Origin of the sequence: Albimonas pacifica, from assembly GCF_900113695.1 — a bacterium.
GTDB lineage: Bacteria > Pseudomonadota > Alphaproteobacteria > Rhodobacterales > Rhodobacteraceae > Albimonas > Albimonas pacifica.
In genome coordinates this window covers 1-109606 of the sequence record NZ_FOQH01000008.1, presented here as the reverse complement: position 1 = coordinate 109606, position 109606 = coordinate 1, and the positions used below count along the sequence as shown (strand labels likewise).

The following is a 109606-nucleotide window of genomic DNA, read 5'->3' as shown; positions in this document are numbered from 1 at the left end:
GCAGCGCGTCGATCGAGGCCTCCACCGCCGGGCTGTCGATGCCCGGATAGTTGCGCGTCCCGGGCTGGGCCGCGCCGGCGCGGCCCCAGTAGAAGCGCTGCTCCGCGCCCGGGCTCAGGCTCATCGCCCAGGTGTTGACGATCATGTCGAAGTCGTAGTCCGAGCGCCGCGCCTCGTACTGCGCCCCGTCCACCAGGCGCACCGAGGCCTGGACGCCCAGCGGCTGGAGCTGGCGGGCGAAGACCTCGGCCACCGTCTCCCAGGCGGGGCCGCCCAGCAGGATCTCGAAGCGGAAGGGCGCGCCGGCGGCGTCGACCAGCACGCCGTTCTCCACCGACCAGCCCGCCTCGGACAGCAGCTTCGCCGCCGCGCGCAGGTTGCGCCGGTTGCGCCCGTCGCCCTCGGTCGCGGGCCAGGCGAAGCCCTCGTCCAGCGCGCCCGCGGGCAGCGCCTCGGCGAAGGGCGCCAGGATCTCCCGCTCGCGGCCCTCGGCGGGCCCCTCGAAGCCCAGGACCGAGCCGCCGAAGGGGCTGCGCACCCGCTCGTAGGCGCCGCGGTTGAGGGTCTGGTTGACCCATTCGAAGTCGAAGGCCAGCGCCAGCGCCTCGCGCACCCGGATGTCCTGGAAGATCTCCCGGCGGGTGTTGAACACGAAGCCGATCATCCCCGAGGGTCGGCCCGAGGGGATCGTCTCCTGCACGATCTCGCCGCGCTGGGCGGCGGGGAACGCATAGCCGTCCTCCCAGCGGGCGGGATCGCCCTCGCGCACCAGGTCGATCTCGCCGGCGCGGAACGCCTCGAAGAGGGCGGCGCCGTCCTTGAACCACTCGTGGCGGACGGTCTCGAAGTTGAAGCGGCCGCGGTTCGCCGGCAGATCCGCCCCCCACCAGTCGGGGTCCTTGCGGAACACCACGCGGCGACCGGGCTCGACCTCCTCGACCGTGTAGGGGCCCGAGGCGACGGGGGGGGCCAGCGAGCTCTCGGCGAAGTCGCGGCCCTCGTAATGGGCCTTCTGCAGGATCGGGCGCAGGGCGAGGATCAGCGGCAGCTCGGCGTCCGGCTCCACGAAGTCGAAGCGGACCGAGCGCTCGCCCGTCCGCTCCCAGCCCGCGACCCGGTCCCAGGTGGCGCGGAAGGCGGGAAGGCCCTTCTCGGCCAGGGTCTCCATCGACCAGATCACGTCCTCGACCATCACCGGGCTCCCGTCGGAGAAGCGCGCGCGGGGGTCGAGCGCGAACTCCACCCAGGCGCGGTCCTCGGGCACGGTCACCGACTGGGCCAGCGAGGGATAGAGCGCGAAGGGCTCGTCGATCGAGCGCATCATCAGCGATTCGATCATCAGCCCGCGCACCGCCCAGACCGAGCGGCCCTTCAGGATGTAGGGGTTGAGCGAGTCGAATCCCCCGATCTCGCCCAGCACGATCCGCCCGCCCTTGGGCGCATCGGGATTCGCATAGGGCAGATGATCGAAGTCCGCGGGGAGGTCCGGCGCGCCGAGCATCGCAAGACCCTGCGTGGGCTCGGCCGCCCACACGCTGCATGTAGCGCCGAGCGCCAGATGCAGTCCCACGAGCGCCCGGACCGCGAGGGCGCGCAGCCCCCCCCGTCCTTCACGCGAAAGCGACGGGAATCGCGTCAAACGCCCGAGGTCGCGAAACTTTCGCTTGCCGAGCGGGCGGGCTGTTCCGTATCCTCTCCCCACTGCTCGATAGGTTTCTTGCCTGTATGAAACCTGCCTCAACACTGGACGCCCTCCTCGGAGGGCGTTCTTTTTTTGCGCCCTCCAGCCTGCTGGTTCCGACCGCCCGATCCGAGGCCCGCTGGCCTGCGTCGGATCGGCGCGTGTCGCTCGATTTCGCGGCTGCGAAGACCTAGGGTCTGGGAGCCGGCGCCACGTGGCGGAGCCGGCGGGAGGATCCCGCCGCCCGACCTGTCCGCGGCGCTGCGCACCCTAATTCTCGCAGGAGCGAAACGCGACATGTCTCTCACCGGAAAAACCGCCGTGGTGACGGGGTCCAACTCCGGCATCGGCCTCGGCATCGCCGAATGCCTCGCCGCCCGCGGCGCCCGGGTCGTGATCAATTCCTTCTCCGATTCCGACGAGGACCATGCGCTCGCCGAGAAGATCGCGAAGGAACACGGCGCGGACGTGGCCTACATCCAGGCGGACATGAGCAAGGGCGACCAGTGCCGCGCCCTGCTGACGAAGGCCGAGGCGAAGTTCGGCTCCGTCGACATCCTGGTCAACAACGCCGGGATCCAGCACGTCTCGCCGATCGAGGATTTCCCGGCCGCGAAATGGGACGCGATCATCGCGATCAACCTCTCCTCGGCCTTCCACACCACCGCCGCGGCGCTGCCGATCATGCGCAAGGGCGGCTGGGGGCGGGTGGTCAACATCGCCTCCGCCCACGGCCTGACCGCATCGCCCTACAAGGGCGCCTACGTGGCGGCCAAGCACGGCGTCGTCGGCTTCACCAAGGTCACGGCGCTGGAGACGGCGCGCGAGCCGATCACCTGCAACGCCATCTGCCCCGGCTACGTGCTGACGCCCCTGGTCGAGGCGCAGATCCCCGACACGATGAAGCAGTACGGCATGGGCCGCGAGGAGGTGATCGAGAAGGTGATCCTCGACCGCCAGCCCTCCAAGGAATTCGCCACCGTCGAGCAGCTCGGCGGCACGGTGGCCTTCCTGTGCTCGGACGACGCGGCCCAGATCACCGGCACCACGATCAGCGTCGACGGCGGCTGGACGGCGCTCTGATCCCCGCGGGGCGGCGGCGCGCGCCGCCGTCGCCCTGCCCGCCCCTCGCGCGACAGCGTGCCTCAACGTGAACGCGAGGCGGCCCCGCCCCCCTCTGCTATGTGTCGACGATCACCAAGGGGGTCGGCGAAGCGTTCATGTCCACAAGCATCGGCTACCGTCCCGACATCGACGGCCTGCGCTCGGTCGCGGTCGTGCCGGTCGTCCTGTTCCACGCGGGCCTCCCCGGCGTCGGGGGCGGCTACGTCGGGGTGGACGTGTTCTTCGTCATCTCGGGCTTTCTGATCACCTCGATCCTGCGGCGCGAGATCGAGGCGCGGCGCTTCTCGATCCTGGGCTTCTACGAGCGGCGGGCGCGGCGGATCCTGCCGGCGCTGTTCGCGATGCTGGCCGTCACCCTGCTGGCGAGCGCGGCGATCCAGTCGCCCAAGTTCTTCGCCGAGACCGGCAAGGCCGCGGTGGCGACGGCGCTGTTCGCCTCGAACCTGCTGTTCTGGAAGACCAACGACTATTTCGCCCCGGCGCTGGAGATGCAGCCGCTGCTGCACACCTGGTCGCTGGCGGTGGAGGAGCAGTTCTACATCGTGTTCCCGCCGCTTCTGTGGGCGCTGGCGCTGCTGGGCGGGCGGTGGGTTCGCATCGGGCTCGCGGCGGCGCTGGCGGGGTCCTTCGCGCTGGCGGCGCTGGGGGTGGCGCAGGGGGCGAACTGGGCCTTCTTCCTGCTGCCCCCCCGCGCGTGGGAGCTGGGCCTCGGCGCGGCGCTCGCCTACGGCATGGCCCCGGCCGCGGCCCCGCGGGCGCTGCGCGAGGCGGTCGGGGCGCTGGGGCTCGCGGCGATCCTCGCGCCGGTCTTCCTCTATTCCTCCGCGACGCCGTTCCCCGGGCTCGCCGCGGCGCCCCCGGCGCTGGGGGCGGCGGCGCTGATCTGGGCGGGCCGCGCGGGCGGGTCGGGCGTCAACCGCCTGCTCGCGACGCGCCTGCCGGTGGCGATCGGGCTGCTCTCCTACTCGCTCTATCTCTGGCACTGGCCGGTGCTGACGCTGGTGCGCACGGTGCTGGTGACGACCGAGCTGCCGATGGGCGCGATGGCGGGCGCGCTGCTCGCGATCCTGGCGCTGTCCTGGGCCTCGTGGCGCTTCGTCGAGCGGCCGTTCCGCAGCCGCGGGCCCGACGGCGTGCCGCGGGGGCGGATCTTCGCGGGCTCGCTCGCCGGCATCGCGGTCTTCGCGGGGCTGGGCTGGGCGGCCTACGCGACCGCGGGCGCGCCGGGGCGCTTCCCGCCCGAGGTGCAGCGGATCTACGCGCTCGCCGAGAACGCCAACGGCAAGTACGACCGCTGCGGCGCGGCCGAGGCGGACGCGCTCTACTGCCCGCTCGACCCCGACGCGCCGCCGGCTGGCCCGGCGGAGCTGCTGATCTGGGGCGATTCCCACGCGCGGATGCTGCTCGCGCCGCTCGACGACGCGACCCGGGCGCTGGGGATCCCCGCGGCGCGGCGCATCGTGGTCGGCTGCCCGCCGATGGTCGGCTTCGACCGCCCCGCCATGGGCGGCCGGCTGGGCTGCAGCCGCAACGCCGAGCGCGTGCTCGCCGATCTCGAGGGCCGCCCGGACATGGCGACGGTGATCCTCATGGCGCACTGGCTGGGCCATTTCGGCGCCGGCGCGCCCGGGCACGCGGACGGCGGAACCGGCGACCTGCGCGAGACCGGCGCCCTCGACCTGCACGGCGACCGCTTCGAGCGGCTCTCGCAGGCGCTGGAGATCACCGTCGACCGGCTGCTCGCCTCCGGGCGCCGGGTGATCCTGCTGGGCCCGACCCCGGTGATGGACTTCGAGCCGCCCGAGATGGTCGCCCAGCACACCCGCTGGAACAGGATCCCGCCGCCGGGGCCGAGCCTCGCCGCCATAGCCGCCGACCAGCGCGCCGCGCTGGGAACGCTGGAGCGGCTCGCCGAGAAGCCGGGCGTCACGCTCGTCCCCCTGACGCCGACGATCTGCGGCGAGCGCTGCCCCTACATGTCCGACGGCCTTCCGATCTACCGCGACGCGGACCATCTGTCGCTGGAGGGCGCGCGCCGGCACTTCTCCGCCTACCTCACCGACGCCTTGACCAGCCTCGGGCGCTGACCCGCCGATCCGCGGAAAGGACCCCCCAGCCATGGCTCGCCGACCCACCAAGACCATCAACCTCGCCCTCCAGGGCGGCGGCGCCCACGGCGCCTTCACCTGGGGCGTGCTCGACCGGCTGCTGGAAGAGGAGGCGCTGGAGTTCGACGGGATCACCGCCACCTCCGCCGGCGCGATGAACGCGGCCGCCCTGAAGACCGGCCTGCTCAACGGGGGGCGGGAGGCGGCGAAGACCTCGCTCGACCGCTTCTGGGGCTCGATCGCGCGCTATTCCTCGGGCCTGCCCAACCCGCTGCTGGAGTGGGTGCGCGCCTTCCACCCGACCACCGAGAACCTCGCCGACGCCATCGAGGCGGGGGCCGGCTGGGGGCTGGGCGACAGCCTGACCCGGATGTTCTCGCCCTACGACCTCAATCCGTTCAACATCAACCCGTTGCGGGGCCTGCTGACCGAGCAGCTGCACTTCGACACGATCTGCACCGCCGAGCCGCCGCACCTGTTCATCTGCGCCACCAACGTGCGCACCGGCAAGGCGCGGGTGTTCCAGGGCGACGAGATCGGGACCGACGCGATCCTCGCCTCGACCTGCCTGCCCTCGGTGTTCCAGGCGGTCGAGATCGACGACCCCGCCACCGGCCGGCGCGAGGCGTTCTGGGACGGCGGCTTCACCGGCAACCCCTCGCTGTGGCCCCTGTTCTACGGAACCCGGGCCTGCGACCTGGTGATCGTGCACATCAACCCCATCGTGCGCGAGGAGCTGCCGCGCACCGCGCGCGACATCCTCAACCGCACCAACGAGATCAGCTTCAACGCCGCCCTGCTGGGCGAGCTGCGCGCGATCACCTTCGTGCGCCGCCTGCTGTCCGAGGGCGTGATCCCGCAGGGCGCGATGAAGGACGTGCTGGTCCACTCGATCGCCGACGACGAGACCATGGGCAAGCTGGGCGTCGCCACCAAGATGCACGCCGACTGGACGCTGATGCAGAACCTCAAGCAGGTGGGGCGGGACGCCGCCGAGCGGTTCCTCGCCGATCACTGGTCCGACCTGGGCGAACGCGCCAGCGTCGACCTGCGCGCGCTCTATTCGGCCTGACCGCGATGGCGCGCCGGATCCTGGTCCTCGAGCACATGGACCACGCCACGCCGGATGCGGGCCTCGCCCATCTGCGCCACCGGGGGGCGCAGGCGCAGGTCGTCCAGGCCTGGCGGGGCGAGGCCCTGCCCGCCCTCGACGGGGTCGACGGGATGCTGGTGATGGGCGGGCCGCAGATGGTCACCGACATCGCCGAACAGCCCTGGATGCAGGCCGAGATCGCGCTGATGCGCCGGGCGCTCGAGCGGGGGCTGCCGATGATGTGCATCTGCCTCGGCGCGCAGATGCTGGCCCACGCGCTGGGCGCGACGGTCGCCCCCGACCCCGAGGGGCGCATCGCCTGGCGCTTCCACCCCCTGCGCGCCCTGCCCGCGGCCGGGAACCCGATCCCCGACGGGCTGACGGTGCTGTCGGGCAACTTCCAGGGCTTCTCGACGCCCCGGGGGGCCGAGCGGCTGGCGACCACCGACGGTCCCTGGGCGAACCAGGCCTTCCGCATCGGCCCCGCGCTCGCCACCCAGTTCCACCCGGAGGTGACGCGGCCGATCCTCGACCTGTGGCAGGCCGAGCTCGCGCCCCATGTCCACAAGCCCGGCGCGAGCACCGTGGCGCAGCAGGACGCCGATTTCGCCCGCTTCGATCCCGCGCTCAAGGCCTGGTACCGGGCCGAGCTGGACCGGCGCTTCGGGCTGATCTGAGGGCCGAAGGGCTTACGGCCGCGTCAGCTTGCCATGAAAGCTTGAATTGACCTTCGGGCCGGGACTTCCCACATTGCGGCCATGATCACGCTCGACATCATCTCCGACCCGATCTGCCCCTGGTGCTACATCGGCAAGGCGAAGCTGGACCGCGCCCTCGAAGGCATGCCGGACCATCCGTTCGACATCCGCTGGCGCCCGTTCCGCCTGAACCCCGACATGCCGCCCGAGGGCATGGACCGGCGCAGCTATCTCGAAGCCAAGTTCGGCGGCCGGGAGAAGGCGAAACGGATCTACGACCAGATCGCCGAGGCGGCCGCGGGCGCAGGGCTCGAGATCGACTTCTCGCGCATCGACCGCACCCCCTCGACCATCGACGCCCACCGGCTGATCCGCTGGGCCCGCACCGAGGGCGCGCAGGGCCGCGTCGTGGACGCGCTGTTCCGCGCCTATTTCGAGGACGGGCTCGACATCTCCGACCGCTCGGTGCTGCTCGACATCGCCGACGCCTGCGAGCTCGACCGCGGCGTGGTGGCGGCGCTGCTCGAATCCGACGCCGACCGCAAGGAAGTGGTCGAGGAGGACGAGGCCGCGCGCGAGATCGGGGTGGGCGGCGTCCCGACCTTCCTGGTCGGCGGAAAATACGTCATCCAGGGCGCGCAGGAGCCCGACCTGTGGATGCGCGTGATCGAGGAGCTCCGCGGCCTGCAGGCCGCGCAGGCGGACGCCGAGCGCGACGCCGGGGAGAGGCAGGAAGCCCAGCCCCCCGTCTGACGGCGGGCGCGGCGGCGGGCCGCGCCGCCTCGCGCCAGCGCGCGGGCGGAGCGGCGCAGACAGGAGGACAGGGTCATGGACGGGCTTGGCAACATCCTGGACGCGATCGGTCAGGACCCCCTGACCCGCTGGCTTCTGCTGGCGATGGCGCTGCGCACCGGCTGGTCGCTGGTCTGCTGGCGGCGCTGCCCTTCGGCGAGGATGCGCCTGACCAGCGAGGCGCTGGAGGCGATCGAGGGCCGACGCCAGGCGCTGTGGCGCCACTCGGCCCGTTTCCTGGTGGTGATGCTGGCGGGGATCTTCCTGGCGGTGGCGGGGCTCTACAAGCTCTCGCAGGCCGGGGACGGCTCGCCGGTGGCGCTGATCATGCTGGTGGGGGGCATGTACCTGTTCATGACCGAACCCGTGCGCCAGTCGATCGCCGACAGCGAGGACCGCGTCCACGCCACCGGCCTGCGCGGCGACCCCCAGGCCCACCAGGCGGCGCTGGCGATGCTCCACGGCAACCACACCTACCTCGTCGCCATCGAGGTGCTGACCACCCTCGCCCTGGGCCTCGCGGTGCTCGCCCTGAGCGGGTCGATGGGGATCGCCTACTGATCCCTGCGCGGGCCTTGCGCGGGGGCTGCGCCCGGGACTGCAGGGGGCGAACGGTCTACAGGCGCCCTGCGGGCGGGCTTGGCTGCGTCGCGACCCTGGGGGGCGGTTCGAGGAATTGCGGAGGCGGGGAGCCTCCGGCGGGCTCCTGACTCACCCAAGAACAAAGCGCCCGCGCCTGTCCTCCGCAGCCGTCTCTCGCTGATGGATGCCTGAGCGACTCGCCCGCCCCGGTCAAGGACAAGCCGCGCTTTGCGCGGTCGCTGCGCGATCCTTGACCGGGGCGGACGAGTCGCTCTTTACGGCATCCGCGAGAGACGGCTCCGGAGAACAGGCGCTCCCGAGGGTGCATGGGGGGCGCGTCGCAGGCGCTCCACGGGGGGCGGGCGGCGTCGGGGGCCAGGTTGGAGAGGCGCGTGGGCGCCCGGGGCGCGAGGGGCGCGCCGGCCGGTGGAGGGGCGGAACCGGGCCAGACGGCTGACGCGCCGCCGCGAGGTCAGGCGGCCTTCCGGGCGGCCTGGGCGAGCTTCGCAAGGTCCCGGGCGATGGAGAAGGCGCCCTTCAGGCGGTCGGCCTCGGTCGCCCAGTCCCGGCGCACCACCACCTTGTTGTCGCGGATCTTGGCGAGGCCGCGCTGCTCCTGCAGCCAGCTCGCGAGGCCCGCGGGGTTCGCATACTTGTCGTCCCGGAACTGCAGCGTCGCGCCCTTCGGCCCGCCGTCCAGCTTGGCGATGCCGGCGCGCTTGCACAGCGCCTTCACCCGCACCACCCGCAGCAGCATCTCCACCTCGCGGGGCGGCTTGCCGAAACGGTCGTGGAGCTCGGCCGCGAACCCCTCCAGCTCGGTCTTGCTCTCCAGGCCCGACAGGCGGCGGTAGAGGCCGAGGCGGACGTCGAGGTCGGGGACGTAGGCCTCCGGGATCATCACCGGCACGCCGAGGCCGAGCTGCGGGGACCAGTCGCCCGAATCGATCGGGCCCTCGGCCTCGCCCGACTTCATCCGCGCGATCGCCTCCTCCAGCATCGACTGGTAGAGCTCGAAGCCGACCTCGCGGATGTGGCCCGACTGCTCCTCGCCCACCAGGTTGCCCGCCCCGCGCAGGTCGAGGTCGTGGCTCGCCAGCGTGAAGCCCGCGCCGAGGCTGTCGAGGGAGGCCAGCACCCGCAGGCGCTTGTCGGCCCCGTCGGTCAGGCGCTTGCGCGGCTCGGTGGTGAAATAGGCGTAGGCGCGCAGCTTGGAGCGCCCGACCCGGCCCCGGATCTGGTAGAGCTGCGCCAGGCCGAACATGTCCGCCCGATGCACGATCAGCGTGTTGGCCCGCGGGATGTCGAGCCCCGACTCCACGATGGTCGTCGCCAGCAGCACGTCGTACTGGCCGTCGTAGAAGGCGTTCATCCGGTCGTCGAGGTCGCCCGCGGCCATCTGGCCGGTGGCGGTGACGAAGCTGACCTCGGGGACCTGCTCGCGCAGGAACGCCTCGATCTCGGGGATGTCGGAGATGCGGGGGACCACGAAGAAGCTCTGCCCGCCGCGGAAATGCTCGCGCAGCAGGGCCTCGCGCACCGTCACCGGATCGAACTCGGCGATGTAGGAGCGCACGGCGAGACGGTCGACCGGGGGCGTGGCGATGACCGAGAGCTCGCGGACGCCGGACATGGCGAGCGACAGCGTCCGGGGGATCGGCGTCGCGGTCATGGTCAGCACGTGGACGTCGGAGCGCAGCTCCTTCAGCCGTTCCTTGTGCTTGACGCCGAAGTGCTGCTCCTCGTCGATGATCAGCAGCCCGAGGTCCTTGAACCGCACCCCCTGCGCCAGCAGCGCATGGGTGCCCACCACCACGTCCACCGTGCCGTCGGCGAGGCGCTTGCGGGTGTCCTGAGCCTCCTTCGCCGGGGTGAAGCGGGACAGCTGGCGCACGTTCACCGGGAAGCCGCGGAAGCGCTCGGCGAAGGTCTTGGCGTGCTGGCGGGCGAGCAGCGTGGTCGGCGCCACCACCGCCACCTGCATCCCGGACATGGCGGCGACGAAGGCGGCGCGCAGGGCGACCTCGGTCTTGCCGAAGCCGACGTCGCCGCAGATCAGCCGGTCCATCGGCGTGCCGGCGGCGAGGTCGCCCAGCACGTCCTCGATGGTCGCGAGCTGGTCGTCCGTCTCCTGGTAGGGGAAGCGGGCGCAGAACTCGTCCCAGGGGCCGTGGGGAGGTTCGAACTCGGGGGCCTTGCGAAGCGCGCGCTCGGCGGCGATGCGGATCAGGCGATCCGCCATCTCGCGGATCCGCTCCTTCATCTTCGCCTTGCGGGCCTGCCAGGCGCCGCCGCCGAGCTTGTCGAGCAGGCCCGCCTCGTGGCCGTAGCGGCTCAGCAGCTCGATGTTCTCGACCGGCAGGTAGAGCTTGTCGCCGCCGGCGTATTCGAGGGCGGCGCAGTCGTGGGGGGCGCCCAGCGCGGTGACGGTCTCGAGGCCCAGGAACCGGCCGATGCCATGCTCGACATGCACCACCAGGTCGCCGGCCGAGAGGGTCGAGGCCTCGGTCAGGAAATTCTCGGCGCGCTTGCGGCGCCGAGGGGCGCGGATCAGGCGGTCGCCCAGGACGTCCTGCTCGGCCACCACCGCCAGGTCGGCGGTCTCGAAGCCGGCCTCCAGCGGCCAGACCGCGAGGTTCACCACGTCCTTCTTCACGTCCGCGAAGCGGGAGACGAGGCGGGAGGCGGGGGCGTCGTGATCCTCCAGCAGGGTCTTCACGCGGTCGCGCGCGCCCTCGGAGTAGGTGGCGAAGATCACCGTCTTCGCCTTCACCAGCGCCTTGAGGTGGGCGGCGAGCGCGTCGAAGACGTTCACCCCCTCCTGCGCCCGCTCGGCGGCGAAGCTGCGGCCGAGGCGGCCGCCCATGTCCACGCAGCCCGGCCCCGGGGGCTGGGGCATGGGGGAGAAGCGGCGCAGGTGGCGGCCCGACAGGGCCTCCAGCCACTGCGCCTCGGAAAGATACAGCAGCTCCGGCGGGCACGGCTTGTAGACGGCGGCGCCCATGGCGGGCTTCGCGCCTTGCGCGTTCTTCCGCGCCTCGTAGTGGTCGCGGACCATCTCCCAGCGGGCCTCGCGCGCCTCCTCGACCTGGTGGTCGAGGGCGACGGGGGCGTCGGGGAGGTAGTCGAAGAGGGTCGCCAGCTCCTCGTGGAAGAAGGGCAGCCAGTGCTCCATGCCCTGCTGCTTGCGCCCCGCCGAGACCGCCTCGTAGAGCGGGTCGTCGAGGCCGGCGGCGCCGAAGGTCTCGCGATACATCTGGCGGAAGCGGGCGATGGCGTCCTCGTCGAGGATCACCTCGGAGACGGGGGCCAGCTCGACGCGCCGGATCTTCTCGATGGTGCGCTGCGTCTCGGGGTCGAAGCGCCGCGCGTTGTCGAGGACGTCGCCGAAGAGGTCGAGGCGCACCGGCGCCTCGGCGCCCGGGGGGAACACGTCCACCACGCCGCCGCGGATGGCGTGGTCGCCGGGCTCGGTCACCGTGGGCGCGCGGTTGAAGCCCATGCGGGCGAGGTATTCGCGCAGGGCGTCGAGGTCGAGCGGCTTGCCCACCTCCGCCACGAAGGAGGCCGCGCGCACCACCGACTTCGCCGGCACGCGCTGGGCGGCGGCGTTGAGCGTGGTCAGCACCACCGCCCGGCCCGGCAGGCCGTCGGCCAGGGCCGCCAGCGTCGCCATGCGCGCGGCCGAGATGTCGGCGTTGGGGCTGATGCGGTCGTAGGGCAGGCAGTCCCAGGCCGGGAAACGCCAGACCGGCAGGTCGGGGGCGAAGAAGGTCAGCGCCTCGGCCAGCGCCGCCATGCGCGCGTCGTCGCGCGCGACATGGATCACCGGCCCGTCGGCCTTGGCCACGAGATCGGCGATCAGCTTCGCGTCGTAGCCCTCGGGGGCGCCGCCGGTCAGGATCGTGCCTTGGGAAAGTTGGGCCTTGTCCGCCATCAGCGCCGAGATAGCGCCGCCCTCCCCGCCGCGCAAGCGTTCGCGCAACGTTCGGGTCGCCGGGTCGCGGGCGAAGACGCCGCCGCGCCCCGGCCCGCGTTCCATTTCCCGCAACAATCCGTCCCGGAATGCGGGTCTGGTCACCGCCGGACAGGAGGGCCACGTTAGCCCGGACGCCGCCTCACCCCCCCCGACCTCCCGGGCGGCCCAAGATCGCAAGGACGAGACGATGACCAAGGTTCTGGTGCTCTATCACTCCATGTACGGCCATATCGAGACGATGGCCGGCGCCGTCGCCGAGGGCGCCCGCCAGGCCGGCGCCCAGGTGGACGTGAAGCGCGTCCCCGAGACCATGCCCGAGGAGGCCTTCAAGGCCGCCGGCGGCAAGTGGGACCAGGCGGCGCCGATCGCCAGGCCCGAGGAGCTCGCCGACTACGACGCCGTCATCATCGGCACCGGCACCCGCTTCGGCAACATGGCCGGCCAGATGCGCACCTTCCTCGACCAGACCGGCGGTCTGTGGGCGAAGGGCGCGCTGATCGGCAAGGTCGGGTCGGTGTTCGTCTCGACCGCCACCGGCACCGGCAACGAGTCGACGGTGCTGAGCACCCACATCACCCTGCTGCATCACGGCATGGTCGTGGTGGGCGTGCCCTTCTCGACCGCCGAACTGGGCATGGTCGACGAGGTCCGCGGCGGCTCGGCCTACGGCGCCGGCACGCTTGCGGCCGGCGACGGTTCCCGCCAGCCGACCGAGCGCGAGCTCTCCGTGGCCCGCCAGCAGGGCGCCCATGTCGCCACCGTGGCCGCGAAGCTCGCCGAGGGCGAGAAGGCCCTGGCCGAGGCCGCCTGAGCCTCCGGCCGCATCGAGACGATCCGACGAGGGGCGGTCCGCCGGGCCGCCCCTTTTGCATGCGGGGACCGCGGGGACGCCGGGCGCGGCGCCGCCGTCTCTGGACCCCGGCGCCCGGCCGGGGGCAGGATCGCCGCCCCTCCGACGATCCGGGACGCCCCCCATGAGCTCCGCCCCCGCCTTCGACCGCAGCCTGGCCGAGCGCTACGACGCGCGCAACCGGCCCCTCGCCCCGATCTCCCAGGCGCTGCATTTCCTCTCCGGCCTGGCGCTGGTCGGGGCCCCGCGGGAGGCCCGCGCGCTGTGCGTGGGCGTCGGCACGGGGGCCGAGATCCTGGCCCTGGCCCAGGCGCGGCCCGAGTGGCGCTTCGTGGGCGTCGATCCCTCGGCCGAGATGCTGGCGGTCTGCGCGGACCGGCTGCGCGAGGCGGGCCTCGCCGAGCGCTGCACCCTGGTCGAGGGCCATGTCGCCGACGCCCCCAAGGGTCCGTTCGACGTGGCGCTGGCGATGCTGGTCGCGCATTTCGTCCCCGACGCCGAGCGGGAGGGCTTCTACCGCGAGATCCACGCCCGCCTGGTCCCCGGCGGGCGCTACGTGGGGGCCGAGATCTGCGCCGACCTCTACGCGCCGGAGTTCCCCGGGATGCTGGCCGACTGGGAGCAGGTGCAGCGCCTGATGGGCGCGGGCCCCGAATCGCTCGCGGACCTGCCCCGGACCCTGCGCGACAGGCTCGGCGTGCTGACGCCCGAGCGGACGGCGGCCTGCCTGCAGGCGGCGGGCTTCTCCCGCCCGGTCCCGTTCTTCCAGGCCGTCCTGATCCGGGGCTTTCACGCCGACGCCTGAGCGGCGTCAGGCGCTTGCGCTTCCCCCGGCGGCGCTTACTCTGGGTCAGACCGTCCCCGCGCCGCGGGGCGCCCCGCGCCTCCTTGGCCCTCCCCGACCGGGGCGCGCGCCAGACAGGATGTCCACGATGAGCGACGCCGCCCGATCCGCGCCTCCCGAGGCAGGCCCCCCCCGCGCAGGCCCGCCCTGGATCGATCCGGGCATCCAGAGCCGGATCGCCTGGCGCGACGGCGACGTGGTGATCTCGGTCCCGCCCAAGAGCGGCACCACCTGGACGATGAACATCGTCCACCAGCTCCTCGCCGGGGCCCCTTCGGAGTTCCGCGACATCTACGAGGAAGTGCCCTGGATCGAGTTCCTCGCCCACCCCGGCGAGACGCCCCAGGACGTGGCCGACCGGGTCGCGGCGATGCCTGCGACGGCGAGGCGCGCCTTCAAGACCCACTCCGCCCCGCCCGACGCGCCGTTCCTGGCGCCGGGGTCGGGGCGGGACGTCAAGTATGTGGTGGTGTTCCGCAATCCCGAGGAGGCGATCGTCTCCTTCCGCCCGTTCCTCGAACAGCACTCCGACGCCTGGTTCGCCCTGTGGGGCATGCCGCGCGAGGCGCTGTGCCGGCCGGACTTCCCCCGCTTCTACGCCGAGGTGGTCGACGCCCATGGCATGCAGGGCGCCTTCTTCGGCTTCCTCGCCGCCTGGTGGCCGCTGCGCCATGAGCCCAACGTGCTGTTCCTGCACTTCTCGGACATGAAGCGGGACCTCGAAGGCTCGGTCCGCCGCATCGCCGGGTTCCTGGAGGTCGAGCCGGATGCGCAGACCTGGCCCCGGGTGCTCGAGCACGCCTCCTTCGCCTGGATGAAGCGGCACGAGGACAAGTTCGAGGCGCGCAGCGCCGGCGAGGTGCGGATTCTCGAAGCCGGCGCGATGATCCGCAAGGGCGAGACCGGACAGGCCGCGGCCGAGGGCATGACCCCCGAGATCTCGCGCCACCTGCGCGAGGTCGGGGGGCGGATCTGCCCCGACCCGCAGGCGGTCGCCTGGCTCTACGAAGGGGGCCCGCTGCCCTGAGGCCTCCGGCCCGTCCCGGTCCCCGTCGCCGCCCCGATCCCCGCCCCCGTCGCCGGGGGCGGGCCGGGGCGCGGACGGCTCAGGCGGCGGCTTCCAGCATCGCCTTGCCCTTGGCCATCGCGGCGCCCAGCGCGGGGCGCGACATGGCGCGGTCCTTGTAGGCGGCCAGTGTCTCGGTCAGCGGCCACTGGAACATCCGCTCCCCCCAGCTCAGCGTGTGGGCGGCGAGGATGTCGGCGATGGTGAAGGTCTCGCCCATCAGCCACGGCCCCTCGCCCAGCAGCCGCTCGAGCCGCTTCTGCGCCAGCTCGAACTCGAAGGCGCAGGTGGGCTTCACGGGCGAGCGCTTGTCCTCGGGGTGGATGAAGTCGTTCTTGGCCGCCGTCCAGCAGGCGCCCTCCAGCTCGTCCACGATGAACTGGGTGATCGCGTCCTGGCGCCCGCGCTCGAGCGAGCCGGCGGGGAAGGTCAGCGCCCCGTGGCGGTCGGAAAGGAAGGTCACGATCGCCACCGAATCGGGGATCGGCGTGCCGTCGACCAGCAGCACCGGGGCCTTGCCGGTGGCGTTGACCGCCAGCATCCGCTCGGTCTGCGGGGCCACCGCCTCCAGCGTCCAGTCCTGGCCCAGCTCTTCCAGCGCCCACATCGCCCGCAGGCTGCGGTTCCGCGGATTTCCGACGATGGTGTACATGCGCGTCTCCTCCCTCTCGCCCCGCCGCGGGGGCCGTTTTCCTCCGCACGGGACGGCGCCGCCGCGCCCGCGTCAAGCGGGGCGAGGGCCCGGCGCCGGCGAACGTGATCCCGCAGGGCCCGGGCGGGCGCGGCCGCCGGCCCTGCGCCCTTGCCCGCCCCCCGCCCCCGGCGCCATAAGGCGGGCGCAACGCAAGGGAGCCGCCGCCGCGTGACCGACACCCCGACCCCCCGCCTGCCGCACCGCCACCTGCTGGGGATCGAGCAGCTGTCCCCCGCCGACGTGACCGCGATCCTCGACCGGGCCGAGGACTACGTCGCGCTGAACCGGGCGCGGGACAAGAAGAAGTCCACCCTGCGCGGCCTCACCCAGATCAACCTGTTCTTCGAGAACTCGACCCGCACCCAGGCGAGCTTCGAGATCGCGGGCAAGCGGCTGGGCGCGGACGTGATGAACATGTCGGTGCGCACCTCCTCGATGTCGAAGGGCGAGACGCTGCTCGACACCGCCGCCACGCTCAACGCCATGCACCCCGACCTGATCGTGGTGCGCCACCAGCACTCGGGCGCCGTGGCGCTGCTGGCGCAGAAGGTGGACGCGTCGGTCATCAACGCCGGCGACGGGCGCCATGAGCACCCGACCCAGGCGCTGCTCGACGCGCTCACCATCCGCCGCCGCAAGGGCCGCCTGCACCGGCTGACCGTGGCGATCTGCGGAGACGTGGCGCACAGCCGCGTGGCGCGCTCGAACATGATCCTGCTGGGGATGATGGAGAACCGGGTGCGCGTGGTCTCCCCGCCGACGCTCCTGCCCCCCGAGATCGACCGCTACGGCGTCGAGGTCTTCCACGACATGGAGAAGGGGCTCGAGGGCGCGGACGTGGTGATGATGCTCCGCCTCCAGCAGGAGCGGATGGAGGGCGCCTTCGTCCCCTCGCAGCGCGAGTACTTCCACCGCTTCGGCCTCGACCACCGCAAGCTCGCCTGCGCCAAGCCCGACGCCATCGTCATGCACCCCGGCCCGATGAACCGCGGCGTCGAGATCGACGCGCTGGTCGCCGACGACCCCGAGCGCTCGGTGATCGGCGAGCAGGTGGAGATGGGCGTCGCGGTGCGCATGGCCGTCCTCGAACTGCTGGCCGAGGCGCAGGGGACCGCCGCGTGACCTCGCCCCCCGACGACCAGCCCCATCCCGAGCAGGAGGCCTGGGCCCCGTGGCTCGAGCCCGGCGAGCGCCTGCTGTGGGTGAACGAGCCGGACAAGCGCTGGATGACCCGCGGGGACTGGATGATCCTGGCGCTCGCCTCGCCGGTGCTGCTGATGATGGCGGTGCTGCTGGCCATTCCCGGCCTGCGCAGCGGGGACGACGCGGTCTGGATCGTCGCAGGCGTCGTGGCGGCGGGCGGTCTCGCGGGCTGGAAGCTGTGGGAGCGGAGCGTGCGCCGCGGCACGCGCTATGCGCTGACCGACCGCCGCGCCCTCGCGGCGACGCGCTGGCCCGACCAGCGGATCCGCTCGATCCCGCTGACCGAGGGCTCCGCCCCCGCCCTCGACGCCGGCTTCGGCATGGTGACCTTCGGCGACCCGCCGCCCCGGGGCCGAGGCTCGGAACTTCGCCGCTGGACCTGGCGCAAGCCCTGGCTGATCTTCGACGACCTGGCCCTGCCCGAGGCCCGGTCGGTCCACGCCCTCGCCACCGCCGCCCGCAAGGGTCTGGAGGCGAGCTCCGCGACGCGAAACGGAAGCGTTCCGACATGACCACGACCCTGCTGCGCGACGCCCTGCTGATCGACCCCGAGGCCGGGACCGAGACCCGCGGCGACCTGCTGATCGAGGACGGCCGCATCGCCGCCGTCGGCGACGCGGGCGCGGCGAAACCCTCGACGGTGGTCGACTGCGCCGGCCGCGCCCTCGCCCCCGGCATCGTCGACCTGTCCGTCTACGTCGGCGAGCCCGGCGCCCGCCACCGCGAGAGCTACCGCACCGCCGGCCTCGCCGCCGCCGCCGGCGGCGTCACCACGCTGGTGGTGCGCCCCGACACCGACCCCGTCGCCGACGACCCCGCGGTGCTGGAGTTCGCCCTTCGCCGCGCCGCCGCCGTCTGCCCGGTGAACGTGAAGCTGATGGGGGCCCTGACCCAGGGCTGCGCCGGCAAGCGCATGTCCGAGATGGGGTTCCTCTCCGACGCCGGCGCCGTCGCCTTCACCGACGGCGACCACCCGGTCGCCGACCCCACCGTCTTCCGCCGCGCCCTGACCTACGCGAAATCCCTCGACGCGCTGGTGATCCACCACCCGCAGGAGCCCGTGCTCTCCGCCCAGGGCTGCGCGACCGAGAGCTTCTTCGCCGCCAAGTCCGGCCTGCCCGGCGTCCCCGCCATGGCCGAGCGCATGCAGCTCGAGCGCGACCTCGCGCTGGTCGAGCTGACCGGCGCCCGCTATCACGCCGACCAGCTCTCGACCCGCATGGCGCTCGAGGCGCTGGCGCGGGGCAAGCGGGCGGGGCTGAAGATCTCGGCCGGCGCCTCGGTCCACCACCTGACCCTCAACGAGCTCGACATCGAGCCCTACCGCACCTTCTTCAAACTGCGCCCGCCGCTGCGCGCCGAGGAGGACCGCCAGGCCCTCGTCCAGGCCGTCGCCGACGGGCTGGTGGACGTGATCACCTCGGCCCACCTGCCCCAGGACGAGGAGCTCAAGCGCCTCCCCTACGAGCAGGCCGCCCATGGCGCCGTGGGTCTGGAGACGCTGCTGCCCGCCGCGCTGCAGCTGGTGCATGCGGGGGCGCTGGACCTGCCGACGCTGTTCACGCGGCTCGCGCTGACCCCCGCCCGGCTGCTGGGGCTGGAGGCCGGGCGCCTCGCCCCCGGGGCGCCCGCGGACCTGGTGCTGTTCGATCCGGGCGCGCCCTGGGTGCTGGACCGGGCGCAGCTGCACTCGCGCTCCAAGAACACCCCCTACGACCTGCGCCGGATGCAGGGCCGGGTCCTGCGCAGCTTCGTCGCCGGCCGGCAGATCTTCGCGCGGGAGGCGCAGGCCGCATGAGCCGGATGATCCCCGAATGGCTGCGCGCCCTGCTGGGCGAGACCGCGGCCCCCGGCCTCGACGCGGCGCTGCCGTATCTGCTGGGCGCGCTGCTGCTGGGCTACCTGCTCGGCTCGATCCCGATGGGGGTGCTGCTCAGCCGCGCCTTCGGGCTGGGGGACCTGACCAAGGTCGGCTCGGGCAACATCGGCGCCACCAACGTGCTGCGCACCGGCAACAAGGCGGCCGCGGCGCTGACCCTGCTGCTGGACGCGGGCAAGGGCGCGGCGGCGGTGCTGATCGCCGGCATGTGGGGCCCCGACGCCGCGGTGCTGGGCGCCTGCGGGGCGATGATCGGCCACTGTTTCCCCGTCTGGCTGCGGTTCCGCGGCGGCAAGGGGGTGGCCACGATCCTCGGCTGCACCCTGGCGCTGAGCTGGCCCGCGGGGCTGGTGTGCCTCGCCGTGTGGCTCGGGGCGGCGGCGCTGACCCGCTATTCCTCGGTCGGCGGGCTGGCGGCGGCGGCGGCCTCGCCGCTGGCGCTCTGGGCCTTCGGGCGGCTGGAGGCGGTGGGGCTCTTCGTCCTGCTGGCCGCCCTGGTCTTCGCCAAGCATCACGAGAACCTCGGCCGGCTCGCGCGCGGCACGGAGTCGAAGATCGGCGCGAAGCCGCGCGGTTAACCCCGGCTTAACCCTGCCCGCGTCACCTGTCGGGATCGCCCGATAGGAGGCCCCATGCAGGCGCGCCTGGACCTGAAGCGTCCCGAACCGGTCGCCGTCCCGAAACCCTCGCAGGCCGAGGCGCTGGACGCCCTGCGCCTCGCGCGCAGCCGCAACGTCGGGCCCTCGACCTGGGTGCGCCTGGTGCGCCGGTTCGGCTCCCCTGCCCGGGCGCTGGAGGCGTTGCCGGATCTCGCCGGCCGCGGCGGGGCCGCGGGCGTGACCGTCGCCTCCATCGGCCAGGCGGAGCGGGAGGTCGAGGCCGGCGCCGCCGCCGGCGCGACCCTGCTGGTCTGGGGCCGGGCGGGCTACCCGGCGGCGCTGGCGCGCATCCCCGATCCGCCGCCGGTGCTGTGGGTGCGCGGCGACCCGGCCGCGCTCTCGCGCCCCTCCATCGCCATCGTGGGGGCCCGCAACGCCTCCGCCGTCGGGCTGCGCATGGCCCGCGCGCTGGCGGCCGACCTGGGGCGGCAGTGCCTGTGGACCGTCTCCGGCCTCGCGCGCGGCGTCGACGGGGCGGCGCATGACGCCGCCCTCTCGGTCGCCGACGAGGGCGGGGGCACGGTCGCCGCCGTCGCCGGCTGCGTGCGCGACGTCTACCCTTCCGACCACGCCGCGCTCGCCGAGCGCATCGCCCAGGCCGGCGCCGTGGTCTCCGAGGCGCCCATCGGCCTCGCCCCCCAGGGCCGTCACTTCCCCCGCCGCAACCGGGTGATCGCGGGGCTCTCGCGCGCCGTGATCCTGATCGAGGCCGCGGCCCGCTCCGGCTCCCTGATCACCGCCGATTTCGCGCTCGAGCAGGGGCGCGAGGTGCTGGCCGTCCCCGGCTCCCCCCTCGACCCGCGGTCCGAGGGGGGCAACGCCCTGATCCGCCAGGGCGCCACCCTCGTGCGCCACGTCGACGACGTGATCGAGGCGCTGGAGGCGGCGGCCTCGACGGTCCTCGACGATCCGGACGCCGCCACCGGCCTCCCCGCCCCGCAGGCCGAAGCCCCGGGCCTCGCCGAGCCCGACGCCCCCTTCGCCCGCTCCCCGCTCTCCGCCGCTCCCGACGACGCCGCCCTGCGCGCCCGGATCCGCGACCTGCTCGGCCTCGCGCCGGTGGAGGAGGACGAGCTCGCCCGCCTCTCCGGCGCCCCCCTCTCGGCGCTCGCCGACGTGCTGCTGGAGCTGGAGCTCGCCGGCCGGCTCGACCGCCGCCCGGGCGGCCTGGTGGCCCTGCTGCCGGAATAGCGCCCGGCCGGACGCGAAAGGCCCCCGCATCGCGGGGGCCCTTGAGGGCCGCGCGAAGGCGCGGCCCGAGGCGAAGGTCGGCCCGCGTCAGCGGGCGCCGCAGGACGGGCGGATCAGACCAGCTCGGCGGCGCGGGCGGCGGCGACGCGCAGGCGCTCGGCCTCGGCCCTGGCCTCGGCGAGCCGCTCGCGGTTCTCCTCGACCACCTCGTCGGGAGCCTTGGACAGGAACCCGGGGTTGGAGAGCTTCTTCTCGATCCCCGCGGCCTCCTTCTCGACCTTGCTCAGCGCCTTCTCCAGCCGCGCCTTCTCGGCCTTGCCGTCGACGATGCCGGCCAGCGGCAGCGCCAGCGCGCCCCCCGTCACGGGAATGGTCGCCGCGCCCTTCGGGGCCTCGGTCGCGCGCGAGAACCCCTCGACGCGGGCCAGCCGCTCGATCAGCGGCAGGTCCTCGGCGATGGCGGCCTCCAGCTCGGCGTCCCCGTCCACCAGCAGCAGCGCGAGCTTCGCCGAGGGCGGCACGTTCATCTCCGCGCGCACCGAGCGGATCGCCTCGATCAGCGACACCAGCCGGCCGACGCGCGCATCCGCGGCAGGGTCGGCCAGACCCGCGTCCAGCGCCGGCCAGTCCGCATGGATCAGCATCTTCGAGCGGGAGGCGATGGCGCCCCACAGCGCCTCGGTCACGTAGGGCATGAACGGGTGCAGGAGCTTCAGGCACTGGTCGATGGCCCAGGCGAGCGTCGCCCGGGTCTCGTCCTTGGCCGGCCCGTCCTCGCCCATCAGCAGGGGTTTTGCAAATTCGACGTACCAGTCGCAGACCACGCCCCAGACGTGGCCGTAAAGGGCGTTGGCGGCGTCGTTGAAGCGGTAGTCGGTCAGGGCCTGGTCGACGGTGGCGGCGATGCGCACGGTCTCGCCCACGATCCAGCGGTTGACCGGCGCCTGCACCTGGGCGGGGTCGAAGCCCACGACCGGCTTGCAGCCGTTCATCTCGGCGAAACGGGCGGCGTTCCACAGCTTGGTCGCGAAGTTGCGGTAGCCGGCGACGCGGGAGACCGCCAGCTTGATGTCCCGCCCCATCGCCGCCATCGAGGCCAGCGTGAAGCGCATCGCGTCCGCCCCGTACTCGTCGATCAGGTCGAGCGGGTCGATGACGTTGCCCAGGCTCTTCGACATCTTCTTGCCCTTCTCGTCGCGCACCAGCGCGTGGACATAGACGTCATGGAAAGGCGCCTGGGGACGGCCCTCGCCGTCCTTCATGAAGTGCAGGCCCATCATCATCATCCGGGCGACCCAGAAGAAGATGATGTCGAAGCCGGTGATCAGCACCGAGGTCGGGTAATACCGCGCCAGCTCCGGCGTCTGCTCGGGCCACCCGAAGGTGCCCTGCGGCCAGAGGCCCGAGGAGAACCAGGTGTCCAGCACGTCGGGATCGCGGGTCAGCTCGACCTCGCCCTCGTAATGGGCGCGGGCGGCGGCGAGCGCCTCGGCCTCCGACATCTCGCAGAAGATTTTTCCATCGGGCCCGTACCAGACCGGGATCTGGTGGCCCCACCACAGCTGGCGCGAGATGCACCAGGGCTCGATGTTCTCCATCCAGTGGTCGTAGGTCTTCACCCAGTTCGCCGGGTGGAAGGTGGTGCGGCCGTCATGGGCGGCGGCCAGCGCCTCCTTGGCGAGCGTCTTGGCGTCGACGAACCACTGGTCGGTCAGCCAGGGCTCCACCGGGACCTTGGAGCGGTCGCCATGCGGGACGACGTGCTGCTCGTCGTCGATGCCGTCGAGCCAGCCCTGCCCCTCGGCCAGGTCCACGATCGCCTTGCGGGCGACGAAGCGGTCGAGCCCCTCCAGCGCGAGGACCTCCGGCGAGGGCGAGGCGCCCTCGAGGAACTCGGCGTTGCCCTCGATGGTGATGGCGGCGCGCGAGGTCATGACGTTGATGCGCGGCAGGCCGGCGCGCTTGCCGACCTCGAAATCGTTGAAGTCGTGGGCGGGGGTGATCTTCACCGCGCCGGTGCCCTTGGAGGGGTCGGCGTGCTCGTCGGCGACGATCGGGATGCGGCGGCCGACCAGCGGCAGGATCACCGATTTTCCAATCAGGCCGGCATAGCGCACGTCGTCGGCAGCGACCGCGACGCCGGTGTCGCCGAGCATGGTCTCGGGGCGGGTGGTGGCGACGACGATGTAGTCGCGCTCCTCCCACGCCTCTGGGTCGTCGTCGTCGGGGGTCCAGGGGCGCAGGGTCGGCTCGCCGTCGATCTCCTCGCGGACCATCGGGTGGTCGTAGGTCTCGCCGTCGGCCAGCTTGTAGCGGAAGCGCCAGAGATGGCCCTTTTCCTCGACCTGCTCGACCTCGAGATCCGAGATCGCCGTCTCGAAATGCGGATCCCAGTTCACCAGGCGCTTGTCGCGGTAGATCAGGCCCGCGCGGTGCAGCTCGACGAAGACTTTTAGAACCGCATCGTGGAAGTTGCCGTCCTCGCCTTCCGGGGCGCCGGGCGCGCCGGACATTGTAAAAGCGTTGCGCGACCAGTCGCAGGAGGCGCCCAGACGGCGGAGCTGGTTGAGGATGGTCGAGCCGCTCTCGGCCTTCCACTCCCAGATCTTCGCCGTGAAGGCCTCGCGGCCCATCTCTCGGCGGCCGGCGTTGCCCTCGGCGGCCAGCTTGCGCTCGACCACCATCTGCGTGGCGATGCCGGCGTGGTCCTGGCCGGGCTGCCACAGGGTGTCGTAGCCCTGCATGCGCTTCCAGCGGATCAGGATGTCCTGCAGCGTGTTGTTCAGCGCGTGGCCGATGTGCAGCGACCCCGTCACGTTGGGCGGCGGGATCACGATCGAGAAGCTCTCGGCCCCCGGCTTCGCGTTCGCGCCCGCGGCGAAGGCGCCGGCCTCCTCCCAGCGGGCGTAGATCTCGGGTTCGGCCGAGGCGGCGTCGAAGGTCTTATCCATGGGCATGGCGCGGGCGTCCGGGTCGGGAATTCGCGAGGCGTGAGATGTCCCGGCGCTTCTATCCTGCGCGGCCCATGGGGGAAAGACCGCAAGGGCGCATCAGCCGTGCGGGGCCGCAAGCGCCGCCATCGGGAGCACCGGCAGGCGCGAATCCCGCACCATCAGTTGTTCGGAGAACCGGCTCTGCCCCTCGCGCCCGGCCCAGGCCTGGCCGAAGACGCCCTCGCCGTCGACCCAGTCGCAGTGCCGCCAGGCGCCGAACCAGGGGGCCGCGCAGGCGGCCGCCCCCTCCAGCCCCGGGCCCGGCATCAGGAAGCGGGCGCCCGAGGCGCGGTCCTCGCCGTCGAGCGGCACGTTGGCGCCGGGGAACACGAAGTCGCCCGGCGCGGGGGCGGAGGCGAGCTCGGCGTCGGTCGGCAGGCGCCAGCCCTCGGGTGCGGTCCGCTCAAGGTCCAGCCCCGCCAGCGGCGCCGGCACCGGCGCGGCCCAGGCCCAGTCGAGCCCGTCGCGCGAGATGTAGGCGGCGGCAGGCACCGGGCCGGCCAGCGCCTCGCCCTCCGGCATCGGCTGGGCGGGGCCCGAGGCGGCGGAGACGGCGAGCGGGGCCGCCAGCAGCAGGGCGAACAGGGCGGACGTCCGGGACGGGATCATGGGGGCCTCCGGTTTGGTGCACGGGGAGCCATGCAAACCGCGGGCCAGTCTTTCGCAATTGCAGCAAAATCGACGCGAACGACGCTGCATCGCAGCATCCATGTCGCGCCGGCGCCGCCCGCGGCGCAGGGAACGCGCTCGCGATCGGCGGGGCGGCCCGGTCGGACGGGGCGCTTTTGCACGATGGCGCCCCTTGCTTTATAAAGGGTGAAGCGTCGCGGCCGGGGGCTTTTCGGAGCCCCTGCCCGACGCCGGGACGCATCGGGTGGAAAGCCGTCGCGAAGTCGCCGGTTCGCCCTTGCGCTTTAAAGATTTCGGCGTATGTTCGCCGCTCGTTTTTCAAGCGGAGTCGGCCCCGTCCGTTCCTCCGGTCCGGGAAGCGGGGATGAGCCCCGCGGACCGGGGCGGCGCGGATGGGTCCGGCCTTCACGCGCGACGGGCGGACGGACACCCGCCCCAGAAGCTACGGAGGTCAGACCCATGGCGGTCCCCCAGAATCGCGTCACCAGCTCCAAACGCAACATGCGTCGCTCGCATGACGCCCTGTCGCCGTCCGCGCACGCCGAGTGCCCGAACTGCGGCGAGCTGCGTCGCCCGCACCACGTCTGCGGCGCCTGCGGCCACTACGCCGGCCGCGAGGTCGTCTCGATGGTCGAGGAGATCGACCTGGACGAGGCGTCCTGAGCGACGCGAGCGGCGCGCGCCCGTGACGGGCGCGCGGCCCCGGCCCGCGGCGCGCCCCTTCGCCTGACGAAGCGGCGCCCGGCCGAACAGGGTGGACGCGTCCGCCCCGCGGGTCCAGCATCGGCTTCCGCCCGGCCCCGTCCCCTGGACAGCCCCAGCGGACCCGCCGCGCGGCGCCCCGCCCCCCAGGGGGCGGAGGGCCGCACACAGACCCGCCGCTCCGGACGCCCCGACACCGGATGACAGACCAGACGCGCCCCCCCGAGCCTTCGCCCGACGCGCCCCCGCGCGCGGCGGCGCCCATAGAACTGTCCGTGCACCGCGCGGCCACGGCCCCCGGCGGGTCCCCGATCCCGGCGCCCCGCCCCGGGGCCGGCGTGATCTCGGTCGACGCCATGGGCGGCGACCGCGGACCGGGCCCCGTGCTCGCCGGCATGGCGATCTCCGCCAGGAAAAACCCCGACATCCGCTTCATCGTCCACGGCGACGAGGAGCAGCTGCGCCGCCTGATGCGCCGCCGCCCCGGCCTCGCCGAGCGGACCGAGATCCGCCACGCCCCCGAGGTGGTGGCGATGTCGGACAAGCCCTCCAAGATCATGCGCCGCTCGCGCGGGACCTCGATGATGAGCGCCCTTCAGGCGGTGGCGGGCGGCGACGCCTCGGTCGCGGTCTCCTGCGGGAACACCGGCGCGCTGATGGCGCTGGCGATGCTGGCCCTGCGCCGCGCGCCGGGCGTCGACCGGCCGGCGATCGGGGTGTTCTGGCCGTCGCGCGGGCCCGCCGGCTACAACATCGTGCTCGACGTGGGCGCCGACATCCGGGCCGAGCCCAAGAACCTCGCGCAATACGCGGTGATGGGGGCGGAATACGCCCGCCTCGGCCTGAAGATCGACCGCCCGCGCGTCGGCCTGCTCAACGTCGGCTCCGAAGAATCGAAGGGCGGCGAGGATCTGCACTCGGCCGCCGAGATGATCTCGGCCGCCGCGATCCGGCCCGGCGCGGGCTTCTCCTACATCGGCTTCGTCGAGGGGGGCGACATCCTCTCGGATCGCGTGGACGTGATCGTCACCGACGGCTTCACCGGCAACATCGCCCTGAAGACCGCCGAGGGCACCGCGAAACTGATCTCCGACAGCCTGAAGGAGGCGTTCCGCCACACCTGGCTGTCGCGCCTCGGCGCGCTGGCGGCCTGGACCTCCTTGCGCCGGCTGTCGAAACGCATAGATCCTCGTCAGGTCAACGGCGGGGTGTTCCTGGGCCTGAACGGATCGGTGGTCAAAAGCCACGGATCCGCGGATGCGACCGCCGTCGCCTCGGCGATCAAGCTGGCTGCGACCATGGGGCTCTCGGGGTTCCAAGGTAAGGTGGCCGAACAGGTTGCAAACGCCTTCCCGGCCCGGAACACTGCCGGCGCGGATTCGGACAGGAGCGGAAAGACCACAGGATGACCGTAACGCGCGCCGTCCCGCTGGGTTGCGGCCATCATCTCCCCGAGCGGATCGTCGAGAACGCCGAGTTCGCGAAGACCCTCGAGACCTCCGACGAGTGGATCAAGACCCGGTCCGGCATCGAGCGGCGCCATTTCGCGGCCCCGAACGAGAAGACCTCGGACCTCGCCATTCCCGCCGCGCAGCGCGCGCTGGCGGCGGCGGGGATCGAGGCCTCGGATCTCGATGCGATCGTGCTGGCCACCGCCACGCCGGACGAGACCTTCCCCGCCACGGCCACGCGCGTGCAGCACGCGCTGGGCATGACCAACGGCTTCGCCTTCGACGTGCAGGCGGTCTGCGCCGGGTTCATCTATGCCGTGGGCATGGCCAACTCGCTGATCCAGTCGGGCCAGGCGAAGACGGTGATGGTGATCGGGGCCGAGACCTTCTCGCGCATCCTCGACTGGACCGACCGCTCGACCTGCGTGCTGTTCGGCGACGGGGCGGGGGCGCTGATCCTCTCGGCCGAGCCGGGCGCCGGCACGCTCGCCGACCGGGGCGTGATGTCGGTGAAGCTGCATTCCGACGGCGCCCATCATGACCTGCTTTACGTGGACGGCGGGCCGTCCTCGACCGGGCGGGCGGGCTGCGTGCGGATGCAGGGCCAGCGGGTGTTCCAGCACGCTGTGAACAAGCTCGCGCAAGTGGCTCACGAGGCTATGGATTCCGTCGGCGCCACCGCCGACGACATCGACTGGATGGTGCCCCACCAGGCGAACAGCCGGATCATCGAATCGACCGCGCGCAAGACCGGGCTCTCGATGCAGAAGGTGGTGATGACCGTGCACAACCACGGCAACACCTCCGCCGCCTCGATCCCGCTCGCGCTGTCGGAGACGGTGCAGGCCGGGCGCATCCGGCAGGGCGACCTGCTGCTGATGGAGGCGATCGGCGGCGGCCTCGCCTGGGGCGCCGCGCTGATGCGCTGGTGACGCCCGCGGGCCTTGCGGCCCGTTCCTGCAAGGGTTTTCGACGCCCGCCTCCGCGATCCGGAGGCGGGCGTTTCCGTTCCGGTCCGGGCTTTCCGCAGGGGCGCCGACCGCCTGCGCCGCGGGGCTCAGAGGCGTTCTGCGCGCCCGTCTCCAAGTCATTGACATTGACTCTGAAATCCCGCGCGGCCTACCCTCGCCGCAACGCTCGACCGCGGCCGGCCTTCAGCCCTCCCGCGGCGACGGCTTTCAAAGGGGGCGCAGGAGGCGCGGATGGCGAACAAGACCCACACCCGGCTCGACCTGACCGAGGCCGTCTACCGCGAGGTCGGCCTGTCGCGGAACGAGTCCGCCGAGCTGGTCGAGAGCATTCTCGGCCATGTCTCCGACGCGCTCGTGAAGGGCGAGACGGTGAAGATCTCCTCCTTCGGGACCTTCCAGGTGCGCCAGAAGGGCGCCCGCATGGGCCGCAACCCCAAAACCGGCGAGGAGGTTCCGATCGAGCCGCGCCGGGTGCTGGTGTTCCGGCCCTCGCACATCCTGAAGGACAAGATCAACGACGCCCTGAGCGGCTGACGGCCCCCCGGGGTCGGAGGCCCTCTGCCCTCACATGGACAAGTCCCCCAACGCGTTCCGTACCATCTCGGAGGTGTCCGAGACGCTCGATGTGCCCGCGCACGTCCTGCGCTTCTGGGAGTCCAAGTTCCCCGCCGTGCGCCCGATCAAGCGCGGCGGGGGCCGGCGCTATTACCGGCCCGAGGACGTGACCCTGCTGGTGGGCATCCGCGAGCTGCTCTACGAGGACGGCCTGACCATCAAGGGCGTCCAGAAGATCTTCCGCGAGCGCGGGCAGAAGCATGTCGTCCGCCGCGGCGCCGAAGTGCTGGGCGAACCCTTCGAGGACGCCGGCGAGCCCCCCGCCGCCCCCGAACCCGCGCCCGCGCAGGCGGCCCCCGCCGAGCCCGCCCCCGCCGCGCCCGAGGCCGAGCCCGAGGGCCCGGACTCCGAGCGGGTCCGCGCGGTGATCTCCAAGCTCGAGGCCCTGCGCAACCGCCTGCGCGAGACCTGAGCCGCCCGCGACCGGCTGAGACCGCGCCTCAGCGTCGCCGCCCAACGTCCTCCAGACCCATCGCTTTCCGAAGTCGACCCGACCCACCGGCGCCCCGGACCTGATCCGGGGCCTCCGGCGGACCGCCGGCCGCGTGCGCCTCGCCCGCCCGCTCAGGCGCGCCCCTCGCCCTCGCCCTCGCCCTGCGAAAGCCGCAGGCGGGCGGCGTGGGCGGCCTCGATGTGCCGCCGGCCGGCGGCCTCGGCCGCCTCGGCCCGTCCGTCGCGCACCGCCTCCAGGATCGCCCCGTGCTCGCCGATCGCCTCCGCGTGACGCCCCGGCGCGGTGAAGGTGGTGGGCCCGAGCAGCGAGATCGCGTCCGCCAGCGCCTCCAGCGAGGCGTCCAGCCAGGGGTTGCCCGCGGCCCGGCGCAGGGCGTCGTGGAAGGCGCGGTTGAGCTCCGCCGCCTCCCCCGCCGCAGCCCCCGGCAGGGCCGCGAAGCGGGCGTGCAGCCCCTCCAGCAGCGCGAGATCCGCCGGGCCTGCGTGGCGGGCGGCGAGGCCCGCGGCCGCCCCCTCCAGCACCGCGCGCATGGCGTAGACCTGCTCGCGCTCCGCGGCCTCCAGCCGGCGCACCACATGCCCCCGGCCGCCGCCGCGACGCATCAGGTCGCGCGCCTGCATCCGCCCCAGCGCCTCGCGCACCGGAGTGCGGCTGACCGAGAGGGCGGCGGCCACCTCCTCCTCCCGCAGGCGGTCGCCGGGGCGCAGGCGGCCCGCCCGCAGCGCTTCGCGCAGACGCTCGAACACCGCCTCGCCCAGGCTGGCGCCGGGGCCCAGCGGACCCATGGCGGCCAATGCCTCCAGCGCGCTCGTCTCCGCCCTGCCCGGCTGCGTGGTCATGCGCCCCTCCCGTGCCCTGCGAGGGCCTTGGCTTGGCGTCTCGCGGATTTCAGTATACTGAGAATACGCAAACGCCGGAAGCCCGGCGACGACTCGCAGGGAGGCGGAGCATGTGGGACGTGCTGGTGGCCGGCGGCGGCAACGCGGCGCTGTGCGCGGCGATCGCGGCGCGCCGGGCCGGGCGCTCGGTGCTGGTGGTGGAGGCGGCGCCGAAGTTCTACCGCGGCGGCAACACCCGCCACACCCGCAACATGCGCTGCGCCCATGACGCGGCCACCGACACGCTCTCGGGCCCCTACCCCGAGGAGGAGTTCTACGACGACCTGCTGCGGGTCACCCAGGGCAACACCACGCCCGAGCTCGCCCGGATGATGATCGCCGAGTCGAAGCCCATGCTCGACTGGATCCAGGCGCAGGGCGTGCGCTTCCAGCCCTCGCTGGGGGGCACGCTGAGCCTGGGGCGCACCAACTCGTTCTTCCTGGGCGGGGGGCGGTCGATGCTGAACGCCCTCTACCGCACCGCCGAATCCCTGGGCGTCGAGGTGCGCTACGAGGCGGAGGTCACGGGCCTCGACCTCGACGGCCCGCGCTTCCGCGCCGCGACCGTGCGCCAGGACGGCGAGGATCGGCGCATCGAGGCGAAGGCCTTCGTCGCCGCCTGCGGCGGGTTCGAGTCCAACTTCGACTGGCTGAAGGAGGGTTGGGGAGAGCGGGCCGAGAACTTCCTGATCCGCGGCACGCCCTACAACCGGGGCACGGTCACGAGGATGCTGATCGAGCAAGGCGTCATGCAGATCGGCGACCCCACCCAGTGCCATGCGGTCGCCATCGACGCCCGCGCGCCGCGCTATGACGGCGGCATCATAACCCGGCTCGACTGCGTGGTCTTCGGCATCGTGGTGAACGCGCACGCGCAGCGCTTCTACGACGAGGGCGAGGACATCTGGCCCAAGCGCTACGCCATCTGGGGCCGGCTGGTCGCCGACCAGCCGGGGCAGATCGCCTGGATCGTCTTCGACGCGCCGAACCTCGAGAAATTCATGCCCTCGCTGTTCCCCGCCATCTCCGCCCCCACGATCCCGGAGCTGGCGCAGAAGTTGGGGCTGGACCCCGCGACGCTGGAGGCCACCGTCTCCGAGTTCAACGCGGCCGTGGTCGGCGGGAAACCCTTCGACCACACCGACCTCGACGGCAACCGCACGCAGGGGCTGGCGATCGAGAAGACCAACTGGGCGCAGCGGATCGAGACCGCGCCCTTCTACGCCTACCCCGTGCGCCCCGGCATCACCTTCACCTATCTCGGCGTGAAGGTGGACGAACGGGCCCGGATGACGATGGCCGACGGGACCCCCTCGGACAATCTCTTCGCCGCCGGCGAGATCATGGCCGGCAACGTGCTGGGCCAGGGCTACGCCGCCGGCATCGGCATGACCATCGGCGCCGTCTTCGGGCGCATCGCCGGCACGGAGGCCGCGCATGTTTGATCTTCCCTCCCCCGACGCCGGATTGCGCGAGCCCAACCTCGCCGAGGCCGAGCGGCTGATGACGGTCTGCAACTCCTGCCGCTATTGCGAGGGGCTGTGCGCCGTCTTCCCCGCCATGGAGCTGCGCCGGGCCTTCACGGACGGCGACCTGCAGTATCTCGCGAACCTGTGCCATTCCTGCGGGGCCTGCTACCACGACTGCCAGTTCTCGCCGCCGCACGAATTCGACGTGAACGTGCCGGCGGTGCTGGCGAAGGTGCGCAACGACAGCTACGAGGCTCACGCCTGGCCCGCCGCCCTGCGCCCGCTGTTCCGCCGCCACGGGGCGGCGCTCGCGGTCGGGGTGGCGCTGGCCGCCGCGCTGTTCCTCGCGGGCTTCGTCGTCGCAGGCGATCCGGGGGCGCTGTGGAGCGCCCATCGCTCGCCCGATCTCTTCTACGCGCTGATGCCCCATTCGGCGATGACGGCGCTGTTCGGCACGGCCTTCGCCTGGATGCTCTTCGCAGTGTTCATGGGGGCGCGGTCGTTCTGGAAGGCCACCGGCGCCTCGGTCGACGGGCTGGCCCTGGGGCGGGCGGGCCACGATGCGGCGACGCTGCGCTATCTCGACGGCGGCGGCGTGGGCTGCATGAACGAGGGCGAGGAGCCCGACGACACCCGCCGGCTGTGGCACCATTTCACCTTCTACGGCTTCCTGCTGTGCCTGGCCTCGACCTCGGTGGCGACGGTCTATCACTATGTCTTCGACCGGCCGGCGCCCTATCCGCTGTGGGACCTGCCGAAGATCCTCGGGGTGCTGGGCGGGATCGGCCTGGTGATCGGCCCGATCGGCCTGCTGAGGGCCAAGGCGCGCCGGTTCCCCGACCTGCTCGACCCGCGCTTCCGGGGCATGGAGGTCGGCTTCCTCGCCATCCTGCTGCTGACCGGGGCGAGCGGGCTGGCGCTGGTGTCGCTGCGCTCGACCCCGCTGCTGGGCCCGCTGCTGGCGCTGCACCTGGGCGCGGTGCTGGCGCTGTTCCTGTCGATGCCCTACGGCAAGTTCGTGCACGGGCTCTACCGCTACCTCGCGCTCGCCCGCTGGCGGCGCGAGGATCCCTCGCGGGGGTGAGCGAGGCGCCTCGGGGCGCGCCCCCGGGGCCGACGGCGCGTGCTCAGGCCAGCGCCGTCGCCGCCGCCCTGCCCGCAACCCGGCCCAGCGAGATCGCCGAGAGCAGCCCGTTGCCGGAGAGATAGCCCTCCGCCCCCGCGCCCGAGACGCCGCAGGCCGCGCCGCCCGCCGCATAGAGGCCGGGAATGGCCGCGCCGTCCGGGCGCAGCACCCGCGCCTCGCCGTCCACCACCAGGCCGCCCTGGGTGTGGAAGAGCGCGCCGGTCACCCGCACGGCGCGGTAGGGGGCCTCGAGGGGGGCGACGCCCGCCAGCGGCCGGCCGAACGGGTCTGCGATCTCGCCCCGCTTGGCGGCCTCGACCTGGGCGAGGGTGTTCTCCAATGCCCCGGCCGGGACCTTGATGCGGGCGGCCAGAGTCGCGAGGTCGTCCGCCTCGACGATGGCGCCGAGCGACTGGGCGCGGCGGAAATCCTCGAACTGGGCGGCGATGCCGGCGATGCGGGCGTCGAAGATCGTCCAGGCCGTCCCCTCGGGCTGCGTCAGCACCCGGGCGGCCTGTTCGGAGTAGCCCGTGGCCTCGTTCGAGAACCGCTCGCCCGCGAGGTTCGCCTGGAAGCCGCCCTCCATCACCGTCGCCCAGGTGATCAGGATGCCCGCCGGATGCGCCACCGAGCCGTGGCCCTGGTGGCCGCCCAGGTGGCGGGTGGCGGCGCCGAGCGCCTCGCCCCACAGGATCGCCTCGCCCTGGTTGCCGGGATGGCCGAAGTAGAGGGCGTCGCGCAGGCTCGGGATGTGCTCGGCCACCAGCGCCTTGTTCCCGCCGTAGCCGTTGCAGGCGAGGATCAGGGCGCGGCAACCGACCTGCTCCGTGCTCCCGTCGGGGCGGGTGAAGCGGACGCCGCGGATCGCGTCGCCGTCCACGTAGAGGGTCGTGACCTGCGCCTCGGTCAGGATGTCCACGCCCGCGGCCTCGGCGGCGCGGGAGAGGCGGTCGACCAGCTCCTCGCCGGAGCGGGACGGCAGGCCGTGCATCCTGAGGGCCGAGTGGCCGGGATACCGAAAGTTGTCGACCAGCGAAAAATCCAGACCGTGGGCGTCGGCGAGCCATTCCAGCGCCGGGCCGACTTCGCGCGCCATCAGGGCGGCGAGGGCGGGGTCCGGCTCGTCATGGGCCTTCTTGAGGATATCGGCGACGAAGGCGTCCGGCGTGTCGGACACCCCCGCCGCCGATTGCCAGCGCGTTCCCGGCGCGGGGATCAGCCCGGCCGAGAGAGCGGTCGAGCCGCGCGGCACCGCGTCTCGTTCCAGCGCCAGCACCTCGATCCCCTCCGCGCGCAGCGCCAGCGCCGCGGTCAGGCCGGCGGCGCCGGCCCCCACGATCAGGGCCGGGACGTCCGTCTCGAAAGACGCGGGCGCGGGGAGGATGTCGGGCATCACAGGGCCTCGATCTCGACGGTCATCTCGGCGATCGAGGCGACCCGGCCGACGGGGCGCAGGGCCTGCACCGCCTCGTCATGGGTCGCCTGCGAGAAGGCGGCGCAGCCGTCCTCCAGCAGGATCGCGTCGAACTCGCGCACATGGGCGGCCCGGAAGGTGGTCGCGACGCCGCCGTTGGTGACGATGCCGGCGACCAGCAGATGCTCGATCCCGAGCTTGCGGAGCGTCCACTCCATCCGGGTCTGGTAAAAGGCGGAATAGGCGATTTTTTCCACCGTCACATCCGCCGGGCCCAGCTCGTCGACCAGCTGGTTGCCCCAGGAGCCGGGAGCGAAGTCGCCGGCCTTGAGGAACGGGCGGATCTTCTTGAGATGAGGGGCGATCATCGGCTCGCCCCGCACCGGGACCAGGGTGAACTGGGTCGAGACGAACCAGCCGCCCTTCGCCTTCAGCAGATCCACCAGCGGCTTCAGCCGGGCGGGCAGCGCCGCGATCTCCGGCGCGGTCTGGCCGGCGCGGCCGTAGGCGCCCTCGGGATGGAGAAAATCGTTCTGCAGGTCGACGGTCAGCAGGGCGGTCTTGGACAGATCCATCACTTGCGCTCCACGATGACGTTGCCGAAGGCGTCGATGCGGGCGGCGAGGTCGGGGTCGACCACCACCGTCGCATCCGGCTGCTCGAGGATCGCCGGCCCCGGCACCACAGCCTCCACCGGCAGGTCGAGGCGCGCGTAGATCGCCGCCTCGTGCCAGGCGCCCGCGAACCAGACGGGGCGCGAGCCGGTCTTCGCCTCCTCCACCGTCATCTCGCCAGAGGGCGCAAGCGCGGCGAGGTCGAAGCCCGGCCGCACGCCGATGGCCGAGGTGCGCAGGTTGACGATGCGCATCGGAACGCCGGGCAGCAGGCGCGAGAAGCTGGCCTGGTAGGCCTCTTCGAACGCCTTCGCGATCATGTCTTCGGTCAGCCCCTCGGCGGTCTGGCCCAGCGAGGCCGGCAGGCGCACCGCCAGCGTGTGGGTCTGGCCGACGTAGTGCATGTCGAGCTCGAACACCGTGTCGATCCGCTCGACCGAGAGACGGGCGGCCTCGACCACGGCGCGGGCGGAAGCGGCCTCCTCGGCCATGCGGGCGGCCAGCGCCGGGGCGTCGATCCCCTGCAGCCCGAGGTTCACCGTCTGCACCTGGTCATGCCGGATGTCCGCGATCACGCAGCCGAGCGCCGAGGTCACGCCCGGGTAGCGCGGCACCAGCGCCGCCTTCAGCCCCACGTCCTTGATCAGGGCGCCGGCATGAAGCGCGCCGCCGCCGCCGAAGGGGACGGCCGCGAAGCGCGCCGGATCATGCCCTCGCTCGATGGACATCAGCCGGATCGCGCCGGCCATTTTTCCATCGGCCACGCGGACGATGGCTTCCGCGGCCTCCATGACGCCCAGCCCGAGCGGGCCGGCGACATGCTCCTGAATGGCGGCCTTGGCGGCCTCCACGTCGAGGCGCGCCAGCTTGCCGCCGATGGGCCGGTCGGCGTTGATCCGGCCGAGCACCACGTTGGCGTCGGTCAGGGTCGGGCGGTCGCCGCCCTGCCCGTAGCAGACCGGGCCGGGGCGGGAGCCGGCGGACTCGGGCCCCACCTGCAGCAGCCCCCCCGCGTCCACATGGGCGATGGAGCCGCCGCCGGCGCCGATGGTGGTGATCTCGATCATCGGGGTGCGGATCACGAGGCCGAAGTCGATGGTGGTCTGCGCCGCCAGCGCCGTCTTGCCGCCGGTGATCAGCGAGACGTCGAAGGAGGTGCCGCCAAGGTCGCCCGTGATCACATCCGGAAAACCCGCCGCCTCGGCGATGGCCGCCGCCGCGATCACCCCGGCCGCGGGGCCGGAGAGGGCGGTGCGGGCCGGCAGGCGCCGCGCGGTCTCGGTCGACATCACGCCGCCGTTCGACTGCACGATGTGGAACTTGCCGGCGAAATCCTCGGACTCCAGCGCGCCTTCCAGCTTGGCGAGGTAGGACCCCACGCCGGGCTGGAGGTAGGCGTTCAGCGCGGTCGTCGAGGTCCGCTCGAACTCCCGGATCTCGGGGAGGATGGCGGAGGATCGCTCGACATGCTCGTTGGGCCAGACCGAGCGGGCGGCCTCGATGGCGGCGATCTCGTTGGCGGGGTTGGCGTAGGCGTTCATGAAGACGATCGCCAGCGCCTCGGCGCCCTTGTCGAGCAGGGCTTTCGCGCAGGCCTTCACGTCTTCCGCGTCCACCGCCTCGCGGATCTCGCCCGAGGCCAGCACCCGCTCGCCGACTTCCATGCGGAAGTCGCGCTCGACCACGGGAATGAAGTCGCCGGTCAGGCCCCAGGTGGCGCGGCGGTCGCGACGGCGCATCTCCAGCACGTCGCGGAACCCAGCGGTCGTGATCAGGCCCACCTTCGCGCCCTTGCGCTCCAAGAGCGCGTTGGTGCCCACGGTGGTGCCGTGGACGATGCTGTCGAGGTCGGCGAGCGCCCCGAAGCCCTTCAGGCCTTCGAGGAAGCCGACGGCCTCGTCGCCGCGGTTCGAGGGGACCTTGCCGGTGCGGAACTCGCGTTTCGCCTCGTCGAAGTAGAAGAGGTCGGTGAAGGTGCCGCCGACGTCGACGCCGACGATCGTGCCGACGCGGGGGGTGGAGGGGGTCTCGGTCACGGGAAGCACCTCGTTCACGCCGCCGCTCCGGCGCGCAGGTCTCGGGTGGCGGAGGCGTCGACCTCGCCGGTCTCGGTCAGGGCGACGCCGTAGTCGGCGCGGGCCTGCTCAGCGGTGACGAAGCCGAGCGCCACGTCGCGGGCGACCGCCCTGGGGTCGCGGGCGAAGGGCTCTCCCCAGCCGCCGCCGCCGGGGGTCTCCAGACGCACGCGACGACCGGCGGGCAGGCGCAGGTCGGTGATCTTGGAGACCATGGGCGGGGACTTTTCCCCATCGTCCGTCTGCCAGAAGAAGGCGTTGACCGCCGCCGGCTTGCCCCCGGCGACGCCGAAGGGCGGGGCCTTGCCGCGCTCGCCCAGCAGCGAGACGTCGGCGTCGGTCAGCAGCTCGACCTCGTAGACCGCGCCGACGCCGCCCCGGTGCTCGCCTGGCCCCGCCGAGCCGTCGCGCAGCGCCCACTGGGTGAAGCAGACCGGGTAAGCGGCCTCCAGGATCTCCACCGGCGGGATGGTGGCGGTGGAGATCGGGTTGTTGGCGTGGTTCAGACCGTCCGAGGCGGGGGAGCCGCCCAGGCCCCCTCCGAAGAACGAGAACATCACCCAGCGCGACCCGTCCGGCCGGTGGCCGGCGATGGAGAGCGCGTTGATCGTCCCGAACGGCCCGCCCAGCGCGCGGTCAGGATCGGCCTGCGCCAGCGCCCCGAAGACCACGCCGATCAGGCGCAGGATGGTCTCGGTGTAGCCGGCCACGGGCTTCGGCGCATTGGCGCCGAGGATCGAGCCGTCGACGATGTCGAAGCTGATCGGCCGCAGGCAGCCGGCGTTGGCAGGCACGTCCGGAAAAACGTGCTTCAGCGCCACGTAGCAGGCCGCCACGGCGGTCGAGCGCGAGATGTTGATCGGCCCCTGGCAGGCCGGCGAGGACCGCGAGAAATCCAGCCGCATCGTCTCGCCGGAGATCGTGGCGTCCAGCGCCACGGTCAGGGCCACGTCGGTGATGCCGTCGTTGTCCAGCACGTCCTCGAACGAATAGACCCCGTCGGGGATCTTGGCGATCGAGGCGCGCATCAGCGCCTCGGCCCGGTCGGAGAACGCGTCGAAGGCCGTGGCGATGGTGGCGTCGCCGTATTCGTCCAGCAGCGCCAGCAGGCGCTTCTCCCCAAGGTCCAGCGCGTTGAGCTGGGCGTTCAGGTCCCCCCAGTTCGACATCGGCAGGCGGGAGTTCGCCTCCAGCATCGCGATGATGTCGGTCTGCACCTCGCCCTTGCGGTAGAGTTTCACAGGGGGGAAGCGGACGCCCTCCTGGAAGGATTCCACCGCCTTGGGGTTGTAGCCCCCCGGCACGTTGCCGCCGATGTCGAGCCAGTGGCCGACGGACGCCATCCAGGCGAACAGTTTCCCCTCGCGGAAGATCGGGCGGACCAGCCGGAAATCGTTGAGGTGGGTGCCGCCGTCGTAGGGGTCGTTGAAGATGAAGACGTCGCCCTCGGCGAGGTTCCCTTCCTTCTCCACCTTCGCGATCACCGCGCGGACCGCAAACGCCATGGCGCCGACGAAGATCGGCAGGCCGTTGGCGCCCTGCACCAGCGTGTCGCCGGTGACCGGGTCGTAGATGCCGTGGCAGGCGTCCTTGGCCTCGGCGATGGTGGGGTTGAAGGCGGAGCGGTAGAGGGTGGCGTCCATCTCGTCCACGATCTGCTCCAGCCGCCCCTTCAGGACGGCGAGCGTGACCGGGTCGAGGGTCGCGGCTTTGGCGTCGGTCACGCGTCGGTCTCCTCGGATTTCGGGGCGGCGGGGGCGGCGTCGGCCTCGGCGGCCATGGCCTCGTAGGCCTCGCCGCGGGCCAGCATGTCGGGGGTGCCGATGACGGCGTTCAGCGCATCGAAATCGAACATCCGCTCGCGGAACGGCTGGTTCGAGCCATGGGCGGCGAGCGAGCCGTAGTAGTCGATCATCGTCTTGCCCACGGCGCGGACCACGCCGCCGGGGAAGATGGCGATGGAGAAGCCGATCTCGCCCAGCTCCTGCGCGGACGAGATCGGGGTCTGGCCGCCCTCGACCATGTTCGCCAGCAGCGGAGCCCGGCCGCCCAGCTCGGCGACGATGGCCTCCAGCTCCCCGCGCGAGCGGGGGGCCTCGACGAACAGGACGTCGGCGCCCGCCTCCGCGTAGCGGGAGGCGCGGTCGATGGCGGCGTCGAGCCCCTCGACCGCGCGGGCGTCGGTGCGCGCGACGATCAGGGTCTGCGAAGACACGCGGCTGTCCACCGCGGCCTTGATCTTGGAGATCATCTCGCCGGGCGAGGTCACCGACTTGTCGCGCAGGTGGCCGCAGCGCTTCGGCGTGGTCTGGTCCTCGAGCTGGATGGCGGTGGCGCCGGCGCGCTCGAACAGGCGCACGGTGCGCTCGACGTTCATGGCGTTGCCGTAGCCGGTGTCGCCGTCCACGATCATCGGGATGGCGACGCGGTCGCGCACCAGCCCGATCACCTCGGCCACCTCGTTCATCGAGACCAGCCCGATGTCCGCCCGACCCAGCCGCGTATAGGCGATGCCGGCGCCGGAGAGGTAGATCGCCTCGAACCCGGCGGCCTCGGCGATCGAGGCGGAGAGCGCGTCGTAGACCCCCGGCGCGACGACGGCGCCCGGCTGGAGGAGACGGTCCCTGAGGCTCATGCGTTGGTTCCTCTTGCTCGCCGCATCGCGGACGCCCCGCGGCGACGTGTTTCGCGTGGGCCCCGCGAGGCCCCGCAGGCGGGCGGGGTCATCGCCCCGCCCTGCCCATTAGACTTGGCGCTTCACAGGCCCAGGTAGGCCCGCTTCAGTTCCGGATCGTCGCGCAGCGTCTCGGCCGCGCCGGAGAGGACCACGTGGCCGTTCTCCAGGATGTAGGCGCGCGAGGCGACGTCGAGCGACTGCACCACGTTCTGCTCGACCAGCATGATCGGCAGGCCGTCCTTGGCGAGCTGCTCGATCAGGCCGAACATCTCCTCGACCAGCAGGGGCGATAGGCCCAGGGAAGGCTCGTCCAGGATCAGCAGCTTGGGCTCGCTCATCAGGCCGCGGCCGATGGCCAGCATCTGCTGCTCCCCGCCCGAGAGGGTGCCGGCGGCCTGCTTCATGCGCTCCTTCAGGCGGGGGAAGGTGCGGAACACCCGCTCGATGTTGGTGTTGCGCCCGGTCTTGGAGCGGCGGTAGCCGCCCAGCACCAGGTTCTCCAGCACCGTGAGGTTCGGGAAGATCTTGCGGCCCTCGGGGACGTGGACGAGGCCGGCGGAGACCACCTCGGAGGGCTTGCGCCCGTGGATCGGCCGGCCCTCGAACAGGATCTCCCCCGACCAGGGTTCGACGAGGCCCGAGAGGGTCATGTTCAGCGTGGTCTTGCCCACGCCGTTGGAGCCAAGGACGGCGACGACCTCTCCCTGCCCGACCGAAAGCGAAAGGCCGCGCAGCACCTCGGTGCCGCCGTAGCCGGCGCGCAGATCGCGGACCTCAAGCATCGGCGCCTCCTGCGGCCTGCATCCGCGCGGCGGCGCCGTGGCCGAGATAGGCCTCGACCACCTGGGGATCGCGCGAGACCTCGATGGGCGGGCCCTCGGCGATCATCTTTCCCTGCGCCAGGACGTAGACGTGCTCGCACAGGTTCATGACGGCCTGCATGATGTGCTCGATCATCAGGATGGTGACGCCCTCGTCGCGGATGGCGCGGATCACCGGCAGGATGTCCCGGATCTCCGAGGGGTTGAGGCCGGCCAGAACCTCGTCCAGCAGCAGCAGCTTGGGCTGGGTCGCCAGCGCGCGCGCCAGCTCCAGCCGCTTGCGCCCGGCCACCGTCAGGCCGGCGGCGGCGCGGTCGAGGTCTTTTGCAAGGCCCACCCGCTTGCCGATGGCGTCGGCGCGCTCCATCGCCTCGGCGCGCGAGGGATGGTGGAGATGGGCGCCGACCGCGATGTTCTCCCGCACCGTGAGGCCCGCGAAGGGCTGCACGATCTGGAAGGTGCGGGCCATGCCGCGCCGCGCGCGCAGGTGCGGGGGCTCGGCGGTCACGTCCTCGCCGGCGAAGGTCACGGTCCCCGCATCGGGGGTCAGGAACCCGGCCGCCATGGCGAAGAGCGTGGTCTTGCCCGCGCCGTTGGGGCCGATCAGCCCGGTGATCCGCCCCTCGGGCGCCGCCAGCGAGGCGTCGTCCACCGCCACCAGGCCCGAGAACCGCTTGGTCAGTCCGTCGACGCTCAGCATCACGCGCCCTCCTCGGAACGAAGCGCCGTCTCGCCCCGGGGGCGGCGGCGGCCGGTCAGCCGCTGGCGCAGGCTCATCAGGCCGCCGGGCACGAAGGCCACCGTCAGGATCAGGATCGCGCCGAAGACCAGCAGGTCCACGCCCGGCACGCCGCCCGAGACCATCTTGGTGATCTCGCCAAGGCCGAGCAGCGCCACCGCGCCGACCAGCGGGCCGAACATGGTGCCCAGCCCCCCCACGATCGCCGCGAACAGCGCCTCGATCGAGATCCAGGGCCCGTAGGCCACATGGGCGTCCACGAAGAGGTAGTTCTGCGCATAGAGGACGCCGGCCAGCGCCGTGCAACCGGCCGAGAGCGTGATCGCCCCCAGCTTCACCCGGAACACGTCGACGCCGAGCGCCTGGGCCGCCTGCTCGTTCTCGCGGATCGCGATCAGGTAGGCGCCGAAGCGCGAGCGCTCCAGCCAGCGGGTCAGCGCCAGGGCGGCGCCGACGAAGAGGATGGCGATCAGCGCGAACCACCGCCGGTCGTCGAACTGCAGGTTCAGGAACCCGTAGTCCAGCGGCAGCAGGATCCCCGCCGCCCCCCCGGTGATCGGGGCGGAGTTGGAGGCGATGCGCAGCACCTCGGCGAAGGCCAGCGTGATCAGCGCGAAATAGGAGCCCTTGAGCCCCGAGCGGAAGCTGAGGAAACCGATCCCGGCCCCCACCGCAGCCCCCAGCAGGACCCCGGCGACCAGCCCCGCCCACGCGTTCACGCCCAGCGAGGTCTGCAGGATCAGGGTGGTGTAGGCGCCGGTCCCGAAGAAGGCCGCGTGCCCGAAGGAGCTGAGCCCCCCGAAGCCGCCCAGGATGTTCCAGCCCTGGGCCGCCAGCGAGATGATCATCATGAAGATCAAGAGGTTCAGCAGCGTCCCCGACAGGCCCGAAAAGGCCAGTCCGGCGAGGACGAGAACCGCGATCAGCGGGAGGAGAAGGTCGCGGGCGCTCACTGGCGGGCTCCGAACAGGCCGGTGGGGCGGAACAGGAGAACGAGGATGAAGATCACGAAGATCCCGATCTGGCCGAGGCTGTCGCCGAAGAACAACGAGCACGCCGCCTCCACCACCCCGATCAGCAGCCCCCCGACGAGCGCGCCGACGATCGAGCCCATGCCCCCCAGCACCACGATGGTGAAGGCGACCAGCACGAAGGCCCTCCCGGTGGTCGGCGAGACGTAGAACACCGGCATCAGCAGGGCGGCTGCGACCGCGAGGCAGGCGCAGCCCAGCGCGAAGGTGACGGCGTAGACGTGGGAGACCTCGATCCCCACCAGCGCCGCGCCCAGCTTCTCCTTCGCCACCGCCCGGATCGCGCGGCCGACGTCGGTCCGCTCCAGGATCGCCCAGAGCACGAGCGCCGAGAGCAGCGCCACGAACAGGCCCACCACCCGGGGGAAGGACAGCAGCAGCGGCCCCAGCTCGACCACCTGGAAGGCGTAGTCGGTGTCGATGGTCCGGGTGTCGGAGCGGAACCCCGCCAGCAGGCCGTTCTCGATGATGATCGACAGCCCCAGCGTCACCAGCAGGATCGAGTTGTCCGACCCGTGCGAGGCCGGCCCGATGACGAAGCGCTGCGCGGCGTAGCCGAGGCCGAACATCGCCGGCGCCATGATCAGGATCGAGAGATACGGGTCCACGCCCAGGTGCTCGGCCAGCAGCCAGACGCCGAACATGGCGACCGTCAGCAGCGCGCCGTGGGCGAAGTTCACGATATGAAGGACGCCGTAGATCAGCGTCAGGCCCAGCGCGATCAGCGCGTAGACCGCGCCGAGCATCAGACCGTTCAGCAGAGCCTCGGCGACGATGAGGGGCGAATACATGGGCGCTCGCGTCGGAGGGTGTCGGGACCGGCCCTCGGGCCGGCGCGGCGGGGCCCCGTGGCCCGGGACGCGTCCGGGCCCCTGAGGGAGCGCGGCGCGCAGCGGGCGCAGGCGCGCGGACGGCGCGCGCCTCGACGGGGAGGAGGGCCGGGGCCGCGCGCGGCGGCCCCGGGATCCGACGTCAGCCGTTGACCGGGAACACCGGCGTCGACTGGGCGAACTGGTCGGGGAAGATCACGTTGATCTTGCCGTCCTGCACCTGGGTGTTCAGCGGCAGGGCGTTCACGTTCTGCCCGTCCTCGCCGAACTTCGTGGTCCCGTAGGGCATCACGCCCGAGCCGAACTCGGCGGTCCTGAGCTGCTCGGTCACCGCCGCGCGGTCGGCCGCGCCGGCCTTCTCGATCGCCTCGGCCAGCACCTTGACCACCGAGTAGTTGATCGGCGTGTTGTAGGCGTAGTGCTTGCCCTGCGCCTCGACCGCGGCCTTCAGCTCGGCGTCGGTGGGGTTCGAGGGATCGCCCCAGTGGTTGCAGTCGAAGACGCCCTCGGCGGCCTCGGGGTATTCCGCGACGAACTGGTAGGACGAGGCCGCGCCGCCGAACACCGCGTAGACGCCCATCGGGCGCACGCGCTGCTGCTGCATGGTGCGCGCCATCAGCACGAACTCGTTGTAGTAGTGCGACGGGATCACCAGGTCCGGCTGCAGCGAGCGCAGGCGCAGCACCACGTTCGACATGTCGCGCGCAGGCGTGGGGTGGGAGATCGTCTCGAGGATCTCGAAGCCCAGGCCCGGCAGCTTCTCCTGCATCACCTGCGCAAGGCCCGCGCCGAACAGGCCGTCCTCGTGCACCAGCGCGACCGTCTTGGCGGGGTTGCCCGCGGCCTCGTTGAGCTTGATCAGGTTCTGCAGCGCCACCTCGGTCGCCATCGAGAAGTTCGGCCCGAGGCGGAAGGTGTTGGCCAGATCCCGCCCGGTGATCGAATCCGCCGTGGCGCTGTCGACCAGGAACGGCAGGTCGTGGCGCGCCGCCGCCTGGGTGGCGGTCAGCGAGATGCCCGAGGCGAAGCCGCCGCCGATGGCGACCACGCCCGCCTCGTTCAGCGCCTCGACCTCCTGCGCGCCGGCCTCGGCGTTGGACTTGGAGTCGCCGATCAGCAGCTCGATCTGCGCGCCGCCGAGGGCCTTGATGCCGCCGGCCGCGTTGATCTCGTCGACCGCGAACTGCGCGCCGATCGAGGCGAGGTCGCCCGCCTGCGCGAGGAAGCCCGACATCGGCTGCAAGAGGCCGATCTTCACCGCGGCCGGCTGCGCGCGCAGCACCGTCGGCGCGCCCAGCGTCGCCGCCGCCGCGGCCGCGACGCCGCCCTTGAGGATCGTGCGGCGGGTCTGTCCCGTCATCTTCGTCATCGGATCACCTTCCTGCTGGCTGTCGCCATCTTCTTTCGAGGGATGGGGTCGGGGGCGGGTTCGGCCGGCGTTCCGGCGCGCCCGCTTCTGGTTACGGATCGGCGGGGTCGGGCGCCCGCGCGGGGGCCGCCGCGGGCTTCCAGCGCCCGCCCGCCGCGCCGCCGGTGCGCACGAGGTCCATGCTCAGGTGGTAGCGGTCGGGCCGGTAGAGCGCCTGGAGATGCTCCAGCGCCTCCTCGCCCGGGCCGAACACCGTGCGCGTCAGCGCCACCAGCGGCGAGCCGACCGAGACGTCGAGCGCCTCGGCGACCTCCGGCCCCGCGAGCACGGCCGAGATCTCCTGCGTGGCGCGGGCGGCGGCGAAGCCGGCGCGCTCGATCAGCGACAGCAGCGGCTCGCGGTTCATCTCGTCGCGCGACCAGTCGCGGCCGATCCGCTCGGGCACATGCGCGGTCAGATGCGAGAAGGGCGCCCCGTCCACCAGCCGAACGCGGACCGATCGCTGCACGCGCTCGTCCGCCTCCAGCCGCAGCGCCTCGCGCACCGCGGCGGGGGGCGCCATGTAGTCGAAGGCGAGCAGCCGCGCCTCGGTCGAGCGGCCCATCTCGATGAGGTTCGAGAACACGTTGGAGACGTCGGCGATCGCCGCGCGCACCCGCGGCTGCGCCTCGCGCACATAGGTGCCCGAGCCCGCGCGCTTGGTGATCAGCCCCTCTTCCGCCAGCCGCCCGAGGGCGCGGCGGATGGTGACCCGGCTGACCTCATGATCCTCGGCCAGCGTCGGCTCCCCCGGCAGGCGCGCGCCCGCCGCCAGCTCGCCCGAGACGATCTGGTCGCGCAGCAGCAGGTAGACGCGCTGGGTCTTGAGGGGATCGGTGGCCTGTCTCACCGGGAGCCTTTCACCTGTCTTGCACATGAGGCAAATCCTGTATGAAAGACGTGACAGGTTCCGTCAACACTCTTATTGTCCGGACCCATCGAAACGTGCAGACCCCCACCGCGCGCATCCCCGCGCGCCCGGCAGGAGGACGAGACCGCCCATGACAGCCGACCGCTCCGGCGCGTTTGCGCATGTCCTCGCGCCGCTGGACCTGGGCCCGATCCGCCTGCGCAACCGCATCGTGGTGCCCGCCCACACCACCAATTTCGGCGAGGATCACCTGCCCTCGCAGCGCCACCTCGACTACCACCTCGCCCGCGCCCGGGGCGGGGTGGGGGCGATCATCTTCGAATCGATCCGGGTGCACCTGAACTCCCTGGGCCGGCCGCAGGCGGTGCAGGGCTTCGACCCCGCCTGCATCGCGCCGTTCCGCGCGATCACGCAGGCGGTGAAGGCCGAGGGCGCGAAGATCCTGGGCCAGATCATCCACCTCGGCCGGCAGGTGGAGGGGGATTTCGAGCGCACGGTGTCCTGGGGCCCCTCCGCCGTGCCCTGGTCGGGAACCGCACTGCCGCCGCGCCCGATGGACGAATGGGACATGGCCGAGGCGGTGGAGGCCCATGTGATCACCGCCCGCAACCTGGTCGCCGCCGGCTTCGACGGGATCGAGCTGCAGATGGCCCACGGCCACCTGCTGCAGCAGTTCCTCTCGCCCCTGTCGAACAAGCGCGAGGACGCCTACGGCGGCGCGCTCGAGAACCGGCTGCGCTTCCCGATCCGGGTGCTGAGGGCGGTGCGCGAGGCGATAGGTCCGGACCTATGCCTCGGGATTCGCCTCTCCGGCGAGGAATGGATCGAGGGCGGCCTGCATATCGAGGAGGCCGAGCGCGCCGCCGTCCGGCTGGCGCAGGCCGCGCGGGTCGACTTCTTCAACGTCTCGCACTCGGCCTATCACGCGTCCTATTCGCTCGCGACCCAGATGGCCGACATGGCGATGGACCCCGCGCCCTACCGCGCCCTGCCCGCCCGCATCCGCGCCGCCCTGCGCGCGGCGGACCAGCCGGCGCCGGTCTTCGCCGTGTGCCGCTTCACGACGCTGGCGCAGGCCGAGGCCGCCATCGCCGACGGCATCGCCGACGCCGTCGCCATGGCCCGCGCCCATCTCGCCGAACCCGAGATCGTCAAGAAAACGATCGAGGGGCGCATGGAAGAAATCCGCCCCTGCATCGCCTGCAACCAGGGCTGCGCCCAGAACCTCGAGCGCAACCTGCCCCTGAGATGTCTGGTCAATCCCATGGCCGGGGTCGAGGGCGCCTGGCCCGCGCCCGAGACCCTCCCCGCCGGGACCTCCCGGAAGGTCCTCGTCGTCGGCGGCGGCCCCGCCGGGATCGAGGCCGCCCGCACCGCCGCCGCCCGCGGACATGCGGTGACGCTGTGGGAAGCCGCGGACCGCCTCGGCGGCCAGCTCCTGTGGACCGAGACGATGCCGAAGCGCGCCGAGTTCAGCCGCTTCCTCGCCCACCAGCTCGCCGCCCTCGACCGCCTCGGGGTGACGGTGGCGCTGAACCGGCGCGCCGACGCCGAGGCGATCCGCGCCTTCGCCGCCGACCGGGTGCTGCTCGCCACCGGCTCCACCCCCGCGCGCCCCGCCCTGCCCGGCGGCGCGCGCGTCTTCTCCCCGACCGAGGCGCTCGCCGACCCCGACGCGCTGGGCCCACGCCTGGCCTTCGTCGACCTCACCGGCGAGTGGACGGCGCTCTCGGTCATCGAGCGGCTGGCGGACCTCGGCAAGTCGGTCACGGTGCTGACCGCCCCCGCCGCCTTCGCCTGGCGGACCACGATCTATTCCACCCTCGCCACGACCAGGCGCCTGCGCGAGGCCGGGGTGCGCATCCGCACGATGCGGCGCGCGACCGATTGGGACGGCCGGACGCTCGCCCTCGAAGACCTCTCCAGCGGAGAGGCCGAGGCGTTGGAGAATCTCAGCTCGGTGGTCGTCGCCGACCACGCCGCCTCCGACCAGTCGCTGTGGCTGGCGCTGCGGGGGGAGGGCCTGCCCGTCGTCCAGATCGGCGACGCCGTGGCCCCGCGCACCGCGGTCGAGGCCGTCTACTCCGGCCACAAGGCCGCAAGGGAAATCGCATGACCTATCTCGTGACCGGGGCCGGCGGCTTCGTCGGCCTCAACCTGGTGGAGCGCCTGCTGACCGAGGGCCACCGCGTGCGCGCCTTCAACGACCGCCCCCTGCCGCAGGCGGCGCTGGCGCGCTTCTGCGCGCTCCCCGGCAAGGTCGAGATCCTGCGCGCCGACGTGCGCGACCGCGCCGCGGTCAACCTCGCGGTGCAGGGGGTCGAGGGGATCGTCCACGCCGCCGCGATCACCCTGGGGCCGAAGGCCGCCCTGACGCCGGCGCGCACGGCGGTCGAGGTCAACACGCTCTCCACCGCGATCCTTCTGGATGAGGCGCGGAAAGCCGGCGTCGCCCGCTTCGTCTACCCCTCCTCCTCGGCCGTCTACGGCGCAGCCCCCTTCGACGGCGCCCCCGTGACCGAGGACCGCGAGCCGACCCCCGCCGGCCTCTACGGCTTCACCAAGCTCGCCTCCGAGGCGCTGGTCGCCGAGGCCGCCCGCGACGGGCTGAGCACCGTGCGCGCCCGCATCACCGCCCTCTTCGGCCCGTGGGAGCATGACACCGGCGTGCGCGAGACCCTGTCGCCGCCCTTCCAGGCCGCGAGGCGCATCCTCGCCGGCGTGCCGGTCGCCATGTCCCCCGCGGGCGCGCGCGACTGGACCTCGGCGCGCGACGTCGCCCGGGCGCTGGCGCTGCTGCTGCAGGCCGAGCGCCTGCCCCACGACCTCTACAACCTCTCCGCCGGCGCCTGCTGGCGGCCGTCGCTGCTGGCCGAGGCGCTGGGGCGGCGGATGCCGGCCGCCTGGTCGACGACCGCCGCGGCGACCGACGAGGGCGACCTCGCCTACAACGACGACCTCGCCAGAACCCGCGCCCCGATCGACGCCGGGCGCTTCGCGCGCGACTTCGACTTCCGCTTCATGACCCCCGAAGAGGCCGCCGAGGACTACGCCGCCTGGCTGGAGGCGCTGGGCCCCGCCGCCTTCGCCTCGCTGTGAGAGGAGACCGCCGCCCGTGAGCCCGCTCCGTCCCGCGCAGGCGGCCGCCCCTGGACGCCGCCGCCCCGCGACCCGATCTCCGTCCCCAGGGAGGGCCCTGCCATGACCGCGCCGCGCACGCTGTTCGACAAGATCTGGGACCGCCACGTGGTCCACGACCGCGAGGACGGCCAGTCGCTCCTGTGGATCGACCGGCACTTCGTGCACGAGGGCTCCCACCACGCCTTCGCGAAACTGCGCGAGCGGGGCGCCCGCGTCTCGCGGCCCGAGCTGACCATCGGCATCGCCGACCACTACGTGCCGACCCGCACCCGCGACCTCGGCCGGGCGGATCCGCAGATCGCCGACATGGTGCGCCGGCTGGAGCGCAACACCGCCGATCAGGGGGTGCGCCTCTTCGGCCTGAACGACCCCCGCCAGGGGATCGTGCACGTGATGGGCCCCGAGCAGGGGTTCACCCTGCCCGGCCTGACCATGGTCTGCGGAGATTCCCACACCTCGACCCACGGCGCCTTCGGGACCATCGCCTTCGGCATCGGCGCCTCCGAGGTCGCCCATGTGCTGATGACCCAGACCCTGTGGCAGCGCCGCCCGAAGCGGATGCGGGTGCGCTTCGACGGGCGGCTCGCCCCCGGGATCACCGCCAAGGACATGGCGCTGGCCTTCATCGCGACCGTCGGCGCCGACGGCGCCCGCGGCCACGCCATCGAATACGCCGGCGAGGCGGTGCGGGGCCTCTCGATGGAAGGGCGGCTGACGCTGTGCAACCTCTCCATCGAATCCGGGGGCCGCTGCGGGATGGTGGCGCCGGACGAGACCGCCTTCGCCTTCGTGAAGGGCCGCCCCTACGCCCCCGCGGGCGAGGCTTTCGACAGAGCCGTCGAGGCCTGGGCCGCCCTGCCCTCCGACGCCGAGGCCGCCTTCGACCGCGAGGTCGTCATCGACGCCGCCGCCATCGCCCCCACCGTCACCTGGGGCGTCTCGCCCGAGGACGCGCTGCCCATCGACGGCACGGTCCCCGATCCCGCGCGCATCGCCGACGCCTCGCGCGCCGCCCATGCCCGCGAGGCCATCGACTACATGGGCCTGCGCCCCGGCCAGCGCCTGACCGACGTGGCGGTGGACCGGGTGTTCATCGGCTCGTGCACCAACGCGCGGATCGAGGATCTGCGCGCCGCCGCCGCCGTGCTGAAGGGCCGGCGCGCGGCGGTGCCGGGCCTCGTCTCGCCCGGCTCGATGATCGTGAAGGCCCAGGCCGAGCAGGAGGGGCTGGACCGCATCTTCACCGAGGCGGGGCTGGAGTGGGTCGCCTCGGGCTGCTCGATGTGCGTGGGCATGAACGGCGACATCGCGGCGCCGGGGGAGCGCTGCGCCTCGACCACCAACCGCAACTTCAAGGGCCGCCAGGGGCCCGGCGCGCGCACCCACCTGATGAGCCCGGCGATGGTCGCCGCCGCCGCCGTCGCCGGCCGCCTCGCCGACGTGCGCGAGATCCTGGGGGAGACCGCCTGATGCAGCCCTTCGTCGAGCTGACCGCGCCCGCCTGCCCGCTGCCGCTGTCGAACGTGGACACCGACCAGCTGATCCCCGCCCGCTTCATGTCGCGCCCCCGCGCCGAGGGCTACGGCGACTTCCTGCTCCACGACCTGCGGCGGGAGGCGGGCGGGGCGCTCGACCCCGACTTCCCGCTCAACGCCCATCCGGGGGCGAAGATCCTGGTCGCGCGGCGCAACTTCGGCTGCGGCTCGTCGCGGGAGGCGGCGGTCTACGCGCTCGCCGACTTCGGCTTCGCCTGCGTGATCGCGCCCAGCTTCGGCGACATCTTCGCCTCCAACGCCGTCAACAACGGCGTGCTGCCCGCGACGGTCGAGGAGGCGGAGGCCGAGACCCTGCTCGCCGCGGTCGGGGCGGGCGCGGAGCTGACCGTCGACCTCGCGGCGCAGGAGATCCGCGGCGCCGGCCCCGCCCTGCGCTTCACGGTCGACCCGGTCTGGCGCACCAAGCTGCTCAACGGCTGGGACGACGTGGACCTGACCCTGTCGCACGCCGAGGCCATCGCCGCCTTCGCCACCGCCGACGCCGCCGCGCGGCCCTGGGCGCAGCTCCGCGCCGAGCGGGGCGGCGGGAGCGCCTAGTCCCCGGGATAGAGGGGCGAGTCGGTCGGCGCCGCCCGGTCGACGAGGCGGCGCAGCGCGTCGAGGTCGCCCGTCACCAGCGCGTCCTCCCAGGGCGGGGCCGCGACGGCGGCCGCGTCGCCGCCCGACAGCGTGCCCGCCGCATGCAGGTCGATGCGCCGGGCCACCGCGGCGATGTCCGTGAAGCCGAAGGACGCGCCGCTGCCCGAGATCCGGTGCGTCTGCGTGCGCAGCAGGTCCCAGGCGGCGGCGGCGTCGCCCTCGCCCCGGCGGCCGGCGTCCAGCGCCGCCTCCATCTCGGCGGTCATCGCGCCCATGTTCTCCACGAAGGCGGCGATCAGCTTGCGCAGCTCCGCCCTCAGGCCGGCGTCGATCATGGCTCCTCCAGCTCCGCCCAGATTCTCCGCACCCGCTCCGACAGGGTCATCGGGTCGAAGGGCTTCACGATCACGTCGCAGGCCCCCAGGGCGCGGAAGCGGGCGATCTCGGCCGGCTGCGCCTTGGCGGTCATGAAGGCGACGGGCAGCGCCGCGAGCGACGGGCGCGCGCGCAGTTCGGCCAGCACCGCGGGCCCGTCGAGCCCCGGCATCATCACGTCGAGCAGCACCAGGTCCGGCGCGAACGCCGCCAGCCCCGCCAGCGCCGAAGGGCCGTCGGCGTAGACCTGCACCTCGAACCCGCCCAGCCGGCTCAGCGTCAGCTCGCAGATCCGGCGCAGGTCCGGCTCGTCCTCCACGCAGGCGATGCGGGTCAGCTCACGTCCGGTCGTCGGCATCGGCCAGCTCCCTGTCTCCGGGGTCGGGATCCCGCGCCTCGCCCGAGGCGGCCCGCCGCGCCAGCAGCGCGGAGAGCGCCTCGGCCAGCGCCGTGGGCTCGATCGCGGATTTCACGAAGGCCGCGTCCACCGCCTCGCGCAGGGCGCCGCGGGCCTCCTCGACCGAATAGACCAGCACCAGCGGGCCCGTGGCGCGGGGGCTGCGGATCGCGCCCATCAGGCTCTCCCCCCGCCCGTCGGGCAGGCGCAGATCGAGGATCACCGCGTCCCAGTCGGCGGCGTCGAGCATCGCGCGCGCCGCCGCGCAGCTCGGCGCGCGGGCGACCGTCGCCAGCCCCGCCAGCGCCCGGGTCAGGAGCCGCGCCTGGTCGTCGTCGTCCTCGCACAGCAGCACCCGCGCGCCCGCGCCCAGCCGGCCGGCCAGCGTGCGGCGCAGGCGCTCGGGGTCGAGCTCGCCCGCCGGCCACTCCAGCACCTCCACCGGGCGGGCCGGGGGCGGCGCGCGCCCCGGGTCCTCCCCAAGGGCCAGGGCGGGGACCAGCAGGATCGCGGGCGCCGAGCCGCCCGGATCGACGCGGCGCAGCGCCTCGACGATGCGCCGGCAGTCGGCGCAGGACGCCTCGCCGTCCATCACCACCGCCGAGGGCGCGCCGTCCACGAGCGCCAGCAGCGCCGCCTCCACGTCCTCGACCGGCCGGGGAACGAGGCCCATCCCGGCCACCACGCCCGCCAGCGCCTCGCGCCGGGCGGGGTCGCGGGCGAAGACCAGGGCGGGCGGCGCGCGCCAGGCCTCCCCCGTCCGGGGCTGGACCGCCGGCAGGCGGAAGGCGAAGACCGAGCCGCCGCCCGGCGGACAGTCGAACCCGATCTCGCCGCCATGCGCCTCGACGATGGCGCGCGAGATGCTCAGGCCGAGCCCGGTGCCCCCCCGCGCCCGTCGGTCCGAGGCGTCGGCCTGGGCGAAGCGGGAGAAGATGCGATCGCGGAAATGGACCGGCACGCCCGGCCCCTCGTCGGTCACCGTCACCCGCCAGCCGTCGCCGTCGGGGGTCACCGCCACGACCACCGCGTCGCCCGCGTCGGAGTGCTTGACCGCGTTGGAGACGAGGTTCGCCAGCACCTGGGCGATGCGCCCCGCATCCGCCTGGACCTCCGCCGCGACCTCGCCCGGGCCGGCCGGGTCGGGCGGGACCAGCGACAGGCGCACCCCGCGCGCCTCGGCCATCGAGGCGAGCTCGGCCAGCGAGCGCGCCGCCAGGGCGCGCAGGTCCACGCGCGCGATGTCGCAGGACAGGCCGCCGGCGGAGATCTTCTCGAAATCGAGGATGTCGTTGATCAGGCGGATCAGCCGCTCGCCGTTGCTCTGGGCCATGTCGAGCATCTCGTCCGCGGCCGCCGGCAGCTCCCCCGCCACGCCCGAGCGCAGCAGCGACAGCGCCCCCTTGATCGAGGCGAGCGGGGTGCGCAGCTCGTGGCTGACGGTGGAGATGAACTCGGCCTTCATCCGCTCGGTCCGCCGCTCCTCGCTGAGGTCGGCGATCAGGCCGGTGTAGGTGGGCGCCCCGTCCACCCGGTGGGCGGAGACGGCGAGCCGCACCGGAAAGCGCGAGCCGTCGGCGCGCACCGCCTCCACCTCCAGCGCGCGGCCCAGGATCCGGGCCTGGCCGGTGCGGGCGTAGGCGCGCAGGTAGCCCGCGTGGGCCGAGGCGTGGGGCTCGGGCGCCAGAACCGAGACGTCGCGGCCCACGAGCGCCTCGCGCCGGTGGCCGAACATCTCCAGCAGGGCGCGGTTGACGTAGCGGATGCGCCCGCCGGCGTCGATCGAGACGATGCCGTTCGAGGCGCCGTCCATCACCGCCTCGAGCCGCGCCTCGCGCGCGCGCAGCTCCTCCTGCCGGTCGCGGGCGCGGATCGCCATCTCGTGGAAGGCGGCGGCGGTGCGCCGGATCTCGTGCACCCCCTCCGCCGGCCAGGCGACGGCGTCGGGATCGGCCCCGCGGGTCACCGCCTCCCCCGCGGCGGCGAGGCGGCGCAGGGGCCGCGCCATCCGCCGCCCCAGCAGCAGCGCCAGCCCCCCCGCCGCCGCGGTCGCGGCGAGCCCCGCGAGCAGCGCGTCGGTCCAGGCGGCGGCGAGCAGCGCGTCCACCGGGCTCGCCGGACGCTCCCACACCAGCATGTAGTCGGCGGGGGGGACCATCCGCTCGAACCGCAGGGGGGCCGCGACCAGCAGGCGGTCGGCCTCGGGCTGGGCGTGGTCGAAGGGGAAGGCGTCGCCCGCCGCGGCGCGGGCGGCCAGCGCGGGATGGTCGTCCCATGCGGCGCCGGGCCGTTCCTCGGCCATCGCCGGGATCCGCTCGGGGTCCAGCGTCGCCGCATAGCGCCCCTGGCCGTCGACGATCCGCGGCGCGCCGGCGAAGCGGCCGACCCCGCCCATGTCGCGCAGCGTCTCGCGCAGGTCGATGTTGAGCACGATCCAGCCCAACACCCGCCCGTCCCCGTCCAGCGCCGGCGCCACGGTGCGCAGGGTCGGGATCAGCCGGGGGTCGAGCACGCCGCGCTCGCGGTTCATGCCGATCGGGGTGACGAAGGCCGGCGCCGCGCCGCGGGCGAAGGCGAACCGCATGTATTCCCGTCCGCTCTTGTCCTGCAGGCGGTCTTCGGGGGTCTGGGCCAGGACCGCGTCGATGCGGTCGAGGCGCACCACCTCCCGCCCCGCGGCGTCGAGGTAGCGCGCCTGGTAGACCACATCCTCGGCCCGCAGGGTCGACTGGAAGATCGCCGCGAGCCGCGCCGCCCACTGGGCGCGCGTCGAGCCCTCCTGCGCGTCGAAGCCGGTGGCCGCCGCACGCTCCAGCCCCGCCAGCGGCGGCACGCGCGAGAGGCCGTCGGCGAGCCGCACGTAGCCCGTCACCCGGTTGGCCAGCAGGCGCGCGCGGAAGCCCAGCTCCGCCTCCGAGCGCTCCAGCGCCTGGTCGCGCAGGCGCGCCTGCAGACCGGCCGAGACCAGCAGGGTGGCGAAGACCACCGACAGGCTGACGGCGGCCATCACGATGACCGCCAGCCGAGGCTCGCTGCGTGCCACGAGGCGCATCCCGCCCTCCGTCCAGCCGGGCGCGCGGAGGCGCGCGCCGGGTGCGTGGGCGATCCTTCGCGCAACAAGGCAAAGGGTTCGTAAACGCGACGAAGATCGGAGGGGGGAAACGGGGGGCGCCGGGCGCCCGAACCGCGCCTGCGGCGCGCGCCCCCGGCCGTCAGGCGGCCGGGGACGGGATCGGGCGGGGCGGCCTGCGCCCCGCGCCGGCGCTCAGTCCAGCGCCGCCACCTGCGCCGCCACGGCATAGGCCGAGCCGCCCTGCCCGTAGACGTCGTTGTAGGCCTGGAGCTGGCCCTGCGGGTCCGGGAATTCGGTGAAATAGCGCATCATCACCGGCACGCCTGCGGTCTGCATGTCGAAAGTGTCCGGGCCGTTGGCCAGGCGGTGCACCTCGTCCACATCCACGTCCAGCACCCAGGCCGCGACCTCGTCCCAGCGCTCGACGCGCACGCAGCCGCCGGAGAGGGCGCGGGCCTCCTTTTCGAACAGCTCGGGGCGGTTGGTGCCGTGCAGGTAGATCAGCATCCCCGGCTCCAGCCGGATCGCCAGCAGACCCAGCGGATTGTTGCGGCCCGGGGGCCAGATCTTGTCCTCGTAGTCGCCGCGGCTGATCATCAGCGGCGTCGGCCGCCAGGTGGGGCGGAAGCGGACCACCGAGGTCTCGGTCGTCATCTCCGGCGTGCGGTCGCCGGCGACGTCGCGGCCCACGATCACCCGGCTTCGGATCACCGGCTCCCCGTCCTCGAAGGCGATCAGCTCGTAGGAGGGCACGTTGACCAGGATCGCCTTGCCCTGCGCGGGCACCTGGAAGGGCACGCCGTGGCGGTCCAGCAGGTCCTGGTAGCTCTCGGGGATCGGGGCGGAGGCGAGCGCCGCGGCCGCGGGATCGACGGCGGCGGGATCGGCGAGGGCCGGGTCGGCGGGCGCCGAGAGCGCGGCCGGCGCGGCGGGGGCCGAGGCGGTCTCGCCCGCCGGCCCCTGCGTCTGGGCGCATCCGGCGAGCGCGAGGCCAGCGATCAGCGCCAGCAGGCCCGCAGAGCGGCCCCGGGCGGCGAGGGCGGGGCCGCGGGCGGCGTGCGGCGCAGGAGAGCTCGAGCGAGCGGAGACCATCGGGGAATCCTCGTTCCGATCTGCGGGAGGCCGCGGGCTTGCCGCCCGCCTGGCGCCTTGCTGCTCTGCAACAAGCATAGGGCGACCGCCTCCGGTCGACCCGTGTTTCTTCCACAGACCGGCCGGTGTTCCGCAAGACGGAAGACGACGCTGGGGAATGGAAACCTGGGAGGCGATGCAACGGCGCCCCGCTCGCCCCCTGCGGTCGCCCGCGCGAAGGCCCGGTCCGGCGCGGCGCCGGCGCCCGACGCCGCCGGGCGCGGCCGCGCCCGGACCCGGCGCGAGATCGCCGCACGGGGCGGGGGATCGGGCCGGGATCAGGGCCGGGATCGGGGCCGAGGTCGCGGCGGGAGCCCGGCGTGCCGAGGACGCGCGGCCCCCGCAGCGGGACCGCTCCGGGGCCGGGAGGCCGGCTCTCAGCCCAGGTAGTCCGCGTCCTCGACCTTCTCCAGCCAGGCGACGGCGGAGCCGTCGATCGCCTCCTGGATGGCGATGTGGGACATGGCCGTGTCGGGGGAGGCGCCGTGCCAGTGCTTCTCGCCGGCGGGGAACCAGACGACGTCGCCGGGGCGGATCTCCTCGACCGGGCCGCCCTCGCGCTGCACGCGGCCCTTGCCGAAGGTGACGATCAGGGTCTGGCCGGCGGGATGGGTGTGCCAGGCGGTGCGGGCGCCGGGCTCGAAGGTGACATGGGCCCCGGCGACGCGCCCGGGCGCCTCGGCGGCGAACATCGGGTCGATGCGCACGGTCCCGGTGAACCAGTCGGAGGGACCGACGCCCGAGGGGGCGGTCCCGGCGCGGGTGATCTTCATGAGGCTCTCCTTTCCCGCGCCGGCAGGGGCGCGGATGCGTGACGACTCCGGGGGCGCCGCCTGTCCGGACGGCCGCGCCCCCGGCGCAGGCGCGGGCGCAAGACGCTCCGGCCCGCCCGCAGGGGCGGCGGCGCGCGCCTGGCCCGCAGCCTCCTCTCCCGAGGGGCCGTTGTCCATCGCCCGGTCGCGGCCGGGGCGCCTGCGCCCGGCCCGAACCCCGGCGCGGGGTCCTCGCGATCCCGCAGGGCGCGCCCGCAGCGCCCTCAGGCCCGCCAGATCGCGACCGGCTCCGAGCGGCCGCGCACCTGGCGGGAGGCTTCGGGGACCAGGCCCGGGACCAGGGCCTGCGGCTCGGCGCCGGCGGCGCGGGCGGCCTCGACGCAGGCGTCGCTGACCACGAGGCGGGCGTCGAGATCGCGGCACAGCCTCTCCAGCCGGCTCGCCACGTTCACCACGTCGCCCAGGACCGTGTATTCCACCCGCCGGGCGTCGCCGATGTTGCCGGCCAGCACCTCGCCGTGGTGGAGGCCGACCCCGATCTCGACCGGCGCCTCGCCGCGGGCGGCGCGCGCCGCGTTCCAGCGGTCGATCTCGCGCAGCATCGCCCCCGCGCAGGCCAGCGCCCGGGCCGCGTCGTCGGGCCGGGCGCGCGGCGTGCCGAAATGCACCATGATCGCGTCGCCCAGATACTTGTCGACCGTGCCGTCATGCTCGAAGGCGGCGCGGGCGAGGCGGGCGTGGAACTCGCCCAGGAAGGCCACCAGCGCCTCGGGCGCCATGCGCTCGCAGATCGTGGTGAAGCCCACCATGTCGGCGAAGAGCACCGCCGCCGGCCCCCGCGCGGGGCGGTCGAGCGCGCCGGGGTCCTTCTCCAGCTCCCCGATCAGCTCCGGCGAGAAGTAGCGCGCCAGCGCCAGGCGCTGGGTCTCCGCCCCGACCGAGCGGCGCACCAGCCGGCGCGAGCGCCAGACGCTCAGCGCCAGGATCAGGGTCAGCAGGCCGAGCGCCATCACCTGGTTGTAGAGCGCGGTCAGGCTCACCGCCCCGGGGGCCAGGAAGTCGGCCACCATCTGGGCGGGGCTCGCGCCGCTCTGCAGCGCCGAGACCGAGGTGGTGACGACCGAGCCCGGCATCTCCGCCACCCGCAGCACCCCCGCCGTCCAGGCCCCGATGGCCGCGAGCCCGGTCAGCAGCACCAGCCGCGGCGAATGGGCGAGCGAGACGCTGACCAGGAACACCGCGACGTAGAGCACCGAGGGCAGGCGCAGGTTGAGCTGCGGCGTCCAGCCCTCGGTCGCATACGAGTCGGGGAAGATCAGCACATAGGCCAGCAGCCCCGCGTCCAGCATCAGGAAGGGCGCGGCGGCGACGCCGACCGCGCCCGCCCGGCGGGCCAGCAGCCAGGGCGGAAAGCCGAGCGCCGCGAAGGCCGCGATCACCGCGAAATAGAGGCCCGAGCGTTCGATCGGCAGGGTGGTCAGCACCCAGGCCGCCATCACCCCCAGCGCCGCCAGCCGGGCCGCGAGCATGTAGCCCAGCCCCGCCACCTCCTCGCGCGCCAGCGCCCGGGCGGCGACGGGTCCGGCGGGGGCGGCCTCGGACCGCGCGAGACCCCGCAGCGCCTCGCCCAGCGGCGCGAGGCGCCGCGCGAGCGCGCCGCGCGTGGCGGGGATCGTCCCGGGCTCGACCGGCCCGGGCGGGACCCTCGCGAGCGGGACCGGCCCGGGCGGCGCCGGTTCGGGCGGGGCGAGGCGAGGGATCTCGACGGGGGTCATCTGCGCTCCCTCCTCGGGCGCGCCCGGCTCGGGCGGCGGCCCTCCAGCATATAGGGCCCGGCCGCCCGGGTTCCGCGGCCGGTCCGGACCGGCCGGCGTCACGGCCGTTGAAACCGGTGCGAGCCGGGCGGAGCGCGGCGCGAGGCCCCTGCCCCGGGGCCCGGCTCCCAGGCCTGCGCCCGAACCTGCCCCGACCCCCCGAACCTCCGGCGCGGACTCTCCCGAAGCCCTCCCCGGGATCGCGACGCGCACCCGGGCCGGCGCCCCCGCCCCCGTAGCCGGCGCCGCCGCCGGACCGGGCTCGCCCCCCGGGATGCAGCGGGGCGCCCGTCGCGACGGGCGCCCCTTGGCTCATTCAGGGTCCGGGGCCCGCGCGTGGGCCCCGGTCTCGTCGCCCGGCCTCAGCCCGACTGGGCGCTCAGGTCGTGGTTCGACAGCGGCAGGCTGCGGATCCGCTGGCCGGTGAGCGCCGCGACCGCGTTGACCACCGCCGGCGGCACCCCCGGCAGGCCCGGCTCGCCGATGCCGCCCATCGGGGCGCCGGAGCGCACGATGCGGGTGTGGACCCGGGGCATCTCGTAGCGCGACAGGATCCGGTAGAGGTCGTAGTTGCGCGCCTGGGGGGCGCCGTCCTCATAGACCACCTCCTCGAACAGCGCCTGGCTCAGCCCGAGGGCGACGGCCGACTGCACCTGCGCCTCGATGATCGCGGGGTTCACGATCTCGCCCGGGTCGATGGCCACCCAGACGTCATGGACCCGCACCTCGCCCGACTCGATCGAGACCTCGGCGATGGTCGCCACCTCCGAGCCGAAGGGCGAGGCCATGGCCACGCCCCGCGCCCGGCGGCTTCCGTCCTCCGCCTCGAAGGGCCCGCGCTTCCAGCCGCCAGAGAGCTCGCCCACCGCCTCGAGCAGCGCCAGATGCCGCGGTTGTTCGGCGAGCAGCGTGCGGCGCAGCTCGAACGGGTCCCGGCCGCCCGCCTCGGCGAGCTCGTCGAGGAACCCCTCGTAGAAGAAGTCGTGCATCGAATGCCCGACCGAGCGCCAGTAGCCCAGCATCGCGGGGTTCTTCGCATAGCGCTGCCCGACGCGGCGGTTGGGAATGGCGTAGACCTTGCCCGCCAGCCCCTCGACCGCCGAGTCGTCCTTGCCCGGGGGCGCGCCGAACCAGCGGCCCGTCGGCCCCTCGCCCCTCGCCACCGCCTCCAGCGCCACGGGCAGGCCCTGCGCGTCGAGCGCGGCGCGCAGCGTCGCCACCCCCAGCGGGCGCAGGGCGTCGCGCAGGAACTCCTCCTCGCGCGTCCACAGCACCTTCACCGGCCGGCCCGCGGCCCGGGCCAGCGCGATCGCCTCGGGCATCACGTTGGCGTCGCCATAGACGAAGTGGCGCCCGAAGAACCCGCCCAGGATCGGCGAGTGGATCGAGACCTGGCCCGGCTCCAGCCCCGCCAGCCCGGCGGCGACGCCCTGGAACATCTCGGGCGCCTGGTTGGAGGTCCAGACCTCCAGCGTGCCGTCTTCGTTGAACCGCGCGATGGCCGAGGGCGGCTCGAGCTGGCCATGGGCGAGGAACGGCGCGTCGTAGGTCGCCTCGATCACCGTCTCGGCCGCGGCGAGGGTTCCGGGCGCGTCGCCCTCGACCTCCGCATCGGCGATCTCGCCATCGAGCGCGAGCATCTGCGCCTTCCACCCGGCCGAGGAGAAGTCGGCGGGCATCGGCGTCTCGGACGTCCCCTCGACCCAGGCGATCTCCAGCGCCTCCACCGCCTTGCGCGCCCGCCACCAGCGGTCCGCGAGCACGGCGACGGCGCCCGGCAGCAGCTGGACCGAGTGGACGCCGCGCATCCCCTCGATCTCGGCGCGGTTGGCGATCTCGCCCGGCGCGAGGCCCCGCCGGGGCGCGTGGACGACGGCGGCCAGCAGCATGTCCTCGACCGCGAGGTCGATGGCGTATTGCGCACGGCCCGTGGACTTGTCGCGCACGTCGATGCGGTCGACGGGCTGGCGGATCCAGCGGAAGCTCGCGGGATCCTTCAGCGTCACCTGCGCGGGCACGGGCTGGGCCGCGGCCGCCTGCGCCAGCTCGCCGTAGCCCAGCGAGCGGCCGGAGGCGGCGTGGACCACGCGCCCGGGCTCGGTGGTCAGCTCGGAGGCGTCCACCCCCAGCTCCTGCGCGGCGGCGGCCAGCACCATGGCGCGGGCCGAGGCGCCCAGCCGGCGCATCGCGTCGTAGCCGAAGCGCACCGACATCGAGCCGCCGGTCAGGCGCATCCCGTTCATCACCAGGTAGTCCTCGCCGGCGGGGGCGTTGACCACCTCGAACCGGTCGGGGGCGAGGTCCAGCTCCTCGCCCACGATCTGGGCCATGGCGGTGAAGATGCCCTGCCCGCCCTCGACGAAGGGGCTGCGCAGGAGGGCGGTTCCGTCCTCGCGCAGCTCCAGGAAGGCGGGGACGGCGGGGGGCGGGGGCGCGTCGGCGGCCTGGCCGCGGGCGCGGCGCAGCGGCAGCGCGACGGCCAGCGTAAGGGCCCCCGCGCCGCCCAGGAACACGCGGCGGGAGACGTTGAGCGGCGCGCCGTCGGCGGGCAGCTCGGCGGCGACGGCCCGGAACGGGGCCTTGCGGTCGAAGAGCGTCATGTCCGGCCTCAGGCGTTGGAGGCGTCGCGCACGGCGGCGGCGACGGCGTTGTAGGTCCCGCAGCGGCAGAGGTTGGTCATCGCGTCGGCGATGTCCTGGTCCGTCGGCTGCGGGTTCTCCTTGAGCAGCGCCACCGCGGCCATCACCTGGCCGGACTGGCAGTAGCCGCACTGGGGGGCGTTGTTGGCGACCCAGGCCTCGACGACCCTGCGGCCGACCTCGTCCTGCTCGACCGCCTCGATGGTGGTGATCTGCGCGCCCGCCACCGCGTCCGCCGGCGTCTGGCAGGAGCGGGTGGCGATCCCGTCGACCATCACCGTGCAGGCGCCGCACATGGCGATGCCGCAGCCGTATTTCGTGCCGGTCAGGCCCAGCTCCTCCCGGATCACCCACAGCAGGGGGGTGTCGGGATCGACGTCGACCTGGCGGATCTCCCCGTTGACGGTCAGCTCCATGGCTCGGCTCCTTGCTTGGCTGTCGGCGGCGGCGACCGGGCGCGCGAAGGGGGGGCGGCGGCGGTCGACGCGCGGGAGGATAAATGCTTTCGCCACCGCGGCCTATGACGTCTGCGCGATCACGATCATGAGCCCCGCTCATGATCCATCCCGGCTCCGCCGCCCCGCCGCCCCCTGCGCCCGACCTCGCCGGCCCGGGCGCCCTGCCCGGCCGGCCGCCTCGGCCCCGGTCCGGTCGCCGGCGGCGCAGGCCCCCGTGCCGCCCGCCCCGCGCGCCCGGCCGCGCGGTCCCGGAGGGGGCCGTCGCGACGCCGATCCGCGCGGTCAGACGGTCCCTGGCGCGCCCGGCGGGCGGCCCTCCCCCCCTCGCGGCCCTTCCCCCCTCCCTGCGCGTCCGGTCTCATGGACGCGGGGCGCCGCGCGCCTCACAGTCCCTGCGACCGCCGTTCCAGGAGCCGCCCGATGACCTTCGCCGCCCCCGCGCCCTCGCCCGTCCTGCATCCGCTCGACCCGCTCGCCCCCGCCGAGATCGTGCGCGTGAAGGAGATCCTGGCCGCGGCCGGCTTCGGGGGCGAGCGCCTGCGCTATTCCTACGTCCTGCTGCGCGAGCCCGCGCGCGCGACGCTGGCCGCCTTCGCCCCCGGCGATCCGGTCCCGCGCGAGGTCGGCGCGCTGGTCACCGACGTCGCCGAGGGCCGCGCCACCGAGGTCGTGGTCGACCTGCCCGCAGGCCGGGTGATCCACGCCCGCCCCCTCGACCCCGCCCGCGACGGCTGGGGCCCGGTGCTGACCGAGGACTTCCACGCCGCCGGCGAGATCTGCAAGGCCGACCCCCGCTTCGTCGCGGCGCTGGCGCGGCGCGGCATCCACGACCTCGACCGGGTGTTGTGCTCCCCGCTCTCGGCCGGGAACTTCGGCCACGCGGACGAGGTCGGCCGGCGGATGCTGCGGGTGCTGAGCTTCCTCGCCCCCGACGCCGCGCGGCCCTGGGCCTCCTGGGCGCATCCGATCGAGGGGATCGTGTGCCACGTCGACCTCGTCTCGCGCTCGATCCTGCGCTTCGTGGACACCGGCTACGACCACGTCCCCCAGCGCGACGACGACTACCTCGACCCCGCCATCGCCCCGCGCGAGGGGCTCAGGCCCCTGCGCATCGTCCAGCCCGAGGGCCCCTCCTTCACCGTCGAGAACAACGTCCTCGACTGGCAGAACTGGTCGGTGCGCATCGGCTTCAACGGGCGCGAGGGGCTGACCCTGCACGACCTCTCCTTCCGCGACCGCGGCGAGGCGCGCTCGATCCTGCGCCGCGCCTCGATCTCGGAGATGGTGGTCCCCTACGGCGAGCCCCAGCCGACGCACGAGTGGCAGAACTACTTCGACGCGGGCGAATACCAGTTCGGCCGGCTGGCGAACTCGCTGGTGCTGGGCTGCGACTGCCTGGGCGAGATCCGCTACCTCGACGCGACGGTGGTCGACGACCTGTGCAACCCGGTCGCGATCCCCAACGCCATCTGCATCCACGAGGAGGACTACGGGACCCTGTGGAAGCACACCGACGTCTTCACCGGCCGCGTCGACGTGCGCCGGCAGCGGCGGCTGACGATCAGCTTCTTCGTGACCGTGGGCAACTACGACTACGGCTTCTACTGGCGCCTCTACCTCGACGGGCGCATCGAGCTGGAGTGCCAGGCGACCGGCGTGGTCTTCACCTCCGGCCGGCCGGAGGGCGACTACGAATGGTCGACCGAGCTCGCCCCCCGGCTCGGCGCCCCCGTGCACCAGCACCTGTTCTCGGCGCGGCTCGACTTCGCCGTCGACGGACCCCGCAACGCGGTCGACGAGATCGAGGTCGCCCGCGTCCCCATGGGCCCCGGCAACCCGGTCGGCAACGCCTTCACCCGCAGGATCACCCGCCTGACGAGCGAGCAGGCCGCGATCCGCGACGCGCGCAACGACCTCGGCCGGGTCTGGCGCATCTCCTCGAGCGAGCGGCGCACCGAGCTCGGCGAGCCCACCGCCTACCTGCTCCAGCCCGAGGGACAGCCGATGCTGCTGGCCGACGACGCCTCCTCGATCGCGGCGCGGGCGACGTTCGCGAAACACGCGCTGTGGGTGACGCGGTTCGAGCGGGACGAGATGTGGGCGGCGGGCTACACGCCCAACCAGCACCCCGGGGGCGCGGGCCTGCCCGCCTACGCCGCGCGCGACCGCGGCCTCGACGGCGAGGACCTGGTGGTCTGGCACAGCTTCGGCCTGACCCACTTCCCGCGGACCGAGGACTGGCCGGTGATGCCGGTCGACTACGCCGGCTTCAAGCTTCGGCCGGAGAATTTCTTCGACCGCAACCCCACGCTCGACGTGCCCGCCGACCCCAACGGCGCCTGCGCCGCCCGGGACGGCGGGGCGGCGTCGTCCGGCTGCACGTCGGGCGAATGAACGGGTCGGCGGCCCCCTCCGGCCGCCGCCCTCAGCCCTGCGCCAGCCGGTCCGTCAGCCGCGCCAGCAGCGCCGCGCGGGGGGCGAGGCTGGTCAGGTCCACCCATTCGCCGAGCGTGTGCGCCCCCCCGCCCGCGACCCCCAGCCCGTCGAGCACCGGCGTCGAGGCCGCGACGAAGGAGCTGTCGCCCCCGCCCCCGGTGTGCACCGCCGGCAGGCTGAGCCCCAGCGGCGCGCCGATCTCGCGCGCGACGCCCAGCAGCGCCTCGATGGGCGGGGTCATGCGGTAGGGAGGGCGGTTGATCTCGCCCTCCACGCTCAGGGTCACGCCCTCGTCGGGGCTGGTCAGGGCGCGGATGCGGGCGTCGAACTCCTCGGCCGCGGCGGGGTCGTCGATGCGCAGGTCGACCAGCGCCTCGGCGTGCTCGGGCACCGTGTTGGCCCCGGTGCCGCCGCGGATCGTGCCGACGTTCAGCGCCACGTTGCGCGCATAATCCGTCATCGCCTCGATCTCCAGCACCGCGCGCGCCAGCGTGCGGATCGCGCTGCGCCCCGCCGGATGGTCGAGGCCCGAGTGCGACGGCCGCCCGTGGGCGCGGACCACATAGCGCCCGACCCCGCGCCGCCCCACCACCACGCCGCCGCCCTCGCGCGCGGGCTCGACGACCAGCACGTGGGAGGCCGGCGCCGCCTCCGCCTCGATCCGCGCGCGGGAGGTGGGCGAGCCGACCTCCTCGTCCGAGGTGAACAGCAGCCGCACCGGCCGGCGCGGCGCCGGATCGGCGGCGAGGGCGCGCACCATGGCGATGGCCAGCGCCACGCCCCCCTTCATGTCGACCGAGCCGGGGCCGACCAGCCGCTCCCCCTCCACCCGCACCGGTTCGGGGCCGAAGGCGCCGACCGGGTGCACGGTGTCGAGGTGGCACAGCACCAGCACCGGCGCCCCCTCGCGTCCGCCCGGCAGGGTGGCGGCGAGATGGTCGCCGAATCCGTCGCGCCCCGCGATCCGCTCGACCCGGGCGCCGGCCCCGGCGACGCGGCGCTCGACGGCGTCGATGGCGGCGGTGACGCGGGCCGGGTCCTCGGTCGGGGATTCGAGGGCGACCAGCGCCTCGAGATCCGCCTGGATCGGGCCGCGGTCGGGGGCGTGCGGGGTCATGGGCGCTCCTTGGCTCTGTGCGCCCGCGAGCATGTCCGAGCCGCGCGGGCCGCGCCAGCCCTCCCGGCCCCCGCGATCCTCTCCGCCGCCCCCGGCCCCGGCGGCGCGCCCGACGCCCGCCCCACGCCTCGCGCCCCGCGCCGACCGCCCGGCCCGCCCCTCGGACGCCCGCACGCGATCGCCCGTCCCCTGCCCGGGAACGACCCATTCGGCTTTCAGATCATGGAGTTGGTCCGGTCGCTCCCACCCCCGTCCCGCGCGCATCGCGGAGCGGGAGTGGTGAGCCGTGCAGGATTCGAACCTGCGACCCGCTGATTAAAAGTCACCACAAAGATTATTTATTTCAAGGCTTTATCAGGGCCTGCATGATGCGCCCGACCATGTCCTCGATACGATCGAGCTTGCGCTCCACGGCCGCGTTGTCGTGCTCACGGTCAGCCTGGATGCGGGCAATGTCCGCCTCGCGACGCTTCTCGAGCTCGCGGATCCGGCGGCCATGGTCGCGCACCCTGAGCCAGAAGGCAAAGGCCGCGGCGAGCCAGGCTGCGACGACGCTGCCGATCGCGAGAAGGGTCGGCGTGTAGAGGCGCACCATGATGAGCCAATCGGGTTCGATAATCTCTCGGGCCATGTCGATGCGCCTCCGATCGGCTCAGAGGACCAGGGCGTGGATGCCGGTCGCGGTGGTGCCGGCCGCGAGAACCTGCGACATGGCGCAGATCAGGTAGAAGTTCGCCGGGACGCTGACGGTCCGCGTCTCGCCGGAATGGGCGATGAAGCTCACCGCGCCGGCGCCCTGGACATAGAGGCCGAGCGCCGGCGTCGGGAGGGCGTCGTCATCGGACGGCGTGACCGGGACCAGGTCGGACACGGAGCCGAAGCGCGACGGCGAGTGACCGTTGTAGGGGTTGGACATTGGACATCTCCTTGCTTGCGAGAGGTTAGAGGGGGGTGGGATCGCCAGGCGCATGCGGAGCCTCGGGCGCGCTTGGCCGCGCCCGTCGTCTGGGCGACGGCAAGAGGGCGCGCGGCCGGAGGCTGATGTCGGCCGGGCTCAATCCTCGATCCTCTGCAGACCGGCCGGGATCAGCGCCCGCATGGCGGGGGACAGGAGATCCTCGCCGTCCGGGGTCAGCACCGCTTCGAGGTGGTCGCTGCCCCAGGGCCCGCTGCTGCGGAGATGGTAGCTGTAGGCGACCTGGGCGGCGTCCAGCGGGTCCAGCCCGAAGCCGGCGTCTAGCTGGCCGAGCAGGATCGGGCCGGCATCCGCGCGGAGGGCGTAGTGCGTCGCCGGCCCGATCCCGTCGACGGCCAGCGCGCAGGCGAACCCGCGCCCGTGGCCCGCGGCCTCGGAGGCGTCGCGCAGCGCCTCGACCAGCGCCGCCGGGGCGACGATGACGAGGGAATATGGCTGGTCGCTCATGCGTTCAACTCCGCGATACGGGAGGCGTTCGAGGGCGCCAGAATGTCGGTGTGCTCCGCATCCGAGATCGCGCCCTTGAGCAGCACGATCCGGGAGACGTCGACCGCGCCAGCGCCGTTCCTCGAAATCTCGATGGGCGCGGCGGTGTTCATCGTTCCGGAGCCGATGGTCATCGCGGTCCACGATCCGCCGTCGATGCTGTATTCCGCGGCGGTCCCCGTCCATCTGATCGCTACAGCGAAGTAGACGTCTTGAACCGGCGTTGGAACGAAGTCGAAATTACCCCCGTTTCGGAGGTTGTAAGTCATCTTTGGGCCGCCGTTCCCAAAGAAAACTGTGAAGTTCGGGCTGTCCTGCGCGATGATCGGCTCGAAAATGGACGTGCGCGTAGCGGCCACATAAGAAACCGTCCAGGCGGTTCCGGCCGCCGCGTTCAGCACCGGAACCGCCGCCCCCATCGCGATCGTCATGAGGTCGTCGGTGTTGTCGAAGGAAAGCGCGCGGGAGGCGCCAGCGGCGATCAGCAGGGGGCTCTCGCTGCCGCTCGGCGCCACGGCATCGGCGCCGCCGCCGGCGAAGGACCACGACCGCACGTTGTTGCCGACGCCGGCCGGAACGGTTTTCGCCGCGTCCTGCCACAAGGGGCTGTCGACTGCGTCCAGAATGCCGCCGCCGTGGGTCGTGACCAAACTGTCGACGCTGCTCCCGCTGTCGACGACGTCGGCTCGCCCCCGGGTCGCGACTGCCATGGGTGAAAGGGAGAGGGAAAGCATGCGGTCCAGGTCCTCTTTCAGGCGATCAGCCGAGCGCCCAGAGCTCGGCCGAGTGCCAGGTGATCCCGGCGGTGCTCGCGGTCATGCCGCTGTCGTGGCCGCCGCTCACGCGCAAGGTGCCCGCCGCGTCGAGGAACGCGGGAAAGCAGTGGAAGCTCGTCTTGTTGAAGCCGTAGACGCTGCCCTGCCAGGACTGCGCCGCCGCCATCTTCGACAGGATCGCGCCCGGATCGGGCGCAGGTGGCGTCGGCGCAGGGGGCTTGGAAAGGCGGGTGTTCACGAAGACCTCGCCGGATCCCGTGTGCGTGAACTTGGACAGCAGGAACAGCGGACGGCCGGCGTAGCCCTCGACGACGCTCGCGGGCAGGTCGCGGTAGATCGAGGCGCCGGTGCCGGCGCACGTCCACACCAGGGACTGGCCGTCCGGACCGACCGCGAGACCGCTCACGGTTCCGGGCACGGACCAGCCCGCCGTCGTCGAGAAGTCTGCCTCCCAGAGCAGGTCGGCATATCGGGGGTCGAAGCGGAACGGCGGCCCCACCGTCTGGGGGTCGAACCGGCCGATGGTCTGGACCTTCGACCAGTCGTCGTAGCGCCAGGGACCGCGCTGGGCCTCGATGAACGAGCCGCTTCCCGTGCCCGCCACCTCCATCGCCTCGAGGTCGCGGTTGCCGTCGTTGCCCTGCCAGGGCATGCGGGCGTCGAAGATGATGCAGCCGCCGTTCGCGGCCTTGGCGAAGGTGCTCGCCCAGGCGGCCTGCATCTTCTGCGGCGCCTCGATGATTATCCCGCCGCTCGTCGTCCCGCTGGGATCCAAGAGCCCGTCGCAAAGGATCGCGACAGGAGACCCCGCAGGCACGGGGTCGTCCTTGTGGACGTTCCCGCAGTTCTCAATGAAGACCCCCACCAGGTTCATGAAGTTGTTCTTGGTGGGCGGCTCGAAGCGGATCAGGCCCGTCGCGAAGAAATTGACGCGCGTGTTGACCAGCGTGCAGTGCGCCTGGGAGTAGATCCCCCCGCCGCGGCCGCTCGAGAGCTCGCAGTTGACCGCGTAGATCGGGCCCGGGCCCTTGTGCGTGACCGCCCAGCCTGTCGGGCTGCAGTTGCGCGCGCCGGTGACGTTCAGCCGATCGAGGGTCAGCTGGTCGGAGTTGGCCCCGATCTCCACGCCGACGTCTTCGTAGTCGCGCACGCGCACGTTCTGGATGCCGATCGCCTGGGTGATGCCGTCGCCGAGCACGATGCACTTGGACGCGATGCCCATGCCGTCGACCAGCAGGTCCTGGACCGTGAGGCCGTAGCCGGAATTGCCGTCCTCGCCGGCGAGGAGGCACGCGCCGGAGGCGACGAGGCGCAGGCCGTCCTCCATCATCCCGGGACCGATCAGGTTGGTGAACCGTCCGAGGTGGATGGGCGAGGCGACCCCGTAAACGCCCAGCAGCTGCACGCGGTTGCGGACGAGGACGGCGTCGTTGATCGCGTCGGCGTCGTCCGTCAGGCCGTCGCCGATCGCGCCCAGCATCTCGGGAACGATGATCTGCGATCGCAGCTCCCACCAGCCGCCGTCCGCGGTCTGGAACTTGCCGGGGTGGTCGGGCTCGTCGTCGACCCGCGCATAGAGCGCCCGGCCGCCGTCGCCCGGCGCCCAATGCCCGAGCGCCTCGAGCCACTCGACTTCGGGCTCGGGCGTCAGGAACTCGATCTCGCGCGCATAGGAGATGATCCGGTTCCCTGGCGAGACCGACAGGGGGGCGAGCTCGAGCGGGGTCGGCTTGCCGTCATTGCCGATCCCGACCAGGCGGCCCGCCCAGGTGTCGCGGTCGAAGTGGTTGACGGCGCCGGTGCTGGGCGGCACGCGCAGCGCCCGCCCCACGTCGAGCGCCAGCAGCGCCAGCCCGCGGGCGACGTCCTGGATGGCGCGCGCCTGGCGGTCGAGCTGCGCCTCGAGGCCGCGCTCGCGAGCCCCGCCCTGGGCGGCCCAGCCCTGCTCTATCAGCGTGGCCCGGCCGATGCGCAGCACCCATCCCGCGAAGGACGCCGCCGCGGTGTCGGTGAGCGTCAGCTCTCCCCCTGTCGCCCGAGCATCCGGATCGACGGTGAAATGCGTGTCGACCACCAGCGACAGCTCGAGATCGTCCTTGGTGACGGTCGCGACGATCTCGGACCCGCCCTCGTATTCGAAGGGGATTGCGTAGGGCCCGGCGTTCGCGATCACGTAGCTCGGGGCCGGCTCGAAAGTCTCGGTGGTCATCGGTCCCCTCCGAAGGCGTTGGCGAAGTCGGGGGCGCGGTCGGGGGCGGTTTCGCCCCGGGCCCACCAGGGCGCGGTTCCGTAGTCGCGGCGCTGCTTGCGCTCCTGGCGCCGCCAGAGGGTGGCGGCCTCGGGATCGAGAAGATCCTGCATCTGGTCCCAGACCAGGCGGTCGAGCGCGAGGCGCCCATACCAGAGGGTCGAGCCGGGGGTGTAGCGGCGGGCGAGGTTGACCAGGTCGCGGCCGAGCAGCGGATCCTTGCCGGCGGCCACGCGATCGACGTTGGACGCCCCCGCGCGGAACACGTCGCCGGTCAGGCCGACGACGGGGCCGCCCAGCGTTTCGGCCAGGCCGCCGCCGGTGCGGCTGGTCTCGGACTTGAAGAAGTCGCCGAAGATGCCCAGGCCGCCGCCCTGGAAGACCGCGGCGCCCCAGAAGCCGGCATCGCCCATCGGGCGCGGGTCGTTGCCCTTGGCGAGCTCCTTGAGCTGGACGCTGACCGCGCCCATCACGGTGAGGCCGGCCATCAGCTGGGCGGCGTAGCTCGCCCGGCTCATGGCCGCCGGCTGGGCCATGGTGCGCCGGATCTGGTTGAGGGTCAGCGAGAGGGCGAAGTTCTTGTACATCGCCACGCTGCGGATGATCTCACCGTAGATCGTGCCGGGCGGCGCGTCGCCGATCACGCTCACCCGCGCCTCAAGCGAGACGCTGGGGACGGCGAACTCCATCTGCTCTTCCATGATCGCGGAGAGGCGGAGCGACAGGTTCTCGGCCTCGGCCGTCTCCATCCCCGCCGCCAGCGCCGCCTCGCGCCAATGGACCGGCGCCAGGAAGGTCGCGCCGTCCGGGGCCTGGAAGAGGAGGGCCGGGTCCGCGATCTTCGCCCAGTCGTCCTCGCGCAGGCCACGGGCGCGGAGGATCCCCTGCAGCGGCTGGTCGACGTCCGCCAGCTGGCGCCCGGCGTTCTCGGCCAGCAGGCCAGCGAACTCCATCTGGAAGGCGGTGCGGTTCATATCGGTCCAGAAGGCGAGACCGCTGGCGCGCATGACGAAGCTCGCGAGCGTCTCGGTCACCTCGGGGGACCAGACGTCGCCCAGGTAACGCGCCTGGGCGCTGCCGACGTCGGCGAGGGTGTCGGCGATGTAGCCCATGCGCGCCGCCGTCTCGCGCGTCGAGCTCGAGGCGAGGAGCTGCACGGTGCGCGAGACCACGTTGCCCGGGTTCATGCCCACGGCGCGGGCGGCCATGCGCTGGGTCCAGAGGTCGGAGGCGGCGGACAGCGGCGCGGAGCCCAGCTGCGCCGCGGTCAGGACGTTGCGGGTCCCGGACAGGAAGCCCGCCCACCACCCATCCGCAGGGTCGTTGGCGGCGCCTGTCAGGTGGGCGAGCATCGCCCGCGCCGTGACGGCCGCCTTCTTCACCCGCGCCTCGGCGTCCTTATCCTTCGCCTGGCTGGCGACGCGCTGCGCGGTCTGGATCGCGTGCTCGAGGCCGGCCTTCGGCGAGGGGCCGAGGACTTTCATCAGGGCGATGTCGCGAGCCATGCCGTCCAGATGCGAGACGATGGCGACCAGCGGATTGGCAGTCCCGAACGCCTCGTTGTAGGCGAGCCAGTGGTCCGCGCCCTTGAAGTGCAGGATCCGGCTCTCGGCCCGCCGGTTGTAGAGCGCCTTGCCGTTGGCGGTCAGCGCCGGCACGCGATCGTCCCACCCGCCCGTCGTGAGGTTCTCATAGATGTCGTTCAGGAACGCGCGGGCTCGCGCCGGATCGGGCTTGCCACCGGGAGTCGGCGCGAATGGCTTGCCGGTCTTGTGATCCTCGATGCGCGACCAGTCGAGCCGATCGACGATCTCATCATGCCACTTCGGGAACTTCGCCTTGCGCATGGCACGGGCGTCGTGGCTGTGCGGCAGGCCGAAGTCGGCCAGCCTCCCGATATCGCCGCCGTGGGCGTTGAACAGCGACCGCGCCCGCTCGAAGGCGGCGCCTACGGCCTTCGCCATATTCGCGGCCTCGGGCTTGCCGGTTTTCTCGCCATGCATCTCGCGCACGACGTCGTAGAGGAGGGCCTTGTTCTTCGGTCGCCCCAGGAGGTCGCGGCGGTTCTGGCGCAGAAACTCGGGGATCATGCCGCGCAGCTGGCGGCTGAGCCCGTCGCGGATCGAGCGGACGCCCAGGAACTGGTCGCCCCGCCCCTCGCCGAATTCCAGCAGGCTCTTGACCGCGAGGTCCGGCCGGGCGGCGTTGGCGATGTGCACCCCATTCGCCTGCATGCGCTGCAGCTGCGCGATGACGGCATGACGGCGCGAGGCGGCGCCCCGCTTCGCCGCCTCCTTCACGTCGGCCGCCGCCTGGGCCGCGGCCGCGGCGTCGGGCATGTGCCGCCGGTAGCGGTCGTAGAGCTCGCGATACTCGCTCTGCGCCGCCTGGCCGCGGGCCCTGTTCAGCAGGCCGTCGTCCATGCCGGATTGCAGGCAGTCGAACATGTCAGGCATCGAGACGCCCCCCCGGTCGGCAGAACTGGATCGCCTCGGCGAACTCGGCGTCGTCGTCGAGCTCGCGCAAAACGTCGGAGGCGCGAGCCGGGACCCCGTCGATCTCCACGACGAAGTCCGCCGTCGCGACCTCCGCGCGCAGCGTCTCAAGCGCGGCGCCGGTCTCGCCCGAAAGCCCTTGGGACGCCGCCGGATCGCGGTCGCGAAGCCGAAGGTGATCCGACGGGGACAGCAGCACCTCGCCGCCGGAGATGCCGGAGCGGGGCGAATAGACAGGCGTGCCGGCAGGCACGAGCACCTCCCGAACGCGCCCGAAATTCGCGGCGGCATGCCGGCTGAACGTGTAAGACGCATAGCCGTCGGCTATCTCGTCGAGGCCTTCGCCACGGAACAGCCGGAGGTCGCGCGGAGCGGGGACCGAGCCCTCCGCGATCAGGTTCCGGACATCGTCGTCGCCGTTGTCGCGATAGGTCCGATCAATGCGGGTCATCTCCTCAGGCGACAGCGAGGAGCGGCTCCGGATCTCCCGGTCGAGGAACGCCTCCACCTCGGCGTGCTCGGCATCCGTCAGCCGTCGGTCTGTCGGGAGGTCTGCGAATGCGCCTTGCTCCTGCTGCGCCCCGCCGTCGATCGCCGCCCGCAGATCCGCTTCCGCCTGGTCGTCGGCCGCCTGGGCGAGCGGCGCAGCGGCGCCGTCGCGCCAGGCGGCGTCGTCGACGCCCTCGATCTCGATCAGGCGGGGACCCTGCTCCGGGGCCGCGTCGGACGCCCGCTGAGCGCCCGTCTCGTCCTCGGCCGCGTCGCCACGGGCTGACGGCTCCTCGCGCCCCACGCGCGCCGCCATCGCGTCCAGCGCGTCGAGCGGACCGGCGGGGCCAGCCGCGGCTAGGAGGTCGTCGGGGTCGCCCAGGCGGATCGCCTCGGCCGCGTAGTCCGTCAGGCTGCGGGCCATGCTCTCGCGGGATCGCGCGCGGCCGCCGTCGTAGAGGAGGCCGACCAGGCGCGCCGCGGCCGGGCTGGGGCCGCCGCCGAACATGTCGCCCTGCGCCAGCGCGTCCGCGATCGCCGCGCGCACGCTCACGCCCTCGAGCGCGGCCTGACGGCGGGCCTCCTGCACCAGGCGGATCGCCGCGACCAGGTCCGGAGTGATGTCGAAGGCGGGATCGATCCGACCGGCGGCCACGGCCGCGCGCATCTGCGCCCACGCCGCGGCGGCGTCGGTCAGGGCCTCGGCGATCGAGCGCACTTCGCCGCCGCCGTCCTCGGCCTGGATGGCGGTGAGGTCGGGCGCGTCATAGGCGCGAGCGAACAGGGCGGAGCGCAGGCGCTCCCGGCCCGGGGCGGAAAGGCGCGCGTCGTCGGTCAGCAGGGCGCCGCGGTCGCCGGGCGGCAGCCGGTCGACCATGCCCCGCAGGAAGCGGGCGTTCCGGGCGCCGAACGGATCCCCGGCTGCGGGGTCGTAGAGACCCAGCAACTCGGCGTCGATCGCCGCCGCATCGGTGCGCGCCTGCTCGGTGGCGCTGAGCCGCTCGATCGCCTCCACGTTGGCGCCCCGCGCCAGGCGCGCCTCGTCCTCGGCCGAGAGGGCGCCGCGGCGGGCGACCAGGATCGGGCTGGTCACTCCTTCGGGGATCTCGAAGCCGGCGCCGCGGATGGCGTCCACATAGGCGTCGTAGCGATCCCGCACGTTCCGGGCGGCGTAGATGATCGACATGGTCCGGCCGTTTCCGCTGTCGATCACGTCGTCCGGACCCACGATGGGGGCGCCGTAGCCGGCCTTCGGGTCCGGCATCAGCAGCGCCGGATCGAGGTTCGCGGCCCGCCGGATCACCTCGGCCGTGGGCGCCGGCCGGGAGCGGTCGCGGTTCTGACGGTTCCCGCTGGCTAAGATCAGGCTGTCGAAATCGACGACCTCGTAGGTCACCGGGACGCGCATCCCCTCGGGCGTCACCACCTGATCCGGCCGCGTGTAGCCCGCCCGACTGCCGGCGGCATAGGCGTCGCCGGGATCCGCGGTCAGGCCCATCTTGCTTTCGGACCAGCGGCGCAGGTCGCGCACGGTCCAGGCCGGAAGGCGACGGTTTCCATAGAGGATGTTGGCGTTGGCCGCGATCTGCGCCGGGCTCATGACCTGGGTGACCGGCGTCGACGGATCGGCCGCAAGCGCCCGGGCGGCCCCCTCCGCGCCCATGAAATGCGCGAGGTAGAGGTCCGGCTCGGCGGCCGATATCCCGCGGGCCTCGAGAAAGTCTCGGTTCTCCCGAGCCAGCGCCTCGGTCATCTCCATCGCGAGCTTGGGGTCGGTCCGCTTGGCGAGCAATTCGCTACGGCCGTGCCGGTTCCAAAGATCGGTCCGGTGCCGCTTGATCAGACCCAGCCAGGTCTCTTCGATGAACTGGCCGGGTCCGGTGGCGGTGCTGTTGGGGTTCTTCGCATCCGGGCGGCCGAGGCTCTCCGCGTAGACGATCCGTCGCGCCGCCCTGCGCAGCCCGTCGTCGCCGACCGGCGCGGGCGCAGGGACGGGCTCGCCGCGGCGGAGCGCCTCGGTCGCGGCATCCTCCCGCGCCTGGTGCTCGGCCGGATCCGCGGTTTCGGGCCGCCCGGCGCGCAGCCTGTCCCGGCGGCCGGCGAGATAGGCCGCGCCGCGGACCGCGGCGACCGGCGCGGTCGCCAGCACGCCGCCGCCTACGCCGCCGATCGCCAGCTGCGCCGCGACGTTGGGGTCCGGCTGCTCGAGCTCCTCGGCCGTCGAGAACTGCGCCGGCAGGGCGATCGCTTCGCCCAGCACGCCCAGGGCGATCTCGCCGGCGAAGACGCGGGCGAGGCCGCCGCCGGCGCCGAGCGGCATCAGGGCCAGGCTGGGCAGGTCGGTCGATGCGCGACCCGCCGCGCCGATGAACTCGGCCACCGGGCCGGAGCCCATGCGGAGCGTCGTCTGCACGTCCTCGAGCTCGGCCTGCCGCCGGCGCAGCGCCTCGCGCTCGAACGCCTCTTCCTCGAGCGGCAGCGCGCCCCAGGCGCCCGGCTCGAGGGCGGCCTGGCGGCGGGCGGCCTCGAGGACGCGGGCCCGGATCGGGCGCCAGTCGCCGGTGCGCTGCCACTCCTCGACCAGCGGCCGCGCGAAGGGCTTCTGCGGCAGGCCGGCGTTGATCTCCTCGAGGAGCTGGCGTCGCACCTGGCCGGCATAGTCCCATGCATTCTGCAGGAGCTGCTCCTGCTCCCAGGCAGCCGACACGGTCTCACCGAAACCAGCCGGCGGCAGCGGCGCCGGATCGAAGGGCAGATCGGTTGCGGGGGCGCCGGGCTGCGTCTCGGGGAGGAAGAAGGTCACGGCCGCGCCCCCGCCCGCTGGCGCGCCTCGGAGACGAGACGCTGCAGGGAGACCTCGAAGGGCCCGCCGGTCTTCGCGTCGACCAGATCGACGCCCTTGATCTGAACCCGATGCGAGCCCTGACTGGTGGCGACGAAGGTGACGTCCTCGAGGTGCTCGAAGGCCAGCGGATCCCCGCTCAGGAACTCGGCCGCGCCGCCGTGAACGCTGGCCGCGGCGAGCGCCTCGAGGGCGAGCGCCTGCGCCCGACCGTCCGACAAGCCGCGATACTCCGGCCCGCGCATTCCGCGGAGCACATTGGATACTTCGGGCGCGGTCAGGCCCAGCGGAAGTAGGGTGGCGCGACCGTTGATCTCCTGGATACCACCCGCATCGCTGCGGGCGTTGACGGCGGCGCGGCCGAGGGCTCGCTGGATCGCCTGCTTGTAGGCCTCCCGCGCTTCGGCGGGGCTGTCCTTCGGATCGATCCCCGCGCCGACCTCGCCATAAATCGCGTCCGCCGCGGCGAGGACCTGGGCGTAGCTGCCGGACAGGTAGCGCATGGCGTCGCCCGCCACCTCGGCGAAGACCGCGCGCCGATCCTCGGGCGTCGGCAGGGCGACGGCGCCCGACTTGATCGCCTGCGCGCCGCGGAAGGCGGACAGGGCGGCCGAGCGCGAACCGCGGCCCGCCAGCATCTGGCCGACGTGAGCGAAGGCGCGATCGTCGGGGGCGACCTCGCCGAATACGCGGTGCACCTGGGCCGGAAAGGATCGGGCGAGGATCTCGGCGAGCGCCGCGCGGTCTTCCGGGCGCGCCTCGACGCCGGCCATGCGGCCGAGACGCTCGCGCTCGTCGGCGGTGAAGGGGGCGAAGGCGCCCGGCTGGACGTATCCCGCCTCCGCCAGCGCGCCCATGATCGCGCCACGCTCGCGCAGGGCGGTCGCCCAGGCGGAGGGCGAGGACAGGTCGGGCGGCAGGTCGGACGGCGCGGCGAGCCCGACGGCGCGCGCCTTCGCGATCGGATCGTCCCGCCAGGCGGCTTCGGCCGCGGGGATCATCTTCTCGAGGGCGGCGACCTGCGCGGCCTCCTCCGGGCCCCGCATCGCCTGCGCGCGCAGGCCCGCCAGGTGCTCGCGCATCTGGGCGGGGGTCATCCGCGGCACGCCCTCGTCCCGCAGCGCCGCGACGGCGTAGGCGTCGAAATACCCGGGCCGCTCGCGCGCGAGCGGATCGGCGAAAACCTCGGCCTCTCGCTCCCAGACGCCGCCGAGCTCGGCCACGGCGATCAGGTCCTCGAGATCCTGGTCGGCGCGCGCCTCCGCCCGCGTCCGATCGGCGGCGGCGGCCGTGGCGGCGGCGCTCTCCTGGGCCCTGACGGCGGAGGCGGCCGAGGCGCGGAACTGCTCGCGCAGGTCGGCGGGCGCGTCCTCGAATTCGCCGGCGTCGATCATCGCCACCAGCCGGGCGGGATCCTCCGACAGCAGCCGCCGGAGGGCGGGCTGCGTCAGGTCCGCCCGATAGGAGGCGAGGATCCCGGGGACGCGCTCCATCGGGACCTGCCCCAGCGCGACGGCGCCGGCGAGCTGGGTCGCATACTCGTCCGTCGCCTTGGCCCGCTCATCCCTCGACAGCAGCAGGAGGCCGGCGTCCGCCTGCGCCCGCTGCGACAGCTGGGTCAGCGCCCGGGCGCCGCGCAGGTCGTTGCTGCGGCGGCCCAGGTCGATCTTGACCGGCGTGGACATGGACGCCCAAGCGGAGGCGAACCGCTGCCTGTTGCGCTCGTCCAGCCCCTCGGCGGCCCGGCTCTTGAGCTCTTCGGCCCGGGCCGACCAGGCCGCATCGAGACGGTCGGGGTCCTGTTCCCGCTCAAGCTCCACGCGCAGGTCGGCGAGGCCGGTGGCGGCCGTCGTGTAGGCGTCGGAGAACTGCGCCTGCAGGCGGTCCGCCTCGAGCGCCTGGCCGGCCTGGAAGATGCGGGCCCCCAGCTCCTCTGTCGCGCGGCCGAGGCCGTCGTCGACGGGCGCGGGCGGGGTGGCCGAGGCGCCGCCGGCGAGCGGGCCGAGGGGGACGGTCAGACGGCTCATGCGAGCACCCGTCGCGCGCTGAGCTCGGGCCAGAGCTCTGGCGCCGCGGTCAGCAGCGACCCGGCTGCGCCGATGCCGCCTTTCAGGAGCGCGGCGCCGCCCAGGGCCCGCGACTGCCGGGCGGAGGCGGTCAGCGTGCCGACACGGGCGCCGGACCGGCTGCGGGCCTCCTGGCTCGCGAAGGAGGTTTCGCGCGCCGCCCGGTCCGCCAGGGCCAGGCTGGACGGGCTCCCGAGCGTCACGCCGCGGGCGGCGAGGCCGGCCTGCATGCGCCCGAGCTCGGCCCGCATCCGCTCGCGCACCCGCTGGTCTTCGATGGCGCCCAGCATCCGCTCGGTCTCGGCCTGCTGCTCCTGCGCCTTGGCGTAGGCTTCAGCCTGCTGCGACTGCTGGTAGCCGGAGTAGAGCGCGCCGCCGGCGGAGATCAGGGAGCCCGCCGTGAGGGCGAGCTGCCCCAGGCTCCACCCGGCCGCCGCGGCGGGCGCGGCCGCGGCGGCGGCGGTGGCCGCGGTGGCGGCGCCGGCGGCGGCGGCGCCGGTTCCGACCGCGGTGGCTCCGCCGGCGAGGACAGGGAGCGCGGCTGCCGCCATCAAGCACATATCAGTCCCGCGCCTCCACGGTCGGAGTGAGGGCGAGGACGGTCATCGGGGCGGCGCCGAGCGGCGCGAATTCCAGCGCGATCGCCGCGGCCCATCCGGCGTTGATATTCACGGGATCGACGCCGCTCCACGCCTTCACCAGGTCGCCGGGCACGGTCTGGCCGTTCCGCTCGAACCAGTCGCCGACGCGCTCGTCTCTCCCCCACTCGCTTTCGATCGCGCGGATCCGATAGCCCGCGGTCCGCTGCAGCCGGACGCCGGCGCCGGTGAGCTTCGTCTGCCGGCCCATGCCGTCGCCGCTGCGGGTCGCGGCGTAGAGGCTGAGCGTGCGCGCCCGCTGGCCGTCGTCGTTCAGCCCCGCCCAGGCGCGGGACACGGGGAGCTCGAGCGTCACGCGGCCGCTCGCGACGGTGTAGGGGCCGAACTGCCCCTTGTCCGTCCACACGAGGACGTCCTCGCCCTCGAGGTGCTCGAGGCCGTCCACCACCTGCCCCGGCTCCTCGAAAATCTTCTCGGCGGCGGCGTAGAGGTGGCACGCCTCGGCGATCTTCATGTCCCCGGTGAGCAGGCCCCAGAACGGGGCGAGGCGCTCGACGTGGCGACGCGTCTCGCCGCCGATCGTCCGCCTGACGACGACGCGCACCTCGTCGTCCCCGCCATCCGGCGCGGCCGTGACCGAAACCTCCTCGACCACGCCCCCGGCCATCGGGATCGTGCACCAGCCCAGCACGTCCTCGGCGGCATCGTAGATCATCGCGACCAGGTCGCCGTCGCGCCGGACGATCCACGCGATCGGCAGCGGCGAGCTCTGCCAGGCGATGATGTCGAAGCGCTCGGCCCCTAGATGCCGGGCCGGGAGAGAGAGGTTCAGCGGCTGGACGCTGTCCTCCTGCAGCTGAAACCGCAGCTCGAGGACGCGGCTCCGGTCGCGCGAGACGTAGATGGGTTTGCCCATCGGCGCGATCGGCTGCGCGTGGTGCGCGCCGATCGAGGCGATCATCCCGAACGCGGCGCTCTCGATCGACAGGACCTCGTCGCCTACCGTCGAGCGCGCGCCTTGCACTTCGCCGGTGGCGCCGATGTGCAGGCCCCGTTGACCGCCCTGCAGCCAGACGATGCGGTTGAGGCCCCGCTGCGTCGCCAGCTGGTAGGCGAACGCCTCGTCGGCGTTCACGCCCTCGGCGAAATCGAGATAGTCGCCGATGCCCGAGGCCCAGACGGTCCGGGGCTCGCTCTCGGTCGCGGCCCAGACGGAGCGCTGGTCGTGGAAGGTGACGGCCGCGGGCCAGCCGTATAGGTCGGACCAGGCGCCCGCCGCCCAATCCCAGGTCCCGCCGCCCACGATCTCGTCGGGGATCCGGTCGATCACCTGCGCCGTCGCCGATGTGGCGGAGGCGACGGCGGTGATCTCCACCAGGCCGCGGTCCGTCGAGATGAATTTCCACGTCGGGCCGTCCTTGGTGCTCAGGACGGTTCCGGTGGCGTGGCTCGGCGGACTGACGTTCTTGTCCGCCGCCGTCGCCTCGTCGGTGCACTCGTAAACGCGCCCGTCGTAGCGGACCTTGTCGCCCAAGCTGAAGACCGTGTTGCCGGTCCACAGCGGGATCGCCGACCAGTCCACCACCTTCATCGCGAAGAAGCTGCCGATCATGCCTGCGTCGAAGACGTCGCCGCCGGTCGCGGTCAGCGTGACGGATCCGGTCGCCGCGGAGGCCTCGACGCTCACGTCCTGGTCGGTGTTCCACGGACGGAGCGGACCGCCGGAGAAGGGGGCGCGGTCCAGCTGCCAGTCGTCCAGCGCGAAGCGTCGCAGGCGGCGAGGCGCCCGCTTGCCGTCCGCGAAGTAGGTCACGTCCGCGGTCTGGGCGAACTTCAGCTGCTTGATCTCGGGGAGGTTCCACGGCGTCGCGATCTCGTAGGGCGAGCCTCCGGACGTCACGAGCTGGCCGTAGCGCCAGAACCGCATCCATTCGGCCGTCAGCTCGAGGACGACCGCGTCGTCCACCGCGAACTCGAATTCGATGAGCCGCGCCTGCGCGTCGCCTCGGGTGCGGCCCTCGTAGATGGTGCCGGGCGCGCGGGTGAAACCGCCCTCGGGGATCGGGATGAAGCCGGCGGCCTTCGCAAGCCCCGTCTGATGGCGGACGTAGTCGGTGCGGCCCGCGAGGGTGGGCGAGATCTCGCCGGAGGCGAAGCTGCGCTGCGGCGGCGAGGATCGGGTCATCGCACCACCAGCCCGGCCCAGTCGCCCTCGCCGGTCAGGCCGTCCCATCGCTGGGCCGACGCCTGGCCGCGGTCGGCGCGCAGGGCCAGGACGAAGGCGGCTTCGGCCCGCTGCTCGAGGGACGTGGCGCGGTTGGCCGAGCTCGCGAACACCGGGCTCAGACGCGAGGCCAGGAGATAGGCCAGATAGTCGGCGAACTCGGCCGGCAGGAGGTTCTCGTTCGTGATCTGCACCGTGGCCCGGAACCGCTGCAGGGTCGGCTCGTCGGTCCGCATCAGGCGCCCGTCGATGCGCCAGGCGGTCAGCTCGGGCAGGACCTCGCGCACGGCGAGGACGCGGGGCGGCAGCTGGTAGGCGTAGGGGAGATCATCGTCGGCGATCATGCCGGTCGCCTCGCTGAGCTCGAGGAGCTCCGACGCGAAGGACCAGTCCGCGCGCCGGAGGCCGGCGTCGCGGACGAGCGGATACTGCTCCGCCGCGGCGCGGGCCTCGGGGCTGTCGTCGCCGAAGGACGACAGGGCGGACATTTCGCAGTAGCGAAACGCCTGCTGGGCGATGCGGCTGGCGGCGATCGACATGGCGCCTCGGAAGCCTTGAAGGCGGGAGGGGCCGGGGCGTCAGCGCACCCCGGCCGGCGGGATCAGAGGACCGGGACCCCGAGGACGAACCAGTCCTCGGCCAGCATGTCGGTCTGGGACGCGAGCCAGCCCACGACCATCGTCCCGTCCGCCGCGCGCATGTCGATATGCGGGGCGAGCACGATCATCGGAACGTCGTCGCGACCGCACGGCTCATGGCGAAGCTCGTCGGCCCGATGCTTCGAGGCATGACCGGGTTTCGCGAAGCTGGCATCGAAGGTGGAGCCGGGCGTCAGCGCGATCCACATGCCCTTCCCGTTCCAGCCGGAGCGGGCGACCTTCCGCCCCTCCTTGAGGGCGGTGATGGCGCCGGCGAAATCCAGCGACCCGTTCGGCTTGTAGGCGGCTTCGAAGGCGTCCGCCGGGGACCAGCTCGTGTAGCCGTCTTCGTAGCGAACGGCATAGCCGTCGCGGCCGTCGCGGGCCTCCGGCCAGGCGGTGACGCGCTTTGTGCCGTAGTAGTGCTTCGTCATGGTCGCATCCGAGCTCGAGGGAAGATCGGCCGGGGCGTCACCGCGCCCCGGCCGGCGGGATCACTGGTTGTCGATCCACTCGAAGGCGAAGGGCATCGACCCCGCGCCAGTCGCGTTCGCCTCGGCCGTGGCGTAGATGTCGATCAGCCCGCCCGGGTCCGCGGCGAGCGCCAGCACCTCCCACAGGCGCTTGCCGTGGTTGGCGTCGCCCCAGGCGAACGGCGCCTGGGTGGTGGCGGCGGACTTCGCCACGTCCAGCAGCGCGTCCGGGGCCTCCTTCGAGCCGATCACCACCTGGGCGAAGCCCCAGTTCTCGACGTCCAGCAGCGTGTCCGGATGCATGATCGCGTGGGAGGGGATCGAGCACAGCTTGTAGGTGGACCCGCTGCTGTCGGTGCTCGCGTTCGCGACGGTCCCCACGGCGCAGCGGCGCACGCCCTTGACCTGCACCGCGTCGGGCACGGCGCCCAGCGCGATCGGGGAGCGGAAGAGGTTCGAGATGCCGTTGACGACGGCCATGGCTCAGGCCCTTTCGGAAGGAGAGAGGGAAGGCGACGGGCCAGGCGAAGCCGCCCGGCCCGGCCGGTCAGCTCTCGGTGCACTCCGCGACGTGCACGCCCTCGTCCTGGATGCGGACGCAGTCCATCCAGGCGTCGGCGTGCATGTAGGGGGTGTTGCGGGCGTGGGTGTCGTTCCACATGTCCGGCTTCACGTCCTGCCAGACGCCCAGCTCGACCATGTCCTTGATCCAGACCGGGCAGGACCTGACGTTGGTCTGCAGCTTGGGCAGGCGGTTGATGCGGACGAACTGGAAGCCCATCAGCCGCGTGACCTTGCCGTCGACGATATGCGGCTGCTCGAGCATGTTGAGGTTCGCCGAAGCGCTCTCGACGATGCCCAGCAGGTCGTCGTCCTGGTTCATGGTGATCGCCATGATCGGCGTCACCCGGTCCAGGTCGTTCTCGTCGAGGCCGAGCCGCTTGCGCGCCTTGCGCAGCTTCTCGATGGTCAGGCCGGTCCCGCCGTGGACCGTGACCTGGGCGGACGGCAGCGCCTTGGTCCCCGAGCCCGGCTGCTTGCCCTCGGAGATCGGCCCGAGGATGCCGCCCTGGTAGAGCGTCCCGTCCGGGTTGATGCCGAGGATGATGTCGTCGATCCCGCGGCCGATCGCGGCCGTATGGGCCATCATCAGCTTGGAGGTCGGATCCTCGATCATGCGGAACTTGTCGACGCTGTCGAGATACTGGCCGGTCTCGAGCGGGTCCGGGAAGACGTGCCAGCGGCGGGTCCGGCCGGGGACGTTCTCGATGTTGGAACGGCGGCGGCCGGAACCGCGCTGGTAGTCGACCTTCCCGATGATGTCGGCGGCCGTGGCGCCCTCGCCGGAGCACGCCGTCTCGCCGACGTGCGGGCGGAGCTTCGACCCGTTCTGCTGCAGCGCGAGCTCGAACGTGGCCTTGAAGGTGGTGCGGTGGTGGGCTTCCACCAGCTGGTCGAACGGCATGGGATTTCCCTACAGGCGACCAATGACAGGAGGTTGCCGGTAGGGTTGCCCGGAACGCCGGACCCTTCCTCGCCATGCGCAGGCGTGGGGCGGCGGTCTGTTCCCGCGGTCAGCCGGACCGCTGGGGTTGCGGTTGCCCGGACTGCCGGGGGCCCGAAGGCCGCCGGCGAGGAGGAAAATGCCGAGACGCCGAATCCCCTGTCAAGGGGTTTTCGCGTTCAGCGTGCCGCGAAGTTCCGCAACGCCTCTTCGAGGATCACGTAGAGGTCGATGGCGAAGGGGTTGCCGTCCATGCGCACGTCGGCGCGCCGGCGGTCCCGGATGGCCCGGGCCTCGGCGATCAGGTCGGCGAGGTCCTCGGCCGAGAGGCCGCCCACCCGCGGCATCGGGCCGGCGAAACCGCCGGCGAGGGGTGGCTCGCCCAGCTCGGCCAGGCGGGCCTGCGCCTGGTCGCGGATCCCGCGCCAGTGGGCGATGCGGTTCAGGTGGGCGCGGTCGGCCGGGAGGAAGGGGGCGAACGGGTCGAGCGCGGGGACCGGCAGGCCCGCCGCCGGCGGCCGGCGGTCCCCCTCCTGCTCGATCAGGTCGAGCACCCAGCGGCGGAACGCCTTGGCCCGCTCGGTCTTCGCCAGCATCGCAACCAGGTGAGCGCCGCGGAGGGAGAAAACGCGGGTCTCCTGTGCGTTCGAAGGTGCGGTCAGATTGACCGTGCCTTTGCCGAGCTTGATGATTGCGGTCATGTCCGAGGTGAACTCGTCTTCGTTCCGCTGGTAGAGCCGCAGCACCGAGCTCATGTCGGCGTAGCCGAGCGCATCGGCCAGATCGCGGGCGGACAACCACATCTCGCCGTCCCGGCGGATGACCTCGATCTCGGTATCTTCGAAGCTGAGAAGGTCCAGCATGTCGGGCTCCTGTGATGAACCCGGGGCCCGACTGTCAACTCGGGGTGGCCGGGCAACAACGGGTTGACAGACCGGCTCACAGGGACCGGCAGGCCCGAAGGCCTCCCATTGCGCCCGACCATAAAAGCCGCACCCTAGGGCGCGGCTTACGAGCGCCTGTGAACGAACGGGCTGTCAATCCCGGCGCACCCTTTTTCGGCGCGCACCCCGAATGTAAAATAAGCTGCCCGGTCATTCAACAGGCGAGTTGAGATGCGATATTCTCCCATTGTTTGCAGTGCCCTGCTCATGGTCGCGGGCTGCGCCGCGCCCGAGCGTCCGACGCCGGCGCCCGAACCGGACGTGACGTTCTGGTCTTTCCCGTGCCTGATCGCGACGGAGGAGGCGCGCGCCCGCATCGCCGAACAATGCGATGCGCTCGCCACCTCCGGCGATCCTCAGCCCTGACCAGAGGCCAGTTTGAGCAACTGCAGGCGCTTTGCGTTCAGCTCGCGCATCTTCGGCTGATCGCCCGCGCGGTAGGCCTTCCCATACTCGCCGTCCAGCCCGACGAACCGATCATGCTCGGCCTTCGCCTCCTGGGGCGTCATGCCGATCCCCGGGCCGCCGCCGGCGCCGGGGACGAAACCGTCGTCGCCCATCGCCGCGCCGATCGCCGCGAACAGCCGCATGATCCCGGCGTCGCCGACCTTGGGTTTCAGGAGCTGGCCGATCGAGAGGATCTGCTCGGTGTCGAGCCCCGCCTTCTCGCCCATCGCCTGGGCCGCCTGCTGCGCCTGCTTGACCTTGGCGGAATACTGGTCGCCCCAGTCGCGCTCGAGCTGCTGGCGCATTTCCTCGCCCGCCGTCTGCAGCTCCGTCGCCAGGGTCTCGAACTCGGTCTTCCGCATCTCGGCGAACATGTCGACGCTCGCCTGCATCTGAGCAGGCGTCATGCCGTTGGCGTGGCCGATCTCGCGGAACTTCGTCTCGAGACCCTCGTCCCACGTGACGCCCTCGGGCATGTCGGGGCGCTTGATCTCGTAGCCGTCGGGCGCCTCCGGCAGGCCGAACAGCTCGCGGTTCGCCTTCATCCATTCCGCGACCGGCTGGTCCTTCCCCGGCTTGTCCATGAGGCTGTCGGCAGGCCGCCCCATCTTGGTCTCGGCGGCGCGGTAGCTGCGCAGGGCACGCGCCATCAGCTCGGGCGTGAGCTCCTGGTTGAAACCCTTCGACCGAAGCCAGTCGACCTCGTCGGACTTCAGGAAGCCGTCGCGCTCCCACCAGGGCTTGCCGTCGCCCTTGCCTCCGCCAGCGCCGCCGTCGCCCTGGCCTCCATCGCCGCCGCCCGTCGCGCCGCCTTCGCCGCCCGCGCCGGCCGCGCCGCCGTCGCCCGCGCCGCCCTGGCCCGCGCCCTCGCCGCCGCCCTGGCCGCCCTCGCCGCCCTGGCCGCCGCCGCCATCGCCGCCCTGCCCGCCATCCGCCGGGGCCCGCAGCAGCCGGTCAAGCCAGACCGGAACGATCGTCATCCTGGGTCGCATGGTGCTCCTCCATCATCTGTTCGCGAAGCTCGAAAGGGGTCAGGCCCATGAGCGCCACCAGCTCGAGCGCGAGCTCTCGCCGGCCTGCCTCGTAGGCCAGGTGTTCGGGCGCCAGCTCGGGCGCCCCGGTCTGGTCGCGGGGGCCGAGCGCCAGCACGCCCCCCAGCGCGAGGACGTCGGCCGCCAGGCGCGGCTCCGCCGTGCAAGCCCGCCCCCAGCGCGCGGCGCGCCGGGAGACGGCCTGCCTGATGATCCGGCGTCCGGCCTGCGTCGGCTCGAAGAACAGGGCCGAGAAGGCGACGGCGATGCGGTCGAAGATCTTCATTCGCCCGGCCCGCCGTCTCGCCCGGGCGTCCTGTTCCACAGGAACGCCGCGAAGTTCGCGACATCGATCGGGTCGCCCTTGTCGACGTGTTCGCGGAGGGCCGCCAAGATCTGATCAGGGTGCCAATTCGGGCTGTCCCATCCGCCCTTTCCCTTTCTTCGCCACGAAGCTTCAAGCTTCGCTTTCATTTCAGCGGCGAAGGCGTCGACCATTGCGTTGAGGGCGGCGACTTCGTCGAAGTCACCCCACATGTGGCAACTGCACTCGCCTGCGCTCCTGCAGTTACAGGCCACTGGAAAATCCGTCGTGCGATAGCGGTGGTCTCTGGTCATCCCGCCGCCTCCGGCGCACCGGCGGCGGCCAGGTCCTTCATGATCCCGCCGCCGGCCTCCGCGGCCGCCAGCAGCTGGGCGCCCTGCTCCTGCTGGGCGCGGGCCTGGCCGAGCTTGTCGGCCTCCTCGCGCGAGCGCAGGAGGCGCGCCGGCGCGCCGCGGGCCTCGGCCAGCACCTCGACGATGTCGTCTTCGCTGAGCCGGTCCCACACGCGCGGATTGGTCTGGGCGAGCGGGGCGAGATCCGTGAGGAGGCGGACCGTCGCCGCGCCCTCGGCCGAGCGCGCGGCCATGGCGGCGGCCGAGGTGTATTCGATCGTCAGGTCCGCGCCCCGGGCCTCCTGCGGCGGCTGCGGGATCTGTCCGGCGCTCATCAGCTGGCGGAAGCGCCGGGCGATCTTGGGGGCCAGGTATTCCTCCTGCACGCGCCCCATGTGCGGGGCCATGAGGCGCAGCTTCTCCTCCTGCCGCTCGATCACTTCCGTCGCCGTCATGCCGGTGCGGCCAGCGAGGTTCATGAGGCTCCAATGGAAGGCGTCGCGGATATGCTCGACCGCGCGCTCCTTCATCTCGAGCGTCAGGGGCACGCCCGACACGGTGTCGAGGGTCTGCAGCATCTTGCGCCCCGCCGCGTCGACGCCGCCGTAGACCAGTTCTCCGGGGCGGACGCGGCCGCGCAGGGGCATGACCTCCCGCTCGGGCGCGAGGAGGGTCGGATCCGCGGCGCGCTGCGCGGCGCGCAGGTTCGCCCGCTCGAAGAGGTCGAGCTTGCGGGCCTCGGCGAGGGCGATCCAGCCCGGGCCGCGGCCGTAGCCCTGCCCCGTCTCGACGTCCCACCGCGGGAAATCCACCGGCATGTCGGCATAGCCCGAATGCCTCACGACCGCGGCGGCCTCCTCGCTGACGTGGATCGAGGACCAGCGCTTGCCGCGGGGCCCGAGCATCCCCTTGCGCCACCCGTCGTTCATGTGGACGTGCTGGAAGAACACGAAGCTGTCGCGGGAGCCCTTCATCGCCGCGGTCTGGATCCGCTCGGGAAGGGCCTCGAGGCCGTAGCGCCGCGCCGCGGCCGTGGCGCCCAGCTTGAAGCGCCGGACCCACTCGTCCACCCGGCCGTAGGCGTCGATCGAGACGACGACCTCGGCCAGCGACAGGGTCACGTCGAGGAACCGGCGCTCGCCCGCGGGCTGCTCGCCATACTGAGCGGCGTTCCCGAAGGTGGAGATATCCCCGAACAGCTGCGACGCCTGGCTGTAGAAGGGCGAGACGCTGGGGGCGAAGCTCGCCAGCGTGATCCGCGAGGCGACGTCCAGCCACTCCCGCATGGGCTGGAAGTCGGCCAGCGCCTGGTCGGTGGTGCCGAGCTCGAACCAGCGATTGGCGGGGTTCGTGAGGGTCCCGTAGAGCCCCGAGGCGAAGTTCGACTGCGCCACGATGGGGGCCGAGGACAGGGGCTTTTCGTTGCGCGGCAGCTCGGGCGCCGCGGCGGTGAAGTTGCCCCGCTGCGGGCGGATCAGGCGGGCGAGCTCCTCCCAGTCCTGCTCGTGGTGCGCCCGCTCGCCTTTCAGCGAGGACCAGGCGTCGATGGCCGCGACGGCGCGCGGATCCTTCTCGTCGGGCATCTCACGCGCCCCCCATCTGGCGGTTGCTGGGACGCCCGGCCGGGATCCCGGTCGGCGACGTCAGGATGTTCGCCGCCGCGCCCGCCCGCATCTGCTGCATGCGGCGGGCGTAGGCGCTGCCGACGCTCGCCTCCGTGCTGGTGGTGGTCGGGACGATGGGGGCCGCGATGGGCTTGGGCACGCTTCCGCCGATGCACATGGTCAGTCTCCAAGACGAATTTCGAGGGCGTGGCGGGTCACAAGTTCGACGTCCGGCCCATTGGTGCGATCCTTCACGGTGATGCGGATAGGCAGGCCCGCGAACCGGCGGGAATGGCCCCCCTGATGCTTGAAACCGAAGAGGGCGGTTTCAGCCTTGAGCGCGCGCCACGCCCGCCGCGTCATCAGCCAGTACGCCGTCTGCTCAGACGGCGAGAGGCCGCGAGGATCGCGGCGCGCCGAATACAGCAACCGCCGCATTTTCGTTGTGAGAGGTGCCGGATTACACATTGGCAGGGCCTCCTGCGTCAGTGGACAGGGCGTAGAGGTCGAAGTCGCCGGCGGCGCCGGCGAAGCCGCGCATGCGCAGCTCGTGGCGAAAGCCGATGCCGCGCAGGAGGCGGCCGGCGGTCGGATGCTCCGCCCAGGACCGGGCCTCGAGCCGGTGAAACCCGGTCGCACGCGCCCAGAGCGGCAGGTCCTGGCGGAGGGCGTAGGCGAGCGCGCGCAGCGGGCCCGCCCAGCGGCGATGCGGGCGCGCCAGCAGGGCGGCCGATCCGACGCCGCGGGCCAGGAGCTCGTCCACGCCCAGCACGGCCAGCGGCGCGGCGCCGCCTTCGGGCCTGTGCGACCAGGCGACGAAGACGTGGGCGCCCTGCTGCTGCCGGTGCAGGAAGCCGCGCAGGAGATCCTCCGCATCGCAGGCGCCGCCCAACGCCAGCGCCGCCTCCCGCCGGTCGCAGGCGTCGAGGTCCCCGAGGATCTCGAGCGCGGCGCGCGGCTGCAGCGGGGTCAGGCTCAGGTCGCGCCAGGGACGCCCGGTGAGGATCGCGCGGCTCGTCATCGCGCGCCCCCGGCATAGGGGTTCGTCACGTCCCACCCGGTTTCGAGGCCGCCGGCGCGATCCGGCGCGCCCTGCCGGGCGAGCGCGCTCGCCCGCGGCAAGCCCCCGCCGGTCACGCCGGCGCCGTGCGGCAGCGGCTCGCCGAGGATCAGGTATTGCGCCGCGTCCATGACGTTCGCCTCGACCAGGCGCTTGTTCGGGACCTTCCGCTTGTTGCCCGACGTGTCGACCTCCTCGGCCCAGACGTATCGGGCCTCCATCCCGCCGCGCAGGAAGCGGCAGCGGGGGTCGATCAGCAGGCCCGGCTCCCCCTCGCGGACGAAGTCGAGCCAGGCGCGCACCGCCTCGAGGCGCGGCTGGATGCGGTTTCCGCCCCGGGTCTGCGGCCGCACCCGCACGCCGATCGCCTGGCCCACGATCCGGTTGAACGTGGCGCTCTCCTCGGCCTGCGCGGCGCCGGCCTCGCCCGCCAGGTCGCCCCAGGCGCGCCCGAGCGGGTGCCCCGGCCAGTTCTCGTCGAGGAAGTCGGCGAGCCGCTCGCCGAACACCCGCGCGAGCAGGTGCTCGAGGGGGAACATCAGCTCGCCCAGCATCCGCCAGCCCCGGTTCGGGCGGAATTGGCCGACCACCGCAGCCGGGGTGAAGCCCTGATCGAGCCCGATCTGCAGCGGCAGGTCGGGATCCGCGGGGATCTTCGTCTGCGCGACGTGGAACGCCGGGTTGAACTCCTTCTCGAAGACCGGGGCGCCCGCGCGGGTGAACGCGGGCTTGTTGTCGATCAGGCGCGTGACCTGGTCGGACCGCCCGGCGAGGCGCATGGCCGCGATCTGACGGGCGTAGTAGCCCGGCGCGAGGTTCTGCAGGTTCTCCGCGCCCTCCTCGCGCCCGCCCGGCTGACGGTGGAAGGCGATCCGCACCGGCTTGGCGCCCGGCGGGAGGCCAGCGGACAGCTCCTCGGCCATCCGCTTGCGCTCGCGCTCGTTGTGGAAGACGCGGAAGGTCCAGTTCTCCTCGTCCGGGGCGTTGAAGTCGAAGACCATCTGCCCCCAGCTGCGCAGCTGGGGCGGGTAGCCCTCGAAATGCTCGCGGGCGGGGTAGCGGTCGACGCGGCCGATCCCGGTGGTGAGGACCTCGACGGGGAGGGTGTCGCCCTCGTTCCCGTAGATGTCCGTCACCTGCCAGCCGCGCATGGCCTCGATCACGTTGTCCCCGAAGGCGAGGAACTCGGCGACGAACTCGATCTCGCCGAACTCGTCCTCGAACCGCACCGTGTGGCTGACCGGATCCCCGCGCCCGCCCGCCCAGGTCCCCAGGGCCTTCGGGATCGTCTCGAGGTAGGACGGGATCGTGGTGGCCCAGAGCTGGCGGTAGGTTTCGCGGACCAGGCCGAGCTTGTAGTAGCGCACGCCGTCCTTCACCGACCGCGGCATCATCCGAGCGCGCCGGACGCGGCTCAGCATCGCCGTCGTCGTCTTGCCCGAGCCGACCGGGCCCTGGATCCCGAGGACGTCGGCGTCGTCCGCGAAGAACGCTTGTGCGACCGGGCCCGGGAATGTCAGATGGCTGACGGAGGGCATGTCCCCGGTAGCCCCGCCGTGCAGTTCCTGCACCGCATCGGCCGCCCCCAGGCCCTCCAGCTCGGCGGCCTTCGCCGCCCCGATCCCCTCAGCTCCGGTCACGCCGCACCCCCGACCCCGAACAGGGCTCCCCAGGTTCGCGCTCTGCCTCGACCCGCGGAGGAGCCCGGAAGGCCGTATGGGGTCGGAGAGAGGGGCATCCTCAAGAGGCGCGCGGGCGCCCCCCCGGGGGCGCGGCCGGGCGCGCGGCGCGCGCGCGCGAGCCCGGGGGGGCGGGCGCGGCCGGGCGCGCGGGCGGGCGCGGGCGGGAGCGCGGCCGCGGCCGCGAGGGCGAGCGCGCGCCAGGGCGAGGGCGCGAGCGCCGGGCCCGAGCGTCCGTCCCGCTGATTTTTGATAAGCTGCCGGAGCGGGGTTTTCCCCTTTTCCGTCAAGCACTTGACCGGAGCGTCCGAGATCATGCCTCGTCCTCCGGATCCACGTCATCCGCAAGCCCTTGATTTCGCTGGAAATCGCCCGGCATCGGCGGCGGGGCGAAGTCGGACGGGCCGACCGGCCGCGCCTGACCCTCGACCACCCGAGCGCCGTCGCCCGGCTGGCTCTGGACAGGCTGGCCAGGCAGGACGATGAAGTTCGGCGGAGCCGCACCGGCCGTGTCCGGCGTCACCTTCGCCAGGCCGTAGGGCAGGAGCGCCTCCTGCGCCTTGCGCATCTCGCCCAGGAGCGACAGGGCGAGGCTCAGGCGCTGGCCCATGGTGGGCGCGGGGACCGCCTTGTTGCCCTCGCCGTCGTCCTCCTCCCGCGCGCCGTCCTGAGCCCAGGCGAGGAGCTGCTCGGCCCGCGCCATCGCCTGGGTGAACAGGTCCCCGCCGCCCAGGTCCAGCCCGGCCAGGCGGGCCAGCTGGTCCTCGGGCATCGCCCAGCCGCGGGCGGCGAACAGCTTGCGCAGCTCGGCCCGCTTGGCCCGGTTCCGCGACCCCAGCGGCCGGCCGGGCCCGCGGCGCTCGCCCTCGTCCTGGGCGACAGGCGCGGCGGGCTCCGGCGCGGCCAGGAGCGACAGCTGCTCGCCGGCCTGCCGGGCGGAGCCGATCCGGTCGGCCGCCTCAGCCGCCAGGCGCTGCGCCTGAGCCGTCTTCTCGCCGCCGCTCATGCCAAAATCCCCGCTTTGTTTAAGGGTTTCAGCGGGTTGGCCGGGATGGAGGCGAGGCGTTGAAACCGGGTTTCATCCCGGTTTCGGGCTGGTTTCAGCCCCGGTTTCAGACTTTTATCTTTATTTCCATATAGATAGGTATAGATGAAACCGTGAAACCGACCATGCGCGCGCGCGCGTGTGATCGCGCGCATTGCGCATACGCGGGAGGCGATTTCCGGTTTCACGGTTTCAGAGCGGCGCAAGCCCTTGGAATGGCTCGCGAAACCCTGAAACTCGGCTGAAACCTGAATGAAACCTGACGTCGATCCGGTTTCAGCCCCAAACCCCCGCCCGGGCGCAACCTCCGCGCGAGCGGAGGCGGCCGCAGGCCGCGGTTCAAGGCATCTGTACACGGGTCCGGGCGCGGGCGAAAGGGACCGGCGGGTGCGGGTGCGGACCATCGGCGGCGGCTCCTCAGTCGATCCAGTCTTCGGCGGGGTCAGGGGGCCCGGAGAGGTCCGGAGGGCTGGGCTCGTCGCCCTCCGGCTGCAGCTCCAGAAGCGTCGGAAGCGGAACGGAAATGCACCGCACGTTGAAGCCGCCGAAGCGGCGGCCGGCGGAGGCCTCGGCGCCCGGCACGCGGCGCAGCGACTGCATCCAGACGCCCGTCTGTCCGGGGGGCGCCCACCAGATCGAGTTCTCGAGGAGCTTCGACAGCTGGGCGTGACGGTTGGCAACCAGAAGGCGAGCCTCGAAGCCGCGTCCCTCGACCAGGAGCCCGCTGTCGCGCAGGATCCCGTTGGCCTCCTGCGGCTCGATCGAGGGCGCGCGACCGTCCTTGAAGGTCCCGATATCGGCCGCCGCCATGCACAGGGAGGCGACGGAGTAGCGGACGCCCTTGCGCCAGGGATCCAGCTGCTGGGTCAGCAGATGGCCCGCCAAGCGCTGCCAGTCGCGCGCCTGATCGACCTGGTCGGTGATGACGTGGGCGGCGAGCTTCTCGGCCCAGGTCTCGCACCACGCCGGCGTCGGGACGGTGTCGCGCAGGCACAGGTCGGCCATGGCGAGCAGCGTGCCGAACTGGTCCGCGCCGCGGGCGCTGTGCCCCTTCCCGGCGAGGGCGGCGCGGTAGAGCTCGAGCGTCTCGCCCCAGTCGCCCCAGCGCAGCAGGATGCGCGTGCGCAGGGCCTGCCCGATCCGCCGCATCTCGTCGGGGCGGATCACGGGGGACTTCGCGCCTCGGCCGAGCTGGTCCAGCTCGAGGAGCGCCATGCGGCTCAGGTCCTGGTCCAGCATCGCCGGGCGCAGGATCGAGGACAACAGGAAGCAGGACCGGGCGCGGAACTCCTGCCCCTTGTGGTCGGCCCCGCCGCGCATCACCAGCCCGCCCGAGGCGGCCTGGCGCGCAAACTTGATGATGGCGGTCAGCTTCGACCGCGCGTCCACGTCCGGCTCGACCTCGTCGAGGGCGACCGGCAGGGACTTGCACCCCAGCGTCTGCCAGAGGCTGGGCGCGGTGGCGTCGGAGCTCTGCAGCAGCGCGCCCTCGCCGCCCAGGACGTGGCCGATCAGGTCCTGCAGGGTGCTCTTGCCCGTGCCGGCGTCGCCGGTCAGCCAGACCAGCGGGCGCCAGCGCAGGGCCCCGCCGAACATGGCGCAGCCCATCCAGCCCAGCAGCAGGATCGCGTCCAGCTCGCCCCGTTGCCAGCGCCAGCTTTCGAGGTAGGCCATCAGCTTCCCGGCGGCGCCCTCGGTCTTCGCGTCGGGGGCGAGGGGGCGGGGGATGCGGGCGTCGGACGGGTAGACGTATCCGTCGATCTCGCCCGGGTCCCTCCACTCGCCCCGATGGAGGATCGCGTCGCCGCAGTGCAGGATCACGCCCCCGTCGCCGTCGAGCCAGGCGCCGAGGCCGCGCAGGCGCTGCAGCGGGTTCCAGATGCCCTGCTCGGCCGCGGCCCGCTGCATGGCGGCCGCGGCCTTCGCCTGGTCCCAGCCGATGACGACGTCCCCACCCTTGGTGGTGCGCTTGTAGTGCTGGCGCAGGACGTCCTCGCGCCCGCCGAAGATGTGCAGGATGGTGTCGCGATCGTGCTTGCGGACGTCGCGGACCTGGCCGAGCCAGTCGACATACCAGCTCGTCGCGCCGTGGACGCCCAGGGCCTTCACCGGGCAGTCGCGCCAGATCTCGCCGGGCCGGGCGTCGCCCGAGGGCGGGCCCTGGCGCTTGCCGGGACGCTTGCCGGTGGTCTTCTCGACGTGGTCGCGGGCCTTGTCGCTCAGCTCCTGGCCGGCGCCCTGCCCGCCCGGCGCGGCGGCTTCGGGCGCGCTCTCGAGCTCGCCTTTCAGGACGCGCAGCGACGGCTTCTTGCCCCCCTCTCCGGCCGTCACGTCAGACCTGCCCGCCGGTTCCGGGCCGCGACGACGGCGGCGACCGGAACGCGGTCGTTCCAGGCCTCGGCGATGATCGAGGTCGACACGCGGTAGGCCTGCGCCGCCCAGGTCAGGCTCCGGTGGGTCTCGCCGCCCACCAGAACCAGCGGCCGGACCTCCTCGTGGGAGCGGGGGCCGCGCGCGGCCGAGCCGTAGCCGTCGACGCCGTTCACCGCGCGGCCTCGTCGAGCCTGGCGAGCTCGGCCGTGACGGCCTCCTGGGCCGCCTGCAGCTGCTCGCGCTGCGCGTCGAGCTCCTTGCGCGCGGCCGCCGCCAGGTCCCGGGCCTCCTTGAGGATCCCGCGAGCCTTGCCGCGCATTCCGACGTGCGCCCAGTAGGCCGCGCGATCAGGCGCGTCCTGGACGCGGGCGATCTTGGTTTCGGTTCGCATTCGACGCCCCCCTCTAGAAGTCGATTTCGCAGGTCGGCTCGACCAGGCTCGAAAGCTCGTCGACCAGCACCCCCAGACGCTTGACCTCGGCGCGCGCCTGAGCGCGGAGAAGGGAGAACTCCATGCGCGCCTGGGCGTCAGCCGCGCAGGTCATGGGCCCCTGCAGCCGCAGCGCCAGCACCGCCAGGCCCTGCACCAGAACCGGCAGGTTGGATGCCTGGTCGAGGAAGCGCTCGGTGGCCTCACGGGCGAGATCGCCGTGAAACCCCACCGGGTCGCGTTCCGATCCAGATGCGTCGCCCGCCTTCTCTCCGAGCTTCGGAAGTTTCTTGGGGATCATCATGCTGCGCCCTCCTCGCGCTCCTGTGCCCGCGCCTGGCGGAGCGCGTCGTTCAGGTCCTTGCCGCCGTGGTGGTTCCGCCAGACGCGGACGCGCCGGCCCTCGGCCGCGAGACGGGCGGCGGCGCGGTCGATGACGGCGCGCTGCTTCTCGCCCGGGTCCTGGTCGGCGATGATCGTGGCTTCGGTCAGCGCCGGCGGCAGGACGATCGCCTCCATATTGCCGAGGTTCAGGGCCGCGACGACGTAGGTGTCCGGCTCCCGGCCCAGCATCACGGCCGCGCTCAACCCGTCCTCGATGCCCTCGGAGATGAAGACCCGGGCGCCGTCGCGCGCCTGCGCGAGCGGGCGGTTCTTGCCTGACCGCGGGCCCCAGCCGGACCACAGGCGGATGAAGCCGCCCTTGTGCTGACCGTGGATCTTCTTCGGGGCCGGCACGGGCGCCTTGCCCCAGCCGCCGCGGCCGTCGGGCGCGAGCCAGGTGATATGCGTCCCGATGGCCTCGGGCGGGGCGTCGGCCTGCCAGGGACCATGGATCTGGGCGACCATCGCGGGCCATGCGCCCTCGAAGATCTCGCCGGTCTCCTCGTCCTCGTGGTAGTAGCGCAGCCGCGGCACGAAGCGCAGCGCGCCGGGGGCGCGGCCGAGGTCGGCGGGCCCGACGCAGCGCCCGGCCAGGTAGGCGGCCGCCGGCGTCCCCTCGAGGGGCTTGCCGCCCAGCCACAGGGCCCGGGCGCGGCCCCGCTTCTGCAGCGCCTCCCGCTCCGCCTGGGCCTTCGCTTCCTCGGCCGCCCGCTGCGCGCGCAGGGCCGCCTCATGGCGGAGGCGGCGCTGCTCCGGCGTCTCCTGGTCGGCGATCCCGAGGAAGGCCCGCGCCTCCTGCACGGCCGCGGCCCGGTCGCAGCCGAGCGCCAGCTGGATCAGGTCCAGCATGTCGCCGCCCTCGCCCGTCGCCCTGTCGTGCCAGCGCCCGGCGTGCGGACCCGTGACGTTGACCCAGAAGCTCCCGATATGCCGGTCCACCCGGCCGGGGTTGAGCGCGCGCCAGGTCGGCCCGTCGCGCCGCCCGTTGGGGGCGTAGCGCCGGGCCACCGCCTCGGGCTGGGCGTTGAGCTGGGCGACGATCGCCTGGAAGTCGGAGAGGCCGCGGGTCATCCAAACAGCCGCCCGTCGTCGCACAGGAAGGCGTTGCGCATGGCCGTCAGGTGGTCGGGGTGGATGCAGTAGCCCTCGCCGACCACGGTGTGGATCGCGTCGTGCGGCAGCCCCGCGTCGCGGAGCAGCTTGCGCAGGTTCCGGATCTGCACTTCGACCGCGTTGGACAGGGGCGGGTCCAGCGGGTCCCGCGCGGAAACCTCGGAGAGCAGCTGCCGCGAGACGGGCCGCCCAGGCCTGGCGTTGAGCAGGACGGCCAGCATCCGCCCGAGCGCCGGCGTCAGGGGCACGCGCCAGTTGCGCGGCTGGGCGTCTCCGGTCAGCCCGAGCGCCTCCTCGAGGGCCGTGCAGCGCTCGATCAGCTCGAGGCAGCGGATCTCGAGGTCCTCGCGGGACAGGAGGGAGACGTCGGCGCTCATGCCCGCCCCCCGGGCTGCACGCTCTGGGCCGCCTCGATCGCCTTGCCCGCGCGGCGGACCCACGTCAGCGCCAGCGCGCCCTCGAGCGCATACCATGCCCGCCACCAGGCGCCCGAGCGATCCAGCTCCGGATCCTCGAGGTCGCCCAGGCCGAGCAGCTCTCGGGCCGCGCTCACCAGACCCTGCGTGACGGGGTGCAGCGGCGTCGTGCGCGGCAGCAGGTCCTCGACGTCCCGCAGGGCGAGCGCCAGGTGGGAGGGGTGCGAGCGGCGGCACAGCATGGCCGCCGTCAGCACGGCCACCAGCGCCTTGTCGGCGTCGTTGAGGGGCGGCACGGCCGGGGCCTTGTCGCGGCCCCCCTCGTGCACAAGGAGATCAGGCTGCGCGGTCATCGCAGGTCGGCCCTCTGCTGCCAGTCGAACTCGATCTGATCCATCGCGCCGGCGATGCGCCGGGCCTGCGCCTCGGCGATCGTCAAGCCGTCCTCGAGGGCGGCGAGCTGCGCCAGGAAAGCGTCCGCCGCCGTCTGGCGGGCGGCGTCGTCGACGTCGGCCTCCGGCCCGACCTCGGCCAGGAACGCCTCGAGCGCCTCGGTCAGGTCCGCCCGATCCGGCAGAAACCAGTCGAGCCGCTGTCGGAGCTCGGCGGCCTCGTCCTCGGTCAGCGGGCGGAGCTTCGCGGCCATGGCCCGCGCGGCGGCGTGCAGGCCGAACGCGATGATGGGGGATCGGGGGGCGTCGGTCATTCGATCACCGCCCCGGGAAAGGCCGGGTTCCGATCCCATGCCCCCGTCCGGCAGGACTTGCACATCCGATGATGCGCGCCCTCCGAACGGAACTGCACGCCGCAGCAGATGCAGGCGCGCGGGTGGGTCGGCGCCTTGGGCTTCGACCAGTCTTCGACCTCCGAGGCGCGCTTGCGGTGGGGTCTGGGCCGGCGGTCCTCGGTCATGCCGAACCTCCCGAAAGTTCCCCGCCGCGGGGCCACCACCGGGGCTCGACCTCGAGATCCGGCTCCGGCGCGTCGTCGAGCTGCCCGAGCTGCTCCGGCGTCAGCATGGAGGTCGGGACCATCCGGACCGGGTCCAGCGGGCGCCCGCCATGTTTCGCCGAGACGAACAGCTCGGCGTCCTCGCGCCGCGCGAAGCGGGCGATCTCGGTCCAGGTGAGCTCCTCGACTTTGAAGCCGTCGCCGTCGGGGCTGATGCCGAGATGCGTCATGCCTGCGCTCCCGAAAAATCCCCGCCGCCGGTCCGTCCAGGCAGGGAAACGGACCGGCGGCGGGGGAGTGAGCCGCGGGCGAGGCGACAGCCAACTCCCGCGGCCAGGGAGGAGAGGGACGGCCGCCGCGCCGGGAACCCGCAACGCGGCGCGGCGACCGGGCGGGGAGCGACGCGGCCCACGGGGCCTACTCCGCCGCCACCGACGCGGCGGGGGTGGCCGCTGCGTCGGGGTTCCGTCGGTCAAGCAGGATCTCGAGCTCGGCGCGCGTGGCGCCGAAGATCAGGTGCTCGGCCGTCAGGGGGATGCCGTGGGCGCGGGCGTGGGCGAGGAGCTTGCGCATGTGGGGAGGCGGAACGTCGCCCGCCTCCCGCCGAGGCCCCGCACGTCGCCAATGCGACACCGCGGTTCGATGGCGGTCGCAGACCTCCGCAACAGCTCCCGGGGAGCCGAAGAGGCTGACAACGACATCGACGGGGGACACTGCGTTGGACATATCTGTCGATACGCCACACATGTGCGATCTTCAAGAGCTTTCCGCACTTCTATGTGCGGCTCCGCGCTCTCATGTTGCGCCGCATGGATGCATCGTTCTTCAAGAAGCTTCAGCGCCAAATGGGCGTGACAAATGATGATCTCGCCCGGAAGATCGGGCGGGATCGAACCGTCATATCTAGAATTTACAGCGGTGAACGAAAACTGAAGCCGGAAGAGGTTTCAGCTTTTGCTAGCCTGCTACAGATCCCAATCGATCTCGTGCTGGAAAAAGCGGGGCTTCATCATCCGGCGGCGAAAGCCATGGCCGGCCGTTCGGCGCATCCCTCAAGTGAGCTTGAAGAGTATGATTGGACAGGGGTTCGCAATTCCGACGAGTACTTCAGCCTCTTCGGAATAGCCGGTGCTCACAGAACCGCTTGGATCGTCAAGACTGAGCACATGATCCTCGGCGGCTATAAGCCAGGGGACTGTCTGGTGTCTGATCGCCTCAAGGCTGAGACCGCGAAACGCGGGGACGACGTGCTGGCGGAGGTCCTCGATATTGCCACGGGGAATGCCTCGCTGGTGCTCCGACGCTTCGAGCCGCCCATCATATTTGCGCTCAGCGCCCGACCCGACTTCGCTCGCCCAATGGTGGTCGATCATGAACGAGTAGTTATCAAGGGTGTAGTGGCCTGCATGTGGCGCGGCCTCTAGCGCCGCGCGCAGCAAATCTCATAAGTGCGACAACCTCACATTTCTGCTTGAAAGTGCGATAATCTCACGTTACCTCTGCGTCCGACAGCGCAGAGGAGCTCGACACATGGCCCTCCGCGCCCATTGCGAGGAGGACTTTCATGCCGCAACCCGCTCCGCCCCCGCTGCCGCCGATCAGCGACGAGCTCCTGGCGCACCTGGCGATCACCGCCGGCGACGTCGCCCAGGACCGCGCCAGCGCCGACGGCGTCGCGCTGCTCTGTCTGACCATGCCCGCGATCATCGACGAGCTGCGCGCGCGCCGCCGCTACGCCGCCCGGATGCGCGCTCTGGCCGAACGCCTGCAGGCCTGGCGCGACCGCCGCGGCCGCCCGGTCGCGCGCAACGTCGTGACCCTGCCGCCGCCGCCGCGCCGCCCGGCCCTCGGCCTGACCGCGGGAGGGCCCGCCGATGGCTGAGGATCTCCTGCCCGCCCTGTTCCTGACCGGCTTCGGCGGCTTCCTCGCCGGGCTCGCCTTCGGCCTGGCGACGCGCAACGTCCGCCAGGTCCGCAAGCCGGAGGGCCTGGAATGAGAACCCCGCCCGGCCCCTCCCTCTCCTGCCCCGCCTACACGCGGCCGCCGGTGTTCATCCGCTCGGCCGAGCTGGCGAAGCTGCTGGGCTACGCCTCGGCCGCCACGTTCCGCGACGCCCGCCTGCGCCTCGAGGAGGACGAGGACTTCCCCCCGCCTGCCCGCACAGCCGGCCGCGAATACCTCTGGCGGCGGGACGAGGTCCTCGCCTGGCTGGATCGCCCGCTGCCGCCGGTCGAAGGCGTGCCCGGGCTCTCGGCCGCCGACCTCGCCGCTGATCGCGCGGTGATGTTGCGCATGGCGGGCGCCGCGTGACGCGCCGCCGCGCCTCCCCAGCGCCCGCGCGCAAGCCATCGGCGGTCGGGCCGCTCGACCAGGTGCGGGCGAAGGGCGGCAAGATCCCGCCGCGGCTGCGCGACCGCGAGCGGGCGGACGGATCCTGGCGCCTGTGGTGGGAGCCGACGCCGGCGGAGCGCCACCTGGGGTTCGAGGTCGTGGAGCTCGACCCGAACCGTCTGACCTGGTCGCTGCGCCAGGCGGAGGGGCTGAACCGCCGCGTGCAGCGCGCCCGCGAGGGCTCGATGCTGTCGGCGGGCGCGACGCGCACCGTCTCGGCCCTGGCCGCGAAGTTCCGGGCGTCGCCCCGGTGGGGGAAGCTCAAACCCGCCACGCGGCGCGACTACGACGAAACCCTGCGCCGCATCGAGAAGAAGTGGGGCGCCACCCGCGTCGCCGCCTTCACCAAGCCCATCGTCTACGAGTGGTACGAAACCCTCTACCGCGAAAAGGGCGCCTCGCTGGCCGCCCATGACGTCCGCGTCCTCTCGGTCCTCATGACCTACGGCGAGCTCGTCGGCTGGGTGACGGATCATCCCGCGCTCCGGCTCAAGCTCGAGACCCCGCCGCCCCGCGACCGCGTCGTGAGCTGGGAGGAGTTCGGCGACCTGCTCGCCTCGGCCGAGAAGCTGCAGCGGCCGGGCGTGGCGCTCGGGATCGCGATCGCCTGGTATCAGGGCCAGCGGCAGACCGACGTCCTCGCCGCCTGCGCCGGCGACTTCATCGAGCGCGAGGAGGAGGGCGAGGCGCTCCTCGTCTGGGCCTTCGAGCGCTCGAAGGCGCGGGCCGGCTCCGAGGCGAAGCACGCGGCGATGCCGATCCATGACGAGCTGCGGCCACTGCTGGACGCGCGCCTCGCCGAGCTCGCCGGCGGCGGGCCGGCGCCCGACCCCCTCGCGCCCGTCGTGGCGTTCGGGGGCCAGGCCTACGCCGCCGACACCTTCCGGCACCACTTCGCCCAGGTCCGCGCCGCGGCGGCGAAGCGCATGCCCTCGCTCCGCGACGTCCAGTTCCGCGACCTGCGCCGCTCCTGGGCGTGGTGGTCGCGCGAGGGCGGCGCGTCCGAGCGCGACCGGGCCGACGGCCTGGGCAACCAGTCCGACCGCAACCCGCGGCTGGGCCAGACCTACAACCCGCCCGCCTTCGACGGCGCCAGGCGGGCGGTGCAGGCGATGAAGCGGCCGGGCAAGCCGGCCGGCGCGAAGAAGGAGACGCGATCTTGAAGCACACGAGGTTCCACGACGCAGCCCCCGGCGCCGGCACGCGCCGCGCCGCGGTGCGGCTGCAGCGCCAGCGCGCGATCTGGCTGGCGACCCCCAAGACCTCCGCTCGCAGCCGCCAGCAACGCCGACAGGCCGAGCGGAAGGCGCGCAAGGCGAAGGCCGCAGCGCTCCGCGCCGCGGCGCAGAAGGAAGGGCGCAAGTCATGAGCCTGACCCTCGAAGCCGACGACGGCGACCTGGTCGCCAAGGCCATCGCCTGGGGTGAGCTGAGCCTCGGGGCGATCCTCGCGCACCTGGCCAACCATCACGCCGAGGAGCTGGACCGCATCGCGACCCAGCTCGCGGATCTCGCCACGAGAAACCGCGGCGTGGCCGACGCGCTCGACCTGCTTGCGGCCGCCCACGCGAAGGCCGAGGCGGCGAACCGACCGGAGGTCGAAGCATGAACACCCATCTCCTCGAGCGCTGCCACGCCGCGCTCTGCGACCAGCTCGGCCAGCTCCTCGCGAGGCAGGACCAGATCCGGGCCGAGCACCAGATGATGGCCGCGTCGGGCGTCTACGCCTTGCCGACGGAGCTCGACGCGGCGCCCCAGCTGCAGCGCCTGCGCCGCCTGATCCTGGACGTCGAGGCCGAGCTGGGCCGACGCCCGCCCGGGACGGATCCGTGGATCGGCTCGGTGATCGACGATCGGAGGGCGGCATGAGCGGCGCCGACAGCAACCCCGAGATCACCCATCTCGCCGATATCGCCATGAGCCTGCTCGATCAGCTCATCCCGGAAGGCTGCGCCTACGTCGTGATCCTGACCCAGCCGTGCGCCGACGCCGGGGAGGACATGCCTCTCCGCCTGCGCATGCGCGGGCTTTGCGACGAGCACGCCGCCGACGTCCTGGCGCATCTGTCCCAGACGGCGCGGGCCGGGGGCGCCCGGCGCATCGCAGCGCCGGCGAAGGTCGGGAGGGCGTGATGGCGGAACAGGAACGCCGCCTGACGCTCTACCGGCGGGGCGAGGCGCGGCTGCAGAAGCTCGCCCGGATCATCGAGCGGGAGCTGCCGAAGGGGATGGTCTTCGTCCTGCACATCGGCACGCCCAACCCCGAGGGCGGCGTCGGGTATGGCGGCTACGTCTCGAACGGCGACCGCGCGCAGATGATCGCCGCGATCCGCGAGGCGGCCGACACGCTCGAGGCGCGCGGAGACGTCCCGCCCGGCGCGCCGATCCCGGCGGGGAGGGCGTGATGCTGCCGCTCCGCATCCACGACGCGACCCGGGTGCTGGCCGAGGACCAGGACGATTTCACCGCGCTCGCCATCCGGGACGAGAACGTCGGCGGCTTCAATCAGATGACCAGCCTCTGGGAGCCCAGCCCCGCCGAACGCGCCGCACTCGCCGCCGGCGGCGCGGTGCGCCTCACGATCCTCGGCTCGGTCCACCCGCCGGTCATGCTCGCCGTCCAGCCGCCGCCTTCGGAGGAACCCACGTGACCACACATGCCATCGACTTCGACGCCCTCGGGGCCTTCGTCATGCCGCGGCTGTTCCGCGGCTCGCTCCCGCCCAAGCAGGCGGCGCCCCTGCGCCTCCTGATCGAGCAGGGCCTCGGCCGCGGCAAAGGCCTGCGCAAGACCGCCTATGTGCTGGCGACCGCTTACCACGAGACGGTGCGCTTCCTGCACATGGAGGAGATCGGCCGCGGCGCCGGCAAGGCCTACGGCGAAGATCTCCCCCTCATGGGGACCGGCTCCCGCGTCGATCAGCGCCGCCGCTACCACGGCCGCGGCTTCGTGCAGCTCACCTGGCTGCGCAACTACGCCGACATGTCCGTGCGCCTGGGCCTGGACCTGGTCAGCAACCCGGACCTCGTGAAGAGCCCCGAGATCGCATCGGAGGTCATCTGGGAGGGGATGCTGGAAGGGGTCTTCGGCGACCGCCTGTCCCAGCATGTGCGCCCCGGCCACCTGGATTTCCGGAACGCGCGGCGCTGCGTGAATGGCCTCGACCGGGCCGACGATGTCGCTGGCTACGCCGGCGTCTTCCTCGAGGGGCTGCGCGCCAGCCTCTCGCCTTCCGTCTGAACAGGAGACTTCCATGGAAGCGAAACCCTTCTGGGCCTCGAAGAGCATCTGGGCCCAGGTCGTGGCCCTGGTGGCGACGCTGACCACGATGGCCGGCCTCGACCTCGGCCTCACGCCCGAGGTGCAGGTCGCCATCGTCTCCGCCGTGCAGGCCCTGGTCGGGATCGCGCTGCGGTTCAAGACCAACCAGCCGGTGCGGTAAAGATCGAGGCGCGGCCTGCGGGCCGCGCCTCAAGACTGCGGCGGGGCGTCATCCGACGAGATGCCCCGCCGCGCATCAGCCCGACGCGCGATCCGTTTCACCAGGTGCTTGACACCGAAGAAGAAGAAGCAGCCGGCGACATGCAGCGGAAAGGTCCCCAGCAGCACCGCGCCGAAGGATCTCGGCGCGTAGCCCAACTCGCGCAAGTTCGGCCCCACGTTGAACTCGAACCTCAGCATCGCGAGGACGGTCAGCACCGCGGCGCCGATCAGGACCTGCCACCACTTCTTGCAAAGTATCCCGATAAGGGCCCAAAGAGCGAGCGACATCAAATCCCCCCGAAGAATGCGATTCGCCCACGGGCGAGCCTACCCTTGAACGACGGTCGCGCTTACCCTACGATGCAACTGCGCGTCGAAAAAGGGCGCGTCGGGTTTGGCGACCCGCTTCGTTCACAGGCGCTCGCAAGCCGCGCCCCATGGGTGCGGCTTTTATGGTCGGGCGCAGTGGGAGGCCTTCGGGCCTGCCGGTCCCTGTGAGCCGGTTCGCCAACCCGCTGTTGCCCGGCCACCCGTTTTGGCGAGCGGGCGTCGGGCTCCATCACAGGAGCTTGAGATGCTGGATCTGCTCACCTTTGAAGATACCGAGATCGAGGTCATCCGCCGCGACGGCGAGATGTGGTTCACCGCACGCGACCTGGCCGAGGCGCTAGGCTATGCGGATGACCGCGCCGTCCATCGGCTCTACCAGCGCAACGAGGACGAGTTCACCGCGGACATGAGTTGCACGGTCAAGCTGACCGTGCAGGGGGACCTGAGTGGTCAATCTGACCACGCAGGTCAGCGCCGCGAAGTCCGCGTCTTCTCCCTCCGCGGCGCCCACCTGGTGGCGATGCTGGCGAAGACCGAGCGGGCCAAGGCGTTCCGCCGCTGGGTGCTCGACCTGATCGAGGAGGAGGGGGAGCGGCGGCCGCCGGCGGCGGGCCTGCCGGTCGCGGCCTTCGATCCCTTCGCCGCACCGCTGCCGGCCGACCGCGCCCATCTCAACCGCATCGCCCACTGGCGCGGCATCCGCGACCAGGCGGCCGCGCGCCTCGCCGAGCTGGGAGACCCGCCCTTCGCCGGCGGCTTCGCCGGTCGGATGCCCGGAAGCGGGGGCCTCTCGGCCGAGGACCTGGCCGAGCTGATCGCCGAGGCCCGCGCCATCCGCGACCGTCGGCGCGCCGACATGCGGATGGACGGCAACCCCTTCGCCATCGACCTCTATGTGATTCTCGAAGAAGCCCTGCGGAACTTCGCCGCCCGCCGCTGATCGTCTCGGCCGAGACGCGAACGCCCTCCCGATCGGGAGGGCGTTTCGCATTTCCGTCCGACTCGGACGCTTTCGGACGCTCGGACGGATGCACTGCTAAGTGCTTGATTTTGGTGAGCCGTGCAGGATTCGAACCTGCGACCCGCTGATTAAAAGTCAGCTGCTCTACCAACTGAGCTAACGGCCCGACCGGGGGCTCTGATAGGGGGCCGGGGGGCGGGGGTCAAGCCGTCGCGAGGCGAAGGCGGGAAGGAAGATGCCCCGCAGCCCCGCGCAGTTCCCCGCCCCCCCGACCCGGCGACGCGCCCGGACCTCGCTCGCCCCCCCGATCCCCGGGCCCCCGCCGCCCCGCGCAAGCCCCGCGACCCCGGGTCCGCCGTCGCCGCCCCCGCCGCCCCCCCCGCCGGCGGGGCTTGGTCCCGGAGACGGCGGACGCTAAGACATCCGAACAATAACAGCGGGACGGCGACCCTGCCGCCCCGCAGACACGGGAGGAACGCCATGCCGGGCTTCGACGGCAAGGTCGCGCTGGTCACCGGCGCAGGCTCGGGGATCGGGCGCGCCACGGCGGTGCAGCTGGCGGGAGAGGGGGCGCGGGTCGTCGTCTCGGACCTGGTCAGCCAGCTCGCCCAGGCCACCCATGACGAGATCCGCGACGCGGGCGGCGAGGCCGAGATCGCGGTCGCCGACGTCGCCTCGGCGCAGGATCACGCCCGCACGGTGGCGGCCGCCGTCTCCCGCTGGGGGGCGCTGCATCTGGCGGTGAACAACGCCGGCGTCGCCGGGGTGCGCGCGCCGCTGCACGAACAGACGCTCGAGGACTGGGACCGGATCATCTCGATCAACCTCACCGGGGTGTTCCTGGGGATGCGGGCGCAGATCCCGCAGATGCTGAAGGCCGGCGGCGGGGCGATCGTGAACATCGCCTCGATCCTGGGCTCGGTGGGGCGGGCCAACGCGACGGGCTACGTCGCCTCCAAGCACGCGGTGGTGGGGATGACCCGCGCGGCGGCGATGGACTACGCCGAGCAGGGCGTCCGCATCAACGCGGTCGGCCCCGGCTACATCCGCACGCCGCTGGTCGAGAACGCGGTCGCCGACCTCGACCCGATCGTGCAGCTCCACCCGGTCAAGCGGCTCGGCCGGCCGGAGGAGGTGGGCGAGCTGATCGCCTTCCTGCTCTCCGACCGCGCCAGCTTCATGACCGGCGGCTATCACGTGGTGGACGGCGGCTACACCGCCCAGTGAGACCGCCGCAGCGGTCCCGGCGCGGCGCCGCTCAGGCGCTGCGCCAGAGCACCCCCAGGAACGCCCCCTTCACCCGCGGCAGCAGCACCAGCGAGCCGACCAGCACCACCGCGGAGATCGCGGCGACCGAGGCCCACATGTTCTCCCACTCCGCGCCCCAGTACATCAGCGGGATCGCGAGATGCCCGGCGATCAGGATGGTGACGTAGGCCGGCCCGTCGTCGGCGCGCAGGCCGCGGAAGGACTGGCCGCAGGCAGGACACTCCTCGCGCACCTTGAGGTAGGCGCGGAACAGGCCGCCCTCGCCGCAGCGCGGGCAGCGCCCGCGCCAGCCGCGCATCAGGGTCCGGCCCATCGGCGCCTCGGCGGGCACGCGCTCGACCGAAGCGTCCAGCGAGGCGGTCGCCGGATCGGCGTCGGGGGCGGGGCGGGCGGTCTCGTCGGCCATGGACGTTTCCTCTCCTTGTTCGTGGGCGCATAGGTGACGCCCGCGGCGCGTCGGCGCAAGCCGGGCGCGACGCTGCGGCCGCGGCGTCGGGCGCAGGTCCGCCTCCCGCCCGGCGCAGGGCCGCGCGCCTCGCGGGGCTGGCGCGGCCGGCCCCGCGCGCGTATATGCGCGCCATGGCCAAGGACGCATCCTCCGCCCCCCTGCGCTTTCGCAAGATGCACGGGCTGGGCAACGATTTCGTGGTGATCGACGCGCGCGCGGGCGGCCCCCGCGTGACGCCTTCGCTCGCCCGCGCGCTGGGCGACCGTCACCGCGGGGTGGGCTTCGACCAGCTCGCCGAGATCGTGACCGGCGCCGAGCTGGGCGACCCGGAGGCCGACGCCGGCCTGATCTTCTGGAACGCCGACGGCTCCACCGCCGGCGCCTGCGGCAACGCCACCCGCTGCGTGGCCTCGCTGCTGCTGGCCGAGACCGGGCGCGGGGCCGTCGCCATCCGCACCGAGCATGGCCGCCTGACGGGCCGCCTGCGCGAGGACGGGCTGATCGAGGTGAACATGGGCGCGCCCGCGCTCGACTGGGCCTCGGTGCCGCTGGCGCGGGAGGTCGACACGCTCGCCCTGCCCCTGCCCGGCGCCCCGGCGGCGGTGTCGATGGGCAACCCCCACTGCGTCTTCGTGGTCGAGGACGCCGAGGCCGTGGACCTCACCGCCCGCGGCCCCGAGATCGAGCGTCACCCCCTGTTCCCCCAGCGCACCAACGTCGAGTTCATCTCGCTGATCGCCCCCGACCGCCTGCGCCTGCGGGTGTGGGAGCGCGGCGCGGGCGTCACGCTCGCCTGCGGCTCGGGCGCCTGCGCCGCCGTGGTCGCCGCCGCCCGCCTGGGCGTCACCGGCCGCCGGGCGGTGGTGGAGCTCGACGGCGGCGCGCTGGAGATCGAGTGGCTGCCCGAGGACCAGGGCGGCGGCGTGCTGATGGCCGGCCCCGTCGCCACGGTCTTCGAGGCCGAGCTCTCGCCCGCCTTCCTCGACGCCCTCCCCGCCGAGGCCTGAGCCCATGCCCGACGACGCCCGCGCCCCCGCCCCCCCGGTCTTCGAGACCTTCGGCTGCCGCCTGAACGCCTACGAGACCGAGGCGATGAAGGCGCTCGCCGCCGAGCAGGGCCTGGGCGACGCGGTGGTGGTCAACACCTGCGCGGTGACCGCCGAGGCCGTCCGCCAGGCCCGCCAGCGCATCCGCAAGCTGCGGCGAGAGAACCCCAACGCCCGCCTGATCGTCACCGGCTGCGCCGCCCAGACCGAGCCCGAGACGTTCGCGACCATGCCCGAGGTCGACCTCGTGCTGGGCAACGCCGAGAAGATGCAGGCCCCCGCCTGGGCCCGGCTGAAGCGGGAGGAGGCGCTCGGCGGCGCCGGCGGCCCCGACCTGATCGGCGAGACCGAGAAGATCCGCGTCGACGACATCATGTCGGCGACCGAGACCGCCGGCCACCTGATCGACGGGTTCGGAACGCGCGCCCGCGCCTACGTGCAGGTGCAGAACGGCTGCGACCACCGCTGCACCTTCTGCATCATTCCCTACGGCCGGGGGAACTCGCGCTCGGTCCCCGCCGGCGTGGTGGTCGAGCAGATCCGCCGCCTGACCGCGCAGGGCTACAACGAGGTGGTGCTGACCGGCGTCGACCTCACCTCCTGGGGCGCGGACCTGCCGGGCAAGCCGCCGCTGGGCGACCTTGTGCAGCGGATCCTGCGGCTGGTCCCGGACCTGCCGCGCCTGCGCATCTCCTCCATCGACTCGGTCGAGGCGGACCCGGCGCTCGTGGACGCCGTCGCCTCGGACCTGCGGCTGATGCCCCACCTGCATCTCTCGCTCCAGGCGGGGGACGACATGATCCTCAAGCGGATGAAGCGCCGCCACCTGCGCGACGACGCCATCCGCTTCTGCGAGGACATCCGCCGCGCCCGCCCCGACATCGTCTTCGGCGCCGACCTGATCGCGGGCTTCCCGACCGAGACCGAGGCGATGTTCCTCAACTCCCTCAAGCTGGTCGAGGACTGCGGCCTCACCTGGCTTCACGTCTTCCCCTACTCCCCCCGCAAGGGCACCCCGGCGGCCCGCATGCCCCAGGTTCCGAAGTCGGTCGGCAAGGACCGCGCCGCCCGCCTGCGCGCGGCGGGCGAGGCCGCCCGCGACGCCTGGCTCGACGCCCGCATCGGCCGGACCGAGCGACTGGTGATGGAGACCGAGACCCGCGGCCGCTCGGAAGGCTTCGCCGAGGTCGTCCTCCCCGCCCCCCGGACCCCCGGCGCCCTGGTCGAGGCCCGCATCGCCGCCCGCGACGGCGACCGCCTGCTCGCCGCCTGACCGCCAGGCGCAAGCCCCCCCGCGCCCCAGGCGCCGACGCCCGCCCTCCGGCGCGCCGCGCGTCTCCAGGGGCGCCGCGGGCTTGACCCGGGGCCTCTCCCCGGCCGCCGCCCCTCGCGCCACGTGCATCGGCCTCCGCGCCGCCGATGCCGCGCCGCCGGCGCCGCGCGCCGACGCCCGGGCCCTCCGCGCGCCGTCCCGCGCCGCGGTCCTTCGCCTCGCCCGCCCGCCGACCGATCGTCGCCCCACCCCCTCCGGCGGTTGAAACCCGGCCTCGCAGGGCGAAGTATGGGGGCGGCCCCCATTTTCAGGAGCGTTCGCCATGTCCACCCCGCAGGTCCCCTTCCCGATGCCCGACGTCCTGGTCCGCAACTGGAAGTGGCTCGTCGGCATCGGCGCGGCCCTGGTCGTCATGGGGATCTTCGCGATCCTGGCGCCCTTCCTCGCCTCGGTCGCCATCAACGCCTGGATCGGCGTCGCCTTCCTCTTCGCCGGCATCGCCCAGGTGGCGCAGAGCTTCGGCAAGGGCGGCTGGCGCGAGTCCGTCGGCCACCTGCTGATCGGCGCGGTCTACATCCTCGGCGCGCTGCTGGTGATCTTCGACCCGCTCGCAGGCCTGATGGCCTTCTCGCTGGTCATCGTGGTGATGCTGGCGGTCTCGGGCGTGGTGCGCCTCTACGAGGGGTTCCGGATGCGGCCCGCGAAGGGCTGGGGCTGGATGGCCGCCGCCGGCGCCGCCGCCCTGGTCGCGGCGATCGCGATCTACGCGGCCTTCCCCGGCTCGGCCATGTGGCTGCTGGGGCTGATCGCGGGCATCGCCTTCGTCTCCGACGGCTCGGCCCTGCTGGCGCTGGGGCTCGCCGCGCGCAAGCTCGACCGGGCCTGAGGCCTCAGCCCGCCGCGCGGAACTCGACCCACAGCGGAAAGTGGTCCGAGATCCGCGCGGCGAGCGAGCGCGAGGGCATCGGCGGGTCCGCGTAGACATGCGGGCGGAAGTCGAAGCCCCCCGCCGCCAGCGGCTCCAGGGTCAGGCCGGCGCGGCCCTCGCCGGCCTCGAACCAGGCGATCTGGTCGTAGAAGCTGGGCTTGGCGAAGATCGTCCGCGGGACCGCGTGCAGCGCCGGCGGCACGTGCAGCCCGCGCGAGGCGAAGGCCTCGTAGAGCGGGTCGCCCATCCGGTCGATGTTGAAATCCCCCAGCACCAGCAGGTCCTGGTGGTAGCGGTTCGTGGTCGCCGCCCAGTCCGCCATCCAGCGCGCGAACCCGTCGAGCTCGCGCCGGCGCTCCTCCAGCGCCTCCGCCCCCGCGTCGCCGTAGAAGACGTGGCAGACGGTGAGGATGAAGGTCCGCGCCCCCGCCTGGAAGCTGACCGCATAGGGCGCCCGGGCGAAGGCGCGCAGGGGCGAGCCCTCCAGCCCCTCCCCCGGCACGGTCAGCTCGCCGGCCAGCCCCGAGAGCCGGGCGCGCGAGAGGTCGAAGAGGAACCCCATCCGCTCGTCGTTGCCCCGGTCGCCGCGATTGACGTCGGTCACCAGGAACCCCCAGCCGGGGCCCAGCGTCTTCATCAGCGTGCGCAGGGCGCGCAGGTCGCCCTTGATCTCCTGCAGGGCCACCACGTCGAAGCGCGAGACGATCTCGGCGATCGCGTGCAGCCCGCGCCAGTTGCGCACGGGGCTGCCGCCCTCCTCCCAGGTCTCGCTCAGCGAGGCGAACTGGCAGATGTTCCAGGTGGCGAGCAGCAGGTTGCGGTCGACCTCCCGCTTGGGCGGGATGGCGGCGTCGAGCGCCGCCCGCAGCCCCGCGGCCTCGGCCTGCACTTCGGGGGGCGCGGTGCGGATGTCGGGCAGCGGCTCGGACATGGCGGGCTCCGGACGGCGGGCGCACGCCAGCCTAGCGCATCCCCGCGCCCCCGTCGCGCCTGTCAGGCCGGGGAGCGCACGGCCTCCCCTTCCCCGCGCCCCGCCCGCCCCGCAGACCCCGGTCGCGCCCCTCCGCCCGCCCCACGCCCCTCGACGCCCGCCCCCAGGCGCCCCCGAACCGGCCCCTCGCGAAGCGCCTGTTCCCCGGAGCCGTCCGTCGCTGATGCCGATCGGAGCTGCGGCGGGGGCCGGGTCAAGGATCGCGCAGCGACCGCCGAAGGCGGCTTGTCCTTGACCCGGCCCCCGCCGCAGCTCAGGCATCTGAAGCGACGGACGGCTGCGGGGAGCAGGCGCGGCCCTGTTCCCTGGTGAGTTCAGAAGCGGCGCCCCCCGCGCCCCCCGCCCGCCGCCGGGGCGCCGCCTCCGCCCGCCCCCGGCGCGCCGCCTGCCCCGCCGCCGCGGGCCCGACGCCCGCCCCGGGCGCGTGCGTCGCGCGGCGGCTTCCAACCTGCCGGCCCTTTCCTCGCCTGCCCCTACGCGCTATGCCGAGCCTCGTTCGGACCTCCGCCGCGCGGCAGCTCATCGGATCGCCCATGTCGTTCTTCAACAAGCTCAAGTCCCGCCTCTTCAAGTCCTCGGACCGGATCGAGAAGGGCCTCGACGAGCTGATGGCCGACGGCGAGCCCGAGGAGATCGCGCCCCCCGAGGTCCCCGCGCCCCCCGCCGAGACCCCGCCCGCGCGCCCGGTCGAGACGCCCCCCGCGCCCCCGGCCGAGACGCCGTCCCCCGCGCCCGAGACCCCGCCGCCTCCGCCCGCGGAGCTGCCCGAGGACCCGCGCCCCGCGCCCGGCCCGGACGCCGCCCCGCCGCCGCCGAGCCCCGCGCGCCCCGAGCC

At 73.0% G+C, this 109606-nt stretch carries 110 protein-coding genes, 1 tRNA gene and 1 pseudogene (1 of these 112 cut by a window edge); 46 read left to right on the top strand and 66 right to left on the bottom strand.

Going from position 1 to position 109606, the window contains the following annotated elements:
• Nucleotides 1-1501, bottom strand: partial view of an extracellular solute-binding protein gene (locus tag BM064_RS17700; RefSeq protein WP_425426181.1) — the 5' portion only. The gene continues 200 nt to the left of window position 1, outside the view; the window shows 1501 of its 1701 coding nt (coding positions 1-1501); its start codon is at nucleotides 1499-1501; the stop codon falls past the left edge of the window.
• Between the two features lie 477 nt (nucleotides 1502-1978).
• On the opposite strand from BM064_RS17700, the gene BM064_RS17695 reads away from it, so the two are divergent.
• The 6 genes from BM064_RS17695 (at nucleotide 1979) to BM064_RS17670 (ending at nucleotide 8058) form a co-directional block, all read left to right on the top strand.
• Nucleotides 1979-2764 carry a 3-hydroxybutyrate dehydrogenase gene (locus BM064_RS17695; protein WP_092861765.1) on the top strand — a complete coding sequence of 262 codons (786 nt, stop codon included), beginning with the start codon at nucleotides 1979-1981 and terminating at the stop codon, nucleotides 2762-2764.
• A gap of 137 nt (nucleotides 2765-2901) precedes the next feature.
• Entirely contained in the window at nucleotides 2902-4893 is a 1992-nt protein-coding gene (locus BM064_RS17690) for an acyltransferase family protein (RefSeq protein ID WP_143103372.1), read from the top strand.
• Nucleotides 4894-4924: 31 nt separating this feature from the next.
• Complete coding sequence (locus BM064_RS17685) at nucleotides 4925-5986, top strand: patatin-like phospholipase family protein (RefSeq protein WP_092861761.1); 1062 nt, start codon at nucleotides 4925-4927, stop codon at nucleotides 5984-5986.
• 5 nt (nucleotides 5987-5991) lie between these two features.
• Nucleotides 5992-6684, top strand: a complete 693-nt coding sequence (locus tag BM064_RS17680) for a type 1 glutamine amidotransferase (RefSeq protein WP_092861759.1) — start codon at nucleotides 5992-5994, stop codon at nucleotides 6682-6684.
• An 81-nt stretch (nucleotides 6685-6765) separates the two neighbouring features.
• Nucleotides 6766-7458 carry a DsbA family oxidoreductase gene (locus BM064_RS17675; RefSeq protein WP_092861757.1) on the top strand — a complete coding sequence of 231 codons (693 nt, stop codon included), beginning with the start codon at nucleotides 6766-6768 and terminating at the stop codon, nucleotides 7456-7458.
• Between the two features lie 75 nt (nucleotides 7459-7533).
• On the top strand, nucleotides 7534-8058 hold the full coding sequence (locus tag BM064_RS17670; protein ID WP_092861755.1) for a hypothetical protein: 525 nt from the start codon (nucleotides 7534-7536) through the stop codon (nucleotides 8056-8058).
• 493 nt (nucleotides 8059-8551) lie between these two features.
• Here the strand turns inward: BM064_RS17670 and mfd are convergent, their stop codons facing one another.
• Entirely contained in the window at nucleotides 8552-12016 is a 3465-nt protein-coding gene (mfd, locus tag BM064_RS17665; protein ID WP_092861753.1) for a transcription-repair coupling factor, read from the bottom strand.
• Between the two features lie 229 nt (nucleotides 12017-12245).
• On the opposite strand from mfd, the gene wrbA reads away from it, so the two are divergent.
• The 3 genes from wrbA to BM064_RS17650 all read left to right on the top strand — a co-directional run bounded on the left by wrbA (nucleotide 12246) and on the right by BM064_RS17650 (nucleotide 14779).
• Complete coding sequence (gene wrbA, locus BM064_RS17660; RefSeq protein ID WP_092861751.1) at nucleotides 12246-12869, top strand: NAD(P)H:quinone oxidoreductase; 624 nt, start codon at nucleotides 12246-12248, stop codon at nucleotides 12867-12869.
• 163 nt (nucleotides 12870-13032) lie between these two features.
• On the top strand, nucleotides 13033-13713 hold the full coding sequence (locus tag BM064_RS17655) for a class I SAM-dependent methyltransferase (protein ID WP_092861749.1): 681 nt from the start codon (nucleotides 13033-13035) through the stop codon (nucleotides 13711-13713).
• A 127-nt stretch (nucleotides 13714-13840) separates the two neighbouring features.
• On the top strand, nucleotides 13841-14779 hold the full coding sequence (locus BM064_RS17650) for a sulfotransferase domain-containing protein (RefSeq protein ID WP_177236314.1): 939 nt from the start codon (nucleotides 13841-13843) through the stop codon (nucleotides 14777-14779).
• A gap of 79 nt (nucleotides 14780-14858) precedes the next feature.
• On the opposite strand, the gene BM064_RS17645 is transcribed toward BM064_RS17650, so the two are convergent.
• Nucleotides 14859-15470, bottom strand: coding sequence for a glutathione S-transferase family protein (locus BM064_RS17645; protein ID WP_092861745.1), 612 nt, complete (start codon nucleotides 15468-15470; stop codon nucleotides 14859-14861).
• Between the two features lie 210 nt (nucleotides 15471-15680).
• Here BM064_RS17645 and BM064_RS17640 point away from each other — a divergent pair, with 210 nt between their 5' ends.
• From BM064_RS17640 to dprA, 5 genes are read left to right on the top strand one after another with little or no spacing between them, the layout of a single operon-like run.
• Nucleotides 15681-16634, top strand: coding sequence for an aspartate carbamoyltransferase catalytic subunit (locus tag BM064_RS17640; RefSeq protein WP_245779201.1), 954 nt, complete (start codon nucleotides 15681-15683; stop codon nucleotides 16632-16634).
• Nucleotides 16631-17227, top strand: coding sequence for a hypothetical protein (locus BM064_RS17635; RefSeq protein ID WP_092861740.1), 597 nt, complete (start codon nucleotides 16631-16633; stop codon nucleotides 17225-17227). The genes BM064_RS17640 and BM064_RS17635 overlap by 4 nt, the downstream gene beginning before the upstream one ends.
• On the top strand, nucleotides 17224-18513 hold the full coding sequence (pyrC, locus tag BM064_RS17630) for a dihydroorotase (protein ID WP_092861738.1): 1290 nt from the start codon (nucleotides 17224-17226) through the stop codon (nucleotides 18511-18513). Before BM064_RS17635 ends, pyrC begins: the two co-directional genes overlap by 4 nt.
• Nucleotides 18510-19172: a glycerol-3-phosphate 1-O-acyltransferase PlsY gene (plsY, locus tag BM064_RS17625; RefSeq protein WP_245779200.1), complete on the top strand. Its 663-nt coding sequence runs from the start codon at nucleotides 18510-18512 to the stop codon at nucleotides 19170-19172. Before pyrC ends, plsY begins: the two co-directional genes overlap by 4 nt.
• A gap of 54 nt (nucleotides 19173-19226) precedes the next feature.
• Nucleotides 19227-20444 (top strand): DNA-processing protein DprA, encoded by a 1218-nt coding sequence (dprA, locus tag BM064_RS17620; RefSeq protein ID WP_092861736.1) that lies wholly within the window; start codon nucleotides 19227-19229, stop codon nucleotides 20442-20444.
• 113 nt (nucleotides 20445-20557) lie between these two features.
• Here the strand turns inward: dprA and BM064_RS17615 are convergent, their stop codons facing one another.
• Together BM064_RS17615 and BM064_RS17610 are read right to left on the bottom strand one after the other, a co-directional pair.
• On the bottom strand, nucleotides 20558-23401 hold the full coding sequence (locus BM064_RS17615) for a valine--tRNA ligase (RefSeq protein ID WP_218161070.1): 2844 nt from the start codon (nucleotides 23399-23401) through the stop codon (nucleotides 20558-20560).
• A gap of 93 nt (nucleotides 23402-23494) precedes the next feature.
• Nucleotides 23495-24046, bottom strand: a complete 552-nt coding sequence (locus BM064_RS17610; protein WP_092861733.1) for a hypothetical protein — start codon at nucleotides 24044-24046, stop codon at nucleotides 23495-23497.
• A 480-nt stretch (nucleotides 24047-24526) separates the two neighbouring features.
• Between BM064_RS17610 and rpmF the strand changes: the two genes are divergently transcribed.
• The 5 genes from rpmF to BM064_RS17585 all read left to right on the top strand — a co-directional run bounded on the left by rpmF (nucleotide 24527) and on the right by BM064_RS17585 (nucleotide 28218).
• Nucleotides 24527-24730, top strand: coding sequence for a 50S ribosomal protein L32 (gene rpmF / locus BM064_RS17605; RefSeq protein WP_092861729.1), 204 nt, complete (start codon nucleotides 24527-24529; stop codon nucleotides 24728-24730).
• A 314-nt stretch (nucleotides 24731-25044) separates the two neighbouring features.
• A complete protein-coding gene (gene plsX / locus BM064_RS17600; RefSeq protein WP_425426176.1) occupies nucleotides 25045-26178 on the top strand; it encodes a phosphate acyltransferase PlsX in 1134 nt (377 codons plus the stop codon).
• Nucleotides 26175-27152 carry a beta-ketoacyl-ACP synthase III gene (locus tag BM064_RS17595; RefSeq protein ID WP_092861725.1) on the top strand — a complete coding sequence of 326 codons (978 nt, stop codon included), beginning with the start codon at nucleotides 26175-26177 and terminating at the stop codon, nucleotides 27150-27152. The genes plsX and BM064_RS17595 overlap by 4 nt, the downstream gene beginning before the upstream one ends.
• Nucleotides 27153-27422: 270 nt before the next feature.
• Entirely contained in the window at nucleotides 27423-27725 is a 303-nt protein-coding gene (gene ihfA / locus BM064_RS17590) for an integration host factor subunit alpha (RefSeq protein WP_092861723.1), read from the top strand.
• A gap of 34 nt (nucleotides 27726-27759) precedes the next feature.
• On the top strand, nucleotides 27760-28218 hold the full coding sequence (locus tag BM064_RS17585; RefSeq protein WP_092861721.1) for a MerR family transcriptional regulator: 459 nt from the start codon (nucleotides 27760-27762) through the stop codon (nucleotides 28216-28218).
• A gap of 152 nt (nucleotides 28219-28370) precedes the next feature.
• Here BM064_RS17585 and BM064_RS17580 read toward each other — a convergent pair whose 3' ends face one another.
• Entirely contained in the window at nucleotides 28371-29099 is a 729-nt protein-coding gene (locus tag BM064_RS17580; RefSeq protein ID WP_218161069.1) for a GntR family transcriptional regulator, read from the bottom strand.
• Between the two features lie 110 nt (nucleotides 29100-29209).
• Here BM064_RS17580 and tcuA point away from each other — a divergent pair, with 110 nt between their 5' ends.
• Both tcuA and tcuB read left to right on the top strand, forming a co-directional pair.
• Nucleotides 29210-30583 carry an FAD-dependent tricarballylate dehydrogenase TcuA gene (gene tcuA / locus BM064_RS17575; protein ID WP_092861717.1) on the top strand — a complete coding sequence of 458 codons (1374 nt, stop codon included), beginning with the start codon at nucleotides 29210-29212 and terminating at the stop codon, nucleotides 30581-30583.
• A complete protein-coding gene (gene tcuB / locus BM064_RS17570; protein WP_092861715.1) occupies nucleotides 30576-31691 on the top strand; it encodes a tricarballylate utilization 4Fe-4S protein TcuB in 1116 nt (371 codons plus the stop codon). Before tcuA ends, tcuB begins: the two co-directional genes overlap by 8 nt.
• Before the next feature lie 43 nt (nucleotides 31692-31734).
• On the opposite strand, the gene BM064_RS17565 is transcribed toward tcuB, so the two are convergent.
• The 11 genes from BM064_RS17565 to BM064_RS17515 all read right to left on the bottom strand — a co-directional run bounded on the left by BM064_RS17565 (nucleotide 31735) and on the right by BM064_RS17515 (nucleotide 44192).
• The gene (locus tag BM064_RS17565; RefSeq protein ID WP_092861713.1) at nucleotides 31735-33126 is read right to left on the bottom strand and encodes an FAD-dependent oxidoreductase; all 1392 of its coding nucleotides are present in this window, start codon (nucleotides 33124-33126) and stop codon (nucleotides 31735-31737) included.
• Entirely contained in the window at nucleotides 33126-33722 is a 597-nt protein-coding gene (locus BM064_RS17560; protein WP_092861711.1) for a cysteine hydrolase family protein, read from the bottom strand. The genes BM064_RS17565 and BM064_RS17560 overlap by 1 nt, the downstream gene beginning before the upstream one ends.
• Nucleotides 33722-35815, bottom strand: a complete 2094-nt coding sequence (locus tag BM064_RS17555) for a hydantoinase/oxoprolinase family protein (protein WP_245779199.1) — start codon at nucleotides 35813-35815, stop codon at nucleotides 33722-33724. The genes BM064_RS17560 and BM064_RS17555 overlap by 1 nt, the downstream gene beginning before the upstream one ends.
• Entirely contained in the window at nucleotides 35812-37560 is a 1749-nt protein-coding gene (locus BM064_RS17550) for a hydantoinase B/oxoprolinase family protein (protein ID WP_092861709.1), read from the bottom strand. Before BM064_RS17550 ends, BM064_RS17555 begins: the two co-directional genes overlap by 4 nt.
• Nucleotides 37557-38471 (bottom strand): isocitrate lyase/PEP mutase family protein, encoded by a 915-nt coding sequence (locus BM064_RS17545; RefSeq protein ID WP_092861707.1) that lies wholly within the window; start codon nucleotides 38469-38471, stop codon nucleotides 37557-37559. Before BM064_RS17545 ends, BM064_RS17550 begins: the two co-directional genes overlap by 4 nt.
• 122 nt (nucleotides 38472-38593) lie before the next feature.
• Nucleotides 38594-39295, bottom strand: coding sequence for an ABC transporter ATP-binding protein (locus BM064_RS17540; protein ID WP_092861705.1), 702 nt, complete (start codon nucleotides 39293-39295; stop codon nucleotides 38594-38596).
• A complete protein-coding gene (locus tag BM064_RS17535) occupies nucleotides 39288-40034 on the bottom strand; it encodes an ABC transporter ATP-binding protein (RefSeq protein WP_092861703.1) in 747 nt (248 codons plus the stop codon). Before BM064_RS17535 ends, BM064_RS17540 begins: the two co-directional genes overlap by 8 nt.
• A complete protein-coding gene (locus tag BM064_RS17530; RefSeq protein WP_092861701.1) occupies nucleotides 40034-41026 on the bottom strand; it encodes a branched-chain amino acid ABC transporter permease in 993 nt (330 codons plus the stop codon). The genes BM064_RS17535 and BM064_RS17530 overlap by 1 nt, the downstream gene beginning before the upstream one ends.
• Nucleotides 41023-41895, bottom strand: coding sequence for a branched-chain amino acid ABC transporter permease (locus BM064_RS17525; RefSeq protein WP_092861699.1), 873 nt, complete (start codon nucleotides 41893-41895; stop codon nucleotides 41023-41025). The genes BM064_RS17530 and BM064_RS17525 overlap by 4 nt, the downstream gene beginning before the upstream one ends.
• A gap of 181 nt (nucleotides 41896-42076) precedes the next feature.
• The gene (locus BM064_RS17520) at nucleotides 42077-43303 is read right to left on the bottom strand and encodes an ABC transporter substrate-binding protein (protein ID WP_092861697.1); all 1227 of its coding nucleotides are present in this window, start codon (nucleotides 43301-43303) and stop codon (nucleotides 42077-42079) included.
• A 91-nt stretch (nucleotides 43304-43394) separates the two neighbouring features.
• Nucleotides 43395-44192, bottom strand: a complete 798-nt coding sequence (locus BM064_RS17515; protein ID WP_092861695.1) for a GntR family transcriptional regulator — start codon at nucleotides 44190-44192, stop codon at nucleotides 43395-43397.
• 151 nt (nucleotides 44193-44343) lie between these two features.
• On the opposite strand from BM064_RS17515, the gene BM064_RS17510 reads away from it, so the two are divergent.
• From BM064_RS17510 to leuD, 4 genes are all read left to right on the top strand, one after another.
• Entirely contained in the window at nucleotides 44344-46329 is a 1986-nt protein-coding gene (locus tag BM064_RS17510; RefSeq protein WP_092861693.1) for an oxidoreductase, read from the top strand.
• Entirely contained in the window at nucleotides 46326-47312 is a 987-nt protein-coding gene (locus BM064_RS17505) for an NAD-dependent epimerase/dehydratase family protein (protein ID WP_092861691.1), read from the top strand. The genes BM064_RS17510 and BM064_RS17505 overlap by 4 nt, the downstream gene beginning before the upstream one ends.
• Before the next feature lie 102 nt (nucleotides 47313-47414).
• Nucleotides 47415-48824, top strand: a complete 1410-nt coding sequence (gene leuC / locus BM064_RS17500; protein ID WP_092861689.1) for a 3-isopropylmalate dehydratase large subunit — start codon at nucleotides 47415-47417, stop codon at nucleotides 48822-48824.
• Nucleotides 48824-49447 carry a 3-isopropylmalate dehydratase small subunit gene (gene leuD, locus BM064_RS17495; protein ID WP_092861687.1) on the top strand — a complete coding sequence of 208 codons (624 nt, stop codon included), beginning with the start codon at nucleotides 48824-48826 and terminating at the stop codon, nucleotides 49445-49447. Before leuC ends, leuD begins: the two co-directional genes overlap by 1 nt.
• Here the strand turns inward: leuD and BM064_RS17490 are convergent.
• From BM064_RS17490 to BM064_RS17455, 8 genes are all read right to left on the bottom strand, one after another.
• Nucleotides 49444-49824, bottom strand: coding sequence for an Hpt domain-containing protein (locus BM064_RS17490; protein WP_092861685.1), 381 nt, complete (start codon nucleotides 49822-49824; stop codon nucleotides 49444-49446). The two genes, leuD and BM064_RS17490, sit on opposite strands and share 4 nt — an antisense overlap.
• On the bottom strand, nucleotides 49821-50222 hold the full coding sequence (locus tag BM064_RS17485) for a response regulator (protein ID WP_092861683.1): 402 nt from the start codon (nucleotides 50220-50222) through the stop codon (nucleotides 49821-49823). Before BM064_RS17485 ends, BM064_RS17490 begins: the two co-directional genes overlap by 4 nt.
• Nucleotides 50203-53313 (bottom strand): ATP-binding protein, encoded by a 3111-nt coding sequence (locus BM064_RS17480; RefSeq protein ID WP_092861681.1) that lies wholly within the window; start codon nucleotides 53311-53313, stop codon nucleotides 50203-50205. The genes BM064_RS17485 and BM064_RS17480 overlap by 20 nt, the downstream gene beginning before the upstream one ends.
• A gap of 213 nt (nucleotides 53314-53526) precedes the next feature.
• Nucleotides 53527-54426 (bottom strand): L,D-transpeptidase family protein, encoded by a 900-nt coding sequence (locus BM064_RS17475; protein ID WP_092861679.1) that lies wholly within the window; start codon nucleotides 54424-54426, stop codon nucleotides 53527-53529.
• Nucleotides 54427-54842: 416 nt separating this feature from the next.
• On the bottom strand, nucleotides 54843-55238 hold the full coding sequence (locus tag BM064_RS17470; RefSeq protein ID WP_092861677.1) for a (R)-mandelonitrile lyase: 396 nt from the start codon (nucleotides 55236-55238) through the stop codon (nucleotides 54843-54845).
• Between the two features lie 263 nt (nucleotides 55239-55501).
• The gene (locus BM064_RS17465) at nucleotides 55502-57013 is read right to left on the bottom strand and encodes an adenylate/guanylate cyclase domain-containing protein (RefSeq protein ID WP_092861675.1); all 1512 of its coding nucleotides are present in this window, start codon (nucleotides 57011-57013) and stop codon (nucleotides 55502-55504) included.
• A gap of 401 nt (nucleotides 57014-57414) precedes the next feature.
• On the bottom strand, nucleotides 57415-59652 hold the full coding sequence (locus tag BM064_RS17460; protein WP_092861673.1) for a xanthine dehydrogenase family protein molybdopterin-binding subunit: 2238 nt from the start codon (nucleotides 59650-59652) through the stop codon (nucleotides 57415-57417).
• Nucleotides 59653-59660: 8 nt separating this feature from the next.
• Nucleotides 59661-60107: a (2Fe-2S)-binding protein gene (locus BM064_RS17455; RefSeq protein ID WP_092861671.1), complete on the bottom strand. Its 447-nt coding sequence runs from the start codon at nucleotides 60105-60107 to the stop codon at nucleotides 59661-59663.
• A gap of 462 nt (nucleotides 60108-60569) precedes the next feature.
• Here BM064_RS17455 and BM064_RS17450 point away from each other — a divergent pair, with 462 nt between their 5' ends.
• Nucleotides 60570-62543 carry a primary-amine oxidase gene (locus BM064_RS17450; protein ID WP_092861669.1) on the top strand — a complete coding sequence of 658 codons (1974 nt, stop codon included), beginning with the start codon at nucleotides 60570-60572 and terminating at the stop codon, nucleotides 62541-62543.
• Nucleotides 62544-62574: 31 nt separating this feature from the next.
• On the opposite strand, the gene BM064_RS17445 is transcribed toward BM064_RS17450, so the two are convergent.
• The 16 genes from BM064_RS17445 to BM064_RS17370 all read right to left on the bottom strand — a co-directional run bounded on the left by BM064_RS17445 (nucleotide 62575) and on the right by BM064_RS17370 (nucleotide 82381).
• Nucleotides 62575-63702 (bottom strand): M20 family metallopeptidase, encoded by a 1128-nt coding sequence (locus BM064_RS17445; protein ID WP_092861667.1) that lies wholly within the window; start codon nucleotides 63700-63702, stop codon nucleotides 62575-62577.
• Nucleotides 63703-64045: 343 nt separating this feature from the next.
• The gene (locus tag BM064_RS17440) at nucleotides 64046-64333 is read right to left on the bottom strand and encodes a hypothetical protein (RefSeq protein WP_092861665.1); all 288 of its coding nucleotides are present in this window, start codon (nucleotides 64331-64333) and stop codon (nucleotides 64046-64048) included.
• Between the two features lie 21 nt (nucleotides 64334-64354).
• Nucleotides 64355-64618: a spike base protein, RCAP_Rcc01079 family gene (locus BM064_RS17435; RefSeq protein WP_092861663.1), complete on the bottom strand. Its 264-nt coding sequence runs from the start codon at nucleotides 64616-64618 to the stop codon at nucleotides 64355-64357.
• Between the two features lie 138 nt (nucleotides 64619-64756).
• Nucleotides 64757-65125, bottom strand: a complete 369-nt coding sequence (locus tag BM064_RS17430) for a hypothetical protein (protein ID WP_092861661.1) — start codon at nucleotides 65123-65125, stop codon at nucleotides 64757-64759.
• Nucleotides 65122-65898: a hypothetical protein gene (locus tag BM064_RS17425; RefSeq protein ID WP_092861659.1), complete on the bottom strand. Its 777-nt coding sequence runs from the start codon at nucleotides 65896-65898 to the stop codon at nucleotides 65122-65124. The genes BM064_RS17430 and BM064_RS17425 overlap by 4 nt, the downstream gene beginning before the upstream one ends.
• Nucleotides 65899-65923: 25 nt before the next feature.
• Nucleotides 65924-68149 (bottom strand): hypothetical protein, encoded by a 2226-nt coding sequence (locus tag BM064_RS17420; protein ID WP_092861657.1) that lies wholly within the window; start codon nucleotides 68147-68149, stop codon nucleotides 65924-65926.
• Complete coding sequence (locus tag BM064_RS17415; RefSeq protein ID WP_092861655.1) at nucleotides 68146-70644, bottom strand: hypothetical protein; 2499 nt, start codon at nucleotides 70642-70644, stop codon at nucleotides 68146-68148. The genes BM064_RS17420 and BM064_RS17415 overlap by 4 nt, the downstream gene beginning before the upstream one ends.
• Nucleotides 70637-73975, bottom strand: coding sequence for a hypothetical protein (locus tag BM064_RS17410; RefSeq protein WP_092861653.1), 3339 nt, complete (start codon nucleotides 73973-73975; stop codon nucleotides 70637-70639). The genes BM064_RS17415 and BM064_RS17410 overlap by 8 nt, the downstream gene beginning before the upstream one ends.
• Entirely contained in the window at nucleotides 73972-76041 is a 2070-nt protein-coding gene (locus tag BM064_RS17405; protein ID WP_092861651.1) for a hypothetical protein, read from the bottom strand. The genes BM064_RS17410 and BM064_RS17405 overlap by 4 nt, the downstream gene beginning before the upstream one ends.
• Nucleotides 76038-76631 carry a hypothetical protein gene (locus BM064_RS17400; RefSeq protein ID WP_143103371.1) on the bottom strand — a complete coding sequence of 198 codons (594 nt, stop codon included), beginning with the start codon at nucleotides 76629-76631 and terminating at the stop codon, nucleotides 76038-76040. The genes BM064_RS17405 and BM064_RS17400 overlap by 4 nt, the downstream gene beginning before the upstream one ends.
• A gap of 10 nt (nucleotides 76632-76641) precedes the next feature.
• Nucleotides 76642-78864: a phage tail protein gene (locus tag BM064_RS17395; protein ID WP_092861647.1), complete on the bottom strand. Its 2223-nt coding sequence runs from the start codon at nucleotides 78862-78864 to the stop codon at nucleotides 76642-76644.
• Complete coding sequence (locus tag BM064_RS17390) at nucleotides 78861-79442, bottom strand: phage connector family protein (RefSeq protein ID WP_092861645.1); 582 nt, start codon at nucleotides 79440-79442, stop codon at nucleotides 78861-78863. The genes BM064_RS17395 and BM064_RS17390 overlap by 4 nt, the downstream gene beginning before the upstream one ends.
• A 62-nt stretch (nucleotides 79443-79504) precedes the next feature.
• Nucleotides 79505-79975, bottom strand: a complete 471-nt coding sequence (locus tag BM064_RS17385; RefSeq protein WP_092861643.1) for a DUF2829 domain-containing protein — start codon at nucleotides 79973-79975, stop codon at nucleotides 79505-79507.
• 60 nt (nucleotides 79976-80035) lie between these two features.
• Nucleotides 80036-80494: a hypothetical protein gene (locus tag BM064_RS17380; RefSeq protein WP_092861641.1), complete on the bottom strand. Its 459-nt coding sequence runs from the start codon at nucleotides 80492-80494 to the stop codon at nucleotides 80036-80038.
• 67 nt (nucleotides 80495-80561) lie between these two features.
• On the bottom strand, nucleotides 80562-81479 hold the full coding sequence (locus BM064_RS17375; protein ID WP_092861639.1) for a phage capsid protein: 918 nt from the start codon (nucleotides 81477-81479) through the stop codon (nucleotides 80562-80564).
• Nucleotides 81480-81697: 218 nt separating this feature from the next.
• Complete coding sequence (locus BM064_RS17370) at nucleotides 81698-82381, bottom strand: BRO-N domain-containing protein (protein ID WP_092861637.1); 684 nt, start codon at nucleotides 82379-82381, stop codon at nucleotides 81698-81700.
• 252 nt (nucleotides 82382-82633) lie between these two features.
• Between BM064_RS17370 and BM064_RS27000 the strand changes: the two genes are divergently transcribed.
• Complete coding sequence (locus BM064_RS27000) at nucleotides 82634-82828, top strand: hypothetical protein (protein ID WP_143103370.1); 195 nt, start codon at nucleotides 82634-82636, stop codon at nucleotides 82826-82828.
• On the opposite strand, the gene BM064_RS17365 is transcribed toward BM064_RS27000, so the two are convergent.
• The 21 genes from BM064_RS17365 to BM064_RS28505 form a co-directional block, all read right to left on the bottom strand.
• Nucleotides 82819-83901 carry a hypothetical protein gene (locus BM064_RS17365; RefSeq protein ID WP_143103369.1) on the bottom strand — a complete coding sequence of 361 codons (1083 nt, stop codon included), beginning with the start codon at nucleotides 83899-83901 and terminating at the stop codon, nucleotides 82819-82821. The two genes, BM064_RS27000 and BM064_RS17365, sit on opposite strands and share 10 nt — an antisense overlap.
• Entirely contained in the window at nucleotides 83864-84226 is a 363-nt protein-coding gene (locus BM064_RS17355) for a hypothetical protein (protein WP_092861631.1), read from the bottom strand. Before BM064_RS17355 ends, BM064_RS17365 begins: the two co-directional genes overlap by 38 nt.
• Nucleotides 84223-84558, bottom strand: coding sequence for a hypothetical protein (locus BM064_RS17350; protein WP_143103368.1), 336 nt, complete (start codon nucleotides 84556-84558; stop codon nucleotides 84223-84225). Before BM064_RS17350 ends, BM064_RS17355 begins: the two co-directional genes overlap by 4 nt.
• Nucleotides 84555-86180: a portal protein gene (locus BM064_RS17345; RefSeq protein ID WP_092861627.1), complete on the bottom strand. Its 1626-nt coding sequence runs from the start codon at nucleotides 86178-86180 to the stop codon at nucleotides 84555-84557. The genes BM064_RS17350 and BM064_RS17345 overlap by 4 nt, the downstream gene beginning before the upstream one ends.
• Before the next feature lies 1 nt (nucleotide 86181).
• Nucleotides 86182-86379, bottom strand: coding sequence for a hypothetical protein (locus tag BM064_RS17340; protein WP_092861625.1), 198 nt, complete (start codon nucleotides 86377-86379; stop codon nucleotides 86182-86184).
• A 2-nt stretch (nucleotides 86380-86381) separates the two neighbouring features.
• Nucleotides 86382-86669 (bottom strand): hypothetical protein, encoded by a 288-nt coding sequence (locus BM064_RS17335; RefSeq protein ID WP_143103367.1) that lies wholly within the window; start codon nucleotides 86667-86669, stop codon nucleotides 86382-86384.
• A complete protein-coding gene (locus BM064_RS17330) occupies nucleotides 86662-87222 on the bottom strand; it encodes a hypothetical protein (RefSeq protein ID WP_092861621.1) in 561 nt (186 codons plus the stop codon). The genes BM064_RS17335 and BM064_RS17330 overlap by 8 nt, the downstream gene beginning before the upstream one ends.
• On the bottom strand, nucleotides 87219-88901 hold the full coding sequence (locus tag BM064_RS17325; protein WP_092861619.1) for a hypothetical protein: 1683 nt from the start codon (nucleotides 88899-88901) through the stop codon (nucleotides 87219-87221). The genes BM064_RS17330 and BM064_RS17325 overlap by 4 nt, the downstream gene beginning before the upstream one ends.
• 352 nt (nucleotides 88902-89253) lie before the next feature.
• Nucleotides 89254-89946 (bottom strand): hypothetical protein, encoded by a 693-nt coding sequence (locus BM064_RS17315; protein ID WP_092861615.1) that lies wholly within the window; start codon nucleotides 89944-89946, stop codon nucleotides 89254-89256.
• Nucleotides 89943-90389 (bottom strand): hypothetical protein, encoded by a 447-nt coding sequence (locus BM064_RS26995; RefSeq protein WP_143103366.1) that lies wholly within the window; start codon nucleotides 90387-90389, stop codon nucleotides 89943-89945. Before BM064_RS26995 ends, BM064_RS17315 begins: the two co-directional genes overlap by 4 nt.
• A 13-nt stretch (nucleotides 90390-90402) precedes the next feature.
• Nucleotides 90403-92316, bottom strand: a complete 1914-nt coding sequence (locus BM064_RS17310; RefSeq protein WP_092861613.1) for a hypothetical protein — start codon at nucleotides 92314-92316, stop codon at nucleotides 90403-90405.
• Entirely contained in the window at nucleotides 92313-92531 is a 219-nt protein-coding gene (locus tag BM064_RS17305; protein ID WP_092861611.1) for a hypothetical protein, read from the bottom strand. Before BM064_RS17305 ends, BM064_RS17310 begins: the two co-directional genes overlap by 4 nt.
• Entirely contained in the window at nucleotides 92528-92749 is a 222-nt protein-coding gene (locus tag BM064_RS17300) for a hypothetical protein (RefSeq protein WP_092861609.1), read from the bottom strand. The genes BM064_RS17305 and BM064_RS17300 overlap by 4 nt, the downstream gene beginning before the upstream one ends.
• Before the next feature lie 13 nt (nucleotides 92750-92762).
• A complete protein-coding gene (locus tag BM064_RS17295; protein WP_143103365.1) occupies nucleotides 92763-93089 on the bottom strand; it encodes a hypothetical protein in 327 nt (108 codons plus the stop codon).
• The gene (locus BM064_RS17290) at nucleotides 93089-94243 is read right to left on the bottom strand and encodes a DUF7146 domain-containing protein (RefSeq protein WP_092861605.1); all 1155 of its coding nucleotides are present in this window, start codon (nucleotides 94241-94243) and stop codon (nucleotides 93089-93091) included. The genes BM064_RS17295 and BM064_RS17290 overlap by 1 nt, the downstream gene beginning before the upstream one ends.
• Complete coding sequence (locus tag BM064_RS17285) at nucleotides 94240-94662, bottom strand: winged helix-turn-helix domain-containing protein (RefSeq protein WP_177236313.1); 423 nt, start codon at nucleotides 94660-94662, stop codon at nucleotides 94240-94242. Before BM064_RS17285 ends, BM064_RS17290 begins: the two co-directional genes overlap by 4 nt.
• Nucleotides 94659-95054, bottom strand: a complete 396-nt coding sequence (locus BM064_RS17280) for a hypothetical protein (protein WP_143103364.1) — start codon at nucleotides 95052-95054, stop codon at nucleotides 94659-94661. Before BM064_RS17280 ends, BM064_RS17285 begins: the two co-directional genes overlap by 4 nt.
• Nucleotides 95051-95407, bottom strand: coding sequence for a hypothetical protein (locus tag BM064_RS17275; RefSeq protein WP_092861599.1), 357 nt, complete (start codon nucleotides 95405-95407; stop codon nucleotides 95051-95053). The genes BM064_RS17280 and BM064_RS17275 overlap by 4 nt, the downstream gene beginning before the upstream one ends.
• Nucleotides 95404-95613 (bottom strand): hypothetical protein, encoded by a 210-nt coding sequence (locus BM064_RS17270; protein WP_092861597.1) that lies wholly within the window; start codon nucleotides 95611-95613, stop codon nucleotides 95404-95406. Before BM064_RS17270 ends, BM064_RS17275 begins: the two co-directional genes overlap by 4 nt.
• Nucleotides 95610-95882, bottom strand: coding sequence for a hypothetical protein (locus tag BM064_RS17265; RefSeq protein WP_092861595.1), 273 nt, complete (start codon nucleotides 95880-95882; stop codon nucleotides 95610-95612). The genes BM064_RS17270 and BM064_RS17265 overlap by 4 nt, the downstream gene beginning before the upstream one ends.
• A 187-nt stretch (nucleotides 95883-96069) precedes the next feature.
• Nucleotides 96070-96378: a carph-isopro domain-containing protein gene (locus BM064_RS28505; protein ID WP_425426175.1), complete on the bottom strand. Its 309-nt coding sequence runs from the start codon at nucleotides 96376-96378 to the stop codon at nucleotides 96070-96072.
• Nucleotides 96379-96431: 53 nt separating this feature from the next.
• Between BM064_RS28505 and BM064_RS17260 the strand changes: the two genes are divergently transcribed.
• The 13 genes from BM064_RS17260 to BM064_RS17205 all read left to right on the top strand — a co-directional run bounded on the left by BM064_RS17260 (nucleotide 96432) and on the right by BM064_RS17205 (nucleotide 101484).
• A complete protein-coding gene (locus BM064_RS17260; protein WP_342741377.1) occupies nucleotides 96432-97076 on the top strand; it encodes a helix-turn-helix domain-containing protein in 645 nt (214 codons plus the stop codon).
• A gap of 140 nt (nucleotides 97077-97216) precedes the next feature.
• On the top strand, nucleotides 97217-97534 hold the full coding sequence (locus tag BM064_RS17255) for a hypothetical protein (protein WP_092861592.1): 318 nt from the start codon (nucleotides 97217-97219) through the stop codon (nucleotides 97532-97534).
• A complete protein-coding gene (locus BM064_RS28380; protein ID WP_281244879.1) occupies nucleotides 97527-97649 on the top strand; it encodes a hypothetical protein in 123 nt (40 codons plus the stop codon). Before BM064_RS17255 ends, BM064_RS28380 begins: the two co-directional genes overlap by 8 nt.
• The gene (locus tag BM064_RS17250; RefSeq protein ID WP_092861590.1) at nucleotides 97646-97963 is read left to right on the top strand and encodes a helix-turn-helix transcriptional regulator; all 318 of its coding nucleotides are present in this window, start codon (nucleotides 97646-97648) and stop codon (nucleotides 97961-97963) included. Before BM064_RS28380 ends, BM064_RS17250 begins: the two co-directional genes overlap by 4 nt.
• The gene (locus BM064_RS17245; RefSeq protein ID WP_092861588.1) at nucleotides 97960-99207 is read left to right on the top strand and encodes a site-specific integrase; all 1248 of its coding nucleotides are present in this window, start codon (nucleotides 97960-97962) and stop codon (nucleotides 99205-99207) included. The genes BM064_RS17250 and BM064_RS17245 overlap by 4 nt, the downstream gene beginning before the upstream one ends.
• The gene (locus BM064_RS17240) at nucleotides 99204-99413 is read left to right on the top strand and encodes a hypothetical protein (protein WP_092861586.1); all 210 of its coding nucleotides are present in this window, start codon (nucleotides 99204-99206) and stop codon (nucleotides 99411-99413) included. The genes BM064_RS17245 and BM064_RS17240 overlap by 4 nt, the downstream gene beginning before the upstream one ends.
• Nucleotides 99410-99652, top strand: coding sequence for a hypothetical protein (locus tag BM064_RS17235; RefSeq protein ID WP_092861584.1), 243 nt, complete (start codon nucleotides 99410-99412; stop codon nucleotides 99650-99652). The genes BM064_RS17240 and BM064_RS17235 overlap by 4 nt, the downstream gene beginning before the upstream one ends.
• Nucleotides 99649-99912: a hypothetical protein gene (locus BM064_RS17230; RefSeq protein ID WP_092861582.1), complete on the top strand. Its 264-nt coding sequence runs from the start codon at nucleotides 99649-99651 to the stop codon at nucleotides 99910-99912. The genes BM064_RS17235 and BM064_RS17230 overlap by 4 nt, the downstream gene beginning before the upstream one ends.
• Nucleotides 99909-100175 (top strand): hypothetical protein, encoded by a 267-nt coding sequence (locus tag BM064_RS17225; protein WP_092861580.1) that lies wholly within the window; start codon nucleotides 99909-99911, stop codon nucleotides 100173-100175. Before BM064_RS17230 ends, BM064_RS17225 begins: the two co-directional genes overlap by 4 nt.
• The gene (locus tag BM064_RS17220; RefSeq protein WP_092861578.1) at nucleotides 100175-100447 is read left to right on the top strand and encodes a hypothetical protein; all 273 of its coding nucleotides are present in this window, start codon (nucleotides 100175-100177) and stop codon (nucleotides 100445-100447) included. The genes BM064_RS17225 and BM064_RS17220 overlap by 1 nt, the downstream gene beginning before the upstream one ends.
• Nucleotides 100447-100692, top strand: coding sequence for a hypothetical protein (locus BM064_RS17215; protein ID WP_092861576.1), 246 nt, complete (start codon nucleotides 100447-100449; stop codon nucleotides 100690-100692). The genes BM064_RS17220 and BM064_RS17215 overlap by 1 nt, the downstream gene beginning before the upstream one ends.
• Nucleotides 100689-101282 carry a glycoside hydrolase family 19 protein gene (locus tag BM064_RS17210; protein WP_092861574.1) on the top strand — a complete coding sequence of 198 codons (594 nt, stop codon included), beginning with the start codon at nucleotides 100689-100691 and terminating at the stop codon, nucleotides 101280-101282. The genes BM064_RS17215 and BM064_RS17210 overlap by 4 nt, the downstream gene beginning before the upstream one ends.
• A 13-nt stretch (nucleotides 101283-101295) precedes the next feature.
• Nucleotides 101296-101484, top strand: coding sequence for a hypothetical protein (locus BM064_RS17205; RefSeq protein ID WP_092861572.1), 189 nt, complete (start codon nucleotides 101296-101298; stop codon nucleotides 101482-101484).
• Between the two features lie 29 nt (nucleotides 101485-101513).
• Here BM064_RS17205 and BM064_RS17200 read toward each other — a convergent pair whose 3' ends face one another.
• The gene (locus BM064_RS17200) at nucleotides 101514-101813 is read right to left on the bottom strand and encodes a hypothetical protein (RefSeq protein ID WP_092861570.1); all 300 of its coding nucleotides are present in this window, start codon (nucleotides 101811-101813) and stop codon (nucleotides 101514-101516) included.
• A 286-nt stretch (nucleotides 101814-102099) separates the two neighbouring features.
• Here BM064_RS17200 and BM064_RS17195 point away from each other — a divergent pair, with 286 nt between their 5' ends.
• The gene (locus tag BM064_RS17195; protein WP_092861568.1) at nucleotides 102100-102795 is read left to right on the top strand and encodes a BRO-N domain-containing protein; all 696 of its coding nucleotides are present in this window, start codon (nucleotides 102100-102102) and stop codon (nucleotides 102793-102795) included.
• A gap of 111 nt (nucleotides 102796-102906) precedes the next feature.
• On the opposite strand, the gene BM064_RS17190 is transcribed toward BM064_RS17195, so the two are convergent.
• Nucleotides 102907-102982: transfer RNA gene (locus tag BM064_RS17190), tRNA-Lys, on the bottom strand.
• 314 nt (nucleotides 102983-103296) lie between these two features.
• Between BM064_RS17190 and BM064_RS17185 the strand changes: the two genes are divergently transcribed.
• Complete coding sequence (locus tag BM064_RS17185; protein WP_092861566.1) at nucleotides 103297-104043, top strand: SDR family NAD(P)-dependent oxidoreductase; 747 nt, start codon at nucleotides 103297-103299, stop codon at nucleotides 104041-104043.
• 31 nt (nucleotides 104044-104074) lie between these two features.
• Here the strand turns inward: BM064_RS17185 and BM064_RS17180 are convergent, their stop codons facing one another.
• Entirely contained in the window at nucleotides 104075-104491 is a 417-nt protein-coding gene (locus tag BM064_RS17180; protein WP_245779198.1) for a DUF983 domain-containing protein, read from the bottom strand.
• Between the two features lie 173 nt (nucleotides 104492-104664).
• On the opposite strand from BM064_RS17180, the gene dapF reads away from it, so the two are divergent.
• The 3 genes from dapF to BM064_RS17165 all read left to right on the top strand — a co-directional run bounded on the left by dapF (nucleotide 104665) and on the right by BM064_RS17165 (nucleotide 107738).
• On the top strand, nucleotides 104665-105540 hold the full coding sequence (gene dapF / locus BM064_RS17175; protein ID WP_245779197.1) for a diaminopimelate epimerase: 876 nt from the start codon (nucleotides 104665-104667) through the stop codon (nucleotides 105538-105540).
• A gap of 4 nt (nucleotides 105541-105544) precedes the next feature.
• Nucleotides 105545-106852: a tRNA (N(6)-L-threonylcarbamoyladenosine(37)-C(2))-methylthiotransferase MtaB gene (mtaB, locus tag BM064_RS17170; protein WP_092861562.1), complete on the top strand. Its 1308-nt coding sequence runs from the start codon at nucleotides 105545-105547 to the stop codon at nucleotides 106850-106852.
• Between the two features lie 322 nt (nucleotides 106853-107174).
• On the top strand, nucleotides 107175-107738 hold the full coding sequence (locus BM064_RS17165; RefSeq protein WP_092861560.1) for an HdeD family acid-resistance protein: 564 nt from the start codon (nucleotides 107175-107177) through the stop codon (nucleotides 107736-107738).
• A 4-nt stretch (nucleotides 107739-107742) separates the two neighbouring features.
• Here BM064_RS17165 and BM064_RS17160 read toward each other — a convergent pair whose 3' ends face one another.
• Nucleotides 107743-108711 (bottom strand): endonuclease/exonuclease/phosphatase family protein, encoded by a 969-nt coding sequence (locus BM064_RS17160; RefSeq protein WP_092861558.1) that lies wholly within the window; start codon nucleotides 108709-108711, stop codon nucleotides 107743-107745.
• 593 nt (nucleotides 108712-109304) lie between these two features.
• On the opposite strand from BM064_RS17160, the pseudogene BM064_RS27545 reads away from it, so the two are divergent.
• Nucleotides 109305-109606, top strand: a pseudogene (locus BM064_RS27545) (signal recognition particle-docking protein FtsY); the annotation flags it as partial.

Excerpts from the sequence above, each read along its gene's own strand:
- BM064_RS17695 (WP_092861765.1), top strand. The coding sequence starts at position 1,979 with ATGTCTCTCACCGGAAAAACCGCCGTGGTGACGGGGTCCAACTCCGGC.
- BM064_RS17690 (WP_143103372.1), top strand. The coding sequence starts at position 2,902 with ATGTCCACAAGCATCGGCTACCGTCCCGACATCGACGGCCTGCGCTCG.
- BM064_RS17685 (WP_092861761.1), top strand. The coding sequence starts at position 4,925 with ATGGCTCGCCGACCCACCAAGACCATCAACCTCGCCCTCCAGGGCGGC.
- BM064_RS17680 (WP_092861759.1), top strand. The coding sequence starts at position 5,992 with ATGGCGCGCCGGATCCTGGTCCTCGAGCACATGGACCACGCCACGCCG.
- BM064_RS17675 (WP_092861757.1), top strand. The coding sequence starts at position 6,766 with ATGATCACGCTCGACATCATCTCCGACCCGATCTGCCCCTGGTGCTAC.
- BM064_RS17670 (WP_092861755.1), top strand. The coding sequence starts at position 7,534 with ATGGACGGGCTTGGCAACATCCTGGACGCGATCGGTCAGGACCCCCTG.
- mfd (WP_092861753.1), bottom strand. The coding sequence starts at position 12,016 with ATGGCGGACAAGGCCCAACTTTCCCAAGGCACGATCCTGACCGGCGGC.
- wrbA (WP_092861751.1), top strand. The coding sequence starts at position 12,246 with ATGACCAAGGTTCTGGTGCTCTATCACTCCATGTACGGCCATATCGAG.
- BM064_RS17655 (WP_092861749.1), top strand. The coding sequence starts at position 13,033 with ATGAGCTCCGCCCCCGCCTTCGACCGCAGCCTGGCCGAGCGCTACGAC.
- BM064_RS17650 (WP_177236314.1), top strand. The coding sequence starts at position 13,841 with ATGAGCGACGCCGCCCGATCCGCGCCTCCCGAGGCAGGCCCCCCCCGC.
- BM064_RS17645 (WP_092861745.1), bottom strand. The coding sequence starts at position 15,470 with ATGTACACCATCGTCGGAAATCCGCGGAACCGCAGCCTGCGGGCGATG.
- pyrC (WP_092861738.1), top strand. The coding sequence starts at position 17,224 with ATGACCACGACCCTGCTGCGCGACGCCCTGCTGATCGACCCCGAGGCC.
- plsY (WP_245779200.1), top strand. The coding sequence starts at position 18,510 with ATGAGCCGGATGATCCCCGAATGGCTGCGCGCCCTGCTGGGCGAGACC.
- dprA (WP_092861736.1), top strand. The coding sequence starts at position 19,227 with ATGCAGGCGCGCCTGGACCTGAAGCGTCCCGAACCGGTCGCCGTCCCG.
- BM064_RS17615 (WP_218161070.1), bottom strand. The coding sequence starts at position 23,401 with ATGCCCATGGATAAGACCTTCGACGCCGCCTCGGCCGAACCCGAGATC.
- BM064_RS17610 (WP_092861733.1), bottom strand. The coding sequence starts at position 24,046 with ATGATCCCGTCCCGGACGTCCGCCCTGTTCGCCCTGCTGCTGGCGGCC.
- rpmF (WP_092861729.1), top strand. The coding sequence starts at position 24,527 with ATGGCGGTCCCCCAGAATCGCGTCACCAGCTCCAAACGCAACATGCGT.
- BM064_RS17595 (WP_092861725.1), top strand. The coding sequence starts at position 26,175 with ATGACCGTAACGCGCGCCGTCCCGCTGGGTTGCGGCCATCATCTCCCC.
- ihfA (WP_092861723.1), top strand. The coding sequence starts at position 27,423 with ATGGCGAACAAGACCCACACCCGGCTCGACCTGACCGAGGCCGTCTAC.
- BM064_RS17585 (WP_092861721.1), top strand. The coding sequence starts at position 27,760 with ATGGACAAGTCCCCCAACGCGTTCCGTACCATCTCGGAGGTGTCCGAG.
- BM064_RS17580 (WP_218161069.1), bottom strand. The coding sequence starts at position 29,099 with ATGACCACGCAGCCGGGCAGGGCGGAGACGAGCGCGCTGGAGGCATTG.
- tcuA (WP_092861717.1), top strand. The coding sequence starts at position 29,210 with ATGTGGGACGTGCTGGTGGCCGGCGGCGGCAACGCGGCGCTGTGCGCG.
- tcuB (WP_092861715.1), top strand. The coding sequence starts at position 30,576 with ATGTTTGATCTTCCCTCCCCCGACGCCGGATTGCGCGAGCCCAACCTC.
- BM064_RS17565 (WP_092861713.1), bottom strand. The coding sequence starts at position 33,126 with ATGCCCGACATCCTCCCCGCGCCCGCGTCTTTCGAGACGGACGTCCCG.
- BM064_RS17560 (WP_092861711.1), bottom strand. The coding sequence starts at position 33,722 with ATGGATCTGTCCAAGACCGCCCTGCTGACCGTCGACCTGCAGAACGAT.
- BM064_RS17545 (WP_092861707.1), bottom strand. The coding sequence starts at position 38,471 with ATGAGCCTCAGGGACCGTCTCCTCCAGCCGGGCGCCGTCGTCGCGCCG.
- BM064_RS17540 (WP_092861705.1), bottom strand. The coding sequence starts at position 39,295 with ATGCTTGAGGTCCGCGATCTGCGCGCCGGCTACGGCGGCACCGAGGTG.
- BM064_RS17535 (WP_092861703.1), bottom strand. The coding sequence starts at position 40,034 with ATGCTGAGCGTCGACGGACTGACCAAGCGGTTCTCGGGCCTGGTGGCG.
- BM064_RS17525 (WP_092861699.1), bottom strand. The coding sequence starts at position 41,895 with ATGTATTCGCCCCTCATCGTCGCCGAGGCTCTGCTGAACGGTCTGATG.
- BM064_RS17520 (WP_092861697.1), bottom strand. The coding sequence starts at position 43,303 with ATGACGAAGATGACGGGACAGACCCGCCGCACGATCCTCAAGGGCGGC.
- BM064_RS17510 (WP_092861693.1), top strand. The coding sequence starts at position 44,344 with ATGACAGCCGACCGCTCCGGCGCGTTTGCGCATGTCCTCGCGCCGCTG.
- BM064_RS17505 (WP_092861691.1), top strand. The coding sequence starts at position 46,326 with ATGACCTATCTCGTGACCGGGGCCGGCGGCTTCGTCGGCCTCAACCTG.
- leuC (WP_092861689.1), top strand. The coding sequence starts at position 47,415 with ATGACCGCGCCGCGCACGCTGTTCGACAAGATCTGGGACCGCCACGTG.
- leuD (WP_092861687.1), top strand. The coding sequence starts at position 48,824 with ATGCAGCCCTTCGTCGAGCTGACCGCGCCCGCCTGCCCGCTGCCGCTG.
- BM064_RS17490 (WP_092861685.1), bottom strand. The coding sequence starts at position 49,824 with ATGATCGACGCCGGCCTGAGGGCGGAGCTGCGCAAGCTGATCGCCGCC.
- BM064_RS17485 (WP_092861683.1), bottom strand. The coding sequence starts at position 50,222 with ATGCCGACGACCGGACGTGAGCTGACCCGCATCGCCTGCGTGGAGGAC.
- BM064_RS17480 (WP_092861681.1), bottom strand. The coding sequence starts at position 53,313 with ATGCGCCTCGTGGCACGCAGCGAGCCTCGGCTGGCGGTCATCGTGATG.
- BM064_RS17475 (WP_092861679.1), bottom strand. The coding sequence starts at position 54,426 with ATGGTCTCCGCTCGCTCGAGCTCTCCTGCGCCGCACGCCGCCCGCGGC.
- BM064_RS17470 (WP_092861677.1), bottom strand. The coding sequence starts at position 55,238 with ATGAAGATCACCCGCGCCGGGACCGCCCCCTCGGGCGTCGGTCCCTCC.
- BM064_RS17465 (WP_092861675.1), bottom strand. The coding sequence starts at position 57,013 with ATGACCCCCGTCGAGATCCCTCGCCTCGCCCCGCCCGAACCGGCGCCG.
- BM064_RS17460 (WP_092861673.1), bottom strand. The coding sequence starts at position 59,652 with ATGACGCTCTTCGACCGCAAGGCCCCGTTCCGGGCCGTCGCCGCCGAG.
- BM064_RS17455 (WP_092861671.1), bottom strand. The coding sequence starts at position 60,107 with ATGGAGCTGACCGTCAACGGGGAGATCCGCCAGGTCGACGTCGATCCC.
- BM064_RS17450 (WP_092861669.1), top strand. The coding sequence starts at position 60,570 with ATGACCTTCGCCGCCCCCGCGCCCTCGCCCGTCCTGCATCCGCTCGAC.
- BM064_RS17445 (WP_092861667.1), bottom strand. The coding sequence starts at position 63,702 with ATGACCCCGCACGCCCCCGACCGCGGCCCGATCCAGGCGGATCTCGAG.
- BM064_RS17440 (WP_092861665.1), bottom strand. The coding sequence starts at position 64,333 with ATGGCCCGAGAGATTATCGAACCCGATTGGCTCATCATGGTGCGCCTC.
- BM064_RS17435 (WP_092861663.1), bottom strand. The coding sequence starts at position 64,618 with ATGTCCAACCCCTACAACGGTCACTCGCCGTCGCGCTTCGGCTCCGTG.
- BM064_RS17430 (WP_092861661.1), bottom strand. The coding sequence starts at position 65,125 with ATGAGCGACCAGCCATATTCCCTCGTCATCGTCGCCCCGGCGGCGCTG.
- BM064_RS17425 (WP_092861659.1), bottom strand. The coding sequence starts at position 65,898 with ATGCTTTCCCTCTCCCTTTCACCCATGGCAGTCGCGACCCGGGGGCGA.
- BM064_RS17420 (WP_092861657.1), bottom strand. The coding sequence starts at position 68,149 with ATGACCACCGAGACTTTCGAGCCGGCCCCGAGCTACGTGATCGCGAAC.
- BM064_RS17415 (WP_092861655.1), bottom strand. The coding sequence starts at position 70,644 with ATGCCTGACATGTTCGACTGCCTGCAATCCGGCATGGACGACGGCCTG.
- BM064_RS17405 (WP_092861651.1), bottom strand. The coding sequence starts at position 76,041 with ATGAGCCGTCTGACCGTCCCCCTCGGCCCGCTCGCCGGCGGCGCCTCG.
- BM064_RS17400 (WP_143103371.1), bottom strand. The coding sequence starts at position 76,631 with ATGGCGGCAGCCGCGCTCCCTGTCCTCGCCGGCGGAGCCACCGCGGTC.
- BM064_RS17395 (WP_092861647.1), bottom strand. The coding sequence starts at position 78,864 with ATGACCCGATCCTCGCCGCCGCAGCGCAGCTTCGCCTCCGGCGAGATC.
- BM064_RS17390 (WP_092861645.1), bottom strand. The coding sequence starts at position 79,442 with ATGTCGATCGCCGCCAGCCGCATCGCCCAGCAGGCGTTTCGCTACTGC.
- BM064_RS17385 (WP_092861643.1), bottom strand. The coding sequence starts at position 79,975 with ATGACGAAGCACTACTACGGCACAAAGCGCGTCACCGCCTGGCCGGAG.
- BM064_RS17380 (WP_092861641.1), bottom strand. The coding sequence starts at position 80,494 with ATGGCCGTCGTCAACGGCATCTCGAACCTCTTCCGCTCCCCGATCGCG.
- BM064_RS17375 (WP_092861639.1), bottom strand. The coding sequence starts at position 81,479 with ATGCCGTTCGACCAGCTGGTGGAAGCCCACCACCGCACCACCTTCAAG.
- BM064_RS17370 (WP_092861637.1), bottom strand. The coding sequence starts at position 82,381 with ATGCTGGACCTTCTCAGCTTCGAAGATACCGAGATCGAGGTCATCCGC.
- BM064_RS27000 (WP_143103370.1), top strand. The coding sequence starts at position 82,634 with ATGCGATATTCTCCCATTGTTTGCAGTGCCCTGCTCATGGTCGCGGGC.
- BM064_RS17365 (WP_143103369.1), bottom strand. The coding sequence starts at position 83,901 with ATGCGACCCAGGATGACGATCGTTCCGGTCTGGCTTGACCGGCTGCTG.
- BM064_RS17355 (WP_092861631.1), bottom strand. The coding sequence starts at position 84,226 with ATGAAGATCTTCGACCGCATCGCCGTCGCCTTCTCGGCCCTGTTCTTC.
- BM064_RS17350 (WP_143103368.1), bottom strand. The coding sequence starts at position 84,558 with ATGACCAGAGACCACCGCTATCGCACGACGGATTTTCCAGTGGCCTGT.
- BM064_RS17345 (WP_092861627.1), bottom strand. The coding sequence starts at position 86,180 with ATGCCCGACGAGAAGGATCCGCGCGCCGTCGCGGCCATCGACGCCTGG.
- BM064_RS17340 (WP_092861625.1), bottom strand. The coding sequence starts at position 86,379 with ATGTGCATCGGCGGAAGCGTGCCCAAGCCCATCGCGGCCCCCATCGTC.
- BM064_RS17335 (WP_143103367.1), bottom strand. The coding sequence starts at position 86,669 with ATGTGTAATCCGGCACCTCTCACAACGAAAATGCGGCGGTTGCTGTAT.
- BM064_RS17330 (WP_092861621.1), bottom strand. The coding sequence starts at position 87,222 with ATGACGAGCCGCGCGATCCTCACCGGGCGTCCCTGGCGCGACCTGAGC.
- BM064_RS17315 (WP_092861615.1), bottom strand. The coding sequence starts at position 89,946 with ATGAGCGGCGGCGAGAAGACGGCTCAGGCGCAGCGCCTGGCGGCTGAG.
- BM064_RS26995 (WP_143103366.1), bottom strand. The coding sequence starts at position 90,389 with ATGGTCCGCACCCGCACCCGCCGGTCCCTTTCGCCCGCGCCCGGACCC.
- BM064_RS17300 (WP_092861609.1), bottom strand. The coding sequence starts at position 92,749 with ATGCGAACCGAAACCAAGATCGCCCGCGTCCAGGACGCGCCTGATCGC.
- BM064_RS17295 (WP_143103365.1), bottom strand. The coding sequence starts at position 93,089 with ATGATCCCCAAGAAACTTCCGAAGCTCGGAGAGAAGGCGGGCGACGCA.
- BM064_RS17290 (WP_092861605.1), bottom strand. The coding sequence starts at position 94,243 with ATGACCCGCGGCCTCTCCGACTTCCAGGCGATCGTCGCCCAGCTCAAC.
- BM064_RS17285 (WP_177236313.1), bottom strand. The coding sequence starts at position 94,662 with ATGAGCGCCGACGTCTCCCTCCTGTCCCGCGAGGACCTCGAGATCCGC.
- BM064_RS17280 (WP_143103364.1), bottom strand. The coding sequence starts at position 95,054 with ATGACCGCGCAGCCTGATCTCCTTGTGCACGAGGGGGGCCGCGACAAG.
- BM064_RS17275 (WP_092861599.1), bottom strand. The coding sequence starts at position 95,407 with ATGACCGACGCCCCCCGATCCCCCATCATCGCGTTCGGCCTGCACGCC.
- BM064_RS17270 (WP_092861597.1), bottom strand. The coding sequence starts at position 95,613 with ATGACCGAGGACCGCCGGCCCAGACCCCACCGCAAGCGCGCCTCGGAG.
- BM064_RS17265 (WP_092861595.1), bottom strand. The coding sequence starts at position 95,882 with ATGACGCATCTCGGCATCAGCCCCGACGGCGACGGCTTCAAAGTCGAG.
- BM064_RS28505 (WP_425426175.1), bottom strand. The coding sequence starts at position 96,378 with ATGTCCAACGCAGTGTCCCCCGTCGATGTCGTTGTCAGCCTCTTCGGC.
- BM064_RS17255 (WP_092861592.1), top strand. The coding sequence starts at position 97,217 with ATGCCGCAACCCGCTCCGCCCCCGCTGCCGCCGATCAGCGACGAGCTC.
- BM064_RS28380 (WP_281244879.1), top strand. The coding sequence starts at position 97,527 with ATGGCTGAGGATCTCCTGCCCGCCCTGTTCCTGACCGGCTTCGGCGGC.
- BM064_RS17250 (WP_092861590.1), top strand. The coding sequence starts at position 97,646 with ATGAGAACCCCGCCCGGCCCCTCCCTCTCCTGCCCCGCCTACACGCGG.
- BM064_RS17235 (WP_092861584.1), top strand. The coding sequence starts at position 99,410 with ATGAGCCTGACCCTCGAAGCCGACGACGGCGACCTGGTCGCCAAGGCC.
- BM064_RS17230 (WP_092861582.1), top strand. The coding sequence starts at position 99,649 with ATGAACACCCATCTCCTCGAGCGCTGCCACGCCGCGCTCTGCGACCAG.
- BM064_RS17225 (WP_092861580.1), top strand. The coding sequence starts at position 99,909 with ATGAGCGGCGCCGACAGCAACCCCGAGATCACCCATCTCGCCGATATC.
- BM064_RS17220 (WP_092861578.1), top strand. The coding sequence starts at position 100,175 with ATGGCGGAACAGGAACGCCGCCTGACGCTCTACCGGCGGGGCGAGGCG.
- BM064_RS17215 (WP_092861576.1), top strand. The coding sequence starts at position 100,447 with ATGCTGCCGCTCCGCATCCACGACGCGACCCGGGTGCTGGCCGAGGAC.
- BM064_RS17205 (WP_092861572.1), top strand. The coding sequence starts at position 101,296 with ATGGAAGCGAAACCCTTCTGGGCCTCGAAGAGCATCTGGGCCCAGGTC.
- BM064_RS17200 (WP_092861570.1), bottom strand. The coding sequence starts at position 101,813 with ATGTCGCTCGCTCTTTGGGCCCTTATCGGGATACTTTGCAAGAAGTGG.
- BM064_RS17195 (WP_092861568.1), top strand. The coding sequence starts at position 102,100 with ATGCTGGATCTGCTCACCTTTGAAGATACCGAGATCGAGGTCATCCGC.
- BM064_RS17185 (WP_092861566.1), top strand. The coding sequence starts at position 103,297 with ATGCCGGGCTTCGACGGCAAGGTCGCGCTGGTCACCGGCGCAGGCTCG.
- BM064_RS17180 (WP_245779198.1), bottom strand. The coding sequence starts at position 104,491 with ATGGCCGACGAGACCGCCCGCCCCGCCCCCGACGCCGATCCGGCGACC.
- dapF (WP_245779197.1), top strand. The coding sequence starts at position 104,665 with ATGGCCAAGGACGCATCCTCCGCCCCCCTGCGCTTTCGCAAGATGCAC.
- mtaB (WP_092861562.1), top strand. The coding sequence starts at position 105,545 with ATGCCCGACGACGCCCGCGCCCCCGCCCCCCCGGTCTTCGAGACCTTC.
- BM064_RS17165 (WP_092861560.1), top strand. The coding sequence starts at position 107,175 with ATGTCCACCCCGCAGGTCCCCTTCCCGATGCCCGACGTCCTGGTCCGC.
- BM064_RS17160 (WP_092861558.1), bottom strand. The coding sequence starts at position 108,711 with ATGTCCGAGCCGCTGCCCGACATCCGCACCGCGCCCCCCGAAGTGCAG.